Genomic DNA, 115,343 nt, shown 5'->3' on the forward strand with positions numbered 1-115,343 from the left:
AAAATATTTGATAATCAGTCCGATATTTCCTTTTACTTTTTTAGGAATCATAACATCTTCCACTGGATAAGTACCATTGACCGGAGCTTTTTCTATTTCACTGCATTTATTTCCTTTAAATTCGTGCCATGTAGCTTTCAAACCCGGATTGGAAGGAGCGGCAGTTACAGAGGGAGTATATTCACTTTTGATGAAACGGGTCTTGACTATGTCACCTTTCTTTCCATTAGGGCGGAAGGTGCAGAAAGTAAAGTCTGTGGTTTCAGTCACTTTGATGGGACCTTCATATATGGGAGATTGTAAAGTAGGAGTACTGCCATCAGTGGTATCGTGAATTTCCGCAGTGGGGTCAAGGCAAGTTACATTGATGGCTCCTTCACCGATAAAGGCGTTGACGGCATTAAAGCCTTCCAAATCGGGTATACGGTAATTGATACCCATGATATTGAGACGTTCAAACTGATCAGACAGGCGTTGTTGGAAGGCACTCCAATCTTTTTGCTCCGGTTTGCTCCAACCTAGTTCGGCAATAGCCAGCAAACGTGGAATGGCCATATATTGCATACGTGCGTTGGAAGGAATCCATTCGCACCAAATATTTCCCTGCACTCCTAAAATCAGCGACTGCTGCTCGGAGGTCAGGTTGTCTGTCGTATCCAAATTATAAATACTTGCCATAGAGTTCTTATCTTCTGCATAATCCAAATAAAATTGTCCGTTAGGAGTGAAAATGACAGGGTTGCCTTGTGCTGTTGTCTTGGTTGCTGCATCTTTTACCCAGCTGCGCCACCACATTACGGTAGCTGTTTTAGACAATCCGCCTTCAATGATTTCATCCCAGCCTATCATTTCTTTGCCTTTCTCGTTAAAGAATCTCTCCATGTCATGAATGAACCATGATTGCAGTTCTTCTTCAGTTTTCAGATTATTGTCATGCATACGTTTCTGACAGTCCGGACATTTTTTCCAATTAGTTTTTTCTACTTCGTCACCTCCTATATGTACATACTTATAGGGGAAAAGGGCTGTCAGTTCTGTATAAACATTCTTGCAGAATTCCAATGCGGAGTCTTTCCCCGGACAAACAGGTGAGGAGAAGACGCTTCCCCAACCGGTTTCGTTAAAACAGGAAACACCTTCATAGTTACTTACAGCTGCCAGCATGTGTCCCGGCATATCAATTTCGGGAATAATATCTATGCCTCGTATTTTGGCGTATGCTATGACATCCTTGATATCTTCCTGAGTGTAGTAGCCTCCATATAAGGTGTCACCTTCTACGATGCGTATCTTGTCTTCAGGAATTGCCATATCCGGGTTGTTATTAGTCTTTGACTGACGTATGCATTCGCGATCATGAGAATTGAATTTGCGCCATGCTCCTTTTTCCGTCAGTAAAGGATATTTCTTGATTTCAATACGCCATCCTTGGTCGTCGGTAAGATGCCAGTGGAATTTATTCATCTTGTAAAGGGCCATGACATCCAGTAATTCTTTCACCTCACCTATTGTGTAGAAATGGCGGGATACGTCCAGCATAATGCCTCTCCATTCAAAGCGGGGGGCATCTTGAATGTTAACGGCCGGTATGGCCCAGTCTGTACCTTTAACAATTTCCTTAGATTCTATTTGCGGGGGAAACAGCTGTCTGAGTGATTCGATACCTGCAATGACACCTCCGTAAGAGTTACCTGTAATGTTGACCTTATCGCTCTCGGCTGTCAGGGTATAAGCTCCTTCTTTTCCTTGAACATCACCCAAGGCAAGGGTGATGGTTCCTTCGCCTTCTTTGACTTTAAGGTCGTAGCCTGTGGCTCTGGAAAGCATATCGGCCAAATACTCGGCTGCGGGAATTAGTTCGGCGTCAATAACACCGATGGAGGTATTACTTTTCAATACAAAAGCACCGTTTGTTTCCTCCAGATGGTTGGTTATGGGTACAATGGATACCTCTTTTGTTACAGGGGGAGTACCGGTACATGCTCCCAACATCAATGTGCCTGCTAACATACAGGCGGTCATTAACTGTTTATGTGTACATTTGGTCATAGGATAATAAATTAGGTTATTGGACAAAGATAACAGAAATATTGGGAAAAACGATATTATTTGGCGGGATATTGGAAAGTAACCAGTACTCCTTTATGGTCTGTAGGCCATACTCCCAATGGTTCTATAAACTTGTCTTTAGATGTTTCCTGAACACGCTGTGCACGGACTATAGAATTTTTCGGACCGAAAATGGCGGCGTCTTTCACTTTCAACCCCTTTTCGGGATAATACCAAATGTAATCTATACGGTCGCGTTCATCTGCTTTGGGAGCCCAGGTTATTTTGTCGGCGGGCTTTGCCGGATTATCCGAAGGATAAGTGAAGCCGGGATAGTTTAATACATCTGGATAGAATTCTCGATAGGCGTCTTTCAATCCGGCTTCGTCTAACAGGACAGGAACTGTCCAGGGGATTACAAAGCCATGATGGTCATACAGGTCTTTGGTCTCTTCAGTCCAATCTTGATGTGAAGGTTCATTAAAATCTCCTCCTAAAATGATGGTGTAGCCGGCTGCACGATCTTTTTTTGCCTGTTCAATGAATAGTCTGATGGCGTCATCGCGTTGTGAGGCTACATTTCTCTTTAATACTTCTTCTACGGTAGTGGGGATAGGGATTTCTTCCCAAGTAGAACCATCATATCCGCGTACATTATAATAGGCGTCATCCAAATAATCAAGATGAGCGGTGTAGACTGCTATTTTCTGTCCGTTCATATCGGCTGTAAGGCGATAGATACTGCCGTGGTCATTCTTTTCGGGGAAAACGGTTAATGAATCAGTGATGGGGTATCGGCTTAACAGACCTGTGTCATAGGTATAGAAGGAATAATAGGTTTCTCCTTTTTCCTTTAATGATTGCACTAGGCGGGCAGTGAAATTGGTGTTTTCGTAATTACGTACTTCGCTCAATGTGACGAAGTCCGGACGAAGACGGGCTATTTCATTCACAATAGCGTCGTAACCACCGGGAATTACAGTTCCTTCTTGCCAAATGTTCCATTGAAGAACGGTGAATTCTTTCTCTTTTTGTGAACATCCCAATAGGAAAGGGAACAGCAAGAGTAGTAAAAAAAGTTTTTTCATATTCTGTTGATTTATAAGGTTATTAATTCAATTCTAAATTTACTCATATTTTCGTTTAGATTTAGATTGACAATGCGGAAAACATTAAAACAGATTTTTAGTAAAATGATTCTGCAATCATACCACAAAATGCTAAATTTACAGAACGGAATAAATCACTTTTAAATTCCCATTTATCATCTAGTGGTATATTGCGTATAATCATATTTAATAATTTGTGTCAGTTTGGACAATCAGCGGTGAATAAAAAATCAATCAGGAGAATCCATCGCCAGTTTTTCCTTCAAAAACTGTCCCGTATAAGATGCCGCACATGCTGCAACCTCTTCCGGAGTGCCCGCAACTACCAGATTTCCTCCCATATTTCCTCCTTCGGGCCCTAGGTCAATCACATGGTCGGCACATTTTATCACATCCATATTATGCTCGATAATGATAATGGTATGTCCGTGGCTGATTAAGGCTTCAAATGCTTCCAGCAGTTTCTTGATATCATGAAAATGCAGACCTGTGGTTGGTTCATCGAATACAAAAATAGTGGGTTGTGCTTTCTCTATGCTCAGAAAATAGGCTAGTTTTACGCGTTGATTCTCGCCACCGGAAAGAGTGGAGGAGGCTTGTCCCAACTTTATATATCCCAATCCCACTTCTTGTAATGGGGTTAGTTTTTTCACTATCTTTTTTTGATTGTATTCGGTGAAGAATTCGATAGCTTGATTCACTGTCATTTCCAGAATATCATAGATGTTCTTATCTTGAAATTTTACTTCCAGTGTGTCGCTCTTGAAACGTTTTCCATGACAAGATTCACATTCTAATACCAAATCTGCCATAAATTGCATTTCAACGGTTACCGTACCGTCACCTTTACATTCCTCACAGCGACCGCCTTCGGTATTGAATGAGAAATATCCGGCAGTATATCCCATTTGTTTGGCAAGAGGCTGTTCGGCAAAGAGTTTGCGTATTTCGTCGTATGCTTTTACATAGGTCACCGGATTGCTGCGTGATGATTTTCCGATAGGATTCTGGTCTACAAATTCAATATCTTTCACTAGCTGTACATCCCCTTCCAAAGAGATGAACTCACCCGGCCGTTCGCTAGCTTCACTATATTCGCGTTTCAATGCCTTGTAAAAGACATCACGTACCAACGTACTCTTTCCCGAACCGCTGACCCCCGTAACTACCGTCATTACATTCAGTGGAAATTTTACGTCAATGCCTTTAAGGTTGTTTTCACGTGCACCTTTTATTTCTATATAATTGTTCCACGGACGATGGCATCGGGGGATCTCTATGTTTTCTTCTCCCAACAAATAGCGTACCGTATAACTATTACTGTTTCTTTGAAGATCGTTCATGCTGCCTTGATATACTATCTGTCCTCCTAAACGTCCTGCTTGAGGACCGATATCAATGATATAATCGGCAGCACGGATTATTTCTTCATCATGTTCTACCACTACTACGGTGTTTCCCAGTTCCTGTAACTGACGAAGTACTTTTATCAGCCGGTCAGTGTCACGGCTGTGTAATCCGATACTGGGTTCGTCTAGAATATAGAGTGAGCCTACCAAGCTGCTGCCTAATGAGGTGGCCAGATTGATGCGCTGACTTTCGCCGCCGGAGAGTGAGTTGCTGAGACGGTTCAGTGTAAGATATCCCAAACCTACATCCATGAGGAAGTTGATGCGGTTGGTAATTTCCGTTAAGATCCGTTTGGCGATGGCTGTATCATGTGCATCTAGTTCTAGAGTGCGGAAGAATTCTTTTAAGTCATGAATAGGTAAGTCAACCAGTTGAGAAATGGATTTTCCACCTACTTTTACATAACCGGCTTCTTTTTTCAAGCGTGTTCCATGGCAGACAGGACAAATAGTTTTTCCCCGGTATCGTGCCAGCATCACACGATATTGTATTTTATATTGATTTTCTTCCAGCATTCTGAAGAAAGAATCTATACAGGCCTTATTTCTAGGTCCATGCCATAAATAATCTTTTTGTTCCTGTGTCAGTTCATAATAAGGGGCAAAGATGGGAAAATCGTGGGCGGGAGCTTCATGAATGAATTCTTGTAACCATTCCCCCATCTTTTCTCCGCGCCAGCAGAGGACAGCTCCGTCATATACACTCAGAGCACGGTTTGGAATCACCAGATGTTCATCTATACCTATCACTTTACCGAAGCCTTCGCATTCGGGACAAGCTCCGAGAGGGGAATTGAATGAAAACATTTGGTCATTCGGTTCTTCGAATTTAATTCCGTCGGCTTCGAATTTAGTGCTGAAAGAGAATAGCTGCGTACTTCCGTCAGCAGAGTAGAAGCGGAGGAGGCAATTTCCGTCTCCCTCGTACATGGCTGTTTCGGCAGAATCGGTGAGGCGGCTGATACTGTCTTTGCTATCATCGGCTGTCATGCGATCTACCAGCAGATAGATGTTTTGTCTTTTATCTTCGGCAGCTGTTTGTTGCAGAAAATCTTCTATACGAACTATTTCACGGTTAACCTCTACACGGGTGAATCCTTGTTTAAAGTCCATTTCTAGCTGTTGACGCAGTGTACGGCCTTCACGAGGCATCATAGGAGTGAGAACCGTGTATTTCGTTCCTTTAGGAAAGGAGAGCATACAGCTTACAATATCTTCAATACTATGCTTTTTCACCAGTTGCCCGCTAATGGGAGAATAAGTCTTCCCCACGCGTGCATAGAGTAGTCGCAGATACTCATATATTTCGGTGGAAGTCCCCACGGTGGAACGTGGATTGCGGCTGTTCACTTTTTGCTCTATGGCGATAGCGGGTGGTATACCTTTAATGAAATCACACTCAGGTTTGCTCATACGGCCCAGAAATTGGCGGGCGTATGATGATAGGCTTTCTACATAGCGTCGCTGACCTTCAGCGTATAATGTATCAAAAGCCAATGATGATTTTCCGGAACCGGATAGGCCCGTGATAACGACCAGCTTATTGCGTGGTATGTTGACATCGATGTTTTTGAGGTTGTTTACCTTTGCTCCTTTTATGGATATATAGTTACTTTCTGACATTCTTTATTGAATTTGGTTTAATATGCAAAGATAATTATAAGTTTTCTTATCTTTGCAAGCGTATTAAACAAGAATAACAAAATGAGAGCAAAAACTATTCTTCTTTTATTGATAGCACTACTTTTTACTTCTGTTGTCAGTGCTCAGACACGTTATCCTAAACGTGAGTTCCGCGGTGCATGGATTCAGTGTGTGAATGGACAGTTCCAAGGGATGCCGGCAGAGAAGATGCAGCAGCTATTAATAAATCAACTAAACAGTCTGCAAGGCGCAGGCATTAATGCGATAATTTTTCAGGTACGTGCAGAAGCCGATGCCTTGTATAAATCTTCTTATGAGCCGTGGAGCCGCTTTCTTACGGGAGTGCAGGGTAGAGTGCCTTCACCTTATTGGGACCCGATGCAGTTCATGATTGATGAATGCCATAAGCGTGGAATGGAGTTCCATGCCTGGATTAACCCTTACCGTGCCAAGACAAAGGGAACTACTGCCTTATCACCCATTCATCCGTATAATAAGAATCCGGAACGTTTCGTGAATTATGCTGGTCAGCTTTATTTTGATCCGGCTTTGCCCGAAAACCGAAAATATATTTGTAAGATTGTGCGCGATATTGTTACTCGTTATGATGTGGATGCCATTCATATGGATGATTATTTTTATCCTTATCCCAACCCGGGCGAGGATTTTCCTGATCATGTCAGTTTTGCGCAATATGGTCGCGGATACAGTAATAAAGCCGATTGGCGCCGTGACAACGTGAATGTGCTGATAAAGGAAATCCATGAGACAGTGCGCGAGTGTAAGCCGTGGGTGAAGTTCGGTGTTTCTCCTTTTGGTATCTATCGTAACAAGAAAAATGATCCGAATGGAAGTGATACACGTGGTCTTCAGAATTATGATGATTTATATGCAGATGTGCTGATGTGGATTAATAATGGTTGGGTAGATTATAATATCCCTCAGATTTATTGGGAAATAGGTCATCCTGCTGCCGATTATGACAACTTGATACATTGGTGGGCAAAACATGCCGCTTCGCGTCCGTTATTTATCGGTCAGGATGTGATGCGTACGGTGAACAAGGCGGATGCCCGTAATCCATTACAAAACCAGATGCCTGCCAAAATGAAGTTGCAACGGTCGCTTCCTACCGTGCAGGGAAGTTGTCAATGGTATGCTGCAGCAGTGGTGGATAACGCCGGTAATTACCGCACTATGTTGGAGAAGGAGTATCATCGTTATCCGGCTTTGATTCCTGAATCTCCTTTTATGGACGATAAGGCTCCAGGTAAAGTAAAGAAGGTAAAGATGGTATGGACGTATGAAGGTCCAGTACTCTTCTGGACAGCTCCGAAGGCAAAGGACGAGATGGACAAAGCTGTACAGTATGTGGTTTATCGCTTTGATAAAAAACAAAAAGTCAATTTGGATGATGCTTCCCATATTGTAGCCATTACCCGTGATCATTTTTATCCATTACCTTATAACGATGGAAAAACGAAGTACCAGTATGTGGTGACAGCGTTGGATCGTTTGCACAATGAGTCGAAAGGTACTAAAAAGAAAGTGAAACTGTAAGAAGCGGGAGTGTTTCTTTTAGATTTTATTTCTACTGCCACTGCCTGGGTATTTATTCATGTAATATCGATGAATAAAGAATTCTAGGGTAGTGGCAGTTGATTTGTATGCTGCCATATCTTCCGAGTACGATATTGTTTATGTTGAGATCAATGAAAAAAGGTTATAACATCTGCATCCATCTTATGGCTTTCTCTAATCAGTGATAAAAAGTATCTGCAATAAATATATCAAGTAGTGATATAAATTCTATTGATCTCTTGAATTTATTTCCGTCATATATAAAGTCCCGTTGGCAAAATTGATTTTTTTCAGATTGTGTTATGAAACTTAAGAAGCTTTACCAACGGGGAATGTATTTATAATTTCACATTGACTTGTTTCCCTTTATAGGAAATAGATTGGTCAAAGGTGGGGCTATCCTTATCTCCACATCCTTTCCCCGGTTCAACAAGTATGATGTTGAATTTGCGGTTTTTCAGCATACCTTTGTAGTTGCCTTTTCGCTCGTTAATAGTCAGTGTGCGCTCTTTGTCATCCCATTTCATCAGGATGGTTGTGTAAGCACCTTTTTCATAATTATAATTATCAAATTCATCTTCATAAAGGGTAAATTCCGCATCAGCACCCGGATAGATGCGAATCGTCAGATTATCCCACTTCTTTTCTGTAGAATATTGCACTGCTGGTCCCCAAGGAAGGATAGATCCCGCACGTACATAAATAGGCATAATATCAATGGGTACTTCCCGTTGGATCGTTTGCCCGCCTTCCAAAGTTTGCCCGGTCCAAAAGTCTGTCCAGTTTGCTCCTTTAGGTAAATATACCTCTGTATTTCCAATCTTTTTTAAATCTTTTAAGTAACCGTTCTGATTTTTGTCTTGCCATGTATAAAGCGAGTCTGTAACGGGACGTACTAGGAAATTATGTCCGAACATATATTCGGTATCCATATCAAGTACTTTGGGATCTTTCGGGAAATCCATCATTAATGGGCGGATAAAGCTGCCTGCTTTGCTGGTTACCTCCCAGGAAGTGCTATAAAGATAAGGTAGCAGACGATAACGCAGGTGAGTATATTTTTCTAACGCATCATAGGCCCAGTCGCCTTTTTGGCCGAATTGGTATATTTCGACTGCTACCGGACTAGAATTGTGTGAGCGCATAATGGGTTGAAACACTCCCCATTGATACCAGCGGACATGTAACTCGTGATAAGCTATGTTGTTTACATTATTATTGTATTTCCAGGCAAAGAATCCTCCCAAATCTGTATTCCAATAGGGAATGCCACATAATGAGTAATTCAATCCGGCTGCTAATTGTTTGCGCATGACTTCCCAGGTAGAAACTACATCTCCGCTCCACGAATGAGAAGCATAGCGTTGCTGTCCTAGGAAAGAAGAACGAGTGAGTAGGAATACTCGTTTGTCCGAAGTAGTAGCTCGTTGATGTTCATATACTCCTTTATTGGACATTAACGGGAAAGCATTATGTACTCTGCGGAAAGTTCCCAAATAGGTGAGAGTATTAAAATCCTGGTCCTTCAGATTCATGTGATCGGGTTCAGTAGAGTCCAGCCACCAACCGTCCATGCCCAGATCGAATATGTTCTTTTTCATCTCTGACCAATAGAGATCACGTGCAACAGGATTATAAGGGTCGTATGGCCTGACTCCGGCATTGTTGGGCCAAGTATCAAATTGAAGAAGTGCTTTCAGACTGTCCATTTTTTGATACATTTCAGTCCAAGGGCCGAAAGAAGCCCATACGGAGATCATGATATGTGCATTTTGTTTGTGCACATAGTCAATCATTTCTTTGGGAGTTTTGATTCTTGGAGTACCGTAACGTGCGCTTTTATCTTCTCCGTTTGGAAGATATTTCATATATTCTTTATCGCCCATTTTGTTGATGTAACGGGGATTTTGGAACTTCATGGCATTCCAGTTAGAGTCGCATCCCCAATATTGCCAATCCTGTATAATGCCATCCAGAGGGACTTTCAGTTTACGGTACTTATCTACAACTTCGCATAATTCATCCGGGCTTTTATAACGTTCGCGACATTGCCAGAATCCTAGTGCCCAAAGCGGATAGAGAGGAGCCTGTCCAGTCAGTTCGCGTACATTGGCTATTACTTTATCTGCATTGCCGCCGTAAATGAAATAATAATCTGCACAATCACCTACTTCCGAGTCAAAAGACATTTCTTGTGGATTGTCTACAAAAGTGGTGGGGGAGTAATTGTCCCAATAAAGGGCATATCCTTTTATTGAATGAATAAACGGAATGCAAATGCTCATGTTTTGGTTACGGAGAAATAGTTTCTGATTCCGTTGGTTCACTTTTCCTGTTTGTTGCTGTCCTAGTCCGTAAATCACTTCATCTTTGTCCAGTAAGAAAGCTTGACGAACATTATATGATGGAACGCCGGCGTCATCGAAGGGGGTGAATTGGGTACCATAATCTTTATCAGTCAGTAATAATTTTCCTTCTTTGTCGGAAAAACGGATACCTCCGGTTTCAGGATTTACTTCTACTTGTATAACATTGCTGCTGAGTGTTACATTTTTCCCTTTCTCACCGAAAGTTACAGAGGTGGTTTCCGGTGTTTTGATAATGACCAGACTTTCTTTTTTATAAGGTTTCTTAATGGGGGTTTTATAAATACGGACAATGGTGGGAGAGTAAAATTCTACTTTGACATCTATTTCTTGTGTAGTATACGTTATTCCTTGTGTGGTGTGTTGTACACTCTGTGCGATGCCATTTGTTGCAATGATAGTTGTTCCAATTAGGGTTAGAGTCATTTTTTTAATAAAATTCATATTCATAGTATTTTAGTGTTTTGTACTGTTACAAAGGTAAGGCGAAAAGCTTTAAATAGGCAACAATGAGGTTGAATCCAATAATAATCAGGTTGATTTCTTTGTTTTTCTGGCGTATTCGGAGGGGCGGCATCCATACATTTCTTGGAAGCACTTACTTAGATAGCTGGAACTGCTGAAGCCTGTGCGTTCTGCTATTTCTGCAATACTGAGTTCGTTTTCAGTAAGTAGTTGCGCAGCTCGTTGTAAACGGATGTTACGGATGAAAAGGCTGGGAGACTGATCTAATAAATTTACTAGTTTGCGATAAAGTCCTGTTCTTTCCATGCAAAGGTCTCGACTTAGCTGTTCTACTGAATAACCGATGACATGCATATTCTTTTCTACCTGTTCTATAGCCCGTGCTAAAAAAGCGGATTCGGTATTGGTTGTTTTAGGATGATCCGGTTGCTTGTCGTTTTCAAAGCAAGTGGAGGTTGCTGTGCCGTTCTTTTCCAGACGTGCTTTTTGTTCGGCTTCGTAATTGTTGCATTGCTCTATCAGGTTGCGGATGCGGAGTAGTAGAATTTCCTCTTTATGCCGACGCTCTATTTTTTTTCGGGTCCAACATATGTAAAGACGGATACTTCCTACTGTAATAAATAGTAAAATGAGCAGGTAAATAGTATAAGCGGTGGTTGTTTTCCACCAAGGGGCATGGATGGTGAGTTTTATAACGGTTATTTTTCCATTCCACTGGAGAGGGGTATCGGATGCCATAACTTTGAATGTGTATTCTCCGGGAGGTAAATTAGTATAGGACGCTTGAAGCATACCATTACCTGCTGTGGTATTGCCTGGTTTGCTGGTGAAAACATTCATCCAGTTTTTATCAATACCTTCTAATTGATAACGATAATAGGTGCGTTCACTATTGATATAGTTCAAAGCAGAGAATTCGAAAGTGAGGAAATTCTGATTGTAGCCCAGTTCTATTTCTTTTGTATAAGGGCTGGCTTGGGGAAGTTTTATCTTTTTGCCGTATAGCCGCAAACAAGTGAACACTGGGGAATAGGGGAGTTCCGGAGTGATTGATTCATTATCAGGATTGAAGATATTGAATCCGTCTATGCCACCGAAGTAAAGTGTACCGTCCGATGCTTTGAAAACAGCCTTTGTTAGATATTCCCCTTCTAATGCGCCATCCTGTTGATTGAAATTGGTGAAGTATGGTTCTTTATTTTTCTGATTGATGTGGATACGTGAGATTCCATTGCTTGTAGTTACCCAGATATCATTGTGATCATCTTCAATAATGCCTTGTACAAAGTTATTACTTAATCCATTTTCACGATAAAAAATGCGTGGGGTTTGCTCGTCCGGTATAAAAAGTTCCAGACCATCTGCTGTCCCTGCCCAAGTCCAGCCTCGTGTGTCAGTACATAGGGCCGTATATGTTTTTCCCTTGAAAAAGGCAGTTTCTGTTCCTCTGTTGAATTTCTTTTTTACTTCGGCAGGGATAGATGAATTATGTTCGGAGATAAGGGTGCGTGTTCCATCTTTTTCAGTGGACAAGCGGTAAATATGAGTATGTTCTTTCAGATAGATCATTCCTTTATTGTCTTCGGCAAAACTTTCTACTGCAATATCTTTTTCAGGAGCAACTGGAAAATTGTTACGGTTTATTTGGGTAAGTTTATGCATGGACGGATGGTAATATAGTAATCCTCGGTTGAGAGTTCCAATCCATAATCCTCCTTGTCGGTCTTGGAATATAGTGCTGATTTCTGTTGAGAGTCGTTGTCCGTTTTTAGTTTCCAAAATAGGAATATATTGCAGTTTTTCCTTAGTAAGATCCAGTATCCAAAAACCATGTACACAGGTTATATACGCTTTTTGATTGTCGGGGGTGATGATTAAAGTATTAAGTGCATAGTTTTCTTCAAGTATCTTTTTCCATGTCCGTTGGCATGTGTTGAAACAGAACAAACCACCTTTATATCCGTTGCGTAATTGGTAAAAGCTGTTTGGAGCTTTGACAACCAAGGAGGTTCGGGCAAAGTATTGTTGCTCGGTTTCCGCATAGGCAGCAGCACTGTATAGTCGTTTTCTGCTTGTCATGTCATAACAATCTACTTCTCCCGTATTATAGAACAGGTAAAGTGAATCATTCTCCGTATTTAGATCTTGTAGTTGGCGGGTATCATTGGGGGATAAAGTTATATGGATTCCGGTTTGTAATTCTTGTAATTTATGGTCTGTCAGTATCCAAATGTGTCCTGCACAGTCGGCAAAAAGATTTTCTATCGGTTCCGGTATATTTTTATTTTGGAAATAAGATTCTAAATCTCGGATATATTCCTCTTTGTAGAGATTGATTCCCATTAGTTTGTGATAGTCTTTCACCCAAAGTAGGGAGTCTCCACTTTGATAAATGCGGTAGAACCCGTCATATTGTTTTAAAGGATATACATTTTTATCCGTCCGATGCAGATAACTGAAATGTATACCATCATATAAATTGATGTTGCCATTAGTAGTAAACACCATTCTTCCGTCAGGTAGTTGTAGGATATATCTTATCTGGTTGTCGCTTAATCCGTGTGAAGTATTGATGGAAGTAAACAGGAAATCATTGGCATATAGTGGCAATATTATACTGATATATAAACAGATCAGTAGGCTTATTTGTTTTTTTTGATGATTTCCCATAATCTTCCTATTTTTAGTAAAGCAGGAATCCTGCCACTCCGCAAAGTATAATCATTAATATAGGATTAATTTTGTATTTCCGTGTACCTATAAAGGTTACTAGAAAAATAATTATACTGATGATAAATTGATACAAATCTATTTGATAGCTACTGAAGTTTTCAGCATTCATCAAGACGAGTGCAGCCGCTGCCAGCAGACCTACCACTGCCGGACGCAACCCTTTGAATACGGCTTCTACAACCGGATGCTTTTGGTATTTCAAGAAGAACCGGCTGATGATTACCATTAATATGAATGATGGAAAAACTACAGCAAAAGTAGCTATACAAGAACCGAATATGGCCCAGTTTTCATTGTAGCCTGCATTCAATACTGCAGTATATCCCACATAAGTAGCAGAGTTGATACCAATGGGGCCTGGTGTCATCTGGCTGATAGCGATGATATCTGTAAATTCGCTGGCACTGACCCAATTATATCTTGTTACTACTTCTCCTTGTATCATGGACAACATGGCATAGCCTCCTCCGAAACCGAAGAGACCTATTTTACAGAATGTATAGAATAAATATAGAAAAATCATTTGGATGAATATTTATGTTTGTACTTGCCATATATAAAACCCCCCACGCCCGCTATTATGATAATGTAGACAGGGGATACGTCCAATACCCAGATAAGTAATGCGGATACTATTGGTATCCAGATAGTGTAACGGTTTATCTTGGCCGATTTTGCCATGGAGAAAGTTGGAGCTGCAATAAGGGCTACTACTGCCGGACGGATTCCCTTGAATATATTCTCTACAATTTGGTATTGTTTGAACTGTTGAAAGAATAAGGCAATTGCCAACATAATAAAGAAAGAGGGGAGTATTGTGCCTAAAGCCATTGCCAATGCTCCACGGAAATTACGCAATTTATATCCGATAAATATGGCAATATTTACAGCAAATATTCCAGGTACAGACTGAGCGAGGGCTAATAAATCAATAAAATCCTCTTTGTCAATCCATTTTCGTTTGTCCACTATTTCATCTTGAATTAGGGGAACCATGGCATATCCTCCGCCAATGGTAAATAGTCCTATCTTTAAGAAGATAAGAAATGATTGTAAATAGAAATTCATTTTTTTAATTTTGTTTCATATAAGTGCTTGGTGGAACTCTGTAGTATTTCTTAAATGTATCCGTAAAATATTTGGGATCACTGAATCCCATCATATCCGAAACTTCGGATACAGTATAACGTTTGCTTTTTAATAAAATGCTAGCCTCGTTCATACGTACTTTACGTATAAAATCACTGGGCGAATCATTGGTTAAAGCCTTTATTTTATTGTATAAACTACTCCGGCTCATATTCATTGCATCACATAGGTTTTCTACGTTCATTTCTTTGTTTATACTACTTTTTATGATGTTGGTGGCTTTTAAAAGAAATTCTTGTTCCAAACTGATCGTCGGATCATCTGAAACCTCGTCTGCATTGAATTTGAATTGTGAGAAACGCTTTTTCATGATTTCCCTGTTCGCCAGAACATTGGCTATATTTGCTTTCAGTACTTCCATGTCAAATGGTTTGACTATATATTTATCGGCTTTGGTCTGTAAACCCTTGATGATACTTTCTTTATCGTTCAATGCGGTCAGCAATATGATAGGTATATGACTGGTTTCAATATTATTTTTCAATATATTGCACATTTTGTCTCCATTCATGATAGGCATCATTACATCCGACAATATCAGATCCGGTTGTCGTTCCTTGATAAAATCCAGTGCTTCTTGCCCATTTCCTACATCAGAAACATTATAGTCTTCCGATAGCGTATGCAACAGGAAAGTACGCAATTCCATATTATCTTCCACTATCAGAATGGAAGCGGCATGTGTTTTGGCTGGCTTGTTTTTGATCTCTTTCACCAGTTCTTCCGGATTGCCTTCGATAACAGGCAGAGGATCAATTACATCAGCTTTTTTGAATATACGGTAGTTGTATTTCCGGCTTTTGATAGGGAATGCCAGTTTGAAGGTAGTTCCTACATTTTCTATACTGCTCATTGATATTTTGCCGGCATGGCTTTTGATCAGTTTGTAGGTAAGCAGCATACCGATGCCGCTTCCTGTGATTTGCAGATTGATGGCATTATTTCCTCTGAAGAGGCTTTTGAACATTTTCTTTTGTTCATTGGCAGGGATTCCGATTCCTGTATCTGTAATAGTGATGAACCAATGACTTTTATTTTTCTGAGTTTGTACAGTGACATTGCCCCCTTGACAGGTATATTTCAAGGCATTTGTCATCAGGTTACGGATGATGGAATCCATCTTATTTCTGTCCAGCCATACTTCCTGGCTTTCAAAATTAGTTTCAAATATTATATTTATCTGTCTTTTGCGAGCATATAAATTGAACTGTTCCAAATAGTTTTTGATATAATTGTTCAATTCGTATCGGGATACATATACAGTGGAGGTATATAGTTCCTCTTTTTCAAAATTAATCAGATTACTGGCTAACTCAGACAGGTTGTCCGTATTTTGTATAGCTAGGTTGATATTGATTCTTCCCTGTTCGGATAGGTTTTCGTTTTTAAGGATCTCTCCCAAAGGAGCTTTTATCAAAGTCAGCGGTGTACGTATATCATGTGCCGTGTTGATAAAGAACCGGATTTTTTCTTTTGAATTGTTTCTGTCTTTCCTAAGCCACAAATAACGCAAAACAATTACTCCGACCAGTATAAAAATGATCAGATAAAGAATTCCTGCCCAAAAAGTAGCCCACCAAGGTGGGGTTATGGTAATGAAAAGTGAACGTTCTTCTAACAAATGGTGGTCATCCATCAGGATGGCTCTCACTCTTAATTTATATTTACCGGGACTGATGTTAGTGTAACGTATGCGGTTATCATTCGTGAGTGAAGTCCATTCATCATAAAATCCTTCCAGTTTCCAAGAATAGACTATGTTGGAGGGATTATCATAATTAATGGAAGACACATCCAGTGAAAAAATATTCTGGTCGTAATTCAGTATGATGTGCCGGGTATCATCAATTTCTTCTTTTAAGGGGGAACCTTTTTCACCAGGCATTACTTTCTGGTAGAGCAGTCGGAAATTGTCAAATACCATTTTGGATTTAAATTGATGAGGCAGCGTGACAGTATCTGCCAGTTCAATGGCTCCGTCTCCACATCCGAAGATAAATTTTTTATCGCGTGTATGTACTCCGGCAGCTTGGTTAAAGCTGGTAGACATCAAGCCTTGTTCTTTTGTCCAGTTAGAGAATATTTTTTCTTTTGTTTTGAAACGGGTCAACCCTTTTTCTGTACTAATGATTAAATCGTCTTCCAGAGCAGGCAGTATGCAATGAATATTATTAGATATCAGAGCTGAATTATTGATATGGTAATTAGTTACTTTTTCTGTATAATTATTGTAAATCCACATACCGGAACCATGTGTACCAATAAAAGTGATGTTCTTTTTACTTTGATAAATAGTATTTATACAGCCTAGCTCGGAGTCTAGATTCACCGCTTTGAGCTCTTGATTGACCTTATTGAACTGATACAATCCATTGATAGTTCCTATCCATAAATTATGGGCGTCCTTATTGGTGATATAGGTGATAGGGAAGTCCATATTGTAACAATGCATTTCCTTTGTATCCAGATCGTAACTTTTCAAGTTGTAATATCCTCCGGCCCAAATCAGATTATCCCAATCCTTATAAATACAACGAATATATTTATCCGGTTTTACGGTGTCATCATTCAATGTTTGGGGAATAAAATATTGTGTGGTCATGTTTTTCTTATCTATTTTGTACATTCCCGACATATATCCACCTACTAAAATAACTCCCGGTCGGGATTCACATATAGAGATAAATACATGATTCTGATTAGGCGTGTCATGCTGATAAGTTGATAATAAATTCGTCCATTGTTTGGTAGAAGGACTGTAGCAACATACGCCATTATTGGTTGCATACCAAATGTCTCCTTCAGAATCTTCCAATATATAATTCACTTGATTATCTATCAGTGAGTTAGGGTTGTCATAAGAGTGCTGTATCCATTGATATCCGGGATATTTCTCGGAATATACAGTGATGCCTATAGGATAGACTGCCATCCATAATTTTTGATCATCATCAATATAGATATCATTAATGATATTACCGTTCATTTTGTTGGAATGGTTGTGGTCGGCATTTAGAAAATTTGTCAATTCGTAAGTGCCCAAGTTTAATTTATATACGCCTGCGCCGTTAGTTGCTATTAACACCTCGTTTTCATTTTCTTTACTTGCTATGATAGAGTTGACATTAATGTCTTGTAGTCCGTTGTGTACATCAATCAGTTGGCGGCTATGGATATTGTATAGATAAATACCATCCAATAAGGTACCTATTACTAACATTTGGGTTTCCGGATGAAAATAGATGTAGTTTACTATATGGAAATTATCCAGTTCCGGATGCTTGATTACTTCTAATCGCCCATGATTCAGTCTTGCACAGTAAATCTTGTGGCTGGAGGCTAGAAAATATTGATTGTTCGTAGATTTCGCAATATATGTGATTTCTTCCTTGATAGGACTTTCCAGTTGAATAAGTTCATGGGTATCTATGTCGAAAAGATATTGTTTGTTTTTGGTGCAAAGCAATATATTATTGTCTTTGGAGTCAAGAAATGAAGCGGTGAGTGGCAGCCCGCTGTTGCTTTTGTCCTTACTGGCAAAATCGCAAACTAGTTCAAATTTGTCTTGTAGAGAATTGTATTTGAATAGATGACCGGTTTTTCCTATCTCCCAAACCACTCCTGCCGTATCTATCTGCAAAGTGTTCAAGTTGGGAAAAAAGTTCAGTAGTTTTCCATTGGCTGTTAAGCTATAGTGTGTGTATTGTTTTCCGTTATACCTGTCTATTCCTTCGTGAGTGAGAAACCACATATAGCCTTTTTTATCTTTTCGTATAGATAGAACTCTACGGCTGCTCAAACCATTCTGAGTATCCAGATACTGGTATAGTTGAGCAACGGCAGGTGTTACCAAAATAACAAAAAGGCATATAAGTAAAAGAATTCTTCTCATATTATTAGGAGGCAAAATCCTTACAAAGTTCGTAATTTCCCTTAACATATCAAAATCTGTTATATACAAAAAAAGCGGTAATCAGTCCGACTCACCGCTTTTTTAGTAAATATAACAAATCGTTTTTATTTTTTGTTCATTTCAACCCATTTTCTAGCATTGACAAATGCTTCCATCCATGGAGTAATCTGATCGTTCTTTATTCTATCAGCCGGATAATAAGCATTTTGCCATGGGAAACAAGAGCGTTCCAAATGAGGCATCATGGCCAAATGGCGGCCGTCAGGACTGGCCAGACCGGCTACGCTGTAATCCGAACCGTTTGGATTGCCAGGATACTCATCGTATGAGTATTTCAATACAACATTGTATTGATCTTCATCATATGGCAATGAGAATTTACCTTCTCCATGGGCTACCCAGATACCAAGCTTACTTCCGCTTAACGAACCGAACATGACGCTTCTATTCATAGGAACGGTAACACCTACAAACTTGGATTCGAATTTATGTGAATCATTGTGCAGCATTTTCGCTTTTTGGGTGAAGTCGGGGTTAATCAGGTTTAATTCTATCATCAGCTGGCAGCCGTTACATACGCCCAATGACAATGTATCTTTGCGTGCATAGAAGTTATCCAATGCAGCTTTGGCTTTGGGATTGAACAAGAAAGCTCCGGCCCATCCTTTAGCAGAGCCTAAAACGTCCGAATTAGAGAACCCACCGCAAAATACGATGAAATTGATGTCCTCCAATGTTTCACGTCCGCTAACCAAATCAGTCATTGTTACATCTTTCACATCAAATCCTGCCAAATAGAGCATATAGGCCATTTCGCGTTCGCCATTGGTTCCTTTTTCACGGATAATAGCCGCTTTGATACCTGTCGGAGTACGACGGTCGGGGTTAAGGCCGAATTGTGAAAGTTTGCCGGTGAATGATTTGTCGAATACAAATTCCAAAGGTTGTTTCTTGTAGTTCTCGAAACGTTTTTTGGCACAGCCGTTCATGCTCTGCTTGCAGTCTAGCAAGTAAGAGGTAGAATACCATACATCGCGCAGATAGTCTATGCCGAACTGGTAAGTTGCATCTCCCTTTTCTACCAGGATATGCCGTTCTTCAGTCGGTTTACCTAATTTTACGTAGCCTATGCCTGCGTCTTCCAAGATCTTTTTTACTTCTTCTTTGTGCTTATTTTTTACCTGGATAACAATACCCGGATTTTCGGCGAACAATATCTTGATGATGTCATCCTCCTTAATCTTGTTCAGGCTGATTTCCATACCACCTTCCATATTCGAGAAGCACATTTCAAGCAGTGTGGTAATAAGACCACCGGCAGAAATATCGTGACCGGCCATAATCAGACCTTTATTTACTAATTCTTGTACTGCCAGGAATGCGTCACGAAAATATTCAGGATTTTGTACAGTCGGTACATCGTCACCTATTTTATTCAATGATTGTGCAAAAGCAGAACCTCCCAGACGTAACTTGTCAAAACTGAAATCAATATGGTAGATAGTGCTCTTTTCATCATTTACCAATACAGGAGAAACCACTTTCTTCACATCCGAGACTTCGCCACCGGCTGAAACGATGACAGTTCCCGGACTAATGATCTTCTCACCGTTAGGATATTTCTGGGTCATAGATAAAGAATCTTTTCCGGTCGGTACATTGATTTGCAATGAGCAGCAGAAATCGGAAAGGGCTTTTACGGCAGTGTACAGGCGGGCGTCTTCACCTTCCTGTGCGCGACATGGCCACATCCAGTTGGCAGATAAGGAAACGCTGTCCAATCCTTCTGCCATCGGGGCCCATACGATATTAGTCAGTGCTTCGGCTACCGACAAAACAGAGCCTGCGGCCGGATTGGCTAAGGCGGCTTGGGGAGCATGGCCTAGAGAAGTTGCTATACCTTTTTCGCCACGATAGTCGAGGGTTACTACACCACAATCGCTCAGAGGCAGCTGGATTTCACCTTGACATTGCTGGCGGGCGATTTTACCGGTTACGGAACGGTCTACTTTATTGGTTAACCAATCTTTGCAAGCAACAGCTTCCAGCTGAAGTACGCGGTGGATATATTCATTTAATTTGGAAGTTTCGTATGAAACATTTTCATAATGGCGTTCTACAGTCTTGTCAACCATGTAGGTCTTCGGAGAAGAACCGAACATTTGATCTACTGCCAGATCGAACGGACGTACCCCATCGGCCTGTTCGAAAGCAAAGCGGGCGTCTCCGGTTGTTTCACCTACGGTATACATCGGCGCACGTTCGCGATCAGCAATTTTTTGTACATGTTCAATAGCCGATTCGTCAATCAGCAATCCCATACGTTCCTGAGATTCGTTGGCGATAATTTCTTTGGCAGACAAAGTCTGGTCACCGATAGGTAATTTGTCCATATGAATTAATCCACCGTTTTCTTCTACCAATTCGGATAAACAATTCACGTGGCCGGCCGAACCGTGGTCGTGAATGGAAACAATCGGGTTGTTATCTTCTTCACACAATGCGCGGACTACATTATAGGCACGTTTTTGCATTTCCGCATTGGCACGCTGGACAGCGTTTAGTTCGATTCCCGATGAGTACCGGCCTGTTTCAACAGAAGAAACTGAACCTCCACCCAAGCCGATGCGATAGTTATCACCACCCATTACAACGACTTTGTTTCCTTTTTCGGGATGTCCTTTCAGACAGTCGCGCTGAGTACCGTAACCTACCCCTCCTGCCAGCATAATCACTTTGTCGTATGCATACTTCTCGCCATTTTCCTGGTGCTCGAATGTTAGTACAGAACCACAAATCAGCGGTTGACCGAATTTGTTACCGAAATCGGAAGCACCGTTGGAAGCCTTGATTAAGATCTGTTCCGGAGTCTGGTATAACCATTGGCGGACAGGAAGGATATCTTCCCACTCGCGTCCCTCATCAGTACGGGGGTAAGAAGTCATATAAACGGCAGTACCAGCAATGGGCCATGAGCCTTTACCACCGCCCATGCGGTCACGGATCTCACCACCAGTACCGGTGGATGCACCGTTGAATGGTTCTACGGTTGTCGGGAAGTTATGTGTCTCGGCTTTCAGTGAGATAACAGTCTTGATATCTTTGATAATGAAATAATCGGAAGTGGAATGATCGGCCGGAGAGAATTGCTCTACTATCGGTCCTTCGGCAAATGCTACATTATCTTTATAAGCAGAAATAATCTTGTTGGGATTTTCAGCAGTAGTTTTCTTGATCATCTGGAACAAGGAAGACTCCATTTCCTGACCATCAATAATGAATGTTCCGCCGAATATCTTATGGCGGCAATGCTCGGAATTGATTTGCGCGAAGCCGAATACTTCGGAATCGGTTAATTTACGTCCCAAATCTTTTTCAACCTTCAGCAAATAGTCCATCTCCTCACGAGAAAGTGCCAGACCTTCTTTTTCATTGTATTCTTCGAGGTTCTCGATGTGAACAATTGGCTGGGGTTTGATGTTGACTGTGAAAATCTCCTGGTTCAATCCCTTATACATACGTTGCAGCATAGGATCGTACTCGGCGTTTTCGTCTTTTACAGGGAAATATTCCTCAATGCGTAAAACACCTGTAAGACCCATGTTCTGAGTGATTTCTACAGCATTTGTACTCCAGGGAGTGATCATTTCCCGACGCGGTCCGATGAAGCAACCTTTCAGGTTCTCTTCGTTCTCTACAGTGGCTTCACCATAAAGCCAGCTTAATTTCTGAATATCCTCAGAAGGCAGTTCCTGGCTGACTTCTGTTGCTATTACACTTTTAGTGGGTGTTCTGAAAAATAGAATCATAGCACTTTTATAGTTGTTTTGTTAATTGAAAACTAGTTCTAATATCAAGGGTCTATTAATAAGGTGCAAAGTTATATAAAAGAGACGGGGTATGAAAGAATTTTGAGTGTAAATATAGGTACTTTCGTAAAAAAGTAGCATCTTTGCAGCATGAATTGGATAGAACAAGTAACCATACTCGATTTATTGGTGAAAGGGCTTATCGTCGGCGTAGTGGTTTCTGCGCCGCTAGGTCCTGTTGGGGTACTTTGTATACAGCGCACACTGAACAAGGGACGATGGTATGGATTTGTTACTGGTCTGGGAGCTGCCCTTAGTGATATAGGCTATGCCTTGATTACAGGTTATGGCATGAGTTTTATGGATGATTTCTTGGCAAAGAACCAAGTATTGTTACAAATTATCGGCAGTATCATGCTGTTCTTTTTCGGTATTTATACTTTTCGTAGTAATCCTGTCCAGTCTATCCGTCCTGTATCCTCTACCCCGGGCAGTTATCTTCATAATTTTGTTACTGCTTTTTTTGTGACTCTCTCCAATCCCCTCATTATATTCCTGTTTATAGGTTTGTTTGCCCGTTTTTCTTTTGTGATGCCGGGCAGTCCCATAGGCTTTCAACTGGTGGGGTATTTGGCTATTGTATTGGGGGCGCTTCTCTGGTGGTTCGGAATTACGTATTTTGTCAATAAAGTACGCACCCGTTTTAATTTACGCGGCATTTGGATTTTGAACCGTGTGATTGGTATTGTAGTGATGCTGATTTCAGTCGCAGGTTTCATTTATACTATTTTAGGAAAAACGATGTACTGACAAAGAAACATATCTTGATGTATCATACGTTGGTTTTTTGATTTTTAATTATTAATTTTAATTTAAAAAGTATGTTCGTTTCCAAGCAGTTGAAAGAAAAGAATATAGCCGAGTATCTTATATATATGTGGCAGATAGAGGATTTAATCCGTGCCAACGGCTGTGATATAGAAAAGATAAAAAGCACCATCATAGCTCCTTATCCGTTAACGGAAGAGCAGAAAGCGGAACTCACTCAATGGTATATGGATTTGATTGAGATGATGCGTCATGAAGGGATTATGGAAAAAGGCCATTTGCAGATTAATAAAAACATTATAACTTGGCTTACCGACCTTCATTTGCAGTTATTGCGTTCCCCTAAGTTTCCTTATTATAATTCTGCTTATTATAAAGTATTGCCCTATATTGTGGAGTTACGCGCTAAAGGTGCGGATAAAGAGGAGCCTGAGCTGGAAACGTGTTTTGAGGCGCTTTATGGTATCTTATTGTTGAAATTGCAAAAGAAAGAAATCAGTGAGGAAACAAGAAAGGCACAAGAAGCAATCTCGACATTGCTGGCTATGTTGTCAAACTACTATATAGAGGATAAAAAAGGAGAATTGGAATTCTAATAAATGAAATAGAAATGAAGAATATATTGGTGACTGGTGCCAACGGTCAATTAGGAAATGAAATGCGTGTGCTATCGGCTGAATACAAGGAATATACTTGTTTTTTTACGGATGTAGCCGAATTGGACATTTGTGATGAGCAGGCGGTGATGACTTTCGTGAAAGAGAATAATATTCATGTCATAGTGAACTGTGCGGCCTATACGGCAGTAGATAAGGCAGAGGATGATATAGAGTTATGTACCAAGCTGAACAAGAACGCTGTGAGCTATCTGGCGAAGGCGGCTGAAGCCAACTGGGGTGAGTTTATTCAGATATCAACGGATTATGTGTTCGATGGCACGAAATATCTTCCTTATAATGAGGGAGATGTTCCTTGTCCCAATTCCGTTTACGGCAAGACCAAACTGGCCGGTGAAACGAATGCATTGGAGTATTGCAAAAAAACAATGATTATCCGTACCGCATGGCTTTATTCTACTTTTGGGAATAATTTTGTAAAAACGATGATCCGTCTGGGAAAGGAAAAGGAAACTTTGGGTGTAGTCTTTGATCAGATTGGTACACCGACATATGCTCGTGATTTGGCACGTGTCATCTTTACAGCCATTTATAAGGGAGTGGTTCCGGGAGTTTATCATTTCAGTGATGAAGGGGTATGCTCCTGGTATGATTTTGCCAAGGCTATCCATCGTATTGCCGGTATCACGACCTGTAAGGTTAGTCCCTTGCATACAAATGAATATCCGGCAAAGGCTCCCCGTCCCCATTATTCCGTATTGGACAAGACCAAGGTTAAAACTACTTATAACATTGAGATTCCTCATTGGGAAGAGAGTCTGGAAGCATGTATCAAAGAATTAAATGCATAATAAAATATGAATAGTGAAATAGAAAGAAGACGGACGTTTGCGATTATAGCACATCCGGATGCCGGTAAGACCTCTCTAACTGAAAAATTGTTACTTTTTGGCGGACAGATACAGGTGGCCGGAGCCGTAAAGAGCAATAAGATAAAGAAGACCGCCACATCCGACTGGATGGACATTGAAAAGCAGCGTGGTATTTCTGTGACCACTTCTGTGATGGAGTTTGATTACAATGATTATAAAATCAATATTTTGGATACTCCGGGCCATCAGGACTTTGCCGAGGATACTTATCGTACTTTGACAGCCGTAGATAGTGTCATTATTGTGGTGGATGGTGCGAAAGGTGTGGAAACGCAGACACGTAAGTTGATGGAGGTATGCCGTATGCGTAATACTCCGGTAATCATATTTGTCAACAAGATGGACCGTGAGGCGAAAGATCCGTTTGATTTGTTGGACGAACTGGAGGAGGAACTTATTATCAATGTACGTCCTCTGACGTGGCCTATTGAAAGCGGTCCCCGTTTCAAAGGTGTGTATAACCTTTATGAACATAAACTGAATCTTTTCCAACCTTCCAAACAGGTGGTAACAGAAAAAGTGGAGGTTGATATCAATACGGAAGAACTAGACAACCAGATCGGTGCTCCTTTGGCTGAAAAATTGCGCGGAGAACTGGAACTGGTTGACGGTGTTTATCCTGAATTCAATGTGGAGGAGTACCTGAAAGGCGAGATGGCTCCTGTATTTTTCGGGTCGGCATTGAATAACTTCGGTGTACAGGAACTGCTGGATACATTTGTGGAAATTGCTCCGAGCCCCCGTCCTACCAAGACAGAAGAACGTGAGGTGGAACCCGATGAACCGAAATTTACCGGATTTGTCTTTAAGATCACAGCTAATATTGATCCTAATCATCGTTCATGTATTGCATTTTGTAAAATTTGTTCGGGAAAATTTTCCCGTAATACTCCCTATTATCATGTACGTCATGACAAGACGATGCGTTTCTCTTCTCCCACTCAGTTTATGGCACAGCGTAAAACAACAGTAGACGAGGCTTGGGCGGGAGATATCATTGGTTTGCCGGATAACGGAACGTTCAAGATCGGTGATACATTGACTGAAGGTGAGAAACTTCATTTCCGTGGAATTCCCAGTTTTTCGCCCGAGATGTTTAAATACATTGAGAATGCTGACCCTATGAAACAGAAACAATTGGCTAAAGGTATTGACCAGTTGATGGATGAGGGTGTGGCACAGTTATTTATCAATCAGTTTAATGGACGTAAGATTATCGGTACGGTAGGGCAGTTGCAGTTTGAAGTGATCCAGTATCGTCTGGAAAATGAATATAATGCAAAATGCCGATGGGAGCCTGTCAGCCTATACAAGGCATGTTGGGTGGAAAGTGATGATCCGGAAGAGCTGGAAGCTTTCAAAAAACGTAAATATCAGTATATGGCCAAGGATCGTGAAGGAAGGGATGTATTCTTGGCTGATAGCAATTATGTACTTCAAATGGCACAAATGGACTTCAAGCATATTAAGTTCCATTTTACCAGTGAGTTTTAATTTTTTGTTGGAGGTGTGTCAAAAATCCCTAAGGGGATGGACACACCTCCTTCTTATTTTCACGAAATATTCTTTTTTACTTTATTCCTCTGGCTTTATAAATTCGTTCTTTAGCGTTATTAATTTGTTGAAACTTCTCTTCTGCCGCTTTTTTCACATCTTCACCCAATGTAGCAACACGGTCAGGGTGATGTTTTAATGCCAGGCGGCGATAGGCTGTACGTACTTCCTCATTGGTGGCAGACGGGTCAATTTCAAGTACTTTGTAAGCTTCTTCCAATGAGTTTCCGCTAAGGTTTAGCATGGATTCCACTTCTTTGGGTGACAGTTCCATGCATTGTGCCACTTCTTTTAATGCTGCTATTTCCTCAGAGCATACGCTTCCGTCACTTTTGGCTATGTTTACCAGAAAGTCCAACAATTGCAACCGTTGTTCGTAAGGCAGGTTCGCGGCAATCTGTGCACCACATTCATGGATGGTATTTTTAAATGCCATCGGATTTTGACGCTCCATCTGTTTGCGCTGTTCAAAAAGATTCAGCAAAATCTGTTCTCCTTGGATGACTGCCTCTTCGCCGAAATTCATTCTTAAGAATTGGCGTACATATTCCATTTCGCTGTGCATGATGCGTCCGTCTGCACGGATGATGTAAGACGCCATAACCAACATGGAGAATAAAAAACTATTCCGCTGGCCTTCATCATAGTTTCCAGCTTCCACCTGTCCTTTTTCGTATGTATTGCCAAAAAGTCCGTTGTTTCCATCCAGCAATGAGCCTAAGGCAAATCCGGCCAAAGCTCCCAGTGGTCCCATAGTCATGAATCCTAGAATACCACCAATCCATTTTCCTGCTCCCATTATTCTTTTAATTTTTTCGTTTTGGATGCAAAAATAAACAATCTTGGATGAAAAAAGTCTCTTTGCCGCATTTTTTACTATCTTTACCAATCAAATTAAAAATACTATGTTTCAGAAACTTGTAGCAATAGAACCTGTCAGTTTGGTTCTGTCAGCAGAAAAAACGTTATATTCTTTTGCAGATGAGGTTGTTATGTACTCTGATATTCCAGCGGGAGATAATGAGATTATTGCTCGGATCGGAGATGCGGATGCTGTATTGTTAAGTTATACATCACAAATAAACCGGTATATTTTAGAGAGATGTCCGAATGTCCGGTATATCGGTATGTGTTGTTCACTATATTCTCCCGAAAGTGCGAATGTGGATATCCGTTATGCTAATGAACGCGGTATTACGGTGACGGGTATTCGTGACTATGGTGACGAAGGGGTAATAGAATATGTAGTCAGCGAACTGGTGCGTTGTCTTCATGGATTTGGTCAGAAGCCGTGGGAAGGGATTCCCCGGGAGATTATCGGCTTGAAAGTGGGTATTGTAGGCTTAGGAAAATCTGGTGGTATGATAGCGGATGCAATGAAGTTTTTTGGTGCGGATATAGCTTATTATGCCCGTAGTGAAAAAAAAGAAGCCGGTGCGAAGGGTTATCGTTTTATGCCTTTGAATGAACTTTTGACATGGAGTGAAGTGGTATGCTGTTGCTTGAATAAGAATACGGTTTTGTTGCATGAGGAGGAGTTCAAGGCACTTGGAAATAGAAAGATACTATTTAACACAGGATTGTCACCTGCGTGGGACGAATCTTCGTTTACCCGATGGTTGGAGGAAGATAATCTTTGTTTTTGTGATACATTAGGAGCATTAGGGAGTACGGCATTGCTTACCCATCCGCATGTGCGTTGTATGCAAGTATCAACCGGCCGTACTCGTCAGGCGTTTGACCGCCTGAGCGAAAAGGTGCTGGCCAATTTGTCAGAATACAATGGGTGAAGTGATATTGAGCAGGGTGTTTACTACAGACCATCCTGCAATCTCTGATGTAGCACTGTACACTTCTACTACTGCGTGTACTTGTTCATTTTTGATTTCCACTTTTTGAGTATCACCTGTAAATCCAGGGGTGGACTGTATGGATACCTGCATATTGTCCGGTCCTACGGAAGCCAATGAGGCTGCGACAGATACATTTACTTTGGTTGGAAAAACATTTATAGCCTCTGTTGCATTGCCGGAAAAGACAATGCATCTTTCCTGTTGCAGCTCTTCCTTGTAAACCGATGTGCCTTTCAAAGCATCAGGTCCTTTTTCATTGAAAAAACGAGCTGTAGCGTTTCCCATCAAAGAGGTGGTTCTTAATACATCAAATCCTCCGATGGCTCCGGATACCAAGTAAACCCGTGTATCGTTTGCCTTGGCTGTTTCTTTGACTTTCTCATAAAAAGAGGTGTCTGCCAAAGCTCCTATGGATAGGGTGATAATGGAAGTTCCGTTTTCCAAGGTAGGTAAGGCCAGTTCTTTCATTGCGGCAGGCGAGGCTGATTCCACTAGATAATCAGGTTTTAACTCCAACAGTTCTTTTAAAGTGTGACAGGCTGCACACATTTTTCCGTGTTGCCTCATTTTATTCGCAATGCGTTCGGCCTTTGATGCTGTACGCGAATATACGCCTACTAACTCATAGTCGGGCAACATTCCTTTGACAACTGCGTTTGTTATAATTTCAGCAAGTCGTCCACATCCTACTATAACTAATTTATTCATAGAACAAAGATAGGTATTTTCATCATATAAACCTATTTTGTGAAAAATGGAATTTATTGTGATATGTTTCTTACTCTATAGGTATGTCTGTCCGAGCTGTTTTTAGTGTGCTTCTTAATCCCCTGTCTGATACATTAAAAAATTATACTTGTAATTTAAAAATAGTATGAGGAAGATTCGTCCTGATCAAGAATATTTTTTAAGGAATAATATTTACGTTTTATATAACAGACAGCATTATTACCTGACAGAATAAATGAAAAGTGATGGTTCAGAGTCGAATGGAAAAATTTCTTGTAAAACCAATATGATTGCATACTTATTCCTTAATACATGTTTTTTAGCATATTTTTGATGAATATTGCCCATTAAATTTGATAAATTTCGCCTTATGCGAGAATGCGGAAAAGTTTATACTTGTATTGAGAAAAAATGAATGATATACTATTAATAAAATGTTGTATTGTCTATGAGGAAATTATTTATTTTAATTCAATATTAGTATGAAAAAAACTTACTTAGATGCTTTAATGAGTATTTTTACACCTATTCCTTTGAATAATGGTTTTTATTTTGTGGATAACAACGGGACGATTGATTGGATTCTGTCGAATATATTCCTTTTAGGGTACGTGCTACCTGTAGAGGGGGTGATGATAGGTATCTTTTTCTATCTTTTATTATCTCATGCCATAGAACATAAAACTCAACTGATGTTCCGTGAAAAGTTCAAACTTGTTATTAATTTGTTCCATTATACACATACGCCTTTGGTGGTGTTACGGAATCAATTGGAAGAAATTGTGGTTGGTAATCTTCCTGAATCTGCTGTTACAAAGTTACAGCAGGCTCTGAAAAATGCCAATCAGGTTATTGATTGCAGCCAGAGTGCTATTTCACTTGGTAAAGCGGATTGGAAAACGATTCCTCGTGCTTCTGTGGTAGAGTTTGAGCTTTATGCCTATATCATGTCTGTTGTCGGTCTATGCCATCTTTATGCCGATTCGCGTCATATTCAGTTAAAAGTTACTGCCTGTTCTGATTATATCAGTTGCAGGATCAATGAAACCGTGATGACGGTAGCTCTTCAGCACCTTTTGAACAAAATGATAGATAACACACCTCCTGACGGTTGTATAAATATTATCCTTTCACATTCGGCAAGTTCTTGGGAGTTGCGTATCAGCAATTGTGAAAAGATAAGAAATGGAATTTTAAAGATGATTCCGGCCATGCCTGCCTTCTCTTCCATATATAATTATGGTGACTTATGGACGGTAAAGAAAATAATCCGTTTGCATGGCGGTAAAATAATCGGTTATGGATACGGAAAAGTGGTTACTTACCAGGTTATTATGCCGAAATATTTTCAATCCCAATCCGAGGCAGATACCGGTATGGCGCTATCTGTAAAGAAGCAAAAGGTTTACTTGGAAGAAACCGTATCTACAGCAGAAGGAAAGAGCCGGACTGATAAAAAAGAGAGTAAATCTTGTATTTTGTTGGTTATGGCAGACAAAAAGTATAGTGATTATTTAAGGATGACTCTTTCGGAGTATTTCAGGTGTATTGTTCTGGACGCTCCCGATAGAATAATAAGTGCCTCTGTTCAAAATAACCCTGATGTGATTGTTGTTGACGAAACTGTGAATGGAGTCTATGGAGAGGAACTTTGTTCTAAAGTTAAAGCAGACAAGGCCATAGCGAATATTCCGGTTATTCTTTTAATTAAGTCGGCAGATAATGAAAGCTATTTGTCGCATGTGGGGAGTAAAGCCGACCGGCTGGAATTGCGGAGTGCGAATATTTGGAAATTCCGGACGGACATTACTATGCTTATAGATAATAATTTGGTCAGACAGGAACGGATGAGGCGATTTATAGCCGATACGGTTGCTCCTACACTTCCCGAGAAGATAAGAAAGGACGATGCTTGTCTGAAGTTTATAAATAAAGTCCGGCAGTTGTTGGAACAGAATTTGGCGGAAGAGTCATATACCGTTGATGCGCTTAGTGAAGATATGGGAATGTCCCGCACTGCTTTCTATAATAAGATGAAGAAAATGACAGGACAGGCGCCGGCCGATTATATGTTGACATTCAAAATGGAAAGAGCAAAGAGATTATTGGCCTCTCAAGATTACTCTATCGGAGAAATTGCAACGATGTTGGGCTTTTGTGACAGTCGGTATTTTGCAAAAAGGTTTAAGGAAGCGTGTGGTATATGTCCGTCAAAGTATATCGAAACCATAATAGGCTGATGTGATATGATGCGGATTCTCCATACCTTATTTTATGATAGGCTGTTTTGACATGTTTTCATTGTAGAGGTGGCAAAGTCCCTGAATTTCGATGAAATGGGAAGAAATGAAAATCTACTCGTGAAAAAGAGATGTCTATGACGAATCTAAAATGAAGATTTAAGGTAAATCTAAGGTTGTTTCTTCTTGTTTTTATGAATAGTTTGTTTACTTTGTGCCAGATAAGTAAATATAGAAATCAAATGAAAAACAAACAACTATTATGCGTTTTATTCCCTTTGTTGGTGGCGTGTACCGGGCAACGCCACCAACAGCAGGTATCCAGTGAGTCAATCATAGAAGAAGCGGTGCGGAAGGGAGAAGTTCTGAAAGGGGAGATTGTTCCCATTGATACGGCTCTGTTCCGGTATGCCTATCGTATGCGTGTACAGGGTGACAAGGCGGTGATATTGGATTTGCACAATGCCGATTACTATTATCATGTATTTACTTATCCCGATTTTCAATATCAGTCTTCTTTTGGAAAGCGTGGGGAAGGTCCGGGTGAGTCCATTTATGCGGCGAATATCCGTTTTGCAGGGCAGGACACGGTGTGGGTGCTTGATGACGGCAAGGGCAGGATGTATCAATATAGCGGTATAGCCGGGGGGAAAACTCCCAAACAGGAAAAGGATATTTTGTTGGATAAGCGCTTGTTCCGTTCCCTTGATTTTGATTTGAAGGATGCCTCTACTGTTGTTATCCCCGATTATTCCGGTGAGAACCGTTTTGGTTGGGCTGATATCCATTCCGGTGAATTACTCCGTAAATCAGAACATATCCCCGTATCCGATCAGAAATTATTGAAAGAGAGTGCACCTGCCGTTGCGCAAGGCTGGAATAGTTTTATAGCATTCAGTCCGGATAAAAAGATATTGGTTTCTGTCACTCAGTTTGGGGATAGGCTTGATATTTATGATATGCAGTCACAAAAGCATATAGGAAAATTGGGTGAGGATGGAGAGCCCCAATTTAAAGTGAGTTCTGAAGGCTACGGACTTCCGGCGGGGAGAATCTGTTATTATGATGTGCAGGTGACTGACCAATACATTTATACCATTTATGACGGTCGTAAATTTAAGGATATTATGAAGTTGGCCGATGCCTATCAGCAGGGTGGTAAAATATTACGTATATCCACCCACGAGGGCGATGTGGTGAAAACCTATGTATTGGATCGTCCTATTGCCGGTATTTATGTAGATGAGGCTGCCGGTATGTTATTCGGTTTGGATGTCAATGCTGACGAGCAGATAGTGAAATTTCCCCTTGAATTGGAATAGAGGAAGTTTTGAAAAGAAATCACCGTGTTATCCTATAATGGCGGATAATTTATTGTAGTGTATGGTTGGAAAAACATAAGTTCGTTTTCCGAAAAGAACCGGATCTTTTTTGAAAAGAACAGGGCCTTTTTTAAAAAGGTTCTAGTGTTTTATGAGCTGGACTGTCTGCTTATACCAATTTAGAATTCATGCGTTTTTTTCTTTCAAATCCTTCATCCTTATGTAAGATGTTAGTTCTTAGCTGATTATAATGACGGATTTGTACCCGGAAAGCTTCAGCCAAAAAAAATCCTTCAGGGTGAAGGAATATGGATGATTTTCAAGTTTGCTTTCATAGAGTTTAAAAGTGAGAATTATCTGTCACACTGTCACAGTACTAATTATTTTGCTGAAAAACAGGTTGTTAAGATGTGACAGATAGCGTGACGGAGAGTGTGACAGATAAAAGTCTGTCACAGTGTTATTGTCCTGCACTGCATTGTCCTGTGGCCTATAATGAATGAATCAGAATATAGTAACGAGAATCTCTTTGTTTCCCGTGTATTACAGTGTGTTCCACTGTTTGGTACAATTAATTTTATATGGTGGAACAAATAGTTTTATATGGTGGAATATTTAGTTTTACCTTGATGAAATAAATTATTCCACCTTAATGAAACAACTCGTTCCGCTGTGAGAAATGCTTTGTTCCTGCTGCGGTGGGTTGGTGATTTTAAGTAAGATTGTATACCTTATGTATGCTTATTATTGGAAATAGGAGCTATTCATTCGTTTGAGGAGATAACCAGTCGGTATCCTCCTTTTTCTGTCACTATCTGATATTCGGGAAAGTCCTTGAGTGAGGATTTAAGGGTGGAGATATGACTATATATTTTATTTTCGGGATTGTTATCTTTCGGCCAGAAAGCATTTTTAATATCTTCTTTAGTCAAAAGATGCTTGGGCGTTTTGATAAACAGTTCCAGCAGATTGAAATCTGCCGGTGCTATGTGGCAAAGCCGGTTGCCAATATATAGTTTCTTGCTTTCCAACTTTAAAGTCATTTTCCCCAATTGTATGTAGTCCGGATTGTCAGGAATTTCTTCACATGGTATGCAGTCCGGATTGGCGGGAGTTTCTTTTTTCTGTGGTTTTTTCAGAAATGACAGAGACACCCATATCAAGACAATGAAATAAGCAATGATACTCCATAACACTTTTGGAGTGGTATGTTTTACTATTTCTGTCCAATGAATCATAGCCCATGCCTGTACGCCGGCGGTTCTTTTAGCGTCTATTGCTTGTACAGGGGTGACAAGAGCTTTCTGGAAAGAGATTGAATCATTGTCACTGAATACCTTTTTCTTGTTGTAGCGGTAAATGATTCCCGTCTTAGCGGCGGAAACTCCATTCTTTTCCCATTCTTCTTGGAAGATCTTATTGAAATTGTCTGGATTGACGGGGATAATCCTTGTCATCACATACTGGTTGGCCAGTTGGGTAGCCAGTGACTCATGGGTGCTGTCTTCAAAATAAATGATTTCTAGACTATCACCGTATTCTATTTGGACACCTTTTACCTTTCTGCCTAAAGGGCGATAATGAATAAGAATCTTGTTTAAGCGTTCTTGATAATCAATATTGATTGCTTCACGTAGGCTGTCCTTCATTGTTATCAGAACATTTGTTTTTTCATCTTTAAAAGCAACATAACATAGCAGGATGAATACAATCCATCCCAATGCAATAAAGCTAAACTTGAATAAGTTTGTCGGTATTTTCATGTTTCTTGTTCATGTTAGAGATTGCAAAGATACGCATATTTATAAAAAAGGAACTTATAAGTTAAAAAAAGAATATGATTTAATTGGATGAACCTTATGATTTGGAGATCAGGGCATTAAAATAATCCTTCCGATGAAATGGGGATTTTTTGAATCTTAAGAAAACTTTAAGGTCACCTTAAGATCAATTTAAGGGAAAAAATTTGCGTGCCCGATAGATGTTCTCTACCTTCACACAAAAAATGATAAACCAATGAAAAAAGTATTTGTGTTATTTACCGTTGTTATGCTAATGGCGGTAATGGCTTGGGAAAAGCAATCCGGAAAGCCGGTAGAGAGTGAGTTTCTTTTAGATAATGTGGAAGCATTGGCTGCAGGAGAATCCGGGTATGATACATGTCTGGGTAGTGGGAATGTGACTTGCAGTACCGGAGAAAAAGTAGAGTGCGTAATTAGACCTTTTGGCTTGGATTAATCAATGAGATACCTTTGTCTATTACTATGTGTTTTTGCTCTTTTTCCCTCCTGCAAGGAATCAGAAAAAGATAAAATCGCTCGTTTGGTTGAGGAATGGGAAGGGAAAGAAATTCTCTTTCCTACCCATTCCATCTTTACTATTCAAGGGAAGGATACAGTGGACTTTTCTTTAGCGGATGCGGATTATAAGGTAGTGACTTATATCGATTCTGTAGGCTGTACCAGTTGTAAGTTACAATTGCCTCGCTGGAAGCTGTTTATGCAGGAAGTTGATTCAACGTTGAACCGTCCGGTTCCCTTTGTCTTCTATTTCCACCCGAAAGATATGAAAGAACTACGTTATATCACCCGTCGTGATGCATTTATCTATCCTGTTTGTTTCGATGAAAAGGACGATTTTAACCGATTGAATCACTTTCCGGATGAAATGACTTTCCAGACATTTCTATTGGATAAAGACAACAAGGTGGCGGCTATAGGCAATCCTGTTCACAATCCAAAGGTGAAGGAACTTTATTTGAAAGTATTGACAGGTGGTGAAGTTGTAAAAGCGGAAACACCGATAACGAAAGTCAGTCTGGACGTAACAAGCATAGACTTCGGTTCATTTCCTCAGTCGGAGAAGCAGGAACGCAAGTTCACACTGACCAATACGGGACAGCATGTACTGGTGATATATGATGTCATCACTTCCTGTGGATGTACCAAGGTAAACTATAATAAGGAGGGTGTTCGTCCGGGAGAAAAAGCGGAACTGACCGTGATTTATGAAGCCGAAAAGGCTGAGCATTTCAGTAAGACGGTTACCATTTATTGCAATGCAGATAATTCTCCACTTCGTTTGAAGGTAACGGGGAATGCTGAATAAAGGATGAAGTATGAATCAATGGGAGTAAAAAGCGGATGGAAAGAAATTCATTTTCTTTGCCGAAAGTCGATTCTTTCCACCCTGTGGCTCTCTCCTAAAAGAAAAGGAGGTTAAGTCCGATGTAAAAGTAGTGTAAATAATCAGAATAAGCAAGCGGTATTTTTGTTTTTTCTGCGGTGGAGTTCTTTCCGAGAATAAGATGAAAATATGAATAATAATAATTTTTTTTACTAGAAATAAGATGAAGAAGAATATTTTGAAGGCAACTTTGGTTGTTGCGTTTGCTTTGATAGCAGGAATGAATGTGTATAATGCTCAGCAATCGGATATAATGTCTGATTTGGTACTGGCTAATGTAGAAGCGTTGGCTAGAAATGAAATTTCCAATTGTGATAATGGCTGTTGGGATAATGGAAGTGGGTGTTTGTGTGGAGTTTGGTATCCTGGATGGAAAGAAGCACAATGATTGATTGAGAGCATGTTCAATATTTAGTATGAAATCGTCTTAAACTGATTTCAATAGGTTTTTCTGTCTTTATATTATGGATGTTATTATTTATTATATTCGGATTTTAGTTTAAGACGATTTTATTAATGAATTATTATATAGACTTATTGTTGAATTATGAGAAATATATTGTGTGTGACATTAATCGCTTTATTGGGAGGTTGCACTTCTACTTCCGTAACGGAAAAATATCAAGATAAGCGTAATGATATTATTAATGTAAAAGATAAGGTAATAGAGTTCGAGACTGGAAATGTTTTAATAGGTTCTGTTTCGCGTTTGTATATGTCGAATAAGTGTTTGTTAATAGCTGATCATAAGTCTGTTGATAAACAGATACATATATTCAATAAAAATGATTTTAGTTATCTTACCAGCATTGGAAATTTCGGGGAGGGGCCTGAAGAAATAACAGTGATGGGATGCTTAGCCATAGATGAGGCTCATCATCAATTATATGTTTCAGATCATGCCAAACAAAAGATATTTAGTTATGATATGGATAGTGTAATGGTGGATTCTTTGTATAAGCCTCAAGTAAAGACTGCGATGAACGAAACTTTATTTCCTTCTGAATATCAGTATATAAATGATACTTTATCAATTGCTGTATTAATAAAGCCAACCAGTACTTCTACTTTTAATCAGTTTTTAGGTAGATGGAATATGAACACAGGCGAAATGATTCCTATGAAATACACTCATCCGGATATTCAGAAGAAACGAATAACTTTTGCTGCTTCGGAGAAAGCGGGAATATATGTAGAATGTTATACCCGACATGATTTGATGACCATTTGTTCTTTAGATGGAGAATTGCTATATAATATATATGGTCCTGACTGGGATGGTGGAAATGGCAATAAACTTCAATCCTTTGGTACGGTGATGATAGGAAATGACAAAATATTTGTTTCTTATTGTGGAGAAGATTATGCCAGAGATTCTTTTCCGACAAAGATTCTGGTCTTTGATTTGGAAGGGAATTATCTTAAAACCTTAGAGACTGGATATAAAATATCAGACTGTTGCTATGACTCATTCAATAATAGAATTATTTTGTCTTTGAACGATGTTGTTCAATTTGCCTATTTAGATATTGACGGAATAATATGATGTATTTAATGTAAAATTTGGTAATAATGAAAAGTAAAAAAATGTTTTTGAGTCTTGTGGCTATTATTTTTAGTATATTTATTGGTTATAATATATATAGCGTGGAAAATAGTCAACAGACATTTGATGTTTCTTTTTTGAATATTGAAGCATTGGCGAGTGGCGAAAGTTCCGGTAATTGCCCAGAGTATGGATCTGGTTGTTTAGATGGTGTATGGTGGCCTTCAAAGCGGGAAAAATGGTAACTTACTATTTTTCTTGAAAAAGTATATTAAAAAGTTTTTATACTGCTTTGGATATATTTTGAAGCTAGTATATTTACTTATAGATGCTATAGTTTTGGATTTTGTTGAAGAAGGAATGATATTTTGTTTTTCTGATTATAACGAAATTTTATATGGTAGCTTTTGTAAGGACTATGATTACAAAGAGTGTTAATAAATTAATCTTATTCCTTTTTGTAATTTGTGTTATTGGAATAGTATGGATAACTAATCCAAGTGATTACTTTAGCTTCATTTAAAATATCTTCTGACTCTATAAATCGATCCTATTACTAGTGGACAATATTTTAGTAAATAAATGAGTAAAGGGAGGACGACTCTTTAATATTGGGGAAACTTCGGCAAAAAATGATGTGACTTAAAAATTACCGGACGATTTTTGGTAGCCATAAAGCATTGATAGAAGATGAAATAAATGTTTCCCCTTTATTTAAAAATAAAAAGGTGATAGACGTTCCCTATGAATATTTGCCGACAGCCGTAATTAATTTGTTTGAATCTGGAAGTGTGGGAAAATCGACTGTGGAGTAAATATTATAGTTTTGAAGATTTTTGTGAGTATATCTTCGCTTATATGATAGAAAATGAGCCATTGGAATCCTAAAGAAGAACGTGCTTTTTATATGAAACAAGGTAAACAGGTATTTCTATAAAATGAAAAACAGGACAGAACATTGGGTTAGTATAAAAAAAGGACTTGATAAATTATTATCAGTAGCTTTTTTCTTTTGCATAATTGTAATCGTATGGTTATTATTTCAGGTGATTGGTTTTGTTTCGTTTAAAATTCCTTCTGACTCCATGGAGCCTGCCCTGTTTGCCGGAGATAATATATTGGTGAACAAGTGGGTGATGGGAGGACGCCTATTTGACATTTGGGATGCTTCCGAGAAAAAGAATGTAGAAATATCCCGTTTGCCCGGCTTCGGGAAGGTAAAGCACAATGATGTATTGGTTTTTAATTTCCCTTATCCCGGCCGATGGGACAGCCTGGGACTGAATTTAAAGACTTATTATGTAAAGCGCTGTGTGGCTGTGCCGGGTGATACCTTTGAAATTAGAAATGCACACTATAAGGTGCGTGGATATACGGAAACTCTAGGATGCGTAGCTTCACAGGACAGGTTGCAACAGCTTCAGTTGGCCGGAGAGGAACGAAATTGGGGCATAGTGATGAGGGCTTATCCCAATGATAGTTTGGTGAATTGGACGATAAAGGAGTTCGGCCCTTTTTATATTCCGGCTAAAGGTACGAGTGTGAAAATGAATACTGTTAACCGGATATTGTATAAGAATGCGATAGAGTGGGAGCAGAAAAAGAAATTGGTGCAACAGGGAGATTCATTTCTGTTGAACGATAGTATCATACAGGAATATCAGTTTAAGGAAGATTACTATTTTGTAACAGGCGACAAAGTAATGAATTCCAAAGATTCCCGTTATTGGGGATTGTTACCCAAAAAGTTTATTGTGGGAAAAGCGACATTGATATGGAAGTCCGTTGATTTGGATACGGATGAGATTCGTTGGAACAGGGTATTTAAAAGAATAGAATAATAGTAAGAAGCCAGATGAAATATTGTATAGTCAGCATCATGATAATTTGCTCTTCCTTCCTTTCGGTAAGTTGTACGGATAAGGCATTGGAAGACTCTTTGAAGTTGAGTGGTGAAAATCGCGCAGAATTAGAGCGTGTACTTTTACACTACAAAGACAATCCTAAAAAGAAGAAAGCTGCTGAATTCTTGATACGGAACATGAAATGGTGTCATGCCGAGGATTCTCCGTTTATGGATATATATTACAAGCAAGTAGATCGTTTACAGGCGAATGACAGCATATATGCAGAAGAGATGATTGCTTTCTATGATTCGATTTATAAACCGGAGTGGTTTCAAAATATGACTGTAACTTTCGATTTATGTACCATGGAGGCGGATTATTTAATAGATCACATAGACAGGGCTTTTCAGGCATGGCAGTCGCCTTGGGCAAAAGCATTGTCATTGGATGAATTTTGCGAATATATTCTTCCGCATCGTTTAGGGAATGAACCATTGGAGCCGTGGATGGCCATGTATCAGAAAACGTTTAAGTCTGTAGCGGATACAATGTATAATAGGAAGGTGGACGAGTTGTATGAAGTAATCAGCTGGATGGTTGTGGGGCACAGATATTATACACCTTCGTATGTGCCCGATCTAAGGCCTTCATCTTTGTTAGGGATAAAAGTGGGGGCATGTCCGGCCTATACGGCATTGGGAAGGTACATTTATAGAAGTATCGGTGTTCCCGTTGTTTCTGACTTTACTCCGAACTGGGCAAATCATGCCATGGGGCATGAATGGATTTCTATTATGGCAGATGGTAAATGTTATCCTATAATGCCGGGGAGTCCCTGCCGTTTTGGAAATCATATAAAAGGCGGAAGCTATCGCATGTCTAAGGCTTACCGCAATACTTACGGTGATCAGGGAGGACTTATAAAGGATGAAGAGGACATACCGCCCTTCTTTAAAAATCGCAGGATAATAGATGTGACGAATCAGTATATAGAGACAACGGACGTAGAGCTTGCTGATTGTTTTGATACAGAAACCAATACGCATTATGCTTATCTGTCTGTTTTTGACTTACGTGACTGGAAAGTGGTGGCGTATGGTGCGAAAAAGGGGGCGGGATATGTGTTCAAAGATATGGCTCGTAATGCAGTATATTTACCGGTTTTTTATTCCAAAGGGAATTATACTCCTGCTTATTATCCTGTAAAGGTGGATGAAAAAGGAAGAGTTTCATATCTGAATCCGGATGTAAAGCATAAGCGGAGAGTTGTTTTGACAAGGAAGTTTATGGATATGAATCCTAAGAAATGGATAAAGGCGATAATAGGAGGGTATTTTGTATTAAGCAGGGAAGCAGCTTTTGCGAATGCTGATACTATCCATATTGATTTATTGAAAGAGTGCAATTATCAGACGGTGACATTGAACAAAGCATATAGGTACATGAAGTACGTGCCACCGGTAAAGACAGAAGGAAACATGGCAGAAATAGAACTATATGATGAAAAAGGGCAGAAGCTGGCCGGTAAGGTTATTGGTAATTATAGACCGGAAAGAATGGATGCTATGGAAACGATGAAAAGGGCTTTTGATGGCAATGTGTTAAGTTCTCCCAAAACGGTGAAAACACAAACTGATGCTTGGGTGGGGCTTGATTTAGGACGTGTCGTTTCTGTTTCGAAATTGGTTTATCTACCCCGCAATGATGATAACTTCATTAAGGAAGGTGAGCTATATGAACTTTTTTACTGGGATAGAGAGTGGAAAAGTTTAGGAAGGCAGGTCGGTAGCAGGCAATTACAGTACCTGGAATATGATAATGTTCCTGATAATGCTTTATTGCTTTTGCGCAATCTGACAAAAGGGAAAGAAGAGCGGATTTTTACATACGAGGACGGGAAACAAGTTTGGTGGTAGAGATGGAAAATAAATGGTCGAAATATGGAATGGCATTGGTAGCAGGCATACCGGTTGCCCTGTGCCTCAGCGTGGTGTGTTGTGGTACGTCTTCACTGCCTGCCGATATATTGGAAGATGACTGGCGGTGGATGTATGGCTGTGGTGTACTCTCCTTGGCAGGCCTTGCACTGCTTGTACTCCTGTTCCCGAAAAGGGTAAAGGAATGTCTGTCGGCTGTCGTTTCATGGGTGTTTATTCTATACGGAGGTATAGAAGCCGTTTGGGGCATCCGCCAGGTATACGGATTTACCTATTCCAACCATTCCCTCTATGCCTTGACCGGCTCGTTCTATAATCCCGGTCCTTACTCAGGCTATCTTGCCATGATATTCCCTGTTTGTCTGCACGAATGGTTAGAGCGGAAAGAGCATAAGAAAACCGTACCTTATTATATTGCAATAGCCGGAATGCTATTGATTCTTTGTGTGTTGCCTGCCGGAATGAGCCGCTCGGCATGGATAGCCGCGGCGGTCTCTTTCATTTATGTTTGTGGTATGCACTATAAGATGGAAATTCAGCATTATATCAGGCATCATCGTAAGCAGGCAGTGTCTTTTGCCATAGTAACCTTTATTTTGGGCGGTATAGCATTGGGTGGCATTTATCAAATGAAAAAGGATTCGGCAGACGGCCGTCTGTTTATGTGGAAAATTGCTGCCCAAGCTGTCAGTGAGCACCCATGGACAGGATGCGGATGGAACAGTGTTCCGGCTGCTTACGGACAAGCGCAGGAGAATTATTTTGCAGCCGGAAATTATACGGCAACGGAGGAACTTGTGGCAGGTGCTCCCGAATATGTTTTCAATGAATATCTGCAAGTAGCCATTGCCTGGGGAATACCTGTGCTTTGCATCGGGTTGTTGATACTAGGTGGGAGCATGTACATAGGTCATAAACAAGGCATCTATGGACTATGCGGCGCATTGCTATCTTTAGCGGTATTTGCGTTTTCTTCTTATCCACTACAATTTCCGGCGTTTGTTTCGGCTTTGATTATATCGGTGCTGGCTTGCAGTATTCGTGTTCTTCCTTTAGAGAAAGTCTGGTTTCGCCTTTTGTTTACTATCTTATTGTTAATCGGAAGCTATGGCTGTTTCTGTAAATATCAGCAGAAATCCAAGACTGTAGAAGCTTGTAAGCAATGGACCAAAAGCCGTATGTTTTACCATTCGGGAGCTTATCAGCAAGCAGTAGAAAGTTATGCTGAAATTCAGAAAGAAATGAAAGGGAATGCTCGCTTTATGTTTGAGTATGGCCATGCTTTGCATAAACTTCATAAGCCTGAAATATCAAATAAAGTACTGAAAGAGGCCTTGAAAGTGAGTGGTGACCCCATGATACTGAACATTATCGGGAAAAACGAACAGGAAATGAAGCACTATGATAGTGCGGAATATTGGTTTATGCGTGCTGTCCATCGGTTACCCGGACGAATTTATCCTTATTATCTATTGGCTCATTTATATGCGGAACCGGCTTTTTATCAGTGTGACAAATTGGAGCAGATGGTACAGACTGTATTGGAGAAAGAACCGAAAGTTCAGTCTACCGCTATCAAGCAGATGAGACGGAAAGCACGGGAATTATTAAAAAAAGTACCCGAAAATTAGTTTTTTCAAAATAAAAAGTTTTTATTTGTTATAGATATCACAAAATATGACCATGAAATTACACATATTTGCATCAGGCTTATTATTAGCCGTTTCTTTCACTGCCTGCTCGGGAGAAAAAAAGGAAACAACGGAAAAAGAAGGGGTGGAAACAGTTCTTCCTTCTTTACCCAATGAGGTGACGGTGATGCCGCTGAAAAAGCAGGTTTTCAATCATGAATTGATCAGTAACGGGAAAGTGACGGCACAGGATTATGCCGACCTGTATTTTCGTACCTCGGAAGTGGTGGCGAATATCTGGGTAAAGAACGGGGATATAGTGCGGAAAGGTCAAAAAATAGCCCAATTGGATTTGTTTAAGTTGAACAATACGTTGGTACAGAATAAAAATAGTTTGGCACAGGCTACCCTGGAGATGCAGGATGTGTTGATAGGACAAGGATATGCTCCCGATAATCTGAAGGTGATACCTGCTGATGTGCTGGAACTGGCAAAAGTAAAAAGCGGGTATGAGCAGAGCAAAGCTCAATATGAATCTGCTCAATATGATATGGAACAAGCTACGTTGACTGCTCCTTTCGATGGAGTGATTGCCAACCTTTTTGAAAAGAGATATAATATGCCCAAAACTTCCGAGCCTTTCTGCCGGGTAATCAATACCGGAAATATGGAGGTGGATTTCACCGTACTTGAAAATGAACTGCCGTTACTGAAAGTGGGGGATAAGGTGGAGATTACTCCGTATGCCTCGGCAGCAGGTGTACGACAGGGAAGCATCAGCGAGATTAATCCGCTGGTGGACGAGAATGGGATGGTACGTGTAAAGGCGCGGGTGAACGGTAGTAATAAGTTGTTTGACGGCATGAATGTAAGGGTAAGCGTGAAGCGTTCTGTGGGCGAACAACTGGTTATCCCCAAAACGGCAGTTGTACTACGTTCCGGCAAACAAGTGGTATTTACACTGAAGGAGGGTAAAGCTATGTGGAACTATGTGCATACGGGATTGGAGAATATGGAGGAATATACTGTCACAGACGGACTGGAAGAAGGTATGGAGGTGATAACTACCGGAAATGTGAATCTGGCTCATGAAGCACCGGTGAGGGTGATTAAAAATTAAAAGTATGGTTAAGTTTTTATTACAACGTCCTATTGCGGTGCTGATGGCCTTTACCGCCTGCTTTATTGTTGGGTTGGTGACTTACTTCTCGCTGCCTGTATCTTTGCTGCCCGATATTGCCATACCGCAGATTACCATACAGGTGACGGGTGAGAATTCATCGGCACGGGAATTGGAGAATACGGTGGTTACCCCTGTGCGCAGGCAGTTGCTGCAAGTGGCCGGACTGAGAGAAATAAAAAGTGAAACTCGTGACGGGGCGGGCGTTATCCGTCTGGAATTTGATTTTGGTGTGAATACCGATCTGGCATTTATAGAGGTGAATGAGAAGATAGATGCCGCTATGAACAGTCTTCCCAAGGAAGTGACGCGTCCCAAGGCTATCAAAGCGAGTGCAACGGATATTCCTGTACTTTATGTCAATATGACTTTGAAAAACGACGGTGCTTATCAGGAAACCGACGAGCAACAATTTCTGGAGTTGTGCGAATTGGCGGAGAATGTGGTGAAACGCCGCATCGAACAGTTACCCGAAGTGGCTATGGCGGATATAACCGGAGTGCCCGGAAGGCTTTTGCAAATTGTTCCTGATAAAGATAAACTGGCCATGACGGGTATCAGTGTGGAGGATATAGAGAATACACTTTCCGCCAATAATGTAGAGCCGGGAAGCATGTTGGTGAGGGATGGTTATTATGAATATAATATTCGCATAGCTACCCTGCTTCGTACCCCGGAGGATGTGAAGAATATCTATATCCGCAAGGGGGAACGTATTATGCAGTTGAAAGAGCTCTGCAAAGTAGATATTGTTTCGCAAAAAGAGATGGGACGTTCCGTAGCCGGAGGAAAAAGGGCGGTAACGCTGGCCATTATCAAGCAGAGCGATGAAAATATGGATGTCATGAAAGAGAAGCTGAAAGAAACAACCGATTATTTTGCATCCCTGTATCCGGATATTGAGTTCAGCGTGAGCCGTAACCAGACGGAATTGCTGGACTACACCATTTCAAATTTACAGCAGAATCTTTCTTTGGGCTTTCTATTTATCTTTATTGTAGCTGTGCTGTTTCTGGGGGATGTCCGTTCACCGTTGATTATCGGCATCAGCATGGTTACTTCTATTGTAATCACATTCTTTTTCTTTTATTTCTGTCATGTGTCGCTGAATGTGATATCACTTTCGGGCTTGATTCTGGCAGTAGGTATGATGATAGACAGCGCCATTATTGTAACGGAAAATATTTCGCAGTATCGTGAACGGGGGTATTCTCTGAAACGTTCGTGTGCCGTGGGCACGACGGAAATGATTACACCGATGCTCAGTTCGTCCCTTACAACCATTGCGGTATTTGTGCCTTTGATATTTATGAGTGGCATAGCCGGAGCTATTTTTATGGATCAGGCTTTTTCTATCACGGTGGGATTGATGATATCTTATATTACGGGTATTATGTTGCTGCCCGTATTGTATCTGTTGTTTTATAAGGTCGGTATCCGCAGTAAGGGATTTCTTTCCAGACGTTTTGACAATCTGCTGAAAAATGAGTGGCTGGAAAGCTTTTATGATAAAGGGATTGACTGGGTGTTCTCACATAAAAAGCTTTGTGTGGCCGGCACGCTGGCAACCCTTCCACTGTGTGTGTTTCTTTTTTATGTAATGGAAAAAGAGCGTATGCCGCAGATTGACCAGAATGAACTGGTGGCAAGGATAGAGTGGAATGAGAATATCCATGTGGACGAGAACAACCGCCGGGTGGATGATTTAATGAAACAGGTGGACGACCGGGTAACGGAGCATGCTGCTTATGTGGGTATGCAGGATTATATATTGAACGGGGGCAGTGAACTTTCGTCTACCGAAGCGGAACTTTATTTCAAGACGGAAAAGCCATCCGGAATCTATTCATTGCAGGAATTATTAGAGAAGGAGATAAGAGAGAAATATCCGTTGGCTGTGGTTACTTTCTCACCTCCCGAAACAATCTTTGAAAAATTGTTTGTGACAGGAGAAGCGGATGTGGTAGCGGAACTCCATACGGCGAATAAGTCGCAGGCACCGGATGCGGAGCATTTGCAGCGGTTGGAAAAGGAAATTACGCGGGTGGCGGGTAATGTTCCGACGGGCATCGCTTTCCGGAATCAGATGAATCTGATAATCAATAAAGAAAAACTGTTGTTGTATAACGTATCATATGATGAATTGACGCGGGTGCTCCGCACGGCTTTCAAAGAAAACAAGGTTTCCGTTTTACGCTCTTATCAGCAATATCTGCCTATCAGTATTGCCGGAGAGGAAAAGAGTGTAAATAGTGTATTAAGTGAAACTTTGGTGCGGACGATGGCGGATGGTAACGGAGAGGTGAATCATATTCCTTTGAATAATCTGGTGACGGTAGTGCCCGCCGAAGATTTGAAGAGTATTACGGCGGGAAAGAACGGAGAATATATTCCTTTAAGTTTTTATGATGTGAAGGATGCACCGGAACTGATGCGGAATGTAAAAGAGGTGGTTAGTGAGGAAAAGGAATGGGAAGTGGATTTCTCGGGTAGTTTCTTTTCGAATGAAAAAATGATGGGGGAATTGACTGTGATTCTTTTTGTTTCTTTGTTGCTGATGTATTTTATCCTTTGCGCGCAATTCGAGAGTTTCCTGCAACCGCTGATTGTCTTGATGGAAATTCCTATTGATACGGCTTTTGCTTTGCTGGCATTATGGGTTTTCGGTCACACGTTGAATTTGATGTCTGCCATAGGCATTATCGTGACTTGTGGTATTGTGGTGAATGACTCTATTTTAAAAATGGATGCCATCAATGAATTACGGAAAGCGGGGATGCCTTTGGTGGAAGCCATTCATACAGCGGGCAGGCGCAGGTTGAGAGCGATTATCATGACTTCGCTGACAACTGTCTTTGCAATGGTTCCGTTGCTGTTTACCTCGGATATGGGGTCGGAGATGCAGAAGCCTTTGTCTATTGCCATGATTGGCTCTATGGTGGTGGGAACTTTGGTCAGCTTGTTTATCATTCCTTTAATATATTGGTTTATTTATAGAAAACATGACAAAAATGAAGTACATTAGCATATGGATGGTGGGGTGTATGCTGTTGTCTCTCGGAGCAAAGGCGCAGCAGGTGGTGAAGCTGGATTTGCAACGCACGATAGAGATTGCGAATGATAGTTCCTTGTCCGCTTTCAGATATCAGAATCTTTATTTGTCGGGATATTGGGAATATCGTACTTACAAGGCGAATCGTTTGCCAAGTCTTACATTGAATCTGACTCCGGCTAAATATTATCGCTATATCACCCAGCGTTATGATTCGAATGAGGATATGGATGTGTATCGTGAACAACAGATGTTCAGTGCATCAGGCGGATTGAGTATCAAACAGAATCTGGACTGGACGGGCGGTACTTTCTATATTGATTCGGAACTGGACTTTATGCGTAATTTCGGTGACTCAAAGTCTACACAATATTCCAGTATCCCTGTGCGTGTGGGATATCAACAGAGCCTGTTGGGATATAATGCTTTTCGTTGGGACCGGAAAATAGAGCCGCTGAAGTATGAAAAGGTGAAGAAACAATTCATTTATAACACGGAAATGGTTTCAGAAGAAGCAGTGACTTATTTCTTTGCGTTAGCTATGGCGCAGGCGGATTACCGCTTGGCGGAGGAGAATGTGGCGTCCAGTGATACCCTCTATAGCATCGGGCTCCAGCGTCATAAGATAGCAGCCATATCACGTGCCGATTTGCTGACATTGCAACTGGACAAAGTGAATGCGCATAATACGTTGCAGAATGCGCAGATTGCTTTGAAACGCGCTATGTTTTCATTGGCTTCCTTTCTGAATCTGGATAAGAATACCGTGATTGAACTGGATATACCGGGACGTCCCACAGGAAAGATGATTCCGGTAGATGATGCATTGATACGGGCCAAAGAGAATAACCCTACTTTTCTGGAACAACGGCAGAATGTGCTGGAAGCGGAACAGAATGTGGATAAGACAAAAAAAGAATCCCGTTTTAATGCCAGTTTTAATGCCAGTGTGGGTTTTAACCAAGTGGCGGATAAACTGGGAGATGCTTACAGGCATCCTTTGCAACAGGATTTGGTTTCTGTCAGTGTTTCCATTCCCTTGATTGACTGGGGGGTGAGAAAGGGTAAATATAATATGGCGAGAAATAATCTGAATGTGGTGAGGATTGCCGCCCGTCAGGAAGAACTGAGTGTGGAGGAAGAGGTGATTATGACGGTGAATGATTTTAACATTCAGCAGAGTTTGATTGCGAGTGCGGAGGAGGCTTTGGACCTTGCCGTAATGGCATACGAGCAGACACGACAACGTTTTATCATCGGAAAGGCGGATGTGAATAGTCTTACTCTTTCGTTGAACCGCCAGCAGGAAGCGCAGAAAAATTATATTTCGGCTTTGCAGAATTATTGGTTGAACTATTATAAGATACGTAAACTGACACTGCACGATTTTGAGTCCGGTTTTTCTCTGGCAGACAAGTTTGATTTTAATACAGGAATTTATTGATGAGTAACTCGCGTAACTTCTCCTCGTTTACCCTGATTGTGACATTTGTCTGTTTGTCACTGATAGGGGTGGTATTAGTACCGTTGTTGCCGGTTAAGCTGGCGCCTTCGCGTACCTTGCCCGGTCTGACTGTCTCTTTCAGTATGCCCGGCAATTCGTCACGGGTTATTGAGGCGGAGGTTACCAGTAAACTGGAGGCGATGATGGCCAGAGTGAAGGGGATCAGGAAGGTGAATTCTACTTCGGATAACGGAAGCGGCTCAATTTCTTTGGAATTGGACAAGCATGCGAATATTGACGTTACTCGTTTTGAAGTGTCTACCATCATCAGACAGACCTGGCCTCAGCTGCCCGAAGGGGTGAGTTATCCTCAAATCAGTACGAGACGTTCGGATGATAAGGCGTCCAGGCCTTTTATTACTTATACACTGAATGCTCCTGCCAATCCTATTTTGATTCAGCAGTATGCGGAAGAGAATATCAAGCCGGTATTGGGACAGTTGAAGGGAATTTATAAAGTGGAATTGAATGGAGCCACACCTATGGAGTGGCAGTTGGAGTATGACAGTGACCAGCTTTCACGTTTGGGAATCACACTGCAGGCTGTGCAACGGGCCATTAACCGCCATTATGAAAAAGAGTTTCTGGGGATCTGTTCTATTGAGAAAGGTGCGGAGGGTAGAGAGTGGATAAGATTGGTACGTACATCTACTGAAAAAGAAATGGAATTTGAACCGGGAGCCATTCAGCTGCAAGCCGAAGATGGAACGATGGTTACGCTGGATAAACTGATAAAGGTAAAGCATGTGGAAGAACGACCGCAAAGTTATTATCGGATAAACGGTCTGAACTCTGTTTACCTGTATGTCACTGCCGAGGAAACAGCCAACCAATTAAATTTAAGTGGGGAAGTGAAGCACCTTATGGGTGAGTTGCAACAGAAGATGCCTCCGGGATATGAGGTGCATATCAGTTATGATGCTACGGAATATATTCAAAAAGAATTGGATAAGATTTATTTTCGTACCGGACTGACTGTATTGATTCTATTGTTGTTTGTAGCGTTGATAACACGGAATCTGCGTTATCTGTTCCTGATTGTGACCAGTCTGGTGGTTAATATATCTGTTGCCGTCATTCTTTATTATACATTTGGTTTGGAAATGCAGCTTTATTCATTGGCGGGCATTACCATCTCATTGAATTTGGTGATCGATAATACGATAGTGATGACAGACCATATTCTGCATCGCCGCAATCTGAAAGCGTTTGTTTCTGTACTGGCAGCCACGCTGACTACTATCGGGGCATTGGTTATTATTTTCTTTTTGGATGAGAAGATACGTCTGAACTTGCAGGATTTTGCAGCGGTAGTCATTATCAATCTGGCAGTATCTTTGTTTGTTGCCTTATTCTTTGTTCCGTCTATGATTGATAAAATAGGTCTGGAGAAGAAAAAGAAAAGAAAAAGAAGACGTTTTTTGCTCAGACCTACTTTTATGAAACGGTTGACTGTCTATTTTACCCGTTTCTATCAGGGGTTGATTTATTATTTATGCCGCTTCAGGGTTATAGCTTGCCTGTTATTGCTGCTAGGGTTCGGTCTGCCTGTGTTTATGTTGCCCGAGAAGATGGAAGGAGAAGGTAAATGGGTGGAATATTATAATAAGGTATTTGATAATTCTACTTTTAAGGATAAGGTAAAGCCGGTAATCAACAAGGCTTTAGGTGGCAGTCTCCGTCTTTTTGCAGAAAAAGTATACGAGGGAAGTTATTTCAATCGAGATGAAGGTGAAGTGGTGCTTTCCGTTTATGCTACTTTGCCTAATGGCAGTACATTAGAGCAGATGAATGTGCTGATAAAGAGGATGGAAACTTATCTGAGCGATTTTAAGGAAATTAGGCAGTTTCAGACGTATATCTATAATGCGCGTCAGGCTAATATTCAGATTTATTTTACAAAAGAAAATCAGCGGAGCGGATTCCCGTATACTTTGAAAGCTAATATAATCAGTAAGGCACTGACTTTGGGAGGTGGTAGCTGGAGCGTATATGGTTTGCAAGATCAGGGATTCAGTAACGATGTGCGTGAGAGTGCCGGCAGTTTCCGTGTGAAACTGTATGGGTATAATTACGACGAACTTTCTTATTGGACGGAACGGCTGAAGGAGAAGTTGTTATTACACCGCCGTATCAAGGAAGTGACGGTAAATTCGGAGTTTTCTTGGTGGAAAGATGATTATAGTGAGTTTTATCTGGATTTGGACAAGCTGAGGATGGCGAAAGAGAATGTTACAGCCACGCAGCTGTTTACCGCTTTGCGCCCTGTATTCGGACGGGATATTTATTGTGGTAACGTGTTGTTTGATAATCAGACGGAACAACTGAAGCTTTCATCGCTCCAAGGGCAGCAATATGATGTATGGGGCTTGGTTAATATACCGTTTTTCATCAATGGCCGTTCTTATAAACTGGCCGATTTCGCTACAGTTCAGAAAGGACAGTCACCCCAGAAAGTTGCAAAAGAAAACCAACAATATCGTCTTTGCCTGCAATATGAATATATCGGTTCATCCGAACAAGGAAAAAAACTGTTGAAGAAGGACTTGGAGGAATTTAATAAGGTATTACCTATGGGATATACAGCCGAAAATGATCAGGATTATTGGTCATGGAATAAGAAAGATAACAAGCAATATGCATTATTGCTGATTGTGATTGCCATTATTTTCTTTACGACCGCTATTTTGTTTAATTCCTTGAAACAGCCTTTGGCTATTATTTTTGTCATTCCGATATCCTACATTGGCGTATTCCTTACATTCTATCTTTTCGGACTGAATTTTGATCAGGGCGGATTTGCTTCCTTTGTGTTACTGTGCGGCATTACAGTGAATGCCAGTATTTATATTCTAAATGAATATAATGCGATAAGAAAAAGATATTCTCTGTTATTACCGGCACGTGCTTTTACCAAAGCATGGAATTCGAAGATTCTGCCTATTTTTCTGACGGTTGTTTCTACTATTCTGGGGTTTATTCCTTTTATGGTGGGGGATGGAAAAGAGGCTTTCTGGTTTCCTTTGGCGGCAGGTACTATAGGCGGGTTAGTTATGTCTATACTTGGAATATTTTTGTTTCTGCCTATATTCTCATTGAAGAAACAAAAAAGATAATGAAGAATTTACTTTTCTTTCTCGATAGAAGTGTTTACTTTTGTTGTTACAAAAAGCATTAAATAAATATTATCTAATACTCGCTAATCATGTTAACTCAAATTATTAACGGCAAGATTTTTACTCCGCAAGGTTGGTTGGACGAAGGCTCTGTACTGATACGGGATAATAAAATACTGGAAGTGACTAACTGTGACCTGGCACTGATCGGTGCGAAACTGATTGATGCTAAAGGGATGTATATTGTACCCGGATATGTGTGTATGCATGCCCATGGCGGTGGTGGTCATGATTTTAATGAATGTACGGAAGAGGCGTTCCGTGCAGCGATAAAAGCCCATCAGAAGCATGGGGCGACCAGTATTTTCCCAACTTTGTCTTCTTCTCCTTTTTCTGAAATCCGTAAGGCGGTAACTGTGTGCGAAACTTTGATGAACGAGAAGGATAGTCCTGTCTTGGGGTTGCATGTAGAAGGCCCTTATCTGAATCCGAAAAGAGCAGGTGAGCAGTTTGCAGGGAAATTGAAGAATCCTGATAAAGAGGAATATACTTCTTTATTGGAAAGTACTGACTGCATCAAGCGTTGGGATGCTTCACCTGAACTTCCGGGTGCGTTGGAATTTGCCCGCTATTTGAAGTCAAAAGGAGTATTAGTGGCTGTGTCACATACAGAATCAGAATACGAGGGGATAAAAGCTGCGTTTGAAGCCGGGTTTACTCATACTGCCCATTTCTATAACGGCATGCCGGGATTCCATAAATGTCGTGAATATAAATACGAAGGGACAGTGGAAAGTGTTTATCTGACAGACGGAATGACTATCGAATTGATTGCTGACGGTATCCATTTACCTGCTACTATTCTTAGGCTGGCTTATAAATTGAAGGGAGTGGAAAAAACTTGTTTGGTTACAGATGCTTTGGCATATGCCGCTGCTGATGGAATGGAAATAACAGATCCTAATGTAATTATTGAGGATGGTGTGTGCAAAATGGCTGATCATTCTTCATTGGCAGGTAGTATAGCAACCATGGATATATTAGTACGAACAATGGTAAAAGCTGGTATTCCGCTGGCTGACGCCGTACGGATGGCTTCTGAAACTCCGGCACGAATTATGGGAGTGGATGACCGGAAGGGGGCATTGCAGAAAGATATGGATGCCGATGTGTTGATTTTGGATAGAGAACTGAATATCCGGGCGGCTTGGGCTATGGGCAGGCTGGTGGAGGATACGAATACTTTGTTTTAAAATAGAAGATAACGGGAGAATAAAAGTATCCTTATTGTTTGGACAAGATGCCTTGATTGTTTTCCGAAACAGTCAAGGCATCTTTTTTTCAAGTTTAACTCGTCATTATCAAGAGGATTTGCTACATTTGCAACTTGTTGAAATGAGAACCAAATAATAAAAAACGATATGAACGAAGATTTTAGAGAGGATTTGAAGAAAGCCTGTGAAGTGATGCAGAAGGGAGGAGTGATTCTTTATCCTACTGATACTATTTGGGGAATAGGTTGTGATGCAACTAATCCGAAGGCGGTAAAACGAGTTTATGATATAAAGAAGCGTGCTGATAGTAAAGCGATGCTTGTATTGGTGGACAGTACGGTAAAAGTAAATTTTTATGTTAGTGATGTACCTGCGGTAGCTTGGGATTTGATTGAGTTTGCCACAAAACCATTGACTATTATTTATGATGGGGCACGTAATCTGGCAGAGAATTTGCTGGCTGAGGATGGCAGTGTTGGTATTCGTGTTACGGCTGAGGAATTCTCCAAACAACTTTGTTTCCGATTTCGTAAAGCTATTGTGTCGACTTCTGCCAATATCAGCGGTCAGCCTTCACCTGCCAACTTCAGTGAAATCAGTGAAGAAGTAAAACAAGCTGTAGACTATATTGTGGAGTATAGACAAGATGAAGTGGGGCATCCCAAACCATCCAGCATTATCAAACTGGGTAAAGGGGGAGAAGTGAAGATTATTAGAGAGTAAAAAAAGGAATGGACGCAATTATAGATGAAAATAAGAAAAGTTGGTTACAGCGCTTTATCTTATGGCGCGAAAAGAAGATAAGAGAGAAACACTTTATTCTTATATTAAGTTTTCTTGCTGGTATTTTTACGGCATTGGCCGCGTGGTTTTTGAAGTTTCTAGTAGAATGGATCAAGGAATTTCTGACTGAAAATTTTGATTCTACAGGAGTCAACTGGTTGTATTTGGTGTATCCGGTTTTTGGAATCTTTCTTACCGGATTGTTCATTCGTTACATTGTGAAAGATGACATCAGTCATGGGGTGACGAAAATATTATATGCCATATCCCGTCGTCAAAGCCGCATCAAGCGGCATAATACATGGTCGTCTGTGATAGCTAGTGCCATTACTATCGGTTTTGGTGGTTCCGTAGGTGCAGAGGCTCCGATTGTGTTGACCGGATCGGCTATCGGTTCTAATTTGGGAAGTGTATTCAAGATGGAGCATAAAACTCTGATGCTGTTGGTGGGGTGTGGTGCGGCAGGTGCTGTGGCCGGTATTTTTAAGGCTCCTATTGCAGGCTTGGTTTTTACTTTGGAAGTCTTGATGATTGATTTGACGATGGCATCATTGTTGCCTCTTCTTGTTTCCTGTGTCACGGCAGCTACTGTTTCTTATATTCTTACCGGTCCTGATGCCATGTTCAAGTTCCATATGGATGAACCGTTTTTGATGGAGCGCATTCCTTCGGCAATTCTGTTAGGCATTGCGTGCGGATTGGTTTCTTTGTATTTTACGCGGGCTATGAATTCTGTGGAGAATATATTTCGTCGATATAATAATCCGTATATCAAGCTGGCTATAGGCGGTGCAATGCTGAGCATATTGATTTTCTTATTTCCTCCATTATATGGTGAAGGGTATGATACTATTAATTTATTGCTGAATGGCGTAACCAATCATGACTGGAATACAGTAATGAATAACTCTATCTTTTATGGGTTCGATAATTTGTTACTAGTCTATTTGGCCATGATTGTACTTTTCAAAGTCTTTGCTTCCAGTGCAACGAATGGCGGTGGTGGTTGTGGGGGTATTTTTGCTCCCAGTTTGTTCTTGGGGTGTATCACCGGGTTCATCTTCGCTCATTTTTGTAATGAACTGCATATAGGTCCTTATATTCCGGAGAAAAATTTTGCTTTGTTGGGAATGGCGGGATTGATGTCGGGAGTAATGCATGCTCCGCTGACAGGTATTTTTCTGATTGCAGAATTGACTGGTGGGTATGATTTGTTCCTTCCGCTGATGATGGTATCTGTCAGTTCTTATCTTACCATTATGATATTCGAGCCACATAGTATTTATTCTATGCGTTTGGCTAAGAAAGGTGAATTGATAACACATCATAAAGACAAGGCCGTATTGACTTTGATGAATATTGACAGTGTGGTTGAAACTGATTTTGAGAAAGTGCGTCCTGATATGGATTTAGGTGAAATGGTTAAAGTCATTTCGCAGGCTAAACGCAATTTGTTTCCGGTAGTGGATGTCAATGGAGAACTTTTGGGCATTGTGGTATTGGATGATATCCGTAATATTATGTTCCGTCAGGAATTATACCATCGTTTCAAGGTAGAAAAATTTATGATTTCTCCTCCGGCACGGATCAATGTTACTGATTCAATGGAAGAAGTGATGAAGAAGTTTGATGATACAAAGGCCTGGAACCTGCCTGTGATTGATGAAGAGGGAAAATACAAAGGGTTTGTTTCCAAGTCGAAAATATTTAATTCGTACCGGCAGGTATTGGTTGATTTCTCTGAAGATTAAATAATGTAAGTATATGGAAAAGAAAGATTTGCGGATCGTATATATGGGTACTCCCGATTTTGCGGTGGAGAGCCTGAAAAGATTGGTTGAAGGAGGCTACAATGTAGTAGGTGTGATAACTATGCCCGACAAACCGATGGGACGACATGGCAGTGTGCTACAACCTAGTCCGGTGAAAGAATATGCTGTTTCTCAAGGTCTGAGGGTACTTCAGCCGGAGAAATTGAAGGATGAGGCTTTTGTAGAGGAACTCCGGTCTTTACAAGCCGATTTACAAATTGTAGTTGCTTTCCGTATGCTTCCCGAAATAGTATGGAATATGCCGCGTTTGGGCACATTTAACTTGCATGCATCTTTATTACCTCAATATAGAGGAGCTGCTCCTATTAATTGGGCGGTGATAAACGGAGATACGGAAACTGGTATTACGACTTTCTTCTTGAAACATGAGATAGATACCGGTGAGATTATCCAGCAGGTGCGTGTTCCTATTGCTGATACGGATAATGTGGAAATAGTACATGATAAGCTGATGTATTTGGGGGGAGATTTGGTTTTGGAAACCGTGGATGCTATTTTGGATGGAAGTGTGAAACCTGTTCCTCAGGAAAATTTGATCCGGCAGGAAACGGAATTGCGCCCGGCGCCGAAAATATTTAAAGAGACCTGCCGTATAGACTGGAATAAAGGTGTGAAGCAGATTTATGACTTTATTCGTGGGCTATCTCCTTATCCGGCTGCATGGACCGAGCTTTGTGTGGCTGATGGAACACGTCAGGTTTTGAAAATATATGAAACGGAGAAAGTTTTTGTTTCCCATGAGATGAATATAGGCGATATCCGTACGGATATGAAGACTTATTTTCAGGTGGCTGTAAAAGATGGTTTTATTAATGTGCTTATTTTGCAGCTGGCAGGAAAGAAACGTATGAATGTGGCTGATTTTTTGAGAGGCTACAGAACTTCGGATAATAATAAGGTGGAATAAATGATACGTTAGTATGTGTGTTGCTGATGTATTAACGGTATAATCTTAGTACACTATAAGTCGGTATAAATGATAAAGGCTGTATCGAAAGATTTTCGGATACAGCCTTTTCGTTACAATAAGACAGACAAGGAGTTGTTAAGAATCATTTAATTTTTGTGTTGGATATATCTTTCTGTATGAACGGAAAGTTTGTAGATTTACTTTTATTATAACTTACTGTAACGGTTTCTTCGCCATTGTTAATGGTATTCATTTTTATTTTAAATCCTTGTAGCTTACCCTCTTTATATCCGGGAACATCCAATAAAGGGAAGGATACATAACCAGGACTCGGATATTCCTGTCTGTCACCTTCGGCATTGTGGCGTAATTCTACGGCCATATATCCGTTTGCGTCAGGAACGGTTCCTTCTGTGGCTACAAGGCTGATCCGATGTTTGATATTAGAGTTGAAACCTAATATTTGGAACATAAGGGTCAGGTGTGTCTTACCCATAATGGGAGTGATGAGGTTGATTCCATCATGTCCGTAAATATCTTCATCGTTTTCTTTTAGTGTATCCATTGGTTTGGTTAAGATCTTCTGCAAGTAATCTATAGAAATAAAAGGTCCTTTCTTACTTGCATCTCCGGTCGGATTGGCTGCATTTATATAGGTATAAAAAATACGTTGTCCCGGATTATTTGTTTCAAAACGTGTTAATTTATCGGGATTCACTACGTATGCGATTCCATCATTATCGCTTTCTATCACTGCTTCACCGGGTACTTCACTGGGAGTTACTACGGTTGCTAAAGCGGCGTTAAAAGGCATTTCTGCTTGTATGTCGTAGATGTCATCATCATAGTCATTCAGGCAAGACTGAGTAAATGGAATCAGCATTACCATAATTATTACAAGAACTGTCGCTTTATATTTTCTCATATTTTCTGTTTCTAGAATTGTTTCTATCGCTTAAATGCGAAGATAGTAAGTTTACTGCTTGTAAAAATGTTAAATCTGCTTAAGCAAAAATTTTATTCTTCCGGATGCAGTATTTTTGCAGTCTTATCATTTATTCAATAAAGAAGTGTCACAAACAATGAATGAAACAGAATTGGTGGAACGTTGCGGCAAGGGCGATAACCTTGCACGCAAGCAATTGTATGAGCGTTATGCCGGGCAATTGATGGCCATTTGTGTTCGTTATACAGGTGATAGGGAAGTGGCACAGGATGTCTTACATGATGGATTTTTGAATATATTTCGTTCATTCAGTCAATTTACTTATAAAGGAGAGGGGTCATTGAAAGCATGGCTGGCACGTATTATGGTAAATGAAGCACTGGGCTATCTTCGCAAGAAAGCTTCTACCAATCAGGAAGTGATAGTCGAAGAGTTACCCGATGTGATAGATGGAGATGAGGATGATTTTGAGCAAATACCCCAATCTGTTTTAATGCAATTCATTAAAGAACTTCCGGATGGATATAGAACGGTCTTTAATTTATATGTATTAGAAGAAAAGGGACATAAGGAGATTGCTGAAATGCTAGGAATTACAGAACATACTTCATCGTCTCAATTATATAGAGCCAAAACCTTATTAATGAAAAAAATAAATGATTATAGAAAGAGGATATAGGAATGAAAGAAAAAGATAAATGGATAAAAAATTTCCGCACTCGGATGGAAGGCTATTCGGAACCGGCTCCTGCTGATCTTTGGGAACAGTTGGAAAAGGAGCTGGATACGGTTCCGAAAGTAATTCCGATGTGGCGCCGCTGGCAGGCTGCAGCAGCTGTTGCTTTGTTAGTGGTTGTGTCTTCATTGACTGTATGGTTTTGGCAGTCACCTTCAGCAAACTATTTGGAGCAACAATCGGCAGGGTTGAATGTAATGCACGAACCCGATGAGTTGGTGCCGGGATCAATCACTCCTGAGCAACCTATGGCCTTGGTAGTTCCTGCTGCCCGTTCTGAGGAAAAGAAACATGTAAAAGTTGTTCGGTCTGTTACGGCAAAGGCGTTAGCCGCCGAACAGGAGGTTTTGCTAAATAAAGAGGTAGAAGAGATACAGATAGAGGAAAATTATATTGAAGAGCAAAAAGAGGAATCTGTTATAGTGGAACAAAAACAACAGAAACAGGCCGGCAGATCTTCCTATTCGGCTGCCAAAACGAATTACGCTTATGTGGCTCCTCATAGAAAGAAGGACAGAAACTGGTCGATAGGACTTTCTACCGGTAATGGAACCTTTTCATCCTCGACTAGTATGGATGGATATTTGCCTTTGCCTAATGGTGCAAGGAACGCAACAATGAATAGTGCTTATGGAGTGGAAACAAGGGCTGAAATTGATAAGCTGGTTCAGTTCAATAACTTGTCGGAAGGACAGAATGCGCAGTCTGATATAAAATATCGTATGCCTGTTACTTTTGGAGCTTCCCTTCGTTTTGATTTAAGTGATGATTGGGCTGTAGAAACTGGGGTGACTTATACCCAGCTTTCATCCGAAACACGTTCGGGAACTCAAAAAAACAATTATGGCTGGGAAGAGAAACTGCATTATGTGGGTATTCCTTTGAAAGTGAACCGGAATATATGGAGTAACAAGCGGTTTGAAGTGTATGCTTCGGCAGGTGGAGCGGTAGAAAAATGTGTATCTGGAAAGCGAAGCATTATCGGCAGTGTTTCTACATCAAATGCAGGAAAAGATGAACAATTTTCGGGAGGGGAAGAAGATGTCAAAGTGAAACCTTTGCAATGGTCTTTGTCCGCAGCGGCAGGTGCGCAGTTTAAGATTACAGAGAAATTGGGTATTTATGCGGAGCCGGGAGTTGTTTATTACTTTGATGACGGCAGTAATGTAAATACGATTCGCAAAGAACATCCTTTTAATTTTAATATACAGTTGGGTGTGCGGTTTACTTTGCCGAAATAAAATGAATTTTTTCACTGTTCTTATATAAAATATGGTTATCTTTGTTCTGTATAAAAAGAATAAGAACAGTGAACCATGAATAGACCTCTGATATCCCCTTCTTTATTGTCTGCCAATTTTGCTAATCTACAGGCAGACATAGAACAAATAAATCGTAGTGATGCCGACTGGTTGCATATTGATATAATGGATGGTGTGTTTGTACCGAATATTTCTTTTGGTTTTCCTGTATTGAAATATGTAGCCGAGTTGTGTGAAAAACCTTTGGATGTACATTTGATGATTGTTAATCCCGAGAAATTCATTAAAGAAGTGAAAGATTTGGGAACAATGATGATGAATGTGCATTATGAAGCTTGTGTACATTTGCATAGAGTGGTGCAACAAATAAAGGATGCCGGAATGAAAGCGGCTGTCACATTGAATCCGTCTACTCCTGTGGCTATGTTGGTCGATATTATCCGTGACGTGGATATGGTATTGCTGATGAGTGTGAATCCCGGTTTTGGTGGTCAGAAATTTATTGTACATACCCTGGATAAGGTGAGGGAATTACGTGAGTTGATAACGAATACAGGTTCGCAGGCATTGATAGAGGTTGACGGGGGAGTGAACCTGGAAACCGGCAGACAGCTTGTAGAGGTTGGAGCGGACGTGCTGGTGGCAGGAAATGCTGTGTTCAAAGCTCCTGATATGTCAGACATGATACATCGGTTGAAATCTCTTTGAACTTAAAACCAAAGTGCGAAATATAGCGGCTGTAAAGCCTTGTTCCATGTTCCGGTTGACTATACCTCTAGTCGCCGGAATTTTTGTATCCGATCATTTTTTTCAAGGCGCCTTGCCTGTGCTTGTTTCTGGCACGGGAATATTGGGGTGCTTGATTGGCTTGATTGTATTGGTGAAATGGCAAGGCTACCTTTCCCGATGGTTATTTGGAGGCATGGTTTTTATGTTTCTATTTTGTGTAGGGGCATTGTTGCTACAGCAAAAATGGCAACGGGTGGACTATGAATGGTCATCAGGGAAGAATATGTATCAAGGGGTGATAGTGGATGTTCCACAAGAAAAGGCAAAAACATATCTCTGTAAATTGCGGATAGATAAAGAAATGTCTGAGAGGGGGATAGTTCCTGTTAATCGCATGATACTAGTCTATATTATGAAAGATAGTCTTTCTGTAAATTTACGATGTGGAGACCATTTGAACTTTTATACACGTATCTCGACTCCTGAAAGAGAGGTGATTCCGGGAGAATTTGATTATGCGGCTTATCTTTTCAGACAGCAAATTAGCGGAACGGCCGTAATCTTTCCGGGGTATTGGCAATGGACAGGCAAGAAATCGGCATTGACATGGAAACAGCGGACAGGTGTATGGAGAGAGAAAATACTGAACAGTTATCGGAAGTGGGGATTCTCGGGAGATGAATTTGCCGTATTGTCGGCTTTGACTGTTGGCTATAAAGAGGAACTGAGTGAGGATTTACGTGAAACTTATCAAGTGGCGGGAGTGAGCCATATCTTGGCTTTGTCAGGAATGCATATAGCTGTTTTGTGGGGATTATTGTGTTGGATATTGCGTCCGCTGGATAGAAGTTGCCTGCTGCGATGGGTAAAGTGTGGCATTATTGTGTTGTTGTTATGGACATTTGCTTTTTTAGTGGGCTTGCCTCCCTCGGTTATACGGGCGGTGGTAATGTGTATGTTAATGACAGTGGCACGTGCGGCAGGAGAACGGACTTTGTCATTGAATACTTTGGCTATAGCGGCATTCTTTATGCTGCTTTATAATCCTTTTTATCTTTTTGATACCGGGTTCCAGCTATCATTTCTGGCTGTATTTTCAATTTTGTTTATTTATCCTGTCATTTTTCGGTGCTGGCGGGTGCATCACCCTGTACCTCGTTATATTTGGGGGATAGTGGTGGTTTCGCTGGCGGCACAGTTAGGGACAGCTCCTGTGGTTATTTATAAATTCGCTTATTTTCCTGTTTGTTTTTTACCGGCCAATTTGATAGTGGCACCTTTAGTATTTGTTATAATTTATGGATCGGTAGCAAGTTTTGTGTTGTCTCCTTTTACGGTATTGCATATATGGGTGGTAAAAGGATTGAACGGGGTGTTGTGGTTGCTGAATAACAGTATGCAATGGGTGGGGGATTTGCCTATATCACATTCCGGCGATATACATTTGTCTTTGTTTCAGGTTGGTATTCTTTATGTATTATTATTTGTGTTATTATCTTATCTGTTATCTCCTTCACGGAAATTGTTGATTACTGTTTTGTGTGGAATCAATTTTTTTATAGGATTTTCAGGTTGTCTATATTATATGAAAGAGGAGTCTTTTCAGTTAACCCTGGCTCATTCGCAAGTAAAAGTTTGTCCTCAAAAAGATGTTTGGCAACAGGATAGCATTTATCATTATAAAGGTCTGAATATATGTGTTTTGGTTGATAACCGCTGGCGGAGCAGATCGGTTGATTGTTTGTTGGATATTGATTATATGTACTTGTGTAAAGGTTTTAAAGGAAAAATTGCCCCATTACAAAAAATATTTAAAATTAGGAAGGTCATACTGGATGCTTCGCTCGGTGGGTATAGATTGAATTTGTTAAAGGACGAGTGTAGAGGTTTGGGATTGGATTATATTGATATATCTCCGAAAGGTTCTTACCGTATTCTTCTGTGAATAAAGAATTAATTTGTAAATTTGCCATTTCAAAAGAAAAAGATTGAATATGTTATCAAAAGTAATTGCACAGGCTAATATAGACCATGCCGAAAAATGGTTTGAAAGAGCTGATAAAATAGTTATTGTTACCCATGTGTCACCGGATGGTGATGCCATTGGCTCCTCATTAGGATTATGGCATTTTTTAGAATCACAGGAAAAAACGGTGAATGTCATTGTTCCCAATGCTTTTCCGGATTTTTTGAGATGGATGCCGGGAGCCAAGGATATAATCCGGTACGATAAATATACTGAATTTGCCAATAAGCTGCTGAATGAGGCAGATGTGATCTGTTGTCTGGATTTCAATGCTTTGTCTCGTATTGATGCGATGGCGGATGCTGTGGCTCAGTCGCCGGCACGTAAAATGATGATTGACCATCATCTTAATCCGGAAGCCTTTTGTAAAATCATTATTTCTCATCCTGAAATATCTTCTACATCGGAATTGGTTTTCCGGTTGATATGCCGTCTGGGGTATTTTGAGGATATCACCAAAGAAGGTGCTGAATGTATTTATACGGGGATGATGACCGATACAGGTGGCTTTACTTATAATTCTAATGACCGTGAAATTTATTTCATTATTAGTGAACTGCTTTCAAAAGGCATTGATAAGGATGAGATTTATCGTAAAGTTTATAATACATATTCTGAGGGACGTTTACGCCTGATGGGATATGTGCTGTACGACAAGATGCAAGTATTCCCTCAGTTCAATTCGGCATTGATTTGGCTGACAAAAGAGGAACAAAGTAAATTCCAGTATGTAAAAGGAGATACGGAAGGGTTTGTGAATATTCCGCTTTCCATAAAGAATATTATTTTCTCCGTATTCTTGCGTGAGGATACGGAAAAGAATATGATAAAGGTATCTCTGCGTTCTGTAGGTACTTTCCCTTGTAATAAAGTGGCTGCCGAATTTTTTAATGGAGGTGGTCATTTGAATGCATCCGGTGGTGAGTTTTATGGTACAATGGATGAAGCTATCGATCTGTTTAAACAGGCTTTGGTGAAATACGAGGAACTGCTTCTGGCAAAAAAATAGTTATTTTAGTATAATTGCATACAAACAATATAAAAGTTAGGGGCTTATTTATTAATTTTGCCCGAAAATAACAGAACTTAGAATGAAGAAATTAGGTATATTGTTCGCATCTGTGTTTCTTTTAGGGCTGGTCTTCCAGTCTTGCAATAATGGAAAGACCTATGCTGAAATGAAAGAAGAAGAGAGAGAAGCTATCAAACGATTTATTGAACGGGAAGATATCAATGTGATCAGCTTTGAACAGTTTCAGGAACAGGATTCTACAACCAATGTGGATGAAAACCAGTTTGTCCTTTTCTCGGAAACAGGTGTTTATATGCAGATTGTGGCAGAAGGAAATGGTGAGCGTTTGAAAGACGGTCGCTATGAGATTTTGGCCCGGTATGTGGAGGAACAGATTACTTCGGATGGAATAGATTCTTTGTCTTGGAATACAGACTATGGGAATTCTCAAATGGTTTATCCGGATGCTATGATGCTGACAAAAAGTGGAAAATCTTTTTCAGCTACATTCACCTCCGGTATAATGTATACAGTTTGGGGGACACCTTACGTACCTTCAGGATGGTTGATTCCATTCAATTACATAAAGGTCGGCAGAGAGATTTCCGGTCGTTCTAAGGTCAGACTGATTGTACCTCACAGTGAAGGACAATCTGACGCTTCTGCTTCTGTCTATCCTTGTTACTATGAAATAACTTATCAATTAGCACGATGACATTAATTAAATCAATATCCGGAATTCGTGGAACCATTGGAGGACACGTGGGGGAAGGTTTGAACCCGCTGGATATAGTGAAATTTACATCAGCTTATGCAACGCTGATACGTAAAACAACTACAGTAAAGAGCAATAAAATTGTAGTAGGACGTGACGCACGTATCTCCGGCGAAATGGTGAAGAACGTGGTATGCGGTACTTTAATGGGAATGGGATTTGATGTGGTGAATATCGGACTGGCATCTACACCGACTACAGAATTGGCTGTAACCATGGAAGGAGCGTGTGGTGGTATTATTTTGACTGCCAGCCACAATCCCAGACAATGGAACGCTTTAAAGTTGCTGAATGAGCATGGAGAATTTCTGAATAAAGAAGAAGGAAATGAAGTGCTGCGTATAGCAGAAGCGGAAGCGTTTGAATTTGCCGATATCGACCACATCGGAAGTTATCGCGAAGACAATACCTACAATCAGAAACATATAGATAGTGTTTTGGCTTTGAAATTGGTAGACGTGGATGCTATCCGTAAGGCCAATTTCCGTGTAGCTATAGATTGCGTTAATTCAGTTGGCGGTATTATTCTTCCTGAATTGTTGGAACGATTGGGAGTGAAGCATGTAGAAAAGCTCTATTGTGAAGCGACCGGTGATTTTCAGCATAATCCGGAACCCTTGGAAAAGAACCTGGGGGATATTATGGGGTTGATGGCCAAAGGCGGTTGTGACGTGGCTTTTGTTGTAGACCCGGATGTTGACCGTCTGGCTATGATCTGTGAGGATGGAAAAATGTATGGCGAAGAATATACATTGGTGACCGTGGCAGACTATGTATTGAAACATACTCCCGGAAATACCGTTTCTAACTTGAGTTCTACCCGTGCTTTGCGCGATGTAACCCGTAAATATGGTTGCGAATACAATGCTTCGGCTGTAGGGGAAGTGAATGTGGTTACCAAGATGAAAGCGACTCATGCAGTGATTGGAGGTGAAGGAAATGGTGGAGTAATCTATCCTGAAAGCCATTACGGACGTGATGCATTGGTGGGAATTGCTTTATTCCTGAGCCATTTGGCACACGAAGGGAAGAAAGTCAGTGAACTGCGTGCTACTTATCCTCCTTATTTCATTGCCAAGAATCGCATTGATCTGACTCCGGAAACGGATGTGGACGCTATTTTGGCCAAAATAAAGGAACTGTATAAGGATGAAGAGATAAACGACATAGACGGTGTGAAAATCGATTTCCCAGACAAGTGGGTACATTTGCGTAAGAGTAATACTGAACCTATTATCCGTGTTTATTCTGAGGCTGCAACCATGGAAGCGGCAGATGAAATAGGCCAGAAGATAATGGATGTGGTTTATAGCTTGGCGAAATAAATACATTATTAATAGATAAATTAGCCGTATTGAATGAGATTATATTTCGTTTGATACGGCATTGTTTTTTTATCAGATAGAAATAAATACTATGAGAAAAAGCCTTTTATTTGTTTGGGCCTGTATGGGGCTGGTTTGTTTGGTGAGTGCTTGTAAGACATCGGTTAAAAGTAAAGAATGGAAGCTGGTATGGGTGGAGAATTTTGATCAAAAAAACAGTTTTGACGAATCGGTATGGACTAAGATACCTCGCGGAACATCCGATTGGAACAACTATATGTCTTATTATGATTCATGTTATGCTATGCAGGATGGAAATCTGATACTTCGTGGAATAGCCAATCATACTCAAAAAAATGATACGGCTCCTTATCTGACGGGAGGTGTCTATACCAAAGGAAAGAAATTGTTTACAGGGGGAAGAGTGGAGATACGTGCTAAATTGCAAGCCGCTAAGGGGGCATGGCCGGCTATATGGATGCTTCCCGAAAAAGCGGAGTGGCCCAAAGGAGGTGAGATTGATATTATGGAACGGTTGAATCATGATCGTATTGCTTATCAGACTACCCATTCTTACTATACACATGTCTTAGGTATAAAGGATAATCCGCCTCACGGAGGTATTAATAAGATAAATCCTGAGGAATACAATATCTATTCGGTAGATATTTATCCGGATAGCCTGGTGTTTGCTGTCAATCATCGTCATACCTATACTTATCCGCGCATTGATACGGACAAGGAAGGGCAGTTCCCTTTCTATCAACCTTACTATTTATTGATAGATATGCAGTTGGGCGGTTCATGGGTTGGCGCTGTGGACCCGAAAGAATTACCTGTGGAAATGTGGGTGGACTGGGTGAAGTATTACGAGAAACGCTGAATGCTGTTTGTCGGGAAACGGGGGGCTGTTCAATGTTGAACAGCCCCCCGTTATGTTTAATTATAAGGTAAATAGGCCTGGATGTAACATCATCAAAGAAAAATGTTACAGGCGGAGCACGTCTGTTCTGCCTGTAAAGATGCGTGTATCATTGTGATTACAGGAATCATAAAGCTTTGTGTACTTTTGTTTCGTCTGGAATAAGATTCTAAAGATTGGAGCAGGGACAACATTTTGTTTAGCTCATTTTTGTTTTCAATAGGCATAAAGTAATTCCAGCCAATGGATGGAATTACTTTTTATGGAAGATATTTTAATGTAATAACCATGAATACACAAAGTCAAAAAGTTTCGATGGCCGAGAAAATCGGTTACAGCCTGGGGGATTGCTCGGCTAATCTGGTCTTCCAGATGATGATGATTTATCAGACAAAGTTTTATACGGACATATTCGGTCTGGAAGGTGCCATTGCCGGTACGGTGATGTTGGTGGCGCGTATCACGGATGCCTTTGTCGATCCTACAGTGGGGTTATTGAGTGACCGCACCAAGACACGTTTCGGGAAATATCGTCCGTGGGTGCTTTGGACTGCGTTGCCTTTCATGGTTTTCTATGTGTTGGCTTTCTATAATCCGGGCATTGAAGATAAAGGGCTGGTAGCATTGTATGCTACGCTGTCTTATACCTTGCTGATGAGCCTTTATTCTTTTAACAATACGCCGTATGCTTCTTTGGGCGGAGTGATGTCCGGTGATATAAAGGAACGTACCAGTATCACTTCCATTCGTTTTGTGGCGGCTACCATTGCCCAGTTTGTGGTGCAGGGACTTACGCTCCCTTTGGTAAGCAAGTTTTCGGATGGTGGAGACAAAGCGCATGGCTGGTTATGTACCATCTCTTTGTTCGCTTGTATCGGGTTCGTTTTTCTGGTCATTACTTTCTTTTCAACTCGTGAGCGCATAGAGCCGCCTGCCAGTCAAAAGACAGATACGCGTCAGGATATAAAGGATGTGTTTGGAAGCGTTCCTTGGCGGGCTATGTTCATACTTACGCTTTTCATTTTTATTACGCTTGCCATGTGGGGTAGTGCCATGAACTATTATTTTGAGAATTATGTGGATGCCGGAGCATTGTATGCCTTTCTTGACCGTCTGGGACTGGTGGCAATGGAAACGGATGGCAGCGCGGGGTATGCTGTGTTGAATGCTTTCGGGCTGGTAGTCAATTCTTCCGATAAGGCATACGAGGTAGGATTTGGAGTGTTTAATATGTTGGGAGCACTTGTCCAGTTCTTTGGGGTGATTCTTTTGTCCGGCTTTTTGGCAAATCGTTATGGTAAGAAACGCGTTTTTATCGTTTGCCTCTCACTTACGGCCATTTTTACAGCTTTGTTCTATTTCCCGGGAAAAGCGGATGTGGAAACGATGTTTGTACTGAATTTCCTGAAGAGTTTGGCATACGCGCCGACTGTACCTTTGTTGTGGGCGATGATTGCGGATGTAGCCGACTATTCAGAATATAAAAATTACCGTCGCGCCACAGGCTTTGTGTTTGCTGGTGTAGTTTTTGCCTTGAAGGCCGGGCTGGGTATCGGTGGGGCCATCCTGGGGTTTCTGCTTTCAGGATTTGGGTATGTGTCCGGTATCGGGGCAGAGCAAAGCGGTACGGCTATAAGGGGGATTGTACTTTCCTCCAGTCTGATTCCGGCTATGATATTTGGAATGGGAGTAGCTGCCTTATGCTTCTATCCTATTACAAAAAAATACAACGAACAGATGCAGGCGGAACTTGCTGACCGTCGCAGTAAGGCCGGTTATTAATGAAAAAAAACAAGTTATTTACCTTAAAAACTTTGTAATATGAAAATAAGATATGTAACATTATTGGCTGCCATTGCCGGATTAATGGCCGCTTGCGGCAATGACCGGAAGGCCGGTATGCAGCCGGATCCTTCGCTGAAGGAAGCAGCTTCGGGCAAGTTTCTGATGGGGGTAGCGTTGAATGTACGTCAGGCAGCAGGTCAGGATACTTGCGCCTCGAAAGTGGTAAAACGTCATTTTAATTCCATTGTGGCCGAGAATTGCATGAAATGCGAAGTGATTCATCCGGAGGAAGACCATTTTGATTTTACGGAAGCGGACCGGTTGGTTCGTTTTGGCGAGGAGAACGATATGGCTGTTATCGGGCATTGCCTTATCTGGCATTCACAGCTGGCACCTTGGTTCTGTGTGGACGAACAAGGAAAAACAGTAAGTGCCGACATCTTGAAGGAGCGTATAAAAAAACATATCCAGACTATTGTGACGCACTATAAAGGGCGTATAAAGGGCTGGGATGTGTTGAATGAAGCCATTGAATCGGACGGCTCCTGGCGTAAATCTCCTTTTTACGAGATATTAGGCGAAGAGTACATCCCGCTTATTTTTCAGTATGCTCATGAGGTAGATCCGGAAGCCGAACTTTACTATAATGATTATGGCATGGACGGGAAGGCTAAGCGTGACAAAGTAGTCGAATTGGTAAAGATGCTGAAAGACCGTGGACTGCGCATCGACGCGGTAGGTATGCAGGGACACATGGGAATGGATTATCCGTCAGTGTCCGAATTTGAAGCCAGTATACTGGCATTTGCAGCTGCCGGAGTAAAGGTGATGGTAACCGAATGGGATATGAGTGCATTGCCCACGACACGGATGGGAGCCAATATTTCGGACACGGTGTCTTATAAACAATCCCTGAATCCCTATCCCGACGGTTTGCCCGACTCTGTGTCTGTGGCATGGAATAACCGGATGAAGGAATTTTTCGGTCTTTTCCTGAAACATTCGAATATCATTACCCGTGTGACGGCGTGGGGGGTGACGGACGGTGACTCATGGAAGAATAATTTCCCTGTGCCCGGACGTGTGGATTATCCTTTATTGTTCGACCGTGATTGCCGGCCGAAACCTTTTGTGGAAGAACTGATTGGAAAACAGAACATTTAATAACGTAACGATATGGAAAAGAAATTCAGATACTTGGTGCCTGGAGACTATATGGCAGATCCTGCCGTACATGTTTTTGACGGAAAGCTTTACATTTATCCTTCTCATGACCGCGAGAGCGGAGTGGAGGAGAATGACAATGGTGATCATTTTGACATGTGTGACTATCATGTCTTTTCTACAGAAGATGTGATGAACGGAACAGTGACCGATCACGGAGTCGTACTGAAAGTTTCGGATATCCCTTGGGCCGGGCGTCAGTTGTGGGATTGTGATGTGGCTCGTAAAAACGGGAACTATTATATGTATTTTCCATTGAAAGACCGGAACGACATCTTCCGTATCGGCGTGGCGGTGAGCGATTGCCCCGAAGGGCCGTTCATTCCCCAGCCCGATCCCATGCGTGGAAGCTACAGTATAGATCCGGCGGTATTTGATGATGGTAATGGGAACTATTATATGTATTTCGGCGGTTTATGGGGCGGGCAGCTTCAGCGTTATCGCAACAACAAGGCATTGGAGTGTGCGGCTTTTCCGGCTGATGGTGAACCGGCTTTGCCTTCACGTGTGGTGAAACTTTCGGACGATATGCTTCAGTTTGCCGAAGAGCCGCGGCCTTTGGTTATTCTGGATGAACACGGATATCCGTTGACTGCCGGTGACAATGCGCGCCGCTTTTTCGAGGCTTCATGGATGCACAAGTATAACGGGAAATATTATTTTTCTTATTCTACGGGAGACACTCATCTGCTTTGCTATGCCACAGGAGATAATCCGTATGGTCCGTTCACTTATCAAGGGGTTATTTTGCAGCCTGTGGTAGGTTGGACTACTCATCATGCCATTGTAGAATACAAAGGAAAATGGTATCTGTTTCACCACGATTGTGTCCCTTCGGGGGGAACCACTTGGTTGCGCAGCCTGAAGGTGTGCGAATTGGAGTACGATGCGGAAGGGAAAATAAAGACCATAGAATCTGTCTAAAAATAAATCAGTGATACATCATCCGGACAGATTGGACCGGTTGCTTTGCCGGGTATTGTCCAAACAGACCGTTTGCAGAGATTCCGTTCGTCGTCCGGGACTTACAAACGGTCTTTTTATATCCGTGTTCTTCAATTACAGTATCTGGTGGCGTAATTATAATTTGTTGTAATATAGTATGTTATGTATGTATTGTAACGCAAATAAAGATTCATGTAACACGTTTGAAGCAAGATGTAACTCTACGAAAGATGCGTGTATCATGCAGAGAATTTATATTCGGCGACACTTTCTATATTTGCGTCTGAAATCCGTAAAGGAATTGGTCAATTATAATACTAGAAAGACAATGAAACAAAAACAAAAGCTGAAAAGATGGTCGGGCGTGCTGATCGCTTTAGGGGTGTTGGGCTCCTCCTTTACCTCATGTAGTTCGATCAAGAAAGGAAATGATTTGCCAGTTGTAGGAAAGTCTGTCGCTCTTTTCGATTACTTTAATTATAAAGGTGAGGATGATGTCTATATTTCCAATCCGCTTCCGGGAGATGATTATTTTTATAATCCCATTCTGCCGGGATGGTATTCCGATCCCAGCATTTGCACCAATGGCGAAGGCGATTATTTTCTGGCTGTTTCCACCTTTACTTATTATCCGGGTGTGCCTCTTTTCCACAGCAAAGACTTGGTGAACTGGAAGCAGGTAGGGCATATCTTGAATCGTCCTTCTCAATTAGTCAACATGGAGGGGCAACACGTAAACGGAGGAATTTTTGCTCCGGCCATATCCTACAACCCGCATAACAAGACTTATTATATGGTTACTACCAATGTAGGGGCCGGAAACTTCTTTGTGAAGACACAAGATCCTTTTGGCGAATGGTCTGATCCTATTATGTTGCCCGAAGTGACAGGCATTGATCCCTCTTTCTTTTTCGATGAAGATGGGAAGGCCTACCTTGTCAATAATGATGACGCGCCGGACAACAAGCCCGAATACAGTGGACATCGTACCATCCGTGTGCAGGAATTTGATGTGAATGCGGACAAGACGGTGGGGCCGCGCAAGATTCTGGTGAACAAGGGAGCTCGTCCGGAGGACAAGCCCATCTGGATTGAAGGTCCGCACCTTTATAAAATAAACGGGAACTACTTCCTGATGTCTGCCGAGGGTGGAACAGCCGGATGGCATTCGGAAGTAATTTTCCGTGGTGATTCTCCGACGGGCAAATTCATACCGTGGAAGAACAACCCTATTCTGACCCAGCGTCAGCTGGATGCGGAGCGTCCCAATCCGGTGACGTGCGCCGGACATGCCGACTTGGTTCAAACCCGGGAAGGGGATTGGTGGGCAGTCTTTCTGGCTTGCCGTCCCATAAACAACACGTTCGAGAATTTAGGACGTGAGACTTTTATGATGCCCGTCAAGTGGAGTGAGGATGGTTTCCCCTATATGACGCAGGGGGATGATCTGGTGCCAGTCATTGTCCGCCGCGAAGGAGTGAAGCGTGACGAATCTGCCACCTTCGGAAACTTTGAAATGAATGACGGTTTCGACGGACAAACATTGGGTATGGAATGGATGACTTTGCGTGCTCCTGCTACCGGACTTTACTCGCTTTCCCAGACTCCGGGTTATCTCACTTTGAAATGTGATTCAGTCAGTGCTTCCGAAAAGAAGGTGCCGGCTTTTATATGCCGCCGGTTGCAGCATCATAAGTTCGAATGCAGCACGCGTATGTTGTTCTGTCCGCAGAGCAAGGCGGAGCAAGCGGGCATATTGTTGTTCAAGGACGAAAAGCATCAATATTTCCTGGCTGTAGGCAGGGATGACCAAGGTGAATGTATTTCCCTCAGGCAGATAGGCGATGGGGAAAGTAAGATGCTGGCTTCCGTTCGCTTGGACGACGGAGGAGTGCTTACCGACCTGAAGGTGGTTTCGCGCGGAACACATTATGATTTCTACTATGCTCGCCAGGAAGGTGTGTGGAACGTGTTGTGCAGGAACGTGGACGCCGGGTATCTGTCAACGGCCACTGCCGGAGGCTTTACCGGAACAACGATAGGCATGTATGCCACCTTAAAATAAATGACTATTTGATTTTTTGTATAACTTAAATTAATGTATTAATGAAAAATGCTATGAATTTTAGGCCGGTGGGGCTGATGCTTCTGTCCTGTCTCATTCCTCTGTGGGCATTTGCACAGAGCGTGATGGTAAAAGGTGTAGTAAAGGACACAAGTGGTGAAGCCATCATCGGAGCCAGTGTCTTGGAAAAAGGCACTACCAACGGTACGATTACCGATTTTGATGGTAACTTTGCATTGAATGTATCGAAAAACGCCGTGTTGGTGGTGAGTTTTGTCGGTTACAAGAACGAGGAAATCCCGGTAGCGGGAAAGAGTTCTTTAAAGATTACATTGAAGGAAGATTCCAAAGCTTTGGAAGAAGTGGTGGTGATTGGTTACGGTAGCGCCCGCAAGAGTGACGTGACCGGATCTATTGCATCGGTAGGCGGAGAGAAGCTGCGTGAGATGCCTGCCACCAATATTACATACGCTTTGCAGAACCGCGTGGCAGGTGTGGATATGGCTCAGACTTCTTCCGCACCGGGCGCTTCCATGCAGATTCGTATTCGTGGTACCCGTTCGTTGAACGCCAGTAACGACCCGTTGGTAGTATTAGACGGAATCCCCTTTATGGGTAATTTGTCCGATATCAATCCCGGAGATATCAAGAGCATGGATATCTTGAAGGATGCATCCTCTACTGCTATCTACGGTTCGCGCGGTGCCAATGGTGTTATCCTGATCACTACACACAAAGGTGCACAGGGTAGTCCCGCCCGGTTTACTTACAATGGGTATGCAGGTATGAAGAAAGTATTCTCCAAATATCCCATGATGAACGGCAGCAAGTTTGCCGAAATGCGTAAACTGGCAGGCAAGTTCGAGAATTCGGTGGACGAGTCGGACGATGTGGATACTGACTGGCAGGACTTGATGTTCCGAGACGGTTATGTAAACAGCCACGATGTCAGCGTGTCCGGTGGTACCAACGGTGGAGGCTACAGCTTTGGCGCGGCTTACTATAAGGATCAGGGTGTCATTCCTACTCAGAACTATACCCGTTACTCTCTGCGTGGTTCTTTCGATCAGGGTGTGGGAAAATATTTCCGCTTCGGACTGGTGAACAATACCAACTATAACGTCACTAAAGGTTCCAATATCGGACTGTATGGTGTGCTTGCCATGTCTCCTATCGCTAACCCCTATAATGCGGACGGCACATTGAAACGTACCGTGAAATACAACAGTCAGGATGAGTCATTTGTATTGACCAGAGGCGTTGTGGAAGAATTGGAAGACAGTTGGCTGAGCAAGACCGAAGGCTTCGGTACGTACAACAACCTGTTTGCCGAAGTGAAATGCCCGTGGGTGGAAGGTTTGAAATACCGTGTCAACCTGGGTTTGAACTATCGTTCTACTAAAGGTGGATCGTTCACCGGCGAAGGCATCAACAGCACTACGGCCGACACTCCGTCTACCGCTTCGCTGAACCACTCGGAAACAACCAACTGGACTGTGGAGAACCTGCTGACTTACGACCGTACTTTCGGAAAACACCAGCTGAACGTTGTCGGTATGTACTCTGCCGAACAGACTGTCTATACACGTTCGGACGTTGCCGGACGGGATATTCCTGCCGAATATTTCCAATTCTACAACATCGGGCGTGCGGAAGGCACCATTACGGTGAACCCCGACAACTGGAACTATCAGAAGAGCGGTCTGATGTCTTGGATGGGCCGTGTGATGTACACTTACGACAATCGCTATATGTTGATGGCGACTGTACGTGCCGACGCTTCTTCACGTTTGGCAAAGGGACACCAATGGCACACTTATCCCGCCGTATCGGCAGGATGGAACATTCGTCAGGAAGAGTTTATGGACGAGGTGGACTGGATAGATATCCTGAAACTGCGTGTAGGTTACGGACAGACCTCCAACCAGGCTGTTGATCCTTACAAGACCTGGGGACGCTTGGCAACCCGTCCTTATAACTTCGGTCCTACCGGCTATGTCACCGGTTACTATGTATCCGAACTGCCTAATGCCGAATTGGGGTGGGAATATTCTTCTACATGGAACTTCGGTCTGGACTTCACCTTGCTGAGAGGACGCCTGTCCGGTACATTTGAGTATTACATTCAGAAAACCACCGACTTACTGCAAAGCGTAAGCCTTCCTTCCACTTCGGGAGTAAGCAGCTATATGGCTAATGTGGGAAAGACGGAAAACAAAGGTTTTGAATTTACCTTGAACGGAACGATTCTGGACAACCATAACGGATGGACATGGGAGGCAAGCCTCAACCTGTCTGCCAACCGTAACAAACTGACCGAACTGGCTTCGGGCTCCAAAGATGATAAAGCGAACAACTGGTTTGTAGGACATCCCATCGACTGTATCTACGACTATGAAAAAGTAGGCTTATGGAACAGTGATGATCCCGATTTCCAATACTTGGACATTCTGGAGCCGGGTGGCAATGAAGGTATGATCAAAGTGAAATATACCGGTGATCGTGATGCCAGCGGCAAGCCGACTCGCGCCATTGGTCCCGAAGACCGTCAGATTATCAGCTTGGAACCTAAATTCCAAGGAGGTTTCAGCACTCGCGTGGCCTATAAAGGCTTCGACTTGAACGTTATCACCGCCTTCCGTTGCGGAGGCAAGCTGATCAGTACGCTGCACCACAGCAACGGTTACCTGAATATGCTGACCGGTCGTCGCGGACAAGTGGATGTAGACTACTGGACACCGGAGAACAAGGGTGCCAAGTACCCGAAACCGGGTGGTATCCAGAGTGGTGACAATCCGAAATACGGAAGCACATTGGGTTATTTTGACTCTTCTTACTGGAAAGTGCGCAACATCACATTGGGCTACAACTTCGAGAAGCAGGCTTGGCTGACCCGCATGGGCGTACAGAGCCTGCGTGCTTACCTGTCCGTACAGAATCCGTTCATCATCTGTTCTCCTTTCCATAAAGAAACCGGACTGGATCCCGAAACCAACTCTTACGGTAACGAGAATGTAGCTGTGACAGAAGGTATTCAGAAACGATTCCTGACAGTAGGTACTAACTCACCGTCCACCCGTAACTATTTATTCGGTATTAACTTAACATTCTAAATGAAAGCATGACTATGAAACCTATATTTTCAAAAATAAGAGTTTTGGGAACAGCCGCACTGGCTTTGTTCCTGACAGCATCCTGTTCAGACATTCTGGACGAGCAGCCGCGCAGCAGTTATGATCCTACTTTCTTTAAGACAGAAAAGGGGGTGGAAGGCGGTGTGACCTCCATGTATGCACACTTGCGCTATATTTACGGACAAGCTTATTATTATAATTCCTGTCTGACGGGAACCGATGAGGCAACCTGGGGATGGAGTGCCGATGGTAACTTCAAGGATGCCGACCTGTCCGGAGTAGGCAACCTGACTGCCACGACTTGCCGTTCCGACGCCTTGTGGGGAACCGCTTTCTCGAACATCAACACCGCTAACGGAGTGATAGAGAACGGTGCCGAAGTAGGAGTCAATGAATCATTGGTTTCCGAAGCCCGCTTCTTCCGTGCGTTCGATTATTTCCTGTTGGTGCAGACCTTCGGCGGAGTGCCTCTGGACCTAGGTTCCGGCGAACTGAAGTTCAATATCACTCCTTCACGTACCTCCGTGCGCAATACCGTGCCCGAAGTGTACACCAAGGCCATCTTCCCCGACTTGCTGACCGCTATCGAGAACTTGCCCGCTAATCCTCGTGTGACGGGTGGAGTGACCAAGACCGTTGCCCGCCTGTACTTGGCAAAGGCTTATCTGACTTATGCCTGGTGGCTGAAGAATCCGAATAACATTCCTACTTATCCCGAGTGCCAGCGTACGGACCCCGACGGACACGATGCGGCATGGTACTTCCAGCAGGCATACGATGTGGCGGTTACTGCTATCGAGAACCCCGGTCCTTTCGGCTTGCAGGAAAGCTTTTGGATGGTGAATGCCGGACCCAATGACCGTAACATGGAAATCCTGCTCTATGCAGACCATACGCAGGAAGACGAGTATTATAATGGTGGCAGCCTGAGCTACGGTGGCGGTGGTGCTCCCGATAACTTTGCCGGATGGATGATGAACTGGAACTATACCGACGCGCGTTCGGCTGATAATCAGGCTGTCATTAACCGTATTGCCGAGCAATGTTATGGCCGCCCTTGGACCCGTATGGCTCCTCCGTTGGGTGTGTTTACCAAGACGTTTGCCGACAAGGTGAACGACTCCCGTTACGACGGTACTTTTACTACTGTTTATCGCGGCAACTGGTCTACAGCCGGACAGAACTGGGAATCGGTGACCAATGCCAACGGAATGAAAGTGAAAGAACGTGAACCTATATTCTCTTTCGTATTCCAGGATATGGATAAGATAGACTATGCAGGAGAAGGTTCTAAAAGCAATCTGGGAGCAGGTACGTTGCCCGGTCGTGCCGACTGGGTATTGGGACTGGATGCGGTAGGCCGCTATGTATATCCCGGTCTTTGGAAACTCGGCCCGTATCGTACAGACAACGGCTCCGGAGCAGGACAGCCCAATGCGGGAAGTACCCGTCCGTATAACATCGCCAAATTCTCCGAACTTTATCTGGTTGCTGCCGAAGCTGCCGTAGAAGGAGCTGCCACACAAGCCGGCAAGTCTGCCCGTGACCTGGTGAACGTGCTTCGTGCCCGTGCCGGTCGCTGGACTTACAGCAATGCCGAGTACAAGGAAGTGGATCGTGATTTCAGTGCTGAAATGACAGCCGCCACTCCGGCAACCATTGACATCAACTATATTCTGGATGAACGCAGCCGCGAGTTCTATGGCGAAGGTTATCGTTGGTTCGACTTGGTTCGTACTCAGAAATGGAATGAATATGCTGACAGTTACGTGATTTGTGGAGGCAAGGGTGATCACAATCCGCAGACTTACAGCCGTACCATCGAAGCGTTCCATTATCTCCGTCCTATCCCACAAGGACAGTTGGATGGCATGGAAATGACAGAGGAGGAAAAAGACGCTTATCAGAATCCGGGATACAGAGATTGATTTTTTGTTTTTTAAGAGTACCCGCCGTTTCTTTCTGTTTCTGATGGAAGAAGCGGCGGTCTTTTTATAGTATGGACTGCTGGGTAGGTTATCATCTTCCCATAGAATATATGTTTTCAGTTTGATGAGTATGTGGCTTCCTTCTGATAAATTTACTGTTTCACTTAGGTGGGTAAGTTTTATCACTTAAGTGATGAGGATTCTTTACTAAGGTGATGCAATTTCATCACCTTAGTGAAACGATAAATTTATCAAGAGGAATTAGGGTATTCATCAGGCTGGTAAAGGATACTTGTACAGCTTGTTGCTGCTTGTAGTTTGCGATTGGTGGATATGGGGTCTGTCTGTTCCTGTCGGATATGTTTTGAAGTAAGGAAAGAGCTTGGGAAATATTTTTCCATCGGCTGAAAGGACTGATAGCAGACTGAAAGGACTACTGTCAGCCTTATGCATTGTGTAATAGTGAGTTATGCCGGCTGAATGGACTGAAGAAAGGTTCGTGAAATAGGTATATGTAAGAGTGTTTTGTAGGAAAAGTGTATTTGTTCATACCATTGTATCCGCAAAGTTTGCATTCGGCGGAAACTGGGTCTGTACTTGGTGGAAAAGAGAACCGGAAATTATTTTCAGTTCTCTTCCTTATTCTTATCCTGTTTCAAATGTTGTTCCATGTATATGCTGGGAGGCATTCCGTACAGATCCTTGAAAGCGGTCGAGAAATTGTTGGGATTGGTGAATCCGGTCAAATCCGCCACTTCGGCTATGGTGTACCGTTTCTTCGACAACAGTTCTGCCGCTTGTTTCAGTCGGATGTTCCGGATAAAATCCCGTGTGGTCTGGTTGGTCAGTTCTTTCAGTTTACGGTGCAAGTGCACGCGGCTGATGCCTACCTCGGTGGTAATCATCTCCACGGTGAGGTTCGGGTTGCTCAGGTTTTCGTTGATGACCCGCATGATTCGTTCCATCAGTTTGTCATCGGGGGACTGTACTTCTATTGGTTGTACCTTATCTCCTTGGGTCTGTTGTCCGGTATAGGTATTGCGTAGCCGTTCACGACTGCGGATCAGGTTGGCGGCCGTTTTCCTCAATATCTCCATATGGAAAGGTTTGGTCATGTAGGCGTCGGCTCCTGTTTCCAGACCTTCCAGATTGTCTTCCTCCCGTGTCTTGGCGGTGAGCAGTATTACCGGGATGTGGTTCAGGTTCACATTTTGCTTTATTTTGCGGCATAAGGTAAGTCCGTCCATTTCGGGCATCATGACATCACTTATTACCAGGTCCGGGGTTTTATTGAAGATGCTTTCCAGTGCCTCCTTGCCGTTGCAGCTTTCCAGGGTATGGTAATCGCTTGCCAGTTCACGGCAGATATAGCGGCGTATATCTTCATCGTCTTCTACCACCAGTACTTTGTATTTCGTTTTGGTTCGTGTTTTTCCGTTTTCTTCTTCCTCGGTTTCATAAGGAATAGGAAGGACCGGAGCCGGAGTGTGGAAGAGAGGAGCTTTGTCGGCTTCCATTTCTTCTTTGCGCAGATGGGCGCATCCCAGAGGCATACGGATGATAAAGCTGCATCCCGGTTGTCCGTCCGGATTATTTTCTACACGGATGTCTCCGTGATGAAGTTCCACCAGTGAGCGGGTGAGGTGCAGCCCGATACCGGTACCTATGTTTGAGTTGTTTTGGCTATTCCGTATCTGGTAAAAGCGTTCGAATATGTGTTCTGTTTCTTTGGGGGCGATTCCTATTCCGCTGTCGGTCACGGTGATTTCGGCATACTGTTGTAATGGTTTCGGCAGGGTGGAGTCCTTACCGGTGCGTAGCCGTATGTCCACACTGCCTCCTTCGGGGGTGAATTTGAAGGCATTGGACAGGATGTTCAGGATAATTTTGTCGAAGTTCACCGGGTCCACCCACAACTTTAAGTGGTCGGCGCCCTCGTGGTGGAACTGCAAAGTAATTTGTTTTTTGTTCGCTTGTTCTGTAAAGGTTTCACACAAATCATTAATGAATCCGGTCATTTCGGTTTCACGGAAAACGAGTGACATCTGCCCTTTGTCTATCTTGCGTATATCCATCAATTGGTTTACAAGCCGAAGGATTCTTTCGGAATTGCGCCAGATGATGCGGTAGTTCTTTTGCCGTTCGTGGTCTGTATCGTTTGTCATCAGTTTTTGCAAAGGACTGATGATGAGTGACATCGGAGTACGTATCTCGTGGGAGATGTTGATGAAAAACTGTAGCTTGGCTTCGTTTATCTGTTCAGCATGGATATGTTGCATCATTTCCTGCCTTATGCGGTAACGGTGTCTCACTTGCAGGATGATGCCATAGACGGCTGCTACTGCCAATAAGGCATAGATCAGCATGGCCCAGCCCGATGCCCACCATGCCGGTGCGATGTGAATGGTGATTTCATCGGTGTCGGATTCCAGCAGATAATCTTCGGCTTTGATCCGGAAATGATAATCGCCGGGGGGAAGGTCGCTGAATGACACTCGGTTGACTCCTTTGGGAAGCTTGACCCAGGGGGTGTTGTTTATGGTATATAGATACGTGATACGTTCGGAATTATTTAGTTCGCGGGTAGAGAACTCGATGCTGAAAGCGTTGTCGTTATGTGACAAGTGGAAATCCCGGGCCTCAAAGACGGAGGTGTTTATGATTTCTTTTCCGCCCGACAACATTCCTTTCCTTATGGGCTGGTCGTGCAGATAGAAGTCGATGATGCGTACGTTCCATTTTTTTGCGGGATTCGTAATCTCTTGAGGATTGAAATAGGTAATTCCATTTGTACCTCCAAACCAGAGTATGCCGTTGTGGTCGGCAAAAGAGGCGTTTTTGCTGAATTCATTTCCTTGCAGACCGTCGTCTGCATAGAAATTGCTGAACGTGTGGGTATTCAGATTAAAACGTGACATTCCGGCATTGGTGCTTATCCATAAGTTGTCCTGCCCGTCTCCTTTGATGGCATATACGGCGTTACTGGATAGTCCGTGGGCGGTGGTGTAGGTCTTTAGTTGCCGGGTTTGGGGATTCCATTCCGCCAGTCCGTCGGAACTGCCTATCCAGATGTTGCCTTGGGGGTCTTCATAAAGGGAGTGGATGATGTGTCTGGACAGGATTTCTTCAGTCTTGAAGTCGTCGGTGCTCAGGTCTATACATCTTATTCCGTCATACGTTCCTACATAAAGGTGGTTGTCACCGGCATACAGAAGACAGCTTATCCATTTATATTTTTCGGTGGCAGCATTGAATTTAGGATCATATACAGACTGTCCTGTCTTCAAGTCATAATAGAAAAGTCCGGCTCCCATGGTGGCTATCCAGAGTCGTTTGTCCTGGTCTTCAACCAGATCATACACGCGTTGGATACGGTTTCCATGCTTGTCTGTCAGATTCTGCAGATAGCTGCACTGTCCTGTTTTCTTATCCAGTCTGCCTAGTCCGTTGGTATAGGATCCGAACCACAGATTACGTTCAGAGTCTTCATACAAGCCGAAAACGGTGGAAGGAACCGAAAAGGGGCTGTCATGTGGGGCATAATGGACTCTTTGCTTCAGTTCTGTGGTGATACCGTATATGCCGTCGTTGTCAGTACCTATCCATAATATGCCTTCGTGGTCGCGGCAGAGTGAGGTGATACAGTTGGAGCCGATGATATTCTTGTTTATTGATTTGTAGCCTATGTACTTGAAACTGTTGGGCTGTGCGGGAATCATCATAACCCCTTTCTGGTAAATGGCTATCCATAGGTTTCCTGCATTGTCTTTCAGGACGGAGTGTACTTTGGAGGTACCGGAGTCGAGGTAATTATTATCAAAAGGGTAATCCGTGATGAGCTGTTTGGGGATGTTGAAAATCTTGGCGCCTTTCCCGTCCGTGCCCAGACAAAGCTCGTTCTGGCTTATCTGGCAGATGGATTTGATAGGCAGGTTTTGTTTTCCTTTATAAAGGATAGGAATGAACTCTTCTGCCGGTTGGTTATATTTCAGCAATCCTTTGCCTATGGTTGCCAGGTAGATGTCTCCGTAGTTGTCTTCATAGAGGTCCACAATGGTCATTCCCTTCTCTTGTTTCAGAAAGTGCTTGCTTTTATTGTCCGCAGAGAGGCGGTAGATACCATTCTCACCCTGTGTTACCCAAAGATTGTGTTGTCTGTCCTCTATCATGTAGTCTGTCATTTGGGTGGGGATAGGTAAATCCAGTTTGTGTGCAGTCAGTTTCCCCTGTGTGATGGTTATGGTACACAAGTTGTTTCCCGATACCCATATTTCTCCGTTCCTACACTCCAGAATGGACATGATATTGCTGTCAAAAGTCTTTCCGTCTTCCCATTGCGCCTGTGTGCTGAAGCTGTCGGTGGCGGGATCGTATAACTGTATTCCATTATAGGTTCCTACGAACAATCGTCCCTTGCTGTCTTCATACAGGGCGCGTACGTAGTTGTGGCAGAGAGAGTGCTCGTTTTCCGGATCATGCTTGTAGATGACGAATTTGGCTCCGTCGTAGCGGTTCAGTCCGTCTTCGGTGGCGATCCAGATCATACCGTTCCGGTCCTGATATATCTTGTTGATCAGACTGCTGGACAGTTCCCTGTCTGTTGTGAAGAATTTATATGATTGTCCGTGACATAATAAAGACAGGAACATGAATAGTGTAAGAAGCGTATGTTTCATCATAATATAATATCTCAGATTGATTCAGGCGCACAAAAATAATTCAAAAAAATATATATAGCCTAATAAAAAAGAGGTAATTTCTATACTTCCCGCCATAATAGGGTGAGTTTGTAACATGGGAAAAGGACTATGTAACATAGTTCCGCCCGAAAATAAAGCGGATGTCTTTATCTTTGCTCTTGTTGAGCCGTGAAGAACGGAAAATAAAAACAACCTTGTGAATTTAATACCATGAATATGAAACTTGAATGTGATTTATCCGGTATCCGGAAATGTATGATGAGTGGCTTGTCCCTGTTGCTTGCCGGAGTGTTGCAGGCGCAGAATCCGATTGTGAAACTGGCTATAGTTAAAAAATAGAAAGTAGAAAAAGAAATGAAGAAGATCATCATTATTATTACCTGCTTCATTGGTTTGTCGGGGGCGTTTGCACAACAACGGGGAATGTTCCATAATCCGGTGATTGAGGCGGATGTACCTGACCCTTCCATGATAAGGGTGGGAAACTATTACTATCTGGTAAGCACCACTATGCATCTGATGCCGGGTTGTCCGGTGATGCGTTCAAAAGACTTGGTGCATTGGGAAACGATCAGTTATGTGTTTCAACGGCTTACTGACTTGCCCCGTTATGATTTGAAAGAAGGCACGGTATATGGTCGCGGACAATGGGCTTCCAGCCTCCGCTATCATGACGGACGGTTCTATGTATGGTTCTCACCCAATGATGAACCCCATCGTGGTTATATCTATACCGCCGAAGATCCGGCGGGCGAATGGACATTACTTTCCCGTCCGCCTCATCATCATGATGCTTCTTTGTTTTTTGATGACGACGGCAAAGTCTATCTGTTTTATGGCACCGGGCAACTTCGTCAGCTCAAGAGCGACCTGAGCGATGTGGAACCGGGAGGTATAGACCAAAAGATATTCGAGCGGGACGCCGACGAGCAGGGACTTCTGGAAGGAAGTCAGGCATTCAAGCATAACGGCAGATATTATGTGATGATGATTTCCATGGACTGGAGCATTCCCGGACGGTTGCGTCGTGAGGTGTGCTACCGTGCCGACCAGATAACCGGTCCGTATGAGAAAAAGGTGATTTTAGAAACTGAATTTCAAGGATATGGTGGCGTGGGACAAGGCTGTATAGTCGATACTCCTGACGGAAACTGGTATGGCTTTATTTTTCAGGATAGAGGCGGTATAGGGCGTGTACCCACATTGATGCCCTGCCGCTGGGAAGACGGTTGGCCGATACTGGGTGATGCGGACGGACGTGTGCCCGAATGTATGGAGATGCCTGTTTACGGAGAGGAGTGTAAAGGAAGTATCATGGGAAGTGATGGTTTCGACACCGATCAGTTGAGTTTGAACTGGCAGTGGAACCACAATCCGTTGGACGATTGCTGGTCACTGACGGAGCGTCCGGGTTTCCTGCGGTTGAGGACCGGAAAGGTGGTGGACAATCTGTTTCTGGCTCCCAATACCTTGACTCAGCGTATGAGCGGACCGAAGTGCAGCGGTGTGGTTGCTATGGATATCTCGAAGATGAAAGAAGGAGATGTTGCGGGCTTCTGCGCTTTCAATGGGTTGTCCGGGGTACTGGCTGTGGTCATGGAGAACGGGAAAAAGCAGTGGGTGATGTCACATCAGTCTGTCAGTCTTTCGGACCGGGAAAAAAGGGTGACTGCTGTGGAAGTACTGGAGAAGGAACGCATGGATTGTGAGAAAGAGGTGGTCTATCTTCGTATGGAGGGCGATTTTGCAGATAAAAAAGATGAAGCCACTTTTTATTACAGTTATGACAAGAAAACGTGGAAACGAATAGGAGAACCTTGTAAAATGGTTTTTGATTATACCAAATTCTTTATGGGAAGCAAGTTTGCTATTTTTAATTATGCTACTAAAGATTTGGGAGGATATGTGGATATAGATTATTTTGAATACGGTAACTAAAAAGTGAATAGAATGAAACCGAAAAAATGTGTGGGGATATTCTTGTTCTCCACCTTGTGCCTGAATGTAGGAGCTATAGATCATAAAGGGATTACTTTTGACCAGCTGGCTCCCGACCGTTTCACTCTGATGGAAAACGGAGTGGCCAATGAAATATTGGTGGACGAGCAGGAGGATGCTGGTGTGATGATAGCAGTAAGGAATCTTCAGAATGACTTTAAACGGGTAAGTGGCCGGGCTGCCGGGTTATGCTATACTCCCGGCGTAAAGCGCATGATTATGGTAGGTACGTTGAAAAGCCGCTATATCAGAGAATTGGTAAAAGCGAAAAAGATAGATGCTTCGTTGCTGGAGGGCAAGAATGAGAAATACCTGATGACCGTGGTGTCTGCTCCCTTGAACGGAGTGGATGAGGCGCTCGTCATTGCGGGAAGTGACAAACGCGGAACGATTTATGGGATTTATGAGCTTTCGGAGCAGATTGGTGTTTCGCCGTGGTACGACTGGGCGGATGTGCCGGTGATGTCCCGGCAGAATCTTTCGATGACGCGTGGAAGTTATACGGCGGGAGAACCGGCGGTGAAGTATCGGGGTATCTTTTTGAATGACGAGGCTCCTTGCCTGACCGGATGGGTGAAGCACACTTATGGCACGAATTATGGTGATCATCGTTTTTATGCTCGTGTGTTCGAACTGATTTTGCGTCTGCGTGGTAACTTTATGTGGCCTGCCATGTGGGGTTGGAGTTTTTATGCGGATGATCCGGAGAACAGCAAGACCGCTCATGAGATGGGGATTATAATGGGAACCTCACACCATGAACCTATGGCACGCAATCATCAGGAATGGGTGAGAAAGCGCAGCGAATATGGGGCATGGGACTATGCTTCCAACCAGCAAGTGATTGACCGTTTTTTCCGTGAAGGTATGGAGCGTGCCGCCGGTACGGAAGATTTGATTACCATTGGTATGAGAGGTGACGGTGATACTCCGATGGGTGGAAAGGAGGGGGAAGATGACAAATATGTGCCGCGTGATGAGGAAAACATGTGCCTGATGGAGAAGATATTCCGGAACCAGCGTCGTATTATTAAGGAAGTGACGGGAAAAGTGCCGGAGAAACGTCCGCAGGTATGGGCTATTTATAAAGAGGTGCAACGCTTTTATGATATGGGACTCCGTGTGCCTGATGATGTGATTATGTTGCTGAGTGATGACAATTGGGGGGATGTGCGCCGATTGCCGGATGCAAAAGAACGGAAACGTGCCGGTGGCTGGGGGATGTATTATCATGTGGACTATGTGGGGGCCCCCCGTAATTCCAAATGGTTGAATGTAACTCCCGTACAAAATATGTGGGAGCAGCTTCAGTTGACTTACAGTTATGGGGTGGATAAGCTTTGGATATTGAATGTGGGGGATTTGAAGCCGATGGAGTATCCTATCACTCTTTTTATGAATATGGCTTGGAATCCGGAACGCTATGCGGCAGGGGATCTGTTGGAGCATACACGAGTGTTCTGTGCGCAGCAGTTCGGTGAGGAACAGGCGGATGAGGCCATGCGTATTTTGAACCTGTATTGCAAGTACAATGGACGCGTGACTCCCGAGATGCTGGATAAGGATACTTATCACTTGGCTTCGGGGGAATGGAGGCAGGTGGCTGATGAATATGTGAAGCTGGAGGCGGAAGCCTTGCGGCAGTATTTGAAACTGGATACCGCTTACAGAGATGCCTACCGACAACTGATTCTTTTTCCTGTGCAGGCGATGGCCAATCTGTATGAAATGTATTATGCACAAGCCATGAATCACAAATTATACAAGGAGAATAATCCGCAGGCGAATGAGTGGGCCGACAAAGTGGAGCAGGCATTCCGGCGTGATGCGGAATTGTGCAGGGAATACAACGAAGAAATGTCGGGAGGCAAGTGGAATGGGATGATGACGCAGAAACATATAGGCTATACTTCGTGGAATGATGATTTCCCGGCCGACCGTTTACCGGAAGTCTACCGGATAGAACAACCGGAAGGGGCTGTAGGAGGATATTTGTTTACCGGTGACAAAGGGGTGGTTTCTATGGAGGCGGAGCATTATTTTACATCATCCGTTGCACCGAAGACCGCCTGGACAGTCATACCGCACATGGGACGTACGCTGAGCGGAGTGGCTTTGATGCCTTATACACAGTCTGCGGAGGGGGCTTCGCTCTCTTATAAAATGAAAATACCGCAAAAAGTAGATACAGTAAATGTGTATGTCATTGTGAAATCCACACTGCCCTTCCTCAGACGGGAAGGTCATCGCTACACGGTAGGTTTTGAAGGAGCGGAGGAGCAGACTGTCTGTTTCAATGCGGAGTTGAACGAACATCCGGATAATGTATATCGTGTACTGTATCCCACAGTGGCCCGTCGGGTAGTGAAGACCCGGGTGAAGTTGAGCCTGCCCGACTGTGCGGACGGAACCTATACATTGGTTCTAAAACCGGTGGAGCCTGCCATCGTATTTGAAAAGATAGTGGTGGATTATGGCGGTTATGAGGATAGTTATCTGTTTATGAACGAATCTCCTTGCCGGAGAAATAAGCTGAATGAACAATGAAAAATATGAGATTGACAGTTTGTATAGGAATAATGTGCGGATGGTTGGCAGCAGGAATGTTGCATGCAGGTACACGGCCGGACCATGTTCGCCCGGTGGAAGAAGATGGTAGCCGCTTGTGGCTACCGGTGATACGTCCGGTGGAAGGCGCGGAGGTGGAAATTACTTATAAAGGAAAAGTGTCACCCACCATAGCCATTGCCATTGCTGAATTGAAAAACGCTTGGAAGGGAGATCCTGTACTTTTAGAGAAAAAGAAAACAGGGCGTGGGGATGGGTTTGCCATCACTTCTTCAGAACATCAGGTTCGTATTCTTTCATCCACCGAAACTGGATTGCTTTATGGCGCTTATAGTCTGCTGCGTATGCAGGCGGCGGGGCAGCTCACTGTACCTCTGTCGGTTACTGAACAGCCTGCGTATGACTTGCGTATTCTGAATCATTGGGATAATCCGGATGGTACGGTGGAGCGTGGTTACGCTGGTCGTTCTTTGTGGAATTGGGAGGAACTTCCCGGAACTTTGTCGCCACGTTATGAGGCATACGCCCGTGCCAATGCTTCTGTGGGTATTAATGGAACGGTACTAAATAATGTCAATGCCTCACCTCAAGTGCTGACAACTGGTAGTTTGGAGAAAGTGAAAGCATTGGCTGATGTCTTCCGGCCTTATGGCATAAAGGTCTATTTATCGGTTAATTTTGCATCTCCTATCCGGTTGGGCAAGTTGGATACGGCAGATCCGTTGGACAAGGAAGTCATTGGATGGTGGAAACAAAAAGTAAAAGAGATCTATGCGATGATCCCCGACTTTGGCGGTTTTTTGGTGAAGGCCAATTCGGAGGGGCAACCGGGACCATGTGATTTTGGACGTACTCATGCCGAGGGAGCGAATATGCTGGCGGATGCGTTGAAACCCTACGGAGGAATCGTGATGTGGAGGGCGTTTGTCTATAGTCCTACCGACAGTGACCGTGCCAAGCAGGCTTATTTGGAGTTTATGCCTTTGGATGGACAGTTTTGCGAGAATGTAATTGTACAGATAAAGAACGGACCGATTGATTTCCAGCCTCGTGAACCTTATAGTCCTTTGTTCACGGCTATGAAGCAGACTCCCATGATGGTGGAGTTTCAAATTACTCAGGAGTATTTAGGCTTTTCCAATCATCTGGCCTATTTGGCTCCTTTATGGGAGGAGTTCTTTGGCGAGGTACGTCCGGACAGGTTAAAAGCTGCGGCGGGTGTGGCAAACATCGGTATGGATGTGAATTGGTGCGGACACCATTTTGCGCAGGCCAACTGGTATGCTTTCGGGCGTTTGGCATGGAATCCGTTGTTGACTTCAGACAGGATTGCCGATGAGTGGTTGCAGCAGACATTTACTTCCCAGTCGGCATTTGTCTGCCCGGTCAAGGAGATGATGTTGCAGAGCCGGGAGGCGGTGGTAGACTATATGATGCCATTAGGACTGCATCATCAGTTTGCATGGGGCCACCACTATGGTCCCGAACCGTGGTGCAGTGTACGCGGTGCCCGTCCGGATTGGCTACCCTCTTATTATCATAGGGCGGACAAAGAGGGAATCGGTTTCGACCGTAGCAGCAAAGGGAGTAATGCCGTTTCTCAGTATCCTGATTCACTTCGTCTGATTTACAATGACAAGACAACTTGCCCTGAAGTTTATTTGCTTTGGTTCCATCATGTGCCCTGGCAGTATCGGATGAAAAGCGGACGTACGCTTTGGGGGGAGTTGTGCCGTGCATACGATAGAGGTGTACGACAGGTACGTGGTTTTCAGGAAATATGGGACAGTGTGGAACCTTTTGTAGATGCACGCCGGTTCAGGGAAGTGCAGTCGAAATTGAAAATCCAGATGCGTGACGCCGTGTGGTGGAAAGATGCCTGTCTGCTTTATTTCCAGACTTTCTCAGGGATGCCTATTCCGGCTGGCATAGAACGTCCGGTACACGAGTTGGAGGACATGAAACGCTTCCGATTGGAAATCTCGAACTATGAATGTCCTGAGAGTGGGTTTAATAAATAAAATACGGTACTTAGCTTTAGAAGAAACATGAAATATAAGTTAGCTTTAGTGATGTCAGCTTTTTGTGCGTTTTCCGTATGGACCGAAGCAAAGGTGAAATTGCCTGCCATCCTATCGGACGGTATGGTGTTGCAACGTGAGCGGTCCGTTAAAATATGGGGAAATGCCGATAAAGGAGAGAGTGTGACCGTTGTTTTTAAAAAGAAGAAATTCAGTACGGTAGCCGGGGAAGATGGAAAGTGGCTGGTGGAACTGCCTCCCATGAAGGCAGGTGGCCCTTTTGAAATGATCGTGAATGATATTCGGTTGAAAAATATTCTAGTGGGTGATGTCTGGCTTTGTTCCGGACAGTCCAACATGGAATTGACCGTCGGACGGGTGACTGATAAATTTGCCGAGGAAATAGCAAGGGATGAGAATCCGATGATACGGTATGTGAAGATTCCTTTAGGCAATGATTTGCATGGACCTAAAGACGATTTGCCGGGAACGGACTGGATGTCGCTGACTGAAGAAACCGCTCCTTCCTTTTCTGCTTTGGCTTATTTTTTTGCCAAGGAGATGTATAGGGAAACCCAAGTACCTGTGGGCATTGTTAACTCTAGTTGGGGGGGAAGCTCCGTTGAGGCTTGGATGAGTGAGGAGGCCTTGCAGAAGTTTCCGCGTCAGTTGCACGAGCGTGATTTGTTTAATTCGGACGAGTATCGTGAGTTGTGCAACCGTTCGGGACAGATGATGAACCGTTTTTGGGATGCTGCTTTGTACAAAGGAGACCAAGGACTTCATGACGGGATATGCTGGAATCGTCCGGAACTGGATGATACGGACTGGCAGACGGTAGATACGTTTTCCAAAGAATGGGGCAGGAAGAATGGATATCCGGTGAGTGGCTCTCATTGGTTCCGTCAGAAAGTGAATGTATCAGCGGAACAAGCCGGAAAAGATGCTGTCCTGCGTTTGGGATGCATGGTGGATGCCGATTCGGTATTTGTAAACGGTACCTTCGTAGGTAACACTTTCTATCAGTATCCGCCACGTATTTATCGGGTGCCGGCTTCTTTATTGAAACCCGGTGAGAATCTGGTGACTGTCCGGCTGATTAATTACGGAGGCGCCGCCAGCTTTGTACCCGATAAGCCCTATTGTCTGGTATGGAGGACAGATACAGTCCATTTGTCTAGCCGATGGAAATATCAATTAGGTTGTGAGATGCCTGCACGCACTAATAGTGTCTCTTTTCAGAATATTCCTACCGGTATGTATAACTCCATGATTTCTCCTCTACGTAATCTGGTCTTTACCGGTGCGTTGTGGTATCAGGGAGAAACGAATACGGGCCGTCCTAATGAATATGAGGAATTGCTGACTGCCATGATTGCCGATTGGCGTGAGAAACTGGCCGATAAAGAACTGCCTTTCTTCATTGTACAGTTGGCCAATTTCATGCAGACACATCCACACCCGGTAGAAAGTAATTGGGCGGCTTTGCGTGAAGCGCAACGGCGAGTGGCGTTGAAAGTCCCGAATGCAGCTTTGGCGGTGGCGATTGATTTGGGCGAGTGGAACGACATTCATCCATTAAACAAAAAAGAACTGGCAAGACGTATCTCCCTGTTGGTGAAAAGAAGGGTGTATGGTGATAAAAAGAGTGTGCACAGTGGGCCTATGTGTACGGGTATGACTGTCAATCATGAAGGAAAGGCTGTTCTTTCTTTCGAAGCCGGGACTGATAAATTATGGGCGGTAGATGAATTGAAGGGATTTGCGATAGCCGGTGCCGATGGGCATTTTCAGTGGGCGGAAGCAGTTGTCGTTAATGGGAATCAGGTGGCGGTATGGCATAAAGATATCCCTCATCCTGTAACGGTACGTTATGGTTGGGATGATAATCCGGTTCATGCGAATTTGAAAAATAGAACCGGACTACCGGCTTCTCCTTTTCAGATTTCATTGGAAGATAAATAATTTAACAGAGATCCGAAAGTGGCAAAGCTTTCTAATAATCTTCGATGGATTTTAAAGGAATGCTTGTTTCTGTCGGATTTTCTATGGCAAAAATACCTATTCCTCCTTTGATGTTATTGGGAAAGATGACAGGTGTTTCCAACAGGTTGCTACTGTTATGGTCGGCATATGCATTGGCGGCTCGTAAATATTGATATTCAGCCGGGGATATGGCATAATATTGTATGATAGCTTTTCCAGTTATCTTTTTAATTTTATATAGTTTATTGTCTAATAGGAAACTATACCAACTGTCTAAAGTCATGGTATATTGGTTGTTGGTAAAGTAAGCATCATTGAATACATTATAATAGTTGTTTATAGTGGGGATGAAATTAATGATAGGATCAGAGTTGTTGGGAGTGCCAGGTTTTCCGTCCATTAATGCAGTGTCATAATATCCGCTACATTCCCATTGGGTGGAGATAGCAGTGGAGTCTTGTAAAGTTTTGCGGTTAGTAAGGCGGTAAGTATATGTTTGTTTTATGTTGACCCGGTAATATTGGGAATGGTTTGTGGTGGGAGTTTGTAATTTTATTTTCCACTTTGTTGCTTGATATATCCAAAGGCTTTCCGAAGTCTCTGATAGAGAATGATTAGATTCAATGGTGTCCGCTTTGATAATTTCAATGGGCTCATATACTGTTGCTTCTGCATTCGCTTTATATTTTCCGTCTTTGGTTTCTACTTCGATACGTACTTGATCACCGGTTTTAAAACGGCTGTTTATCTGGTAAAAATAATTTTGATAGTCTAACGGTGAATCATTGTTAGGACGATAGGTACATTCCGAAATTGTTTCCGATAATACATTATTGATATAAAGGTGAATAATTCCATTTTTTACTACTTGGGGTTCGTGATAGCCGGATAAAGCTAAAAAGATAGCATTGTTCGTTTTGTTTGCGTTTATCAGAGCGTTGACGATGAGCTTTTGAGATTCATCATTAGGCAATATTTCTATATCATTGGTACAGGCGGCCAATAAATGAACAAATGAAAGGAGTAAAAGTGCTTTTTTCATTATTGCTTAAAATTTATAAGTATATGAGAATGAAGGTAAGAAGGGAAGGAGAGTGACTTTTTGTATCACAGGAATCTTTTTTCCTTCCGATTGCTCATCCGTGTAATAATCTATAAATACATGATTGGGATTCAAAGAGTTATAGGCATTCATAATACTGACGTTCCAAATCCGTTCTCCATGTTTTGTCTTTTTGTGAAAGTTGAATCCTAGATTCAACTGATGACTGGCGGGCAGACGGTAGTTATTTCGAGAAGAGCTATATTCAATGGGAAAAACAACCCCGTTGCCTGTATTTCCCATATGTCCCCATCCATAGCTTCCTTCGGGGAGAATGATGGTTGCTTTCTCTTTGGGCAGGGTGGCAGTATTTCCTGAAGCGTAAATCCAAGAAGCGCTCATGTATACTTTTTTGTTGAGGCGCCTGTTTATCGTGATGTTCACGGAGTGGCGTCTGTCGTATTTATAGGGAAAACGTTTCCCTCCATTTACATTTCCTTTACTGAATATACGGTCGGCTTTAGCCAAAGTATAATTTATCCATCCGGTAGTACGTCCGGTTTTCTTTTCCAGCATGAATTCTATGCCGAAATTGCGTCCTTTGCCCATTTCTACTTTCTCTTCCCAATGAATGGAATTACCGACTAGAGTATTACCATCTTTGTATTCCAATACGTTTTTCGTCATTTTGCTATAGCCTTCTACAGAAAACTCCCATCCTTGAATACCTGTATAGTAACCCCCGATAGAAAATTGGCATGCTTGCATCGGGCGGATCTTCTGTGTGACCGGTACCCATAGATCAGTGGGGAGAGAGAGATTGGATGAAGAAAGTAAATGTACATATTGTGTCATGTGGGTATAGGCCGCCTTGAAAGTAAGGTTGGGACTGGTTTTGAAACTAACGGTAATGCGAGGTTCCAAGGAGGCATAAGTGTGCTTTTGTACTTGGAAGAGTGAGAAATGTGCGCCTATATTTGTTTTCCATTGTTCGTTCCATTTGAAATCATCTTCTACATAAAGGGAAATTTCGTGTGAGTGTGTCGCTTCATTTCCTCCGATGGTGTATGTTTTATCAGGTTGTTCTTGTTCATTCGGAGAGTGCACAAATGTATGTTGGGTTTCGGGGCGGAACGTATGGTAGAGATAGTTTCCTCCGAATTTGATGAAATGGGAGGGGGATGGATGAAAGTCGAAGTCAGATGTTAATCCCCAATCTTCTATACCGGAATAATATTGGCTGTCAAGGTGTTTGTTGGCGGACGTGAAATTGTTTTTTATATTGAATCGGAAACGGTTATAGGATAGGGTGATGTTATGGAACAGACGATTACTGACTATGTGGTTCCAACGTAATGCCCCTAATGTACTTCCCCAAGCCATGACTTGTCTCTCTCTTGTGTCTGTCTCCTTTTCTTCTTCAAAGTAATAAGAAGAAGTATTTGTAAAGCTGGCATGATCTTTGCCATGATAAAAGGAGAAAAACAGGCGGTCACGGTCACTGAATCGATGATTTAGTTTTGTGTTGATATCATATAAGTAGTAACCTCCTTTCGTATCTTTATCCATGAAAGGCTTGATAATTAAATCGGCATAACTGCGTCTGGCAGAAATAATAAATGATGTCCGGTCTTTCCATAGAGGACCCTCAAAGTGCATTCGGGAAGTCAGCAGCCCGATGGTCAGACTGCCGTGATAATTCCTCATATCTCCATCGTTAGTGCGTACATCAATGACGGAGGACAGTCTTCCTCCGTAACGGGCAGGAAAACTGCTTTTATACAAATCGACTTTCTTGACCGATTCTGGGGTAAAGATGGAGAGAATACCTAGTGTATGGTCCACATTATATAAGGGTACACCGTCTAGCAGATAAAGATTCTGATCGGGACTTCCTCCACGTACATACAGGCCACTGGTACCGGTTATACCTCCTTGTATACCGGGCAGAAGCTGGATTGATTTTAATACATCTGCCTCACTCAGTAAAGCAGGGGTATTTTTAATATGTGTCAAAGGTATATTGTTTGCTCCCATACGGCTACTTTGAAAGCCTGTTTCCATTTTATCAGAAAGGACAACGATTTCTTCCAATGTATTATCGTTTTTAAGTTGGACAGTCAGCAGCGTATCTTTACATAAATACAATGCTATTTGTTTTGAACCGTAACCTATATAGGAAAAATTCAGTTCAGTGTTTCCTTCGGGCAGTGTGATACTGAAGAATCCGAATGGATTTGTGATTGTTCCTTGTTTATTTTGCTGGTCATAGATATTGGCACCTATCAGTGTTTCTTTCGATATTTCGTCCAATACATAACCGTTTAGTGTAAAATGTTGTTTTATAGGAAGTGACGTTGTTTTTTTCAATATGATATGGTGTTTGGTAATCTCGAAACTGATGTCTTGTTTAATGAAAGCTGTTTGTAGAATAGTTGTTAATGGGGTTTCTTTCAGATCGAGAGTTATGGGATGTTTGAGTACAACTTCTTCGCCATAAATAAAAGAATACTCTGACAGTTGTTCTATTTTAGCTGTAAACTCCTTTAAACTAGCCTGTTTCAGATAAATATTAAAAGGCATATCCGGAGTTTGTGCTGATATGAATGAATGGGAAAAGACTAGTAACAGCATTAAGTAAAAAAAAGTGATACTGTGTTTCTTATAAAGTGAAGAAATCATTTGTTTTTTAGTTTTCTTGCTTTAGTTCAATAAGATTGGATTGGGGCATGTGATAAGTAAAACCTACGATGGGAGCCAACATTTCTAGAATTTCTTCCAACGTTTCGTTTTGCTTGAAACGTGCATTTAATTTATAATTACGTAACTGTTCGCTTTTTATCTGTATGGTGACATTAAAATGATGGGATAGTTGACGAGCGATTTCTCCCATAGATATGTCATTAAAAGAAAGAATACCTTCACGCCAACTTATTTCGTTCTGTGCATTTGCATTAATGTGCATAGACAATATTCCAGTCGATTTACGATAAATGGCTGTTTCATTGGGCTTTAATATCATTTGTTTACCGTTGGCATTGTTACTGACGGATACACTACCTTCCAGCAGGGTTGTTTCTACTAAAGAATCGGCGGCATAGGCATTGACATTAAAATGCGTGCCTAATACCCTGATGGTAACTCCGTTTGCTTTGACACGAAATGGTTTTTTAGGATTTTTACTGACTTCAAAATAAGCTTCTCCATTCAGCTTTCCGATTCGTTCCTTGTTGAAAGTTTCCGGATAGCTCAATTGGGAATGTCGGTTTAGGGTTACTTTAGAGCCATCCGGTAATTGGATGCATTGAGTTTGTATATTGGTGGAAACAATCAGTGTACGTACCGGACGTTGGTAAAAATAAAACATCCAACCGAAACCTATAAGCAGGACGAAACCGGCAGCCACAGCAACTGTATACCGAATGGAAAGTATTTTGTGCTTGCGGTATGCCGGTTGAAGACGTTGTTGCAATATATTATAACTTTTCTCCGCCGAGAATTTTCCCTGCGGTGAATGAGTGGAAGAAGATAATAATTCCAACCATTCGTCCAGTTCTTTGTCTGATTTCGGTGAATTCATGTTATTTTATTTGCTGGACAAAGATACTACTTCTTTTGCAGACGGATAGAAATTTCAGAAATTTTTGCGTCTTTTCCGTCAGGAGTACAGATCAACCGTATGATACGTTGTACGCTTTTTATTTGTTTAGGATAAAGAATGATATCTATTTTTACTGATTTCTTTCCTTTCAAGATGACCGGATGGGCATTTTGAATGTGGAAGCTATTGTTATTTGTAGAACTGCTAATGGTCAGTTTACGGTCTGTGTCTTGTTTTTCGGCAGCTATTATTTTTAAAGTAAGGGTTTCTTCCTCGTTCTTTGTATCATAGGTGTGTGATATGAATTGTTTTTCAAAGCCTATATACTCTTTGGGATAGTTGTCGTTGTTACTACATGCACTTATAAGCAGGGCATAAAAAAATGGTAATACTAAACGTGTATTTGTTCTCATGTCTTTTTAGTTTATTAGTTTCTATTGATAAAGACAGGAGAATCTGGAAAACTCCCTATCGTCTATTTCTAAAATAATTGTTAATTTTTTCTTTGAGTCGGGTTACAGCTTTTTGTAACTGGGCATCTACTGTTTTAGGGCTTATATTAAGTTCTTCGGCAACGGAAGCATAACTTTGTTTTTCTTCGCGGACTTTAATAAAGATTGTTCGGCAACGTTCAGGTAATTCATTCAGTGAGTTCTCATAAATGTTAAATAACTCTTCATTCATCATTTGTTCTTCAGGAGAAAGGTTGGAAGAAGATATTTCCGGCATATTTTCCAGAGGCGAGGCTTCCCTCCTTTGTTCTTTTTCCAAATAGTTCAGAGCGGCATTTCTTATTAATATATAGCTGTACTTATTAAAATCATCGGGAATAAGCTGACTTTTTCGATGATTCCAAAGCGTGGTAAAAACATCTAAAATTACTTCTTGAGCCCATTCATCCCGTTGAAGGTAATAAAAGGCGATACGAAAGAAACGGTCATAATACATATCGTATAAAGACCGGAAAGCCTGTTGGGAATCATGCTTCTGTATTTCTTTGAGTAGTTCAGTTGCCTCCATTGCCGTGTTGGGCATGTTTGTTAATGTTATAATCGGATGCAAAGCTACTAAAATGTAAATAGATGTGCTATTCATTTTAGAACTTTTAGTTTTGATTTATTGTATGAGAGGAACTGAAGCCTTCTTCTTAGTATCTGTCTTGGCAATTTTCTTCTTTCAATTTGTATTTTACTTGGTTGGCAATACTGAATATACCTATTCCTCCTTTTATATTATTGGGAATAAGGGGAACTGCATAAATAAAATTTTCGGCATCAAAATCTAATGCAGAGGACATGGCATACAAATATCTATGTTCGCTTTCTGAAATACTGTAAAACCGGATACTGATATATCGCTCTGCTTTCTGAGAATCTATATGTATATAGTTGATGTCTTCTTTTAAATCTATCGTCATGTTATATTCCCTGTTTTTAAAATAACAGCTTTTAAAAAGGCCAAAATAATTGTTCCATTTCTGAATAAGCTCGAATCCTTCATCTATAGCATGTCCGGGTTTGCCGTCTGTCAAGGCGGTGTCATAAATATAATTATAGTTATAAGTCGTGTCAATACTGAGAGTGTCCCTGCCGTCATGCCATTTATGAGAATAAAAAATCTGTTTTATTTCAAGACGATAGTATGTATTCTCTGCCTCTATATCGGGTTGTTTTAATTGAATGTTAAGCCGAAGATAATTGTCATATACAGGCTTGCCTCCTACCCAGCTGTTATAATCTCTTAAACTTATATAGGTTGTATCTACATTTATAATCTGTAAGGGTGCACTGATGCGTGTTTCCGCTTTTGCTTTATATTTACCATTTTCTGAAGAAGCCTCTATTTTCACTTTATCTCCTGTTCGGAATATGCTTTTTACTGGGTAGTAATCATCTTCCGCAGTGATTGTTTCTGACAGTTTTCCGTTGATATACAGGTGTATGATACCATCGGTGACAGGAGTGGTAGCTGTCCATCCTGTGTAATGCAGATAAATCCGGTTATCGTTATTTTCAGTTTGCATCATGGCATTTACGATCAGTTTTTTAGGTTCATCATCGGGTAAATAACCAATGGTATTGGTACATGCGCTTAAAATAACAAATACACAAAGAAATAAAAAGTATTTTTTCATTGGATTTTAAAATTTATAAGTGTATGAAAATGAAGGAATACATGGCAAGATTGTCATTTTTTTCAATATAGGCTTTCCTGTTTGTGCTTCCCTGCTGATATAGACAAAGTTGGGGTTCATGGCATTGTAGGCATTTAGGATACTGATATTCCATATCCGTTCTCCGTGCCGGGTCTGTTTATGGAAGTTGAATCCTATATTCAATTGGTGGCTTGCAGGCAATCTGTAGTTATTTCGTGAACTAGAATGATCCATATCTCCTTTGTTCAAATTATCCATAATCCAGGAAGGTGGTACATTGGTAGGTGGTAGTTCTATATGTGTCTTCTCTGTAGGAAGTGTTGCCATGCAACCTGATGCATAAGTCCATGACATATTGAAGTCGATCCGTCGTGTCAATTGATAATTTAGAGTGAGATTCAAGGTATGTCGGCGGTCATATTGGTAAGGGAAACGTTTACCATTATTGATCCCGTCCGTACTGAATTGCCGGTCGGATTTGGATAGGGTGTAATTAATCCATCCAGTAAGGAGCCCTGCAGTTTTTTGTGCCATAAACTCCACTCCGAATGAACGTCCTTTGCCCATTTCTACTTTGTCTTCCCAGTTATGGGAAGAACCTAGAAAACTTTCTCCGTCTTTATATTCTAATACATTATACATATCTTTATAGTATCCTTCTATGGAAAATTCCCAATTCTTGATACCGGTATAGTATACTCCTACAGCATATTGAAAAGATTTCATGGGGCGGATGTGGCGTGTGACGGGCACCCAAAGGTCGGAAGGCATGGCCAGTGATGCAGTAGATAATAATTGGGTACACTGGCTCATCTGTGAAAAAGAACTTTTTAAGATGATATTTGAGGTCGCTTGGAAACTTATGGAAAGACGGGGTTGCAAAGAAAGATAAGTCTGTTTTTGTACATTAAAAAATGAAAAGTGCAATCCGGCATTTATTTTCCAATGTTCGTTCAGAATAAGATCATCTTCGGCATACAAGGAAAAGTCATGAGCATGGATATGAGAATTGTTCAAACTATAATTGTCGTTAGTTTGTGGATATCCATTGTCGGAATTGTGTTGATTTACGGTCTGCACTTCCGGAGCGAACTGATGATATATGTATTTCGCTCCAAATTTGATGTTGTGTGCCGGTAACGGATGATAATCAAAATCCGTACTAATGCTAAGATCACTGATGCCGGAGTGAAACAGATTGTGGGAACCATTGATGATTGTGGAACCATCAGGTTGTTGTATGCTGGAAGTTTCCTCTTGTCTGATATCAAAAACATAACGATTGTATGCCAGCGTAGTATTACTGAATAGTTGGGGTGTGAAAACATGATTCCAGCGTGTGTTCAGTAATATGTTTCCCCAATTGTGAGTTTGCTTGAACTTATCTTCATCTTTGTATTTATAGTAGACGTGGTCTTTTCCTTTATAGAAAGAGATGAAAAGGCGATCTTGTTCACTAAAGCGATGATTTAGCTTGGCGTTGATGTCATACAAACTATAACCGCCCCGTTCGTCCTTTGGCATAACTAGTGGGAGGAAACAGTCAATATAACTGCGTCGTGCTGAGATAATGAAGGAAGTATGATCTTTCCATATAGGTCCTTCAAATTGCAGATGTGAAGTGAGAAGACCGATAGTCAAGCTTCCATGATAGTGCTGCATGTTTCCGTCATTGGTACGGACATCGACAATAGATGAAAGACGTCCGCCGAATCGTGCCGGAAAGCTACTTTTGTATAAATCGACTTTTTTCACGGCTTCCGGAGTGAAGACCGATAACAGGCCCAGTGTATGATCTACATTATATAAAGGTACACCGTCTAATAAATAAAGATTTTGGTCCGGACCTCCTCCGCGTACATATAACCCACTGGTTCCGTTCATTCCGTTTTGTACACCGGGCAGTAGTTGGATGGATTTTAATACGTCTGCCTCACTCATCAATGCCGGTGTGTTTTTTATGTGGGGAATAGGAATACTGCTTGCTCCCATACGACTGCTTTGAATACCCGTTTCGGGTTTGTCGGACAAGATAATGACCTCGTTCAGTTGGTTGTCATTGCGGAGTTGGATGGTCAGCATAGTATCTTTCCATAGGTGCAAAGACACTTGTTTTACTGCATAGCCTATATATGAAAAGTTTAGTTTAGTGCCTCCCTCAGGCAATGTGATGCTAAAGTATCCGAAAGGATTGGTAGTAGTACCCACTCCGTTTTTCTGATCATAAATATTGGCACCTATCAATGTTTCTTTCGATATACTGTCCAATACATACCCGTTCAGGGTAAAAGATTTCTTGCTGGATTGTAGAGCGTATTTTTTTAATATAATGTGATTTTTGTTTATTTTGAAACTGATATTCTGTCCAGCAAAAGCTTTCTGTAAAATCAGGCTTAATGGAGCTTTTCTTAGACTGAGGGTTATAGGATGTTTAAGGATGATTTCCTCTCCATAAATAAAAGAGTAGCCGGAGGCTTTTTCTATTTCAAATATGAATTCTTTCAGATTCGCTTTTTTTAAGTGAATGCTGAAAGAAAGATCTGCTTTTTGGGCCTGTATGAATGTAGTGGAAATCATTAGTAACAGTATCAAGAAAATTCCCTTGATACTGTATTGATTGCAAGTTGAAGAAATCATTTAGTTTTTAGTTTTCTTTTATTATTCAATAATTTATATGCCTTTATTCAGAGTCTGTTATCCTCTTTGTAATATTTGGAGAAAGAGTTTCCAAAATTTGATTTGTGTTATGGTTGCATTCGGAACTCTTTTGTTCCGTTTTCCTGTGTTCTTCAGAATCGTTTTCGCTATTGTAAGCATAAGCTTCCATTAATGCGTAGAAGAATGGAAGAACTATGCGCGTACTTGTTTTCATATCTTTTTAGTTTATTGGTTTATATAAGTAAAGACAGGGAAACTTGAAAATCTCCCTATCGTATTTTATAAAATTATTCATTTATTTTTGGGGGATGCTTTTAAAATAGCATATGTGAATATTCGCTGAAGTATTAGTTACTCCACCCAAAGCATGTCGCTCATGATCCCGTCTGATATAAAAACGCCTTTACGGGTCAGTTTCAGCGTATCGTTTTTTATTTCCAGTGTTCCTTGTTGTAAATGTGGAGTGGCCATACGTAGGCAGTATTTGTACAGTTCTTCTCCGTATTGTTTCCCGAGTTTGGGCAGTGGCATTCCCCATTGTGTACGTATGTGGGTAATGACAAAATCATTGTAACGGGTATATAGGTCAAGTTCTTCTACTTCGAATGTGGGATTTCCGCTTGAGATCCCCTCTATATATTTATCTAGTGAAGCTACATTCCATTGGCGTGAAATGCCATTATAGGAATGTGCGGAAGGACCGCAACCTAAATATTGCTTTTCTGTCCAGTAACTGGAATTGTGCCGGGAATGAAGACCTGGCAAACAGAAATTGGATATTTCATAATGCTCGTATCCGGCAGTAGTGAGCTCGTCGATTAGTGTACCGAACAGGGAAACGCTTAAGTCCTCGTCTGCTTCTTCTACTTTATGTTGTTCGCGGAGTTTCCACAGGGGAGTTCCTTCCTCATAAATAAGATGATAAGCGGAAATATGTTCCGGGTGTAAGGAAAGGGCTTGTTTTAAATCTTTTTTCCATGAGGTGAGCGTTTCGCCGGGCAGCCCATACATCAGGTCAATACTGATATTTTGGAAACCTGCCGTGCGGCAGCCTTGGAAGGCACGAATGGCTTGGTCGGCGGTATGTCGTCGTTGGAGTTGTTTTAAAGTCGTTTCCTGGAAAGTTTGAATTCCCATACTTATCCGGTTGAAAGGAAAGGTGCGTAGCATAGAGATATACTCCGATGTTAAGTCATCGGGATTAGCTTCTAAAGTAATTTCGGCATTGGGGGTTACTTTATACACCTTATAAATATGGGAGAAAATAGCTTCGAAATCCTCTTTAGCCAATTGTGAGGGAGTACCGCCACCTAGATAAATCGTTTCTATGGGTTCTCCTTTCAGATAGTTTTTCCGGTCAGTTAGTTCGTGGCACAATGCACGGATGTATGCTGTTTTCTGTTCTTTACGAGTAGTAGAGAAAAAATCACAGTAAATGCAACGCTTTTTGCAGAAGGGTATATGTAGGTAGATGCCTGCCATGATAACTTATTTTGTGGCAAAGTTAGCAAAAATCTCTGGAATAACCTCGAAAAACGGGAGAAATGACGCTAAACGACTTAATATCAGAGTTGTTACGGTGTCAAATGATGACAAGCCGAAAAAGCGGAAAACGCAAAGAAAAGCGGATTTAAGAAGAAGAATGGTTTGCAAATCATTACCCGTGAAAGAGTAAGATTTAACATATGGGAGATGCTATTGCACCGTTTGTCACCGATTTGCATATCAAGGTCTAACTCGTTGATATTTAACTTTGCAAACAAAAAAAACGAGTATGGCAAGAAGTACATTCAAAGTGCTGTTCTACGTGAACGGCAGCAAGGAGAAAGACGGTATTGTCCCCATCATGGGACGAGTGACAATCAACGGTACTGTGGCACAGTTCAGCTGCAAGCAGACCATCCCGAAAACCCTTTGGGATGCGAAAGGCAACCGAGCCAAAGGCAAGAGTGCCGAAGCACGGAACGTCAATCTGGCATTGGACAACATCAAGGCGCAAATCATCAAGCACTATCAGCGCATATCCGACCGAGAGGCATACGTAACGGCTGAAATGGTGCGCAATGCCTACCAAGGGGTAGGAAGCGAGTATGAGACACTGATAAAGGCTTTTGACAAGGATTGCGCCAACTTCCTGAAACGTGTCGGTAAAGACCGCAGCATCGGCACGTACAAGGTCATGGTAAGGGCAAGGAACTATGTCGCAGCCTTTATCAAGTCATTCTACAGACGGACGGACATGTCCATGCTGGAACTTACACCCGACTTCATCAAGGAGTTTGCGGCTTATCTTACGGCTGAACGGGGACTGAAAAACGCCACCATCTGGCTGAACTGCATGTGGCTGAAAGGGGTGGTCATGCGTGCGCACTATAACGGACTGATACCGAGAAATCCGTTTGCGCAGTTCCATATCAGCCCGAATGTTAAGGAACGGGAGTATCTGACAGAGGACGAAATCAAAAGAATCATGGCGCACGAGTTTGACAACCCCACCCTCGTATTGGTGCGGGATCTGTTTATTTTCGCCTGTTTCACCGCCTTGTCTTTCGTGGATATGAAAGAACTCACAACGGATGAAATAGTGGAGGTGAATGGTGAGAAATGGATATTGTCGAAACGGCACAAGACAAATGTCCCGTTCCAAGTGAAGCTGCTGGATATTCCCTTGCAGATAATCGAACGGTACAAGTATCTGTCGGAAGACAAGCTGGTTTTCGGGAAAATCAACTATTGGACGATGTGCAAACAGCTGAAAAAGGTAATGGCGGAATGCGGAATAGAGAAGCAAATCTCCTACCATTGCGCTCGTCATACGTTTGGAACACTGGCTCTTAGCAAGGGGATGCCCATTGAAAGCGTGAGCCGTGTTCTGGGACACACGAACATTGTCACGACTCAAATCTATGCGAAGATAACCACGCAGAAACTTGACAATGACCTGACGATGTTCGGCAACAAGCTGAACGCATCGTTCGGAAGTGTAACCCCATAACCAAGCATAGCCATGAAACGAAGCATCATAACAACAGACGGTAACGGCAACATCATCATGCCGACCGACATTAGCGCAACCGCCATGAGCGAATGGGAACTTTGCGACCTGTTCGGAGTAACCGCCCCGACATTCCGTGCAGGGCTGAAGGCTCTTTGCAAGAGCGGAGTTTTAAGGGAATACGGGATAAGGCGAAGCATACGGGTATCCGATAATTGCTGTATGGAGGTTTACAACCTTGAAGCGATAGTTACCCTCGCTTTCCATATCGGCACATTCGGAGCGGAACGGGTACGCAATGCCGTTCTTGAAATACTGTACCTGCGAAAAGAGAAAACAAGCATCTTCTTCTCGCTGAATACCAACGGTATATCCAAATCCGAATACTTCTCGTAGCTGAATGCCTGACATAATTCACTCGGTAAGTCAGTAATTCATTAAGTCAGTACGACAGACGCTCTGATTTTTTCTCCCGAAAAGCGTAATCCGACATTCGCTTTTCGGGAGTTTTCCGTTTGCACAACCCGTTTCCTGTCCCAAACCATCGAAAGTTTTTGTTTCGGGGGCTATTTGTCACCATTCTGCTGTGTTTTGCATAACAACCTATCCGATAATTGATTATATTTTTGCAGCTGGTAATTTTCAAACTTAAAACCATTTGATTATGTCAGCTATCGAACAACAGGACAGCCACAGACCGCCATCGGATGGCGGCATGGCAAAGGAAGAGTTTATCCGAGTGGGGACAACGCTCTATAAGATTGTGGAGCAGCCCAAACTGAACGGAGGGTATATAAGGAAACGCATCGCATGGAACAACGAGACCCTGCGACAGGATTACGGCAAGGATTACATCGGCAGAGTTCCCAAGTATGACGGCTTCTGCACAGTACCCGAACACATCGGCTACCGTTCCGTGGTCGGCAAGTTCCTTAACCTCTACGAACCGATAGACCACCGACCGCAGGAGGGCGATTTATCGCATATCCAATCTTTGGTACGGCACATCTTCGGGGAACAGTACGAGTTGGGGATGGACTATCTGCAAAGTCTGGGCTATACGCCTGTAAAGCAACAAGGCAGGAATCTGTGGTACAAATCACCGTTACGGGAAGAAACGGACGCATCGTTCAAGGTAAACACCGAGCTTGAAAAATGGTATGACTTCGGCATCGGCAAAGGCGGAAACATCCTCGCATTGGCAGCGGAACTCTACCGTTCGGAAGATGTAGCCTATCTGTTGAGACGCATAGAGGAGCGGACAGCATACATCCGCCCTGCATCGTTCTCTTTTGGCAGACAGCATTCCGACAATCGTACTTATCAGGGATTAAAGGTTGGAGAATTGTCCTCCCCTGCTCTTATAGCCTATCTGCAAGAAAGGGGAATAAACATCGGACTTGCCAAAAGAGAATGCAGGGAGCTTCGGTTTATGAATGCCGACAAACCCTATTTTGCCATCGGCTTTCCGAACATGGCAGGAGGATATGAAGTGCGCAACAGATACTTCAAGGGATGTGTCGCCCCGAAAGATATCACCCATATCCGACAGCAGGGCGGACAACGATGTATGTGTTACCTGTTCGAGGGGTTCATGGATTACCTTTCATTCCTTACCATCCGAGTAGAAAACAATCCGCAACACCCGCGATTGGACACACAGGACTATATCATATTGAACTCCGTTTCCAATCTTGCAAAAGCGGAAAGCATATTGGAGACCTACACCCAAGTCGGCTGTTTCCTTGACAACGACACGGCAGGACGGAACACTTGCAAGAAGCTGAAAGAGAAGTTTGGGGAACGGCTGCTTGACAAGTCAATGTACTATCGTGAGTATAAGGACTTGAACGACTACCTGTGCGGTAAGCCCTTGTCCCAATCGGCAGAGCCGATAAAGGAGAAGAAGCAAGTCCAATCCGCAAGGCGGATGATGCAGCCACCGAAAAAGAAAGGGGGATTTCATCTGTAATGTGCTCGTCTGCTTTCCGAAAGGTATTTAGACAGAAATACCATAGCTCAATAGGGCGTTTTCTTCACGCATTACTCCGTAACGCTAAAAACACCCTATCGAGCCAAAGGGAAATCCCTTTGGAAACCCTGTGCAAACGAGAGCAGAAGCCAAACTCGTTTGGATTATGCCGAGTGCAGCAAGGGTTCATTTGCATAATAAACCCTGTGAGCCGATGCCACAGGCAGAGAGAAGAAACATAACGATAACCGCAAAATAGAAATAAAATGGGATATTTTTCATTGGACATTAAGAAAGCAAAGGGTACATCGGACACCACGCAGTCCGACCATATAGAGAGAAAGATAATACCTAAAAACGCAGACCCGACAAGGACACATCTGAACAGGGTGCTTGTCGAATACCCCGATGGCGTTCACGGCAGGGATGAAGCGATTGCCCACAGACTGAACACGGCAGGCATCAGACGGAAAATCACACACGACCAAGTCCGTGTCGTTCGGGTGGTTTTGTCGGGTACGCACGAGGACATGATGAACATACAGGAAAAAGGAGAACTCGATGAATGGCGCAACGACAGCATCCAATGGCTGCAAGCCACATTCGGCAAAGACAATGTGGTTGCCGCACATCTGCACATGGACGAGAAGACTCCGCACATCCACGCAGCCGTTGTTCCCATCGTGACGGGTGAAAGGCGCAAAGCCAAGAAAGAGCAAACGGACGGTAAGCGCAAGTACCGCAAGAAAACAAATTCCGTCCGCTTGTGTGCCGATGACCTGTTCAACCGCCAGACCTTGGTCGCCTACCACGACAATTACGCAAGGGTGATGGCGAAATACGGATTGCAGCGTGGGGTACGGGGTTCGGAAGCACGGCACACCACCACCATGCAGTATTATAGGGACTTGAAAAAGAAGAATGAAGTCCTCGAAACTGAAACCAGACTGTTGCAGGAGAAGAAAGCCGAGGCGCAGGAGGAACTGAAGCAGGTGAAAGCGGAAATCCGTACCGACAAGCTCAAAAACGCAGCCACCGATACGGCAACCGCCCTTGCAAGCAGTGTGGGCTCTCTTTTCGGAAGTGGAAAGATGAAATCGTTGGAGCGCAGGAACGAGGATTTGCAAGACCGCATCCTTGAACTTGAAAACGAAACCCGACAACGGGAACGGCAACAAGCCAAGCAGATACAGGAGATAAGAAACGCTTACGAGCAACAGCACCGCAAGCTGTCGGAGTTTGCGGATTTTGTCAGACGCTACTTTCCATATGTGGAGAAGCTGATGCCTATAATAAACTTCCTGCGTGACCGATTGAAGTTCAATGACGGAATAATCAGAAGACTATGCGAGTTCAAGGAGGTCGGGATAAAAGGCGAACTCTATTCTTCCGAATTTAACCGAAGTTTTGATACCCGACACTCCGTCTGCTCTATCAAACAGGATGAAAACGGTAAATTCGATTTCAAGATAGACGGGGTTTCTCACGTGAACTGGTTCAGAAAGAAGATGAATGAGTTTAGAGAAGCCATCGGAATACCGAAGCCAAGACAGAATAGAAGTATGAAACTGTAAATCAAAAAAATCCGTGATAGTAGAATGGTATATCACGGATTTTTCATACTTTTGTATTGGATTGAGGCTACTCTTTCCAAAACATATTAGAATTAAGAAGAAGCGTTATGCTTATCTTGTACTTGAAAACGTAGGAAATTTTCAATTAGATGCAAGGATAGCATAGTGATTCTCACGCATATAGCGTGGGCTACTATTGTTACATCTGCATCTATGGTTTCCTACGACCTTCAAGTAAGAGTGTGGCTTTGTAGTTCACGCTTTTTCGTAGGTTGGACTAAAATGTTTATTAAATATAATACAACAAATTATGAAGAAGTTGATTGTATCATTCGCATTTGTTTTAATTGCTTTGACATCGTATGCTCAAAGTAGTTCCGAACACCTTACCTTTAAGGGAATTCCCATTGAGGGAAGTATGACTGAATTTTGTCAGAAGTTAAAAGCTAAAGGATTCACTTCTATTGGCAGTGAAAACAATCTTGCATTGTTTATGGGAGACTTTACAGGTCGTAATGCAACTATAGGTGTAACAGCTACAGATGATGGGAAAAGTGTATTTGCCGTAGCTGTGTTGTTTGACCCAAGTGGTGAATGGAATACGCTTGTTAATACTTATAACTATTATAAAGATTTATACACCCGAAAATATGGCAATCCGACTATTTCAAAAGAGAAGAACCCTGCCCATTTGGATTCCAATACAGCTTTAATGGCAGAAGTTCATCAAGGAACTGTTGTTTGGGGTAGTGCTTGGGAGGTAACAGGAGGAAACATTGAATTATCGATAGAAAAGACTTCTGGTTTTTATGAGGGTATGGTAATGATTCGTTATCGTGATTCTCAAAATGTAGAAACTAAAATTCAAAAAGATTTAGAGGATATTTAGTATCCTATGTATGCGACTTATTCAAAATGTGTCTGGTACATGAATCCGTTAATTGTCAAATAATAACATAACAGAATTATGAAAAAGCTTTTCGTATTATTCGCTTTAATGGTTATAGCTTCTACATCATATGCTCAAGTCTATAAAATGTATAAGACTCGGAACTATCATAATCAACTTCGCTTAAATACAATGACAGGCGAAGTACAACAAATTCAAGATGATGGTCAGTCTTGGGAAATTTGTAGTGCGAGAGAAATTTTAGGAGATAAAGAAGGACGATTTCGCCTTTATGAAACACAGAATATGTGGACATTCATAATGCTTGATACATATACAGGTAAGAATTGGCAAGTCCAGTTTAGTGTCAAGGGTGAGGATTACATGTTTGCTGCACCAATCAACATATTTTCTCTTGCATATCCTGAGAAGTCGTCAAATTGGACTAATAGATTTCAGATGTTTGCCACTGAAAACATGTGGACATTTATATTGTTGGACTCATATAATGGACGACTATGGCAAGTTCAATATAGTACACAAGATTTAGACAACCTATTTTGTATTCCTATAAATAAATACGAATTAGTAGAAAATAACGAAAGGTGTATATTCTCTATTCAGCCACTGACAAGTATGTATCAATACTATCTTATAAACGATAATACAGGTGATATGTGGAAATTTCAGTGGAGTACTAAGGGTGATGATTATAGATGGATTGAAAGATTCAGATAAATATTACTTCCAATATGCAGCCATTGTTCATTTGGGTAATTTGTATAATTGCTATTTCGGTTATTGTAATAGCGATGGTACGAACACGCCTAAAAAACAAATCCAAAGAGCTTGCAGAAAAGCTAAACCATATATCTGCATATAGCGAGAAATCAAATTATGAGCAAGCAAAAGAGAGATTATCGGCTCTTAAGGAGGGGGCGTTTATAGATATTCCCTCAGACTTAAATAATGGCTTTTATGGCAGGGTAATCTCCGCAACGCAAGAAAAAGATTTCATCAATCATTATAAGGTGCATTTCCAAGAGGCATATTCACTTCTGAAGAAACTTGAAGCATTTAACATCACTCCATCAGAAACCATATCCAAATTCATTAACGACTTTGGAAGAATCAACAAACTTGTAAAACAACACAATGATGGTGTTATAACCTTTCTACTTGACACGCACAGGGACTTTTTTGACCATTGCCTAAAATACCCATTAGACAAGCAACAAAGACGCTCAATTGTTTCAGAAGAGGATAATTGTTTAGTAGTCAGCAGTGCAGGTAGTGGTAAAACCTCTTCAATTGTCGGTAAGGTTAAATATCTCACCGAAATCAAGGGTATAGCACCTGAAAGAATTTTACTTATCAGTTATACCAACAAAGCAGCAGCCGAACTAACCGAAAGAATGGCGACCAATGGATTGAAAGGCTACACATTCCATAAGTTAGCCATTGATATTATAGGCAAAACGACAGGTACAAAACCATCTATTTGCGACAATACAGATTCATTGTTTGTAGATATATATCACAAATTGTTAGATAAATCGTCTTTCAAGAAAAGTATAGTGGAATACTTTATTGATTACCAAACGAATGAAGCTGATTGGGAACAACGCAAGAATGAAAGACGGGAGCAATTATCAGGACTAAAGAATGTGCAGCTAAAGGCGATGTTTCCCGATATGGACGGCAGAGCCATATATGTGAGAAGTGAACAAGAACAAAAAATATGTTTTGCTTTGTCCTCGCTGGGAGTGAAATTCAGATATGAAGAACCATACGAACATCAATTAGCAGATGAGATGCACTCACAATATCGTCCCGACTTCTCAATATATTTTAAGCAAGGAGGAGTAACCAAACGCATCTATCTTGAACATTTCGGAGTTGATGAACACGGGCTTGTTCCTGCTTGGTTCGCAAAAGATAAGGGTATAACCTACGAAGAAGCCAATCAGAAATACAATGATGGTATAACTTGGAAGAAAACTGCTCACGAGAAATTTGGCACACAACTTTTAGTAACATCAAGTGCAGATTTTCATTATTCTGATATTAGGGATAAACTCCGTAAACTATTAGCTGAAGCAGGTGTACCAATTCAAGAAAAGACCGATGAGGAGTTATACGATTTAGTACTACCCAAAGGCAGCAAGCAGGAAAAGGCGTTTATACGACTTGTTGTTACTTTCGTTACATTGGTAAAATCAAGTTGTAAATCAGTTAAAGAGGTTTTGAAACAAGCCAAAAATGCAGATGATGAACGAAGTGTGTTTATCATCAAGAATATATTTCAACCTGTATATGAACGCTACATAAATGCGTTAAGCGATAGTAACCAAATTGATTTTACCGATGCTATTCTTCAAGCCACTGAGATATGTCGTACTTCACACCCTGTTGAATATGATTATATCATAGTGGATGAGTTTCAAGATATTTCTGTTGACCGTTACAACTTCTTGAAAGTATTGCGAGAGGGTAATCCTCCTGCAAAGTTGTATTGTGTGGGTGATGATTGGCAGTCTATTTATCGTTTTTCGGGAAGTGATATGGCTCTATTCAATCAATTCCCCGAATATTTTGGAACAACGGAGATAAACAAGATTGAAACGACATACAGATTTGGAGAGCCTTTGGTTTCTTTATCGTCGAACTTTATACAACGCAATAAAGCCCAAATACAAAAGAATATCCATTCGTTCAGCTCAGAAATGAGAACCGAGTTGGAATTCTATGCTTATGATAGACGAGATTACTGCAATACGATAGGGCAACTTGTAGCTTCTATTCCATCGGATAAATCAATATTCCTATTGGGGCGTTACTCTTTTGATGATTACTACCTCTCTTTTATGTACCAATCAATTAAAGAGGGTAATAGATTCTACTATGTGATAGGAGGACGAAAAATAGAGTTTTTAACCGTACATAAGTCAAAAGGTCTTGAAGCGAATTATGTAATACTCTTACAATGCAATAAAGATACATACGGTTTCCCATCACAGGTGAGTGACGACCCTGTGCTTAACTATGTGCTCACTAAGAGCGACCAATTCCCATACGGAGAAGAAAGAAGATTATTCTATGTTGCAATAACAAGGGCTAAGATAAAAACGCTTGTATTATACGATAAGCGTTTCCCGTCTGTATTTGTGGATGAATTCTTGCACCCCGAAAAGGTGTCAGAAGAAAGCTATGTAAAGCACCCTAACGCCAATAAAAGATGGACAAGAAGTGCAGACCAATTTTTATTGAAACTGCACAATGAAGGTAAGAGTGTCAAATATATTGCAAACAAAATGGGTAGAAGTCAAACTTCGATTGTAATGCGATTAAACAAACTAAAAAAATAGTCGAACTTTTTCTTTGATGTACCTTGTGTGCATCGGACTATTCTATTATTTTTGTACACAGAAACGAGTTACTTGAAAGCAATTCAAGGTAGAACGCAGCAGATTGTACCGTTGCCAAGTCATTACCTCAAAAACGGGTAATTATCCCAAAGTCCTTTGTATAAGGTACTAACAGAAGTTTTCCAGAATTACAAAAAAATAATGCTAATATAGAATATCTGTCGTAAAACATAGTTTAGTAACACTATCCTTTAAGTTGTTTTTTTTCTCTTTATTTTCTAATTTGCGCTCCACATTTTTAGGAGATATGAAACACATATCCGTTTGTTAATAATTAAACCTTAGATATCATGAAAGTATATCAGACTAACGAAATTAAAAACATTGCACTTCTTGGCAATGATGGCTCAGGTAAAACCACCCTCACAGAGTCTTTGCTCTTTGAGAGTGGTATTATAAAACGTCGTGGCAGAATTACTGCCAAAAACACGGTTAGTGATTATTTTCCGGTAGAGCAAGAATATGGTTATTCAGTGTTCTCTACCGTTTATCATGTAGAGTGGAATGGAAAAAAACTAAATATAATTGACTGTCCGGGCAGTGATGACTTCGTAGGGGCTGCCATAACCGCGCTTAATGTAACCGATACTGCTATTTTGCTACTGAATGGACAATACGGTCCCGAAGTAGGCACTCAGAACCACTTCCGTTATACAGAAAAACTAGGCAAACCAGTTATCTTTTTGGTTAATCAGCTTGATAACGAGAAATGTGACTATGACAATGTACTCGAACAGTTGCGTAGTATTTATGGCTCTAAGGTAGTTCCCGTGCAATATCCTCTTGAAACGGGACCTAATTTTCATGAACTCATTGACGTGCTGTTGATGAAGAAATATTCATGGGGACCAGAAGGAGGTGCTCCTACAATTGAAGAAATTCCTGATTCTGAGAGAGAAAAGGCATTGGAGATGCATAAAGCTTTGGTAGAGGCTGCTGCTGAAAATGATGAGACATTGATGGAAAAATTCTTTGAATCGGAATCATTGACTGAAGATGAAATGCGTGAAGGCATCCGTAAGGGATTGGCTGCACGTGGTATGTTCCCTGTTTTCTGTGTATGTGCAGGTAAAGATATGGGTGTCCGTCGTCTGATGGAATTTTTAGGTAATGTTGTTCCATTCGTATCAGATATGCCTGTAGTTCATAATACTCGTGGTGTGCCTGTGCCTCCCGATGCTAATGGACCTACTTCTCTTTATTTCTTCAAAACTGCCGTTGAACCCCATATCGGTGGTGTGCAGTATTTTAAAGTGATGAGTGGAAAGGTACACGAAGGTGATGATTTAACTAATGCTGATCGTGGCTCTAAAGAGCGTATGGCACAGCTTTTTGTTTGTGCCGGAGCTAATCGTATTCCGGTGCCGGAGCTGGTAGCCGGAGATATTGGTTGTACTGTGAAATTGAAAGATGTAAAGACTGGAAATACCTTGAACGGCAAAGACTGTGAAAACCGGTTTAATTTCATTAAATATCCTAATGCTAAATACTCGCGCGCCATCAAGCCTGTAAATGAGGCTGATGTAGAGAAGATGATGGTTATATTGAACCGTATGCGTGAGGAAGATCCTACTTGGGAGGTAGAGCAATCCAAAGAATTGAAACAGACTATTGTGCATGGACAAGGTGAGTTCCATCTCCGTACCTTGAAGTGGCGTTTGGAGAATAACGAAAAATTGCAGATTAAGTTTGAGGAGCCTAAGATTCCTTATCGTGAAACAATCACTAAAGCAGCTCGTGCCGATTATCGTCACAAAAAACAATCAGGTGGTGCAGGGCAATTTGGTGAGGTTCATCTCATTGTTGAACCTTATTATGAAGGAATGCCTGTACCCGAAACGTATAAGTTTAACGGTCAGGAATTCAAGATAAATGTGAAGGGGACTGAGGAAATACCTTTGGAATGGGGTGGTAAATTAGTCTTTATTAACAGTATTGTGGGGGGATCTATTGATGCTCGTTTTATGCCTGCTATCTTGAAAGGGATTATGAGCCGGATGGAGCAGGGTCCGTTGACTGGTTCATATGCGCGTGATGTACGAGTGATTGTTTATGATGGTAAGATGCATCCGGTAGACTCAAATGAAATCTCCTTTATGCTTGCAGGACGTAATGCATTCAGTGAGGCATTTAAGAATGCTGGGCCTAAGATTCTAGAGCCAATTTATGATGTGGAAGTTTTCGTTCCTAGCGACAAAATGGGTGATGTAATGAGTGATTTGCAAGGTCGTCGTGGTATGATTATGGGTATGAGCAGTGAAAGTGGATATGAAAAACTGGTTGCGAAAGTACCTCTGAACGAAATGTCTTCTTATTCCACTTCTTTGAGTTCCTTGACAGGTGGGCGCGCTTCGTTTATTATGAAGTTTGCCAGCTATGAATTGGTTCCGACGGATGTACAAGAAAAATTAATGAAGGAATTTGAAGCTAAAGAAAATAAAGATGATTGATAAAGTGTAAGATTTCATACTTAGAGGAGACGTATTTCGTTAAAAATACGTCTCTTTTTATTTAAGATAACTTAAACTTTTAGGTTTGTTATTTGGTTTTGAACTTAATTTTTTATTATTTTTGCAAACCAACTGGCGTAAATTTTGTTATAATAGTCAGAATCTTAGCTTAAATGACTTTTTCGGTTAATTATAGAGAATAGCCGTTTAAATTTGGTTAATCTATTATGTAATGAGATTTAGCGCTTTTAATTTTGCTGACATGAAAAAGTCTACTATTTGGGTATTAGGTATTGTAATGGGACTATCATTTCTTAGTTTATTGTATTTGCAGGTAAGCTATATTGAAGAAATGGTGAAAATGCGCAAAGGACAATTTGATGAGTCTGTTCAGCGCAGTTTAGTCCAAGCGTGTCGAAATATTGAGTTGGTGGAAACTAAAAAGTACCTTGAGGATGATGCGATTGCTACAGAAAAAGCAGCACAGTTATCCAGGGAGCAGTCCGAAGAAAAAAAGGGGGAGGGAAGTGGTAATGTGGTAGCGCATACACATGAGTACTCCATAACTTCCGATGGATTGAACGGTTACTCTACTTTTGAATTGAAGATGAGGTTCAGTGCGAATCGTCCTTCTAATATTCCTAAAGCGATTATTTCGACTGGTAAGAATATTCCTCAGACTTCAAGAGCCTTGCAGGAAATAATTAAAGACAGATATGTGTACCAACGTGCATTGTTGGACGAAGTGGTCTATAACATTTTGTATACAGCTAGTGACAAACCCTTGAACAAAAGAATCAACTTTAAACAGTTGGACTTGTTTTTAAAGACAGAATTGCTGAATAATGGCATTGATATTCCTTACCATTTTACGGTGACAGACCGTGACGGGACGGAAGTTTACCATTGCCCTGATTATACCAAAGAGGGTAGTGAGAATACATATCCGCAGGTTTTATTTAAAAATGATCCTCCGGCTCGTATGGCAACAGTAAATATTCACTTCCCTACATTGAACAGTTACATATTCAGTTCTGTTAAATTTATGATCCCGTCACTGATCTTCACATTTGTATTGCTTGTGACGTTCATTTTTACTATCTATATCATCTTCCGTCAGAAGAAGTTGACCGAGATAAAGAATGATTTCATAAATAATATGACACATGAATTCAAGACACCTATCTCTACCATATCGTTGGCAGCTCAGATGTTGAAAGATCCGGCAGTGGGAAAATCTCCTGCTATGTTCCAGCATATATCCGGAGTGATAAATGATGAAACCAAGCGTTTGCGTTTTCAAGTGGAAAAGGTGTTGCAGATGTCTATGTTCGAAAAGCAAAAAGCGACGCTGAAGATGAAAGAGGTGAATGCAAATGATTTGATAGCCGGTGTTGTCAATACTTTCACGTTGAAGGTAGAGAAATACAATGGTAAAATCACTTCGAATTTGGATGCGGTAAATCCGGATATATTTGTAGACGAGATGCATTTTACAAATGTTATTTTTAATTTGCTGGACAATGCAGTGAAATATAAAAAACAGGAAGGCGAATTGTTGTTGAATATACGTACTTGGAATGAATCGGGTAAGCTTTATATCTCTATCCAGGATAATGGAATAGGTATTAAGAAAGAAAACCTGAAGAAGATATTCGATAAATTCTATCGTGTGCATACTGGTAACCTGCACGATGTGAAAGGCTTTGGTTTGGGACTGGCTTATGTGAAAAAAATAATTCAAGATCACAAAGGGACTATACGTGCCGAGAGTGAATTGAATGTAGGAACTAAATTTATAATTGTATTACCTTTATTAAAAAATGAATAATATGGACGAGAAATTGCGTATCTTGTTATGCGAAGATGATGAGAATCTTGGCATGCTATTGAGAGAATATTTGCAGGCAAAAGGCTACTCGGCCGAACTTTGCCCGGATGGTGAGGCTGGCTACAAGGCTTTCCTTAAGAACAAATACGACTTATGTGTATTGGATGTGATGATGCCGAAGAAAGACGGGTTTACTTTAGCACAGGAAATTCGCCAGGCTAATGCTGAAATTCCTATTATCTTCTTGACTGCTAAAACTTTGAAAGAGGATATATTGGAAGGCTTCAAGATTGGTGCGGATGATTATATTACTAAACCGTTCAGTATGGAAGAGTTGACTTTCCGTATCGAGGCTATTTTGCGTCGTGTACGTGGTAAGAGAAACAAGGAAAGCAATATCTACAAGATTGGTCGTTTTACTTTTGATACTCAGAAACAAATTCTGGCTATCGATGGAAAACAGACTAAACTGACTACGAAAGAATCCGAATTATTGGGCTTGCTTTGTGCTCATGCTAATGAGATTCTGCAGCGTGATTTCGCATTGAAAACTATTTGGAT

General features: G+C 41.9%; 76 protein-coding genes (1 of these 76 cut by a window edge). 53 read left to right on the plus strand and 23 right to left on the minus strand.

Annotated elements, in window-relative coordinates:
- From AB5935_RS00440 to uvrA, 3 genes are all read right to left on the minus strand, one after another.
- Nucleotides 1-2,049 (minus strand): beta-N-acetylhexosaminidase (locus AB5935_RS00440; protein ID WP_368327304.1); only part of this gene is annotated, 2,049 nt, incomplete at its 3' end.
- 56 nt (nt 2,050-2,105) lie between these two features.
- A complete protein-coding gene (locus tag AB5935_RS00445; RefSeq protein ID WP_005843009.1) occupies nt 2,106-3,137 on the minus strand; it encodes an endonuclease/exonuclease/phosphatase family protein in 1,032 nt (343 codons plus the stop codon).
- Between the two features lie 251 nt (nt 3,138-3,388).
- A complete protein-coding gene (uvrA, locus tag AB5935_RS00450; protein ID WP_234258915.1) occupies nt 3,389-6,190 on the minus strand; it encodes an excinuclease ABC subunit UvrA in 2,802 nt (933 codons plus the stop codon).
- An 81-nt stretch (nt 6,191-6,271) separates the two neighbouring features.
- Here uvrA and AB5935_RS00455 point away from each other — a divergent pair, with 81 nt between their 5' ends.
- The gene (locus tag AB5935_RS00455) at nt 6,272-7,771 is read left to right on the plus strand and encodes a glycoside hydrolase family 10 protein (RefSeq protein WP_368327305.1); all 1,500 of its coding nucleotides are present in this window, start codon (nt 6,272-6,274) and stop codon (nt 7,769-7,771) included.
- A gap of 359 nt (nt 7,772-8,130) precedes the next feature.
- Here AB5935_RS00455 and AB5935_RS00460 read toward each other — a convergent pair whose 3' ends face one another.
- The 6 genes from AB5935_RS00460 to purL form a co-directional block, all read right to left on the minus strand.
- The gene (locus AB5935_RS00460) at nt 8,131-10,584 is read right to left on the minus strand and encodes a glycoside hydrolase family 31 protein (protein WP_410523896.1); all 2,454 of its coding nucleotides are present in this window, start codon (nt 10,582-10,584) and stop codon (nt 8,131-8,133) included.
- Nucleotides 10,585-10,689: 105 nt separating this feature from the next.
- Nucleotides 10,690-13,293, minus strand: a complete 2,604-nt coding sequence (locus tag AB5935_RS00465) for a helix-turn-helix domain-containing protein (RefSeq protein WP_022185720.1) — start codon at nt 13,291-13,293, stop codon at nt 10,690-10,692.
- A 13-nt stretch (nt 13,294-13,306) separates the two neighbouring features.
- Nucleotides 13,307-13,879, minus strand: coding sequence for a chromate transporter (locus AB5935_RS00470; protein ID WP_007831726.1), 573 nt, complete (start codon nt 13,877-13,879; stop codon nt 13,307-13,309).
- Entirely contained in the window at nt 13,876-14,424 is a 549-nt protein-coding gene (locus AB5935_RS00475) for a chromate transporter (protein ID WP_007831728.1), read from the minus strand. Before AB5935_RS00475 ends, AB5935_RS00470 begins: the two co-directional genes overlap by 4 nt.
- 4 nt (nt 14,425-14,428) lie before the next feature.
- Complete coding sequence (locus AB5935_RS00480; protein WP_038612487.1) at nt 14,429-18,445, minus strand: response regulator; 4,017 nt, start codon at nt 18,443-18,445, stop codon at nt 14,429-14,431.
- A gap of 77 nt (nt 18,446-18,522) precedes the next feature.
- Nucleotides 18,523-22,227 (minus strand): phosphoribosylformylglycinamidine synthase, encoded by a 3,705-nt coding sequence (gene purL / locus AB5935_RS00485; RefSeq protein ID WP_038610677.1) that lies wholly within the window; start codon nt 22,225-22,227, stop codon nt 18,523-18,525.
- 150 nt (nt 22,228-22,377) lie between these two features.
- Between purL and AB5935_RS00490 the strand changes: the two genes are divergently transcribed.
- The 4 genes from AB5935_RS00490 to AB5935_RS00505 all read left to right on the plus strand — a co-directional run bounded on the left by AB5935_RS00490 (nt 22,378) and on the right by AB5935_RS00505 (nt 26,098).
- Nucleotides 22,378-23,037: a LysE family translocator gene (locus AB5935_RS00490; protein ID WP_005842995.1), complete on the plus strand. Its 660-nt coding sequence runs from the start codon at nt 22,378-22,380 to the stop codon at nt 23,035-23,037.
- Between the two features lie 71 nt (nt 23,038-23,108).
- On the plus strand, nt 23,109-23,651 hold the full coding sequence (locus AB5935_RS00495; RefSeq protein WP_007831734.1) for a DUF4924 family protein: 543 nt from the start codon (nt 23,109-23,111) through the stop codon (nt 23,649-23,651).
- Between the two features lie 14 nt (nt 23,652-23,665).
- Nucleotides 23,666-24,523 carry a dTDP-4-dehydrorhamnose reductase gene (gene rfbD / locus AB5935_RS00500; RefSeq protein ID WP_007831735.1) on the plus strand — a complete coding sequence of 286 codons (858 nt, stop codon included), beginning with the start codon at nt 23,666-23,668 and terminating at the stop codon, nt 24,521-24,523.
- Nucleotides 24,524-24,529: 6 nt separating this feature from the next.
- Entirely contained in the window at nt 24,530-26,098 is a 1,569-nt protein-coding gene (locus AB5935_RS00505; protein WP_007831741.1) for a peptide chain release factor 3, read from the plus strand.
- Between the two features lie 76 nt (nt 26,099-26,174).
- On the opposite strand, the gene AB5935_RS00510 is transcribed toward AB5935_RS00505, so the two are convergent.
- The gene (locus AB5935_RS00510; protein WP_007831742.1) at nt 26,175-26,957 is read right to left on the minus strand and encodes a TerB family tellurite resistance protein; all 783 of its coding nucleotides are present in this window, start codon (nt 26,955-26,957) and stop codon (nt 26,175-26,177) included.
- A 106-nt stretch (nt 26,958-27,063) separates the two neighbouring features.
- Between AB5935_RS00510 and AB5935_RS00515 the strand changes: the two genes are divergently transcribed.
- The gene (locus AB5935_RS00515; protein WP_038612485.1) at nt 27,064-27,948 is read left to right on the plus strand and encodes an NAD(P)-dependent oxidoreductase; all 885 of its coding nucleotides are present in this window, start codon (nt 27,064-27,066) and stop codon (nt 27,946-27,948) included.
- On the opposite strand, the gene AB5935_RS00520 is transcribed toward AB5935_RS00515, so the two are convergent.
- A complete protein-coding gene (locus AB5935_RS00520; protein WP_007839808.1) occupies nt 27,931-28,719 on the minus strand; it encodes an aspartate dehydrogenase domain-containing protein in 789 nt (262 codons plus the stop codon). The two genes, AB5935_RS00515 and AB5935_RS00520, sit on opposite strands and share 18 nt — an antisense overlap.
- 503 nt (nt 28,720-29,222) lie before the next feature.
- Between AB5935_RS00520 and AB5935_RS00525 the strand changes: the two genes are divergently transcribed.
- Both AB5935_RS00525 and AB5935_RS00530 read left to right on the plus strand, forming a co-directional pair.
- A complete protein-coding gene (locus AB5935_RS00525) occupies nt 29,223-30,980 on the plus strand; it encodes a helix-turn-helix domain-containing protein (RefSeq protein ID WP_007831751.1) in 1,758 nt (585 codons plus the stop codon).
- Between the two features lie 242 nt (nt 30,981-31,222).
- Entirely contained in the window at nt 31,223-32,302 is a 1,080-nt protein-coding gene (locus tag AB5935_RS00530) for a BF3164 family lipoprotein (RefSeq protein WP_007839809.1), read from the plus strand.
- 764 nt (nt 32,303-33,066) lie between these two features.
- Here the strand turns inward: AB5935_RS00530 and AB5935_RS00535 are convergent.
- Entirely contained in the window at nt 33,067-34,065 is a 999-nt protein-coding gene (locus AB5935_RS00535) for a transcriptional regulator (protein WP_007831754.1), read from the minus strand.
- A gap of 253 nt (nt 34,066-34,318) precedes the next feature.
- Here AB5935_RS00535 and AB5935_RS00540 point away from each other — a divergent pair, with 253 nt between their 5' ends.
- The 16 genes from AB5935_RS00540 (at nt 34,319) to fmt (ending at nt 56,097) form a co-directional block, all read left to right on the plus strand.
- Nucleotides 34,319-34,540 carry an NVEALA domain-containing protein gene (locus tag AB5935_RS00540; RefSeq protein ID WP_007831755.1) on the plus strand — a complete coding sequence of 74 codons (222 nt, stop codon included), beginning with the start codon at nt 34,319-34,321 and terminating at the stop codon, nt 34,538-34,540.
- 3 nt (nt 34,541-34,543) lie between these two features.
- Nucleotides 34,544-35,410, plus strand: a complete 867-nt coding sequence (locus tag AB5935_RS00545) for a DUF1573 domain-containing protein (RefSeq protein ID WP_007831756.1) — start codon at nt 34,544-34,546, stop codon at nt 35,408-35,410.
- 241 nt (nt 35,411-35,651) lie between these two features.
- Nucleotides 35,652-35,876, plus strand: coding sequence for an NVEALA domain-containing protein (locus AB5935_RS00550; RefSeq protein WP_007839812.1), 225 nt, complete (start codon nt 35,652-35,654; stop codon nt 35,874-35,876).
- Nucleotides 35,877-36,035: 159 nt separating this feature from the next.
- Nucleotides 36,036-37,034 carry a 6-bladed beta-propeller gene (locus AB5935_RS00555; protein WP_007831765.1) on the plus strand — a complete coding sequence of 333 codons (999 nt, stop codon included), beginning with the start codon at nt 36,036-36,038 and terminating at the stop codon, nt 37,032-37,034.
- Between the two features lie 26 nt (nt 37,035-37,060).
- Nucleotides 37,061-37,279 carry an NVEALA domain-containing protein gene (locus AB5935_RS00560; RefSeq protein ID WP_005842970.1) on the plus strand — a complete coding sequence of 73 codons (219 nt, stop codon included), beginning with the start codon at nt 37,061-37,063 and terminating at the stop codon, nt 37,277-37,279.
- A 693-nt stretch (nt 37,280-37,972) separates the two neighbouring features.
- A complete protein-coding gene (lepB, locus tag AB5935_RS00565) occupies nt 37,973-38,875 on the plus strand; it encodes a signal peptidase I (protein WP_005842969.1) in 903 nt (300 codons plus the stop codon).
- Between the two features lie 14 nt (nt 38,876-38,889).
- Nucleotides 38,890-40,797, plus strand: coding sequence for a discoidin domain-containing protein (locus AB5935_RS00570; protein ID WP_368327306.1), 1,908 nt, complete (start codon nt 38,890-38,892; stop codon nt 40,795-40,797).
- 2 nt (nt 40,798-40,799) lie between these two features.
- Nucleotides 40,800-42,449, plus strand: coding sequence for an O-antigen ligase family protein (locus tag AB5935_RS00575; RefSeq protein ID WP_005842967.1), 1,650 nt, complete (start codon nt 40,800-40,802; stop codon nt 42,447-42,449).
- A gap of 52 nt (nt 42,450-42,501) precedes the next feature.
- Nucleotides 42,502-43,569, plus strand: a complete 1,068-nt coding sequence (locus tag AB5935_RS00580) for an efflux RND transporter periplasmic adaptor subunit (RefSeq protein ID WP_007839819.1) — start codon at nt 42,502-42,504, stop codon at nt 43,567-43,569.
- A gap of 4 nt (nt 43,570-43,573) precedes the next feature.
- On the plus strand, nt 43,574-46,654 hold the full coding sequence (locus tag AB5935_RS00585) for an efflux RND transporter permease subunit (protein ID WP_005842965.1): 3,081 nt from the start codon (nt 43,574-43,576) through the stop codon (nt 46,652-46,654).
- Nucleotides 46,641-48,125, plus strand: coding sequence for a TolC family protein (locus AB5935_RS00590; RefSeq protein WP_038610672.1), 1,485 nt, complete (start codon nt 46,641-46,643; stop codon nt 48,123-48,125). The genes AB5935_RS00585 and AB5935_RS00590 overlap by 14 nt, the downstream gene beginning before the upstream one ends.
- Entirely contained in the window at nt 48,125-51,301 is a 3,177-nt protein-coding gene (locus AB5935_RS00595; RefSeq protein WP_038610670.1) for an efflux RND transporter permease subunit, read from the plus strand. Before AB5935_RS00590 ends, AB5935_RS00595 begins: the two co-directional genes overlap by 1 nt.
- An 89-nt stretch (nt 51,302-51,390) precedes the next feature.
- On the plus strand, nt 51,391-52,554 hold the full coding sequence (nagA, locus tag AB5935_RS00600; RefSeq protein WP_038610668.1) for an N-acetylglucosamine-6-phosphate deacetylase: 1,164 nt from the start codon (nt 51,391-51,393) through the stop codon (nt 52,552-52,554).
- Nucleotides 52,555-52,722: 168 nt separating this feature from the next.
- Nucleotides 52,723-53,298 (plus strand): L-threonylcarbamoyladenylate synthase, encoded by a 576-nt coding sequence (locus AB5935_RS00605; RefSeq protein WP_007839836.1) that lies wholly within the window; start codon nt 52,723-52,725, stop codon nt 53,296-53,298.
- A gap of 8 nt (nt 53,299-53,306) precedes the next feature.
- The gene (locus AB5935_RS00610) at nt 53,307-55,109 is read left to right on the plus strand and encodes a chloride channel protein (RefSeq protein ID WP_007831779.1); all 1,803 of its coding nucleotides are present in this window, start codon (nt 53,307-53,309) and stop codon (nt 55,107-55,109) included.
- A 13-nt stretch (nt 55,110-55,122) separates the two neighbouring features.
- Nucleotides 55,123-56,097: a methionyl-tRNA formyltransferase gene (gene fmt / locus AB5935_RS00615; protein WP_007831781.1), complete on the plus strand. Its 975-nt coding sequence runs from the start codon at nt 55,123-55,125 to the stop codon at nt 56,095-56,097.
- A 145-nt stretch (nt 56,098-56,242) separates the two neighbouring features.
- Here the strand turns inward: fmt and AB5935_RS00620 are convergent, their stop codons facing one another.
- On the minus strand, nt 56,243-57,025 hold the full coding sequence (locus tag AB5935_RS00620; protein ID WP_007831784.1) for a hypothetical protein: 783 nt from the start codon (nt 57,023-57,025) through the stop codon (nt 56,243-56,245).
- Between the two features lie 157 nt (nt 57,026-57,182).
- Here AB5935_RS00620 and AB5935_RS00625 point away from each other — a divergent pair, with 157 nt between their 5' ends.
- The 14 genes from AB5935_RS00625 to AB5935_RS00690 all read left to right on the plus strand — a co-directional run bounded on the left by AB5935_RS00625 (nt 57,183) and on the right by AB5935_RS00690 (nt 76,914).
- Nucleotides 57,183-57,725, plus strand: coding sequence for an RNA polymerase sigma factor (locus AB5935_RS00625; RefSeq protein ID WP_007831787.1), 543 nt, complete (start codon nt 57,183-57,185; stop codon nt 57,723-57,725).
- A gap of 2 nt (nt 57,726-57,727) precedes the next feature.
- A complete protein-coding gene (locus AB5935_RS00630; protein WP_007831788.1) occupies nt 57,728-59,023 on the plus strand; it encodes an outer membrane beta-barrel protein in 1,296 nt (431 codons plus the stop codon).
- Between the two features lie 75 nt (nt 59,024-59,098).
- Complete coding sequence (rpe, locus tag AB5935_RS00635) at nt 59,099-59,752, plus strand: ribulose-phosphate 3-epimerase (protein ID WP_007831790.1); 654 nt, start codon at nt 59,099-59,101, stop codon at nt 59,750-59,752.
- A 46-nt stretch (nt 59,753-59,798) separates the two neighbouring features.
- Nucleotides 59,799-61,718, plus strand: a complete 1,920-nt coding sequence (locus AB5935_RS00640) for a ComEC/Rec2 family competence protein (RefSeq protein WP_007846147.1) — start codon at nt 59,799-59,801, stop codon at nt 61,716-61,718.
- Nucleotides 61,719-61,767: 49 nt separating this feature from the next.
- Nucleotides 61,768-62,808, plus strand: a complete 1,041-nt coding sequence (locus tag AB5935_RS00645; RefSeq protein WP_007853646.1) for a DHH family phosphoesterase — start codon at nt 61,768-61,770, stop codon at nt 62,806-62,808.
- A gap of 82 nt (nt 62,809-62,890) precedes the next feature.
- The gene (locus AB5935_RS00650; RefSeq protein ID WP_007831794.1) at nt 62,891-63,526 is read left to right on the plus strand and encodes a DUF4827 domain-containing protein; all 636 of its coding nucleotides are present in this window, start codon (nt 62,891-62,893) and stop codon (nt 63,524-63,526) included.
- Nucleotides 63,523-64,911 carry a phosphoglucosamine mutase gene (glmM, locus tag AB5935_RS00655; RefSeq protein ID WP_007839853.1) on the plus strand — a complete coding sequence of 463 codons (1,389 nt, stop codon included), beginning with the start codon at nt 63,523-63,525 and terminating at the stop codon, nt 64,909-64,911. Before AB5935_RS00650 ends, glmM begins: the two co-directional genes overlap by 4 nt.
- Before the next feature lie 91 nt (nt 64,912-65,002).
- Entirely contained in the window at nt 65,003-65,794 is a 792-nt protein-coding gene (locus tag AB5935_RS00660) for a glycoside hydrolase family 16 protein (protein WP_007831796.1), read from the plus strand.
- Between the two features lie 327 nt (nt 65,795-66,121).
- Nucleotides 66,122-67,615 carry an MFS transporter gene (locus AB5935_RS00665; protein ID WP_008672108.1) on the plus strand — a complete coding sequence of 498 codons (1,494 nt, stop codon included), beginning with the start codon at nt 66,122-66,124 and terminating at the stop codon, nt 67,613-67,615.
- A 39-nt stretch (nt 67,616-67,654) separates the two neighbouring features.
- Nucleotides 67,655-68,782, plus strand: coding sequence for an endo-1,4-beta-xylanase (locus AB5935_RS00670; RefSeq protein WP_007846152.1), 1,128 nt, complete (start codon nt 67,655-67,657; stop codon nt 68,780-68,782).
- Nucleotides 68,783-68,794: 12 nt separating this feature from the next.
- Nucleotides 68,795-69,766 carry a glycoside hydrolase family 43 protein gene (locus AB5935_RS00675; RefSeq protein WP_007839855.1) on the plus strand — a complete coding sequence of 324 codons (972 nt, stop codon included), beginning with the start codon at nt 68,795-68,797 and terminating at the stop codon, nt 69,764-69,766.
- Between the two features lie 349 nt (nt 69,767-70,115).
- Nucleotides 70,116-71,852 (plus strand): glycoside hydrolase family 43 protein, encoded by a 1,737-nt coding sequence (locus AB5935_RS00680; RefSeq protein ID WP_038610666.1) that lies wholly within the window; start codon nt 70,116-70,118, stop codon nt 71,850-71,852.
- A 41-nt stretch (nt 71,853-71,893) separates the two neighbouring features.
- Nucleotides 71,894-74,965 (plus strand): SusC/RagA family TonB-linked outer membrane protein, encoded by a 3,072-nt coding sequence (locus AB5935_RS00685; RefSeq protein WP_007839857.1) that lies wholly within the window; start codon nt 71,894-71,896, stop codon nt 74,963-74,965.
- A gap of 14 nt (nt 74,966-74,979) precedes the next feature.
- Entirely contained in the window at nt 74,980-76,914 is a 1,935-nt protein-coding gene (locus AB5935_RS00690; RefSeq protein WP_007839858.1) for a RagB/SusD family nutrient uptake outer membrane protein, read from the plus strand.
- A gap of 626 nt (nt 76,915-77,540) precedes the next feature.
- Here the strand turns inward: AB5935_RS00690 and AB5935_RS00695 are convergent.
- Nucleotides 77,541-81,593 carry a two-component regulator propeller domain-containing protein gene (locus AB5935_RS00695; RefSeq protein ID WP_038610664.1) on the minus strand — a complete coding sequence of 1,351 codons (4,053 nt, stop codon included), beginning with the start codon at nt 81,591-81,593 and terminating at the stop codon, nt 77,541-77,543.
- Between the two features lie 237 nt (nt 81,594-81,830).
- On the opposite strand from AB5935_RS00695, the gene AB5935_RS00700 reads away from it, so the two are divergent.
- The 5 genes from AB5935_RS00700 to AB5935_RS00720 are packed head-to-tail and all read left to right on the plus strand — an operon-like array spanning nt 81,831 to nt 90,166.
- Nucleotides 81,831-81,953 (plus strand): hypothetical protein, encoded by a 123-nt coding sequence (locus AB5935_RS00700; protein ID WP_007839861.1) that lies wholly within the window; start codon nt 81,831-81,833, stop codon nt 81,951-81,953.
- A 15-nt stretch (nt 81,954-81,968) separates the two neighbouring features.
- Complete coding sequence (locus AB5935_RS00705) at nt 81,969-83,552, plus strand: glycoside hydrolase 43 family protein (protein ID WP_007831810.1); 1,584 nt, start codon at nt 81,969-81,971, stop codon at nt 83,550-83,552.
- A gap of 12 nt (nt 83,553-83,564) precedes the next feature.
- Nucleotides 83,565-86,159 (plus strand): glycosyl hydrolase 115 family protein, encoded by a 2,595-nt coding sequence (locus AB5935_RS00710; RefSeq protein ID WP_038610661.1) that lies wholly within the window; start codon nt 83,565-83,567, stop codon nt 86,157-86,159.
- Nucleotides 86,156-88,201: an alpha-glucuronidase gene (locus AB5935_RS00715; protein WP_038610658.1), complete on the plus strand. Its 2,046-nt coding sequence runs from the start codon at nt 86,156-86,158 to the stop codon at nt 88,199-88,201. The genes AB5935_RS00710 and AB5935_RS00715 overlap by 4 nt, the downstream gene beginning before the upstream one ends.
- A 27-nt stretch (nt 88,202-88,228) precedes the next feature.
- Complete coding sequence (locus tag AB5935_RS00720) at nt 88,229-90,166, plus strand: sialate O-acetylesterase (RefSeq protein ID WP_007839863.1); 1,938 nt, start codon at nt 88,229-88,231, stop codon at nt 90,164-90,166.
- 31 nt (nt 90,167-90,197) lie between these two features.
- Here AB5935_RS00720 and AB5935_RS00725 read toward each other — a convergent pair whose 3' ends face one another.
- The 9 genes from AB5935_RS00725 to hemW form a co-directional block, all read right to left on the minus strand.
- A complete protein-coding gene (locus tag AB5935_RS00725; RefSeq protein WP_038610655.1) occupies nt 90,198-91,229 on the minus strand; it encodes a DUF4249 domain-containing protein in 1,032 nt (343 codons plus the stop codon).
- A gap of 6 nt (nt 91,230-91,235) precedes the next feature.
- The gene (locus tag AB5935_RS00730; RefSeq protein ID WP_007853691.1) at nt 91,236-93,911 is read right to left on the minus strand and encodes a TonB-dependent receptor; all 2,676 of its coding nucleotides are present in this window, start codon (nt 93,909-93,911) and stop codon (nt 91,236-91,238) included.
- A gap of 7 nt (nt 93,912-93,918) precedes the next feature.
- Complete coding sequence (locus tag AB5935_RS00735) at nt 93,919-94,809, minus strand: FecR family protein (protein WP_368327307.1); 891 nt, start codon at nt 94,807-94,809, stop codon at nt 93,919-93,921.
- Nucleotides 94,810-94,835: 26 nt separating this feature from the next.
- Nucleotides 94,836-95,243 (minus strand): hypothetical protein, encoded by a 408-nt coding sequence (locus AB5935_RS00740; protein ID WP_008653750.1) that lies wholly within the window; start codon nt 95,241-95,243, stop codon nt 94,836-94,838.
- A 55-nt stretch (nt 95,244-95,298) separates the two neighbouring features.
- A complete protein-coding gene (locus AB5935_RS00745; protein WP_005844655.1) occupies nt 95,299-95,865 on the minus strand; it encodes an RNA polymerase sigma-70 factor in 567 nt (188 codons plus the stop codon).
- 112 nt (nt 95,866-95,977) lie between these two features.
- A complete protein-coding gene (locus AB5935_RS00750) occupies nt 95,978-96,964 on the minus strand; it encodes a DUF4249 domain-containing protein (RefSeq protein WP_038610649.1) in 987 nt (328 codons plus the stop codon).
- 6 nt (nt 96,965-96,970) lie between these two features.
- Nucleotides 96,971-99,622 (minus strand): TonB-dependent receptor, encoded by a 2,652-nt coding sequence (locus tag AB5935_RS00755; protein ID WP_038610646.1) that lies wholly within the window; start codon nt 99,620-99,622, stop codon nt 96,971-96,973.
- A gap of 43 nt (nt 99,623-99,665) precedes the next feature.
- On the minus strand, nt 99,666-99,857 hold the full coding sequence (locus tag AB5935_RS00760; protein ID WP_007839873.1) for a hypothetical protein: 192 nt from the start codon (nt 99,855-99,857) through the stop codon (nt 99,666-99,668).
- Nucleotides 99,858-99,994: 137 nt separating this feature from the next.
- Nucleotides 99,995-101,125, minus strand: coding sequence for a radical SAM family heme chaperone HemW (gene hemW / locus AB5935_RS00765; protein ID WP_007839875.1), 1,131 nt, complete (start codon nt 101,123-101,125; stop codon nt 99,995-99,997).
- Nucleotides 101,126-101,417: 292 nt separating this feature from the next.
- Here hemW and AB5935_RS00770 point away from each other — a divergent pair, with 292 nt between their 5' ends.
- The 10 genes from AB5935_RS00770 to AB5935_RS00815 form a co-directional block, all read left to right on the plus strand.
- On the plus strand, nt 101,418-102,638 hold the full coding sequence (locus AB5935_RS00770) for a site-specific integrase (RefSeq protein ID WP_134770304.1): 1,221 nt from the start codon (nt 101,418-101,420) through the stop codon (nt 102,636-102,638).
- Between the two features lie 12 nt (nt 102,639-102,650).
- Nucleotides 102,651-103,034 (plus strand): hypothetical protein, encoded by a 384-nt coding sequence (locus tag AB5935_RS00775; RefSeq protein WP_013617184.1) that lies wholly within the window; start codon nt 102,651-102,653, stop codon nt 103,032-103,034.
- Between the two features lie 637 nt (nt 103,035-103,671).
- Nucleotides 103,672-104,610 carry a toprim domain-containing protein gene (locus AB5935_RS00780; RefSeq protein ID WP_134770340.1) on the plus strand — a complete coding sequence of 313 codons (939 nt, stop codon included), beginning with the start codon at nt 103,672-103,674 and terminating at the stop codon, nt 104,608-104,610.
- Nucleotides 104,611-104,876: 266 nt separating this feature from the next.
- Nucleotides 104,877-106,184, plus strand: coding sequence for a MobV family relaxase (gene mobV, locus AB5935_RS00785; RefSeq protein ID WP_134770305.1), 1,308 nt, complete (start codon nt 104,877-104,879; stop codon nt 106,182-106,184).
- 310 nt (nt 106,185-106,494) lie between these two features.
- A complete protein-coding gene (locus AB5935_RS00790; protein ID WP_072541797.1) occupies nt 106,495-107,073 on the plus strand; it encodes a hypothetical protein in 579 nt (192 codons plus the stop codon).
- A 192-nt stretch (nt 107,074-107,265) separates the two neighbouring features.
- Nucleotides 107,266-107,811, plus strand: a complete 546-nt coding sequence (locus AB5935_RS00795; protein WP_234242205.1) for a hypothetical protein — start codon at nt 107,266-107,268, stop codon at nt 107,809-107,811.
- Between the two features lie 14 nt (nt 107,812-107,825).
- Nucleotides 107,826-110,441, plus strand: coding sequence for a UvrD-helicase domain-containing protein (locus AB5935_RS00800; RefSeq protein WP_134770941.1), 2,616 nt, complete (start codon nt 107,826-107,828; stop codon nt 110,439-110,441).
- A 350-nt stretch (nt 110,442-110,791) separates the two neighbouring features.
- The gene (locus AB5935_RS00805; RefSeq protein ID WP_368327308.1) at nt 110,792-112,951 is read left to right on the plus strand and encodes an elongation factor G; all 2,160 of its coding nucleotides are present in this window, start codon (nt 110,792-110,794) and stop codon (nt 112,949-112,951) included.
- Between the two features lie 262 nt (nt 112,952-113,213).
- Nucleotides 113,214-114,782 (plus strand): sensor histidine kinase, encoded by a 1,569-nt coding sequence (locus AB5935_RS00810; protein WP_008653739.1) that lies wholly within the window; start codon nt 113,214-113,216, stop codon nt 114,780-114,782.
- A gap of 1 nt (nt 114,783) precedes the next feature.
- Nucleotides 114,784-115,343, plus strand: part of the annotated coding region (locus AB5935_RS00815) for a response regulator transcription factor (RefSeq protein ID WP_368327309.1) (this coding region is incomplete at its 3' end). Its footprint extends 61 nt past the window's final position; 560 of its 621 annotated nt are in view.

This window comes from Phocaeicola sp. RTP21198st1_B8_RTP21198_201120 (assembly GCF_040929485.1).
Classification (GTDB): domain Bacteria; phylum Bacteroidota; class Bacteroidia; order Bacteroidales; family Bacteroidaceae; genus Phocaeicola; species Phocaeicola dorei.

Excerpts from the sequence above, each read along its gene's own strand:
- AB5935_RS00535 (WP_007831754.1), bottom strand. The coding sequence starts at position 34,065 with ATGAAAATACCGACAAACTTATTCAAGTTTAGCTTTATTGCATTGGGA.
- AB5935_RS00570 (WP_368327306.1), top strand. The coding sequence starts at position 38,890 with ATGAAATATTGTATAGTCAGCATCATGATAATTTGCTCTTCCTTCCTT.
- AB5935_RS00705 (WP_007831810.1), top strand. The coding sequence starts at position 81,969 with ATGAAGAAGATCATCATTATTATTACCTGCTTCATTGGTTTGTCGGGG.
- AB5935_RS00590 (WP_038610672.1), top strand. The coding sequence starts at position 46,641 with ATGAAGTACATTAGCATATGGATGGTGGGGTGTATGCTGTTGTCTCTC.
- AB5935_RS00630 (WP_007831788.1), top strand. The coding sequence starts at position 57,728 with ATGAAAGAAAAAGATAAATGGATAAAAAATTTCCGCACTCGGATGGAA.
- AB5935_RS00755 (WP_038610646.1), bottom strand. The coding sequence starts at position 99,622 with ATGATTTCTTCAACTTGCAATCAATACAGTATCAAGGGAATTTTCTTG.
- AB5935_RS00490 (WP_005842995.1), top strand. The coding sequence starts at position 22,378 with ATGAATTGGATAGAACAAGTAACCATACTCGATTTATTGGTGAAAGGG.
- AB5935_RS00525 (WP_007831751.1), top strand. The coding sequence starts at position 29,223 with ATGAAAAAAACTTACTTAGATGCTTTAATGAGTATTTTTACACCTATT.
- AB5935_RS00690 (WP_007839858.1), top strand. The coding sequence starts at position 74,980 with ATGAAACCTATATTTTCAAAAATAAGAGTTTTGGGAACAGCCGCACTG.
- AB5935_RS00580 (WP_007839819.1), top strand. The coding sequence starts at position 42,502 with ATGAAATTACACATATTTGCATCAGGCTTATTATTAGCCGTTTCTTTC.
- AB5935_RS00685 (WP_007839857.1), top strand. The coding sequence starts at position 71,894 with ATGAAAAATGCTATGAATTTTAGGCCGGTGGGGCTGATGCTTCTGTCC.
- AB5935_RS00760 (WP_007839873.1), bottom strand. The coding sequence starts at position 99,857 with ATGAAAACAAGTACGCGCATAGTTCTTCCATTCTTCTACGCATTAATG.
- AB5935_RS00795 (WP_234242205.1), top strand. The coding sequence starts at position 107,266 with ATGACAGGCGAAGTACAACAAATTCAAGATGATGGTCAGTCTTGGGAA.
- AB5935_RS00800 (WP_134770941.1), top strand. The coding sequence starts at position 107,826 with ATGCAGCCATTGTTCATTTGGGTAATTTGTATAATTGCTATTTCGGTT.
- AB5935_RS00680 (WP_038610666.1), top strand. The coding sequence starts at position 70,116 with ATGAAACAAAAACAAAAGCTGAAAAGATGGTCGGGCGTGCTGATCGCT.
- AB5935_RS00730 (WP_007853691.1), bottom strand. The coding sequence starts at position 93,911 with ATGATTTCTTCACTTTATAAGAAACACAGTATCACTTTTTTTTACTTA.
- lepB (WP_005842969.1), top strand. The coding sequence starts at position 37,973 with ATGAAAAACAGGACAGAACATTGGGTTAGTATAAAAAAAGGACTTGAT.
- AB5935_RS00515 (WP_038612485.1), top strand. The coding sequence starts at position 27,064 with ATGTTTCAGAAACTTGTAGCAATAGAACCTGTCAGTTTGGTTCTGTCA.
- rpe (WP_007831790.1), top strand. The coding sequence starts at position 59,099 with ATGAATAGACCTCTGATATCCCCTTCTTTATTGTCTGCCAATTTTGCT.
- AB5935_RS00695 (WP_038610664.1), bottom strand. The coding sequence starts at position 81,593 with ATGATGAAACATACGCTTCTTACACTATTCATGTTCCTGTCTTTATTA.
- glmM (WP_007839853.1), top strand. The coding sequence starts at position 63,523 with ATGACATTAATTAAATCAATATCCGGAATTCGTGGAACCATTGGAGGA.
- AB5935_RS00495 (WP_007831734.1), top strand. The coding sequence starts at position 23,109 with ATGTTCGTTTCCAAGCAGTTGAAAGAAAAGAATATAGCCGAGTATCTT.
- AB5935_RS00520 (WP_007839808.1), bottom strand. The coding sequence starts at position 28,719 with ATGAATAAATTAGTTATAGTAGGATGTGGACGACTTGCTGAAATTATA.
- AB5935_RS00455 (WP_368327305.1), top strand. The coding sequence starts at position 6,272 with ATGAGAGCAAAAACTATTCTTCTTTTATTGATAGCACTACTTTTTACT.
- AB5935_RS00505 (WP_007831741.1), top strand. The coding sequence starts at position 24,530 with ATGAATAGTGAAATAGAAAGAAGACGGACGTTTGCGATTATAGCACAT.
- AB5935_RS00805 (WP_368327308.1), top strand. The coding sequence starts at position 110,792 with ATGAAAGTATATCAGACTAACGAAATTAAAAACATTGCACTTCTTGGC.
- AB5935_RS00605 (WP_007839836.1), top strand. The coding sequence starts at position 52,723 with ATGAACGAAGATTTTAGAGAGGATTTGAAGAAAGCCTGTGAAGTGATG.
- AB5935_RS00640 (WP_007846147.1), top strand. The coding sequence starts at position 59,799 with ATGTTCCGGTTGACTATACCTCTAGTCGCCGGAATTTTTGTATCCGAT.
- AB5935_RS00740 (WP_008653750.1), bottom strand. The coding sequence starts at position 95,243 with ATGAGAACAAATACACGTTTAGTATTACCATTTTTTTATGCCCTGCTT.
- AB5935_RS00480 (WP_038612487.1), bottom strand. The coding sequence starts at position 18,445 with ATGTTAAGGGAAATTACGAACTTTGTAAGGATTTTGCCTCCTAATAAT.
- AB5935_RS00775 (WP_013617184.1), top strand. The coding sequence starts at position 102,651 with ATGAAACGAAGCATCATAACAACAGACGGTAACGGCAACATCATCATG.
- AB5935_RS00745 (WP_005844655.1), bottom strand. The coding sequence starts at position 95,865 with ATGCCCAACACGGCAATGGAGGCAACTGAACTACTCAAAGAAATACAG.
- mobV (WP_134770305.1), top strand. The coding sequence starts at position 104,877 with ATGGGATATTTTTCATTGGACATTAAGAAAGCAAAGGGTACATCGGAC.
- AB5935_RS00670 (WP_007846152.1), top strand. The coding sequence starts at position 67,655 with ATGAAAATAAGATATGTAACATTATTGGCTGCCATTGCCGGATTAATG.
- AB5935_RS00790 (WP_072541797.1), top strand. The coding sequence starts at position 106,495 with ATGAAGAAGTTGATTGTATCATTCGCATTTGTTTTAATTGCTTTGACA.
- AB5935_RS00550 (WP_007839812.1), top strand. The coding sequence starts at position 35,652 with ATGAAGAAGAATATTTTGAAGGCAACTTTGGTTGTTGCGTTTGCTTTG.
- AB5935_RS00715 (WP_038610658.1), top strand. The coding sequence starts at position 86,156 with ATGAAAAATATGAGATTGACAGTTTGTATAGGAATAATGTGCGGATGG.
- AB5935_RS00610 (WP_007831779.1), top strand. The coding sequence starts at position 53,307 with ATGGACGCAATTATAGATGAAAATAAGAAAAGTTGGTTACAGCGCTTT.
- nagA (WP_038610668.1), top strand. The coding sequence starts at position 51,391 with ATGTTAACTCAAATTATTAACGGCAAGATTTTTACTCCGCAAGGTTGG.
- AB5935_RS00445 (WP_005843009.1), bottom strand. The coding sequence starts at position 3,137 with ATGAAAAAACTTTTTTTACTACTCTTGCTGTTCCCTTTCCTATTGGGA.
- AB5935_RS00510 (WP_007831742.1), bottom strand. The coding sequence starts at position 26,957 with ATGGGAGCAGGAAAATGGATTGGTGGTATTCTAGGATTCATGACTATG.
- AB5935_RS00650 (WP_007831794.1), top strand. The coding sequence starts at position 62,891 with ATGAAGAAATTAGGTATATTGTTCGCATCTGTGTTTCTTTTAGGGCTG.
- AB5935_RS00810 (WP_008653739.1), top strand. The coding sequence starts at position 113,214 with ATGAAAAAGTCTACTATTTGGGTATTAGGTATTGTAATGGGACTATCA.
- AB5935_RS00645 (WP_007853646.1), top strand. The coding sequence starts at position 61,768 with ATGTTATCAAAAGTAATTGCACAGGCTAATATAGACCATGCCGAAAAA.
- AB5935_RS00465 (WP_022185720.1), bottom strand. The coding sequence starts at position 13,293 with ATGGGAAATCATCAAAAAAAACAAATAAGCCTACTGATCTGTTTATAT.
- AB5935_RS00540 (WP_007831755.1), top strand. The coding sequence starts at position 34,319 with ATGAAAAAAGTATTTGTGTTATTTACCGTTGTTATGCTAATGGCGGTA.
- hemW (WP_007839875.1), bottom strand. The coding sequence starts at position 101,125 with ATGGCAGGCATCTACCTACATATACCCTTCTGCAAAAAGCGTTGCATT.
- AB5935_RS00560 (WP_005842970.1), top strand. The coding sequence starts at position 37,061 with ATGAAAAGTAAAAAAATGTTTTTGAGTCTTGTGGCTATTATTTTTAGT.
- AB5935_RS00585 (WP_005842965.1), top strand. The coding sequence starts at position 43,574 with ATGGTTAAGTTTTTATTACAACGTCCTATTGCGGTGCTGATGGCCTTT.
- AB5935_RS00665 (WP_008672108.1), top strand. The coding sequence starts at position 66,122 with ATGAATACACAAAGTCAAAAAGTTTCGATGGCCGAGAAAATCGGTTAC.
- AB5935_RS00460 (WP_410523896.1), bottom strand. The coding sequence starts at position 10,584 with ATGACTCTAACCCTAATTGGAACAACTATCATTGCAACAAATGGCATC.
- purL (WP_038610677.1), bottom strand. The coding sequence starts at position 22,227 with ATGATTCTATTTTTCAGAACACCCACTAAAAGTGTAATAGCAACAGAA.
- AB5935_RS00545 (WP_007831756.1), top strand. The coding sequence starts at position 34,544 with ATGAGATACCTTTGTCTATTACTATGTGTTTTTGCTCTTTTTCCCTCC.
- uvrA (WP_234258915.1), bottom strand. The coding sequence starts at position 6,190 with ATGTCAGAAAGTAACTATATATCCATAAAAGGAGCAAAGGTAAACAAC.
- AB5935_RS00720 (WP_007839863.1), top strand. The coding sequence starts at position 88,229 with ATGAAATATAAGTTAGCTTTAGTGATGTCAGCTTTTTGTGCGTTTTCC.
- AB5935_RS00475 (WP_007831728.1), bottom strand. The coding sequence starts at position 14,424 with ATGAATTTCTATTTACAATCATTTCTTATCTTCTTAAAGATAGGACTA.
- AB5935_RS00625 (WP_007831787.1), top strand. The coding sequence starts at position 57,183 with ATGAATGAAACAGAATTGGTGGAACGTTGCGGCAAGGGCGATAACCTT.
- AB5935_RS00470 (WP_007831726.1), bottom strand. The coding sequence starts at position 13,879 with ATGATTTTTCTATATTTATTCTATACATTCTGTAAAATAGGTCTCTTC.
- AB5935_RS00710 (WP_038610661.1), top strand. The coding sequence starts at position 83,565 with ATGAAACCGAAAAAATGTGTGGGGATATTCTTGTTCTCCACCTTGTGC.
- AB5935_RS00530 (WP_007839809.1), top strand. The coding sequence starts at position 31,223 with ATGAAAAACAAACAACTATTATGCGTTTTATTCCCTTTGTTGGTGGCG.
- rfbD (WP_007831735.1), top strand. The coding sequence starts at position 23,666 with ATGAAGAATATATTGGTGACTGGTGCCAACGGTCAATTAGGAAATGAA.
- AB5935_RS00700 (WP_007839861.1), top strand. The coding sequence starts at position 81,831 with ATGAAACTTGAATGTGATTTATCCGGTATCCGGAAATGTATGATGAGT.
- AB5935_RS00620 (WP_007831784.1), bottom strand. The coding sequence starts at position 57,025 with ATGAGAAAATATAAAGCGACAGTTCTTGTAATAATTATGGTAATGCTG.
- AB5935_RS00555 (WP_007831765.1), top strand. The coding sequence starts at position 36,036 with ATGAGAAATATATTGTGTGTGACATTAATCGCTTTATTGGGAGGTTGC.
- AB5935_RS00735 (WP_368327307.1), bottom strand. The coding sequence starts at position 94,809 with ATGAATTCACCGAAATCAGACAAAGAACTGGACGAATGGTTGGAATTA.
- AB5935_RS00660 (WP_007831796.1), top strand. The coding sequence starts at position 65,003 with ATGAGAAAAAGCCTTTTATTTGTTTGGGCCTGTATGGGGCTGGTTTGT.
- AB5935_RS00780 (WP_134770340.1), top strand. The coding sequence starts at position 103,672 with ATGGACTATCTGCAAAGTCTGGGCTATACGCCTGTAAAGCAACAAGGC.
- fmt (WP_007831781.1), top strand. The coding sequence starts at position 55,123 with ATGGAAAAGAAAGATTTGCGGATCGTATATATGGGTACTCCCGATTTT.
- AB5935_RS00750 (WP_038610649.1), bottom strand. The coding sequence starts at position 96,964 with ATGAAAAAATACTTTTTATTTCTTTGTGTATTTGTTATTTTAAGCGCA.
- AB5935_RS00675 (WP_007839855.1), top strand. The coding sequence starts at position 68,795 with ATGGAAAAGAAATTCAGATACTTGGTGCCTGGAGACTATATGGCAGAT.
- AB5935_RS00575 (WP_005842967.1), top strand. The coding sequence starts at position 40,800 with ATGGAAAATAAATGGTCGAAATATGGAATGGCATTGGTAGCAGGCATA.
- AB5935_RS00770 (WP_134770304.1), top strand. The coding sequence starts at position 101,418 with ATGGCAAGAAGTACATTCAAAGTGCTGTTCTACGTGAACGGCAGCAAG.
- AB5935_RS00595 (WP_038610670.1), top strand. The coding sequence starts at position 48,125 with ATGAGTAACTCGCGTAACTTCTCCTCGTTTACCCTGATTGTGACATTT.
- AB5935_RS00725 (WP_038610655.1), bottom strand. The coding sequence starts at position 91,229 with ATGAAAAAAGCACTTTTACTCCTTTCATTTGTTCATTTATTGGCCGCC.